Raw genomic sequence first — 99,547 nt, forward strand, 5'->3', positions numbered from 1 at the left:
GCCCCGGCGGTCGCCGCCGCGGCGCTCACGGTTGCCGCCGCCGCCCGCGGCGCGCTGCTGCGCGGCCTGCTGCTCGCGCTCGGCGCGGGTCTGCGCGGCCTCGCCCTTGTAGATCCACACCTTGACGCCGATGCGGCCGAACGTCGTCCGGGCCTCGTAGAAGCCGTAGTCGATGTCGGCGCGGAGCGTGTGCAGCGGGACCTGGCCCTCGCGGTAGAACTCCGACCGCGACATCTCGGCGCCGCCGAGACGGCCGCCGCACTGCACCTTGATGCCCTTGGCGCCCGACTTCATCGCGGACTGGATCGCCTTGCGCATGGCCCGGCGGAACGCGACGCGGCTCGACAGCTGCTCGGCCACGCCCTGCGCGACGAGCTGCGCGTCGATCTCGGGGTTCTTGACCTCGAGGATGTTCAGCCGCACCTGCTTGCCGGTCAGCTTCTCCAGGTCGCCCCGGAGGCGCTCGGCCTCCGCGCCGCGGCGGCCGATGACGATGCCCGGCCGGGCGGTGTGGATGTTGACCTCGACGCGGTCACGGGTCCGCTCGATCTCCACCTTGGAGATGCCCGCCCGGTCCATGCCCTTCTGCAGCATGCGCCGGATCTGGACGTCTTCCTTGACGTAGTCCTTGTAGAGCTTGTCGGCGAACCACACGCTCTTGTGGTCGGTGGTGATGCCGAGCCGGAACCCGTGCGGGTTGATCTTCTGACCCACTACCGGGCCCTCCTCGTCTTCTTACCGCCAGTCGCCGAAGCCTCATCGCGCGACTCCACGACCACGGTGATGTGGCTCGTGCGCTTGTTGATGCGGTAAGCCCGGCCCTGGGCGCGGGGACGGAAACGCTTCAGCGTCGGCCCCTCGTCCACCCACGCACGGCTTACGACGAGCGTGTCCGAGTCGAGCTTGAAATTGTGCTCGGCGTTGGCGATGGCACTCGCCAGCACCTTGCCCACCGGCTCACTAGCAGCCTGGGGGGCGAACCGCAGCACCGCCTGAGCCTCCGCGGCGGGCAGGCCGCGGATGAGGTCCACCACGCGGCGGGCCTTCCTGGGCGTGACGCGGATGAACCGCGCCTGGGCCCTGGCTTCCATCGCTGTTCCCTCTCTCCTACGTGCGGACTGCTCAGCCGCGACGGCTGCGGCGGTCTTCCTTGACATGGCTGCGGAACGTGCGCGTCGGCGCGAACTCGCCGAGCTTGTGCCCCACCATGGCGTCGGTGATGAACACCGGGACGTGCTTGCGGCCGTCGTGCACGGCGATCGTGTGACCGATCATGTCCGGCACGATCATGGAGCGCCGCGACCACGTCTTGATGACGTTCTTGGTGCCCTTCTCGTTCTGGGCGTCCACCTTCTTGATGAGGTGGTCGTCCACGAAGGGGCCCTTCTTAAGGCTACGTGGCATGACGAGCGACTCCTACCGCTTCTTCTTGCTGCGACGACGGACGATCAGCCGGTCGCTCGACTTGTTCGCCTGGCGAGTGCGGCCTTCCTTCTTACCGTTCGGGTTCACCGGGTGCCGGCCACCGGAGGTCTTGCCCTCACCACCACCGTGCGGGTGGTCGATCGGGTTCATGGCCACGCCGCGGACGGTCGGGCGCTTGCCCTTCCACCGCATGCGGCCGGCCTTGCCCCAGTTGATGTTCGACTGCTCGGCGTTCCCGACCTCGCCGACCGTCGCGCGGCAGCGCACGTCCACCATGCGCATCTCGCCCGAGGGCATGCGCAGCGTGGCGTACTTGCCCTCCTTGGCCAGCAGCTGGACGCCCGCGCCCGCACTGCGGGCGATCTTGGCGCCGCCGCCGGGCTTCAGCTCGATGGCGTGCACGACGGTACCCGTCGGGATGTTGCGCAGCGGCAGGCAGTTGCCCGGCTTGATGTCGGCGCCCGGCCCGTTCTCCACCCGGTCGCCCTGGCGCAGGCCGCGCGGGGCGAGGATGTAGCGCTTCTCGCCGTCCACGTAGTGGAGCAGAGCGATCCGCGCGGTGCGGTTCGGGTCGTACTCGATGTGCGCGACCTTGGCGGGGACGCCGTCCTTGTCGTGCCGGCGGAAGTCGATCAGGCGGTACGCGCGCTTGTGCCCGCCGCCCTGGTGCCGGGTCGTGATGCGGCCGTGGTTGTTGCGGCCGCCCTTCTTGGGGAGCGGACGCAGCAGCGACTTCTCCGGCTCGCGGCGCGTGACCTCGACGAAGTCGGCCACGCTGGAGCCGCGACGACCCGGAGTCGTCGGCTTGTAATTACGGATGCCCATCTTTTTCGTTCATCCCTTGTCTGTATCTCCGGGACGGCCGGCTGGTTAGGCCGGGCCGCCGAAGATGTCGATCCGCTCGCCCTCGGCGAGGCTGACGATGGCGCGCTTGGTGTCCTTGCGCTTGCCGTAGCCGAACCGGGTGCGCTTCCGCTTGCCCTGCCGGTTGAGCGTGTTCACGCTCGTCACCTTGACGCCGAACACGGCCTCCACGGCCTGCTTGATCTGCGTCTTGTTGGCGTCCGGGCGGACCACGAACGTGTACTTGTTCTCGTCCAGGAGCCCGTAGCTCTTCTCCGAGACGACCGGCGCGATGATGACGTCGCGGGGGTCGGCGATCTTGTTCATGGCGACCCTCCTTACTTCTTCGCCGCGCGCGAGATGAACTCGTCGTACGCCTTCTGCGTGAAGACGACGTCGTCGTTCACCAGCACGTCGTAGGTGTTGAGCTGGTCAGAGACGATCACGTGCACGCTCGGCTCGTTGCGCAGGCTCTTCCAGGTCAGCTCGTCCTCGCGGTCCAGGACCAGGAGCACGCGCTTCGCCTCGGTGATGCCGCGCAGGTTCGTCAGCGCCGTCTTCGTCTTCGGGGTGTCGCCCTCGATGAGGCTGTCGACCACGTGCACCCGGCCGTAGCGGGCGCGGTCGGACAGGGCGCCGCGCAGCGCGGCGGCCTTCATCTTCTTGGGCGTCTTCTGCGAGTAGTCCCGCGGCTGCGGGCCGTGCACGGTGCCACCGCCGGCGAACTGGGGCGCGCGGGTCGAGCCCTGGCGGGCGCGGCCGGTACCCTTCTGCCGGTACGGCTTCTTGCCGCCGCCGGAGACGTCGCCCCGGGTCTTGGTGGCGTGCGTGCCCTGGCGCGCCGCGGCCAGCTGCGCCACCACGACCTGGTGGATCAGCGGCACGCTGGTCTTCGCGTCGAAGACCTCGGCGGGCAGGTCGATGTCGAGCTTGGCAGTCACTTGCCCGTCCCCTTCACTGCGTCGCGGACCAGGACCACGCCGCCGTTGGGACCGGGAACCGCGCCCTTGATGAGCAGCAGGTTCTTGTCGGCGTCCACGGCGTGGACGGTCAGGTTCTGCACGGTGGTACGGGCGTTGCCGTGCCGTCCCGCCATGCGGAGGCCCTTGAAGACGCGACCCGGGGTCGCGCAGCCGCCGATCGAGCCCGGCGAGCGGTGCTTGCGCTGGGTGCCGTGCGAGGCGCCGAGGCCCTTGAAGCCGTGGCGCTTCATGACACCGGCGGTGCCCTTGCCCTTGCTCGTGCCGGTCACGTCGATCTTCTGGCCGGCCTCGAAGACGCTGGCGGTGATCTCCTGGCCGAGTTCGAACTCGGTGGTGTCGTCGGAGCGCAGTTCGACGAGGTAGCGGCGCGGCGTGACGCCGGCCTTCTCGAAGTGGCCCGTGCGCGGCTTGTTCACCTTGCGCGGGTCGATCTGCCCGTACCCGAGCTGGACGGCGGTGTAGCCGTCCTTCTCCTGGGTGCGGAGCTGCGTGACGACACACGGCCCGGCCTGGACGACGGTCACCGGAACGATCCGGCCCTCATCGTCGAAGACCTGGGTCATGCCGAGCTTCTCGCCCAGGACGCCCTTCCTCTGCGTACTCATCTCTCGGTGCGTCCCTTAGAGCTTGATCTCGATGTCAACGCCGGCCGGAAGGTCGAGCCGCATCAGCGAGTCGACCGTCTTGGGCGTCGGGTCGATGATGTCGATCAACCGCTTGTGCGTGCGCATCTCGAAGTGCTCGCGGCTGTCCTTGTACTTGTGCGGCGAGCGGATGACGCAGTACACGTTCTTCTCGGTCGGCAGCGGCACCGGGCCCGCGACCTTGGCGCCCGTCCGCGTCACCGTCTCAACGATCTTCTTCGCGGAGGTGTCGATGACCTCGTGGTCGTAGGCCTTGAGCCGGATGCGGATCTTCTGTCCCGCCATGGTGGCCTCGGTGTCCTTTGCTGTAGTGCCGCTGTTTACTTCACTGGTCGTGACGCGGCGGCCCGGCTGCCTGCTGGTGCCAGCGGCCGGGCCGCCGCGTGACGAGGGTCCTACTTGATGATCTTGGTGACGCGACCGGCGCCCACGGTCCGGCCACCCTCGCGGATGGCGAACTTCAGGCCCTCCTCCATGGCGACGGGCTGGATCAGCTCGACGCGCATCTCGGTGTTGTCGCCCGGCATGACCATCTCGGTGCCCTCGGGGAGGTTCACCACGCCGGTGACGTCCGTGGTCCGGAAGTAGAACTGCGGACGGTAGTTGTTGAAGAACGGCGTGTGGCGGCCGCCCTCGTCCTTGGACAGGATGTAGACCTGAGCCTCGAACTCGGTGTGCGGGGTGTTGGTGCCCGGCTTGATGACACACTGCCCGCGCTCGACGTCCTCGCGCTTGATGCCGCGCAGGAGCAGGCCGACGTTGTCGCCCGCCTGGCCCTGGTCGAGCAGCTTGCGGAACATCTCGACACCGGTGACGGTGGTCGAGGTCGACTCCGGCTTGATGCCGATGATGTCGACGGTCTCGTTCACGTTGACGACACCGCGCTCGATGCGGCCGGTGACGACGGTGCCGCGACCGGTGATCGAGAAGACGTCCTCGATCGGCATCAGGAACGGCTTCTCGGTGTCGCGCACCGGCTCCGGCACGTTCTCGTCGACGGCCTTCATGAGCTCGAGAATGGACTCGCCCCACTTCTCGTCGCCCTGGAGGGCCTGGTACGCGGAGACGCGCACGACCGGGACGTCGTCGCCCGGGAACTCGTACTCCGACAGCAGCTCGCGGACCTCGAGCTCGACGAGCTCCAGGATCTCCTCGTCGTCCACCATGTCGCACTTGTTCAGCGCGACGACGATGTAGGGGACGCCGACCTGGCGGGCCAGGAGCACGTGCTCCTTGGTCTGCGGCATCGGGCCGTCGGTGGCGGCCACGACCAGGATCGCCCCGTCCATCTGGGCCGCACCGGTGATCATGTTCTTGATGTAGTCGGCGTGACCCGGGCAGTCGACGTGAGCGTAGTGACGCGACTCGGTCTGGTACTCGACGTGCGCGATGGAGATCGTGATACCGCGCTCGCGCTCCTCCGGCGCCTTGTCGATGTCCTCGAACGGCGTGAAGGGGTTGATGTCCGGGTGCGCGTCGTGCAGCACCTTGGTGATCGCCGCGGTAAGGGTGGTCTTACCGTGGTCGATGTGCCCAATGGTGCCGATGTTCACGTGCGGCTTGGTCCGCTCGAACTTGGCCTTCGCCACTGGTTGCTCCTTGTTGCGATCCTCGGCCGTCTAGACGACCGCTTCGATGTACGTCTGGTGTGATCTGTGGGCAGGCCGGGTGCTACTCGCCCCGCGCCTTGGCGATGATCTCCTGCGCGACGTTCCCGGGAACCTCGGCGTAGGAGTCGAACTGCATGGTGAAGACAGCCCGGCCCTGGGTCTTGCTGCGCAGATCACCCACGTAGCCGAACATCTCGGACAGGGGCACGGTGGACTTGATGACCCGCATCCCGTTCCGCTCGTCCATGGACTGGACCTGGCCGCGGCGGCTGTTGAGGTCGCCGATCACGTCGCCCATGTTCTCCTCGGGCGTGGTGACCTCGACCGCCATCATCGGCTCCAGCAGCGTGGGGGACGCCTTGCGGGCGGCCTCCTTGAACGCCATGGAACCGGCGACCTTGAACGCCATCTCCGACGAGTCGACCTCGTGGTAGGCGCCGTCCTGCAGAGTGACCTTGACGCCCACCATCGGGTAGCCGGCGAGGACTCCGAACTCGGCGGCCTCCTGGCAGCCCGCGTCCACCGACGGGATGTACTCCCGCGGGATGCGGCCACCGGTGACCTTGTTCTCGAACTCGTACCCGTCGGACCCGCCGCCGAGCGGCTCCAGGTCGATGATCACGCGGCCGAACTGGCCGGAGCCACCCGTCTGCTTCTTGTGGGTGTACTCGACCTTCTCGACCTTGCGGGTGATCGTCTCGCGGTAGGCGACCTGCGGCCGGCCCACGTTCGCGTCGACCTTGAACTCGCGCTTCATCCGGTCGACGAGGATCTCCAGGTGGAGCTCGCCCATGCCGGAGATGACCGTCTGGCCGGTCTCCTCGTCCGTGCGGACCTGGAAGGACGGGTCCTCCTCGGCCAGCCGCTGGATCGCGGTGCCCAGCTTCTGCTGGTCGGCCTTGGTCTTCGGCTCGATCGCCACGTGGATGACCGGCGCCGGGAAGTTCATCGACTCCAGGACGATGGGGTCCTTGTCGTCGCAGAGCGTCTCACCGGTGGTGGTCTGCTTGAGGCCCATCACCGCGACGATGTCGCCCGCGCCCGCGCGCTCGATCTCGGTGCGCTTGTTGGCGTGCATCCGGTAGATCTTGCCGATGCGCTCCTTGCGCTCCTTGACGGAGTTCATGACGTTCGCACCGGACTCCAGCACGCCCGAGTACACCCGCACGAACGTGAGCTTGCCCAGGTGCGGGTCGCTCATGATCTTGAACGCGAGGGCCGAGAACGGCTCCTCCTCGCTCGGCTTGCGGGTGAGCACCTTCTCCTCGTCGCGCACGGCGTGGCCCTCGATGGCGTCCACGTCGAGCGGGGAGGGCAGGTAGCGGACGATCGCGTCCAGCAGCGGCTGCACGCCCTTGTTCTTGAAGGCCGTCCCGCAGGTGACCGGGGTCAGCTTCGCGGCGACCGTCGCGCGGCGGATGCCGGCGTAGAGCTGCTCCACGGTGGGCTCGTCGCCCTCCAGGTACAGCTCCATGATCTCGTCGTCGTTCTCCGCGAGGGTCTCGACGAGCTTGTCGTGCCACTCGCGCGCCGACTCGACGTGCGTCTCGGGGATGTCGACGGTGTCGTACATCTCGCCGAGCTTGGCCTCCTCGTTCCAGAGGAGCGCCTTCATCGTCACGAGGTCGACGACGCCCTTGAAGTCCGCCTCGGCGCCGATCGGCAGCTGGAGCACGAGCGGGACCGCGTTGAGGCGGTTCTCGATCATGTCGACGCAGCGGTGGAACTCGGCGCCGACCCGGTCGAGCTTGTTGACGAAGCACATGCGGGGCACGCCGTAGCGGTCGGCCTGGCGCCACACGGTCTCGGACTGGGGCTCGACGCCGGCGACACCGTCGAACACCGCGACGGCACCGTCGAGCACCCGCAGGTTGCGCTCCACCTCGACGGTGAAGTCGACGTGACCCGGGGTGTCGATGATGTTGATCGTGTGCTTGACGTCGTCGACGGGCCACTCGCAGGTGGTGGCCGCGGAGGTGATGGTGATCCCCCGCTCCTGCTCCTGCTCCATCCAGTCCATCGTGGCGGCGCCGTCGTGGACCTCGCCGATCTTGTAGCTGATGCCCGTGTAGTACAGGATCCGCTCGGTCGTCGTGGTCTTGCCCGCGTCGATATGGGCCATGATCCCGATGTTGCGGACCTTGGCCAGGTCTACACCGGTTTTGGTAGCCACTGTGTCCTCGCGTCGTCTCGTCGTTGCGTTTCCGCCGGGATTACCAGCGGTAGTGGGCGAAGGCCTTGTTGGACTCCGCCATCTTGTGCGTGTCCTCGCGCTTCTTGACAGACGCGCCGAGGCCGTTGCTGGCGTCGAGCAGCTCGTTCATGAGGCGCTCGGTCATGGTCTTCTCGCGACGCTGCCGGGCGTACACCACCAGCCAGCGGAGGGCGAGCGTGGTGCTGCGCGCGGGCCGCACCTCGACCGGGACCTGGTAGGTCGCGCCACCGACACGGCGGCTGCGGACCTCCAGGGTGGGCTTGACGTTGTCGAGCGCGCGCTTCAGCGTGACGACCGGGTCGTTGCCGGTCTTCTCGCGAGCGCCCTCCAGAGCGTCGTACACGATGCTCTGCGCGATCGAACGCTTGCCGTCCAGGAGAATCTTGTTGATGAGCGCGGTGACCAGCGGCGAGTTGTACACCGGGTCAGCGATCAGCTGGCGCTTGCCAGCGGGGCCCTTGCGCGGCATCAGCTCTTCTCCTTCTTCGCGCCGTACTTGCTACGCGCCTGCTTGCGGTTGCGCACGCCCTGCGTGTCGAGCGAACCGCGGATGATCTTGTACCGAACGCCCGGGAGGTCCTTCACACGGCCGCCGCGCACGAGCACGATCGAGTGCTCCTGCAGGTTGTGCCCGACACCGGGGATGTAGGCCGTGACCTCGATCCCGCTGGTCAGCCGGACACGGGCGACCTTGCGAAGCGCGGAGTTCGGCTTCTTGGGCGTCGTCGTGTAGACGCGCGTGCAGACCCCCCGGCGCTGGGGGCTCTCCTTCAGCGCGGGCGTCTTGTTCTTGGTCACCTTGTCCTGGCGGCCCTTCCGGACCAGCTGCTGGATCGTGGGCACCGCGTCTCCGTCTTCCTCGTACCGAGCCGGTAAGTCTTATTGCTGCAATCACCACCTCAGGCGAGGCTGTGACCTGCCGGTTTCCCGACCTCTCCGACCCACGCGGTCGGGCGTGTCGTGACCTCACGGAGCATCGCGCCGTTCGGAACCGCCACACAGACCGCCCGGCCCCTACAGGGCCAGATCAAGCCGGGGAGTAGATGCGGCGCCGGCCTGTCCCTGCGGACCTCACCGCGCGCACGCATAGCGGCCCGCACAGAGCGGGCACAAGTGAAGAGGTTACCGACCCCTACGCCAAAGTGCAAAGCGAGCAGCGCACTACCGTGCGAGGCCCCTCCGGCGCAAGCCCGCGAGGCCCTCGGGAACCACTTTCCCTGTAGCACACAACACCGAAACCCCGCGCCTTGTTCCCACCGCACCGGATAGAACCCGGCCCAACATCCTGCCCCACACCCGCCTCGTCAGGGAAAGCCGTCACCGACTCTTTGCCTCCCACTAACCCCACCCCACACCGCGTCCCCAACCACACCCGCAAACCACCATCCCCACCACAGCACGCCGCCGAACCACACGCCCAAAGCCACGTCCGCCGAACCAGGCCCCGGGCGAAGCCCACCACACCACCACCCCAGGCACGCCGCCCCACGCCCGCGAAGCCACGCACACCGCACGCACCAAGCCACCGCCCCCACACGCCGCAGACCACGCGCGTTAGATAGGACCGGTCGCCGCGCACCCTGGTGAACCCACGCCATCGAAACGACCCACGTTGGCTCACGCACACTGAAGCACCTCCGCCGTACGTCTAGCCAGGTGCCGCACCACACGCGCCCGACCACAGCGCCGGACGGTCCCTGCTACACCACGCGCGAGCGCCCGCCCACCGCAGCAAGCCGCCGCGCGCCGGGAAACTACGCGCGCCAAACGAAGCCCGCCGGAAGACGCTCACCGGGCCACGCTGACTGCACCGCGCACCTGGGGTCGCGCCTATAGAGCCACGCCCACCGAACCACGGCACCGGACGATGCCTGCCGCACCACGCGCGAGCGCCCGCCCGCCGCCCACACCGCCGTATGCCTTGGGACGACGCGCGCTGAACGATGCCCGCCGGAGGACGCCCGCCAGGCCGCCCTGGTCGCACCCACGCGCATGGAATCACGCCCGCGAAGCCACGCGCGGCGGACGATGGCCGCCGGAGGAAGATCGCCGAGCCACGCTGGCTGCGCCGCGGGCGTGAGATCACCCCCGCGCAGCCACCACACCTGACGATGTCCACCGGACGACGCCCGCCGGGCCACGCCGGCTGCACCCCGCGCGTTGAGCCACCCCCGTAAAGCCACGCGCAACGAACGAGACCCGCCGGACGACGCCTGCCGCGCCAGGCGCTGGCGCACACCCACCGCAGCACACCGTCGCAAGCCGCGGGACTACGCGCGCCAGACGATGTCCGCCGGAGGACGCCCGCCAAACCACGCTTGCTGCACTGCGCGCCTGGAAGCACGCCCGTGAAGCTACGCAGGCGGACGATGTCCGCCGTAGGAAGCGCACCGGGCCACGCTGGCTGAACCTCACGCCTTGGGCCACCCCCGCGAAGCCACGCGCGGCGGATCACGCCCGCGGAGGTACGCGTACCGGGTTATGGCCGTCGGACGACGCCCGCCCGGCCGCGCTGGCTGCACCGCGTGCGTTGGGTCACGTCCGTGAAGCCCCGCGCGCCGGACAATGCGCGGCGGAGGACGTCCGCCAGGTCACGCTGGCTGCACCGCGCGCCTTGGATCACCCAACGTGAAGCCACGCGCGGCGGACGATCTCCGCCGGTCGACGCCCGCCTGGCCGCGCTGGCTGCATCGCGCGTGGGATCACGCCCGCGGAGCCATCCGCCCCGGACGAGGCCCGCCGGAAGACGCTCACCGGGCCACGCTGACTGCACCGCGCGCCTGGGGTCGCGCCTATAGAGCCACGCCCACCGAACCACAGCACCGGACGATGCCTGCCGCACCACGCGCAAGCGCCCGCCCGCCGCGCATACCGCCGTATGCCTTGGGACGACGCGCCAGACGATGCCCGCCGGAGGACGCCCGCCAGGCCGCCCTGGCTGCACCGCGCCTTGGGCCACCTCGCGGAGCCACGCGCGGCGGATCACGCCCGCGGAGGTACGCGCACCGGATTATGTCCGCCGGACGACGTTCGCCGGGCCGTGCTGGCTGCACCGCGCGCGTGGGATTGCGCCTGTTGAGCCACACGGCTGATGGCGTCCGCCGGAATGACGTGCGCCGGGGCGCGGGGCTGCACCGCGCGTGGGGCACGTCTGTCGAGCCATGTGCGCCGGACGGTCCGCCGAGCTACGCGCGTGGAATCACGGGTGCCGAAGCACGTTCGTCGAATTACCGGCGGCGAATCACGCGTAGAGCATCGTGCGCGGGGTTCGCGCTGCTGAGGGGGTGAACTGCGTCCGGCCGGCTCGTGTGACGTTGGTGGGCGTCACTTGAGCCGACCGGCTGGTGTTTTGAGTGGAGCGCGTTCGGTCGGGTTTGTGTTGGGGCTAGATCACGAAGGCTAGGACCAGGACGACGAGGATCACCACGATCGCGACGGCGCCGATGATGAGCAGGGTCGTGTTCTTGCCGCCCTTGGCCTTCTCGGCGCCGCCCCCGTACTGCGTGGGCTGGCCGTACTGTCCCGGCTGGCCGAACTGGCCCTGCTGCTGACCGAACTGGCCGTGCTGGCCGTACTGCTGCTGGTCGCCGGGCTGGCCGAACTGCTGGCCGCCCTGCTGCTCAGACTGGCCGTACTGCTGGGCGCCCTGCTGTTCCTGCTGGCCGTACTGCTGCTGGCCGTAGCCCTGCTGCTGACCCTGCTGGCCGAACTGGCCCTGCTGGCCGTATTGCTGCTGCTCGCCGGGCTGGCCGTACTGCTGCTGCCCGTAGTTCTGCTGGCCGTACTGCTGCTCGGGCTGGCCGAACTGCTGGCCGCCCTGCTGCTGGGCGCCCTGCTGGCCCCACTGCTGCTGGCCGATGTCGAGCCGGGTGTGCTCGGCCATCCCGGACGACTCGCCCGGACGGCCCTGCGTGGACGGGTCGAACGCCTGCGTCGACTGGTTGTCCTCGGCGGCGCCGCCTCCGGACGGGCCGCCCGACGGGGCGCCGAAGGGCTGGGGCTCGTCCGCGGCGGGCGCGGCGGGCGGGCCGAAGCCGGACTCGGGCGGCGGCACCATCATGGTGCGCTCGTGGTCGGCCTGGCCGCCGCCCTGCTGGCCGGGCTCCTGCGACGACCACGGCTCGGGCGTGGACGGCGGTGTCGGCGCCTGCCACGGCTCGGCGGGGGCCTCGTGCTTGCGCTCGGGCCCGGTCGCGACCGGGATGTCGGTGCCCGGCGACCAGTGCAGCGTCGCCTGGTCGTCGATCGGGGGCCGCTGCGGCGTCTCCTGCTGGGGCGTGCCCGCGCCGGGTCCGGGGACGATCAGCGTCCGGTCGCCGGTGACGTCCTGCGGCTGCTCGGGCTGCGGCGGCGTCTGGTCGGCGGGCGCTCCGCCCTCGGGCGTCCGCGGCTCGGAGGGCGGCGGGAAGGCGCCCTGGGCGCCGAACGGCGGCGGTCCGAACTGCTCCTGCGGCGCGCCGTGCATGGGCTGCTGCGGGTAGCCCGACTGCTGGGGCTGCTGCCCGAACTGCTGCTGCTCCTGCTGCCCGTACCCCGGCTGCTGCTCGGACGGGCCGAATCCCTGCTGCTGTCCGCCGGGCTGCTGCTCGGGTGATCCGTAGCCCTGCGGGGGCTGCTGGCCGTACTGCTGCTGCTCGCCGGGCTGGCCGTACTGCTGCTGCCCGTACTGCGGCTGGCCGTACCGCTGCTGCTCGTGCGGCGGCGTGAACCCGCCGGGCCCGGGCGGCGCGCCGTAGGGCGCCTGCTGCGCGGGCGGCTCGTAGAGCTGCTCCGGCGGCACGCCGAAAGGCTGCTGCGGAGGCGCCGGCGGCTGCTCACCGTACGGCTGCTGGACGGGCTGCTCCACCATCGTCGGGGGCGCGGGAGGCGGCGCGGGCCGCTCCTGGGGCTCCTGCGGGGGCTGCTGCCCATACTGCTGCCCCGGCTGGCCGGGCTGCTGCGGCTGGCCCGGCTGCTGCGGGGCCGGGGGCTGCGCGCCCGCCGTCCCGCCGAGCTGCGGAGCACCGAAGACCACGGTGCGGTCCCCCATCGGACGGGCGGGAGGCTGCTCCTCCTGGGGCTTCTCACGCCCCTCGTCGTCCGGCAACGGCCACTGCGGTCCCTGCGTGCCGTCATTCTCGGTCATCGTCGGGCTCCTTCAGCGCCGTCGTCCCGGGGCTCCCCAGCACCCGGCAGCCCGGAGACGCGCGGCGCGTAACGCGGCCTCCGAACCTTGTCACCGATGTCCCCGCGTGGCGGTCTCGCCATGCGTGGGCGTTCTCGTCCCCAGCCTGCCCCGATAGCCGGTGGTATCGCAAATCACCACCCTTGTAGACGTCGAACGCCCTCGGGCCGTTCCGGTCCGAGGGCGCCGATCTGCCGAGGTATGTCAGGAATGCCCGGAGACCGGATGCGGCCGGTACGGCGCCTCCAGCCGCTCGACCTCCTTGTCGTCCAGCGTGAGGTCCGCGGCGGCGATCGCGTCCTCGATGTGGGGGAGTTTCGTCGCGCCCACAATCGGCGCCGTCACCCCGGGCTTCCCGAGCAGCCACGCCAGGGCGACCTGTGCCGGGGCCACGCCGCGCTCCGCGGCGACCTCGCGCACGGCGTCCACCACGTCGAAGTCGGACTCCTCGTAGAGCGCGTCGGCGTACGCGTCGCTGCCGGCCCGGACGGTGTTGCGTTCGCCACCCCGCTCGCGGTTGCCCGCGAGCAGCCCGCGCGCCAGCGGACTCCACGGGATGCAGCCCACGCCCTGGTCGAGGCAGAGCGGGATCATCTCCCGCTCCTCCTCCCGGTAGACAAGGTTGTAGTGGTTCTGCATCGTCACGAACTTCGTCCAGCCGTTCACCTCGGCCACGTGCTGGGCCTTGGCGAACTGCCACGCGAACATGCTGGACGCCCCGATGTAGCGGGCCTTACCCGCCTTCACCACATCGTGCAGGGCCTCCATGGTCTCCTCGATGGGCGTGTCGTAGTCCCACCGGTGGATCTGGTACAGGTCCACGTGATCGGTGTCGAGCCGTCGCAGGGACGCGTCGATGCCCGCCATGATGTGCTTGCGCGACAGGCCCCCGTCATTCGGTCCGGGCCCCATGGGGAAGAACACCTTGGTCGCCAGGACGTAGTCGTCCCGCCGCTCGAAGAACCGCTTCAGCAGCCGTCCGGTGATCTCCTCGCTCACGCCCGTCGAGTACATGTCGGCGGTGTCGAAGAACGTCACTCCGGCCTCGACGGCCCGCCGGACGATCGGCTCTCCCGTTTCCTCGTCGAGGAACCACTCCCGGTCAGCCGGATCGCCATAGCTCATCATGCCGAGGCAGATCCGCGAGACCTTCGTCCCCGTCGTCCCGAGCCGCACCTGTTCCATATCGAGCCTCCTTCTCATCCGCACACCACCGTGCACCCCGGCCCCGCGGAGCCTTCACCCGGCCCCCGGAATCCGCGTGGTCGAATCTTCGGCCGGTCCGTACCGTGAGGGAATGGCGAACCGAAGGGGCAGACCGGGCCGCGCCTACGAACCCAAGCCGCTCGACGACGTCGACCGACGCATCCTCGGCGAACTCCAGCGGGACGCCCGCGTGACGCTCGCCGAGCTGGGACGCCGCGTCGCCCTGTCCGCACCCGCCGTGGCCGAACGCGTCCAGCGCCTGGAGGACACCGGCGTCATCACCGGCTACCGCGCCGAGGTGGACCCCGCGGCGCTCGGCTTCCCGATCACGGTCATGGTCCGGGTCAGCCCCAACCCGCGCGAGCTGAGCCGCATCCCGAAGATCGCCGACGAGGTCCCGCAGATCGTCGAGTGCCATCGCATGACCGGAGACGACTGCTTCTACTTCATCGCCCGCCTCCGCACCGTGGACGAGCTCGAACCCATCCTCGACCGCTTCACCCCCTACGCCCGGACGACGACGTCCCTCCTCCAGTCGTCCCCCGTGCCCCGCCGCCCCCTGCCCCTTGATTGACGTCGTCGCGGCTCAGAGCTCGTTGCCGGGGTCGTCCAGCCAGACCTTCTGCCTTTGAGGGGTGACGGTCAGCCCGAAGCGGGAGATGTCAGGCCGTCCCAGTCCGACCCAGCGGAAGTAGGCGGCTTGGACCTCGTCCCATAGAGAACGGTCCCCGCCCTGCTCCACGTCGTAGGCCTGGCGCCCGGGGGCGTAGTCGACCGATGCCCACGGCCCTCCCGGCCCCTCCGAGGCGAGCACCCACAACGTCACCTCGCCGGTCGGCTCGGTGTCGTCGAAGAACGCGGAGACCACGCCTGGAACGAGCGCGGCGATCACGAGGTCGGAGCTGATGGGGGCGTAGCGGATCACGCGCGGATCGAATCCGGTTTCGGACGCTCTGGTCGGCGCACCTGCTGCGGCCCATGCGCTCGGCCTCGACCTGGCTGGACGGTGGGCGCGCAACATCATGTAGTCGGCGGCTCCGGAGAATGCCCCCAGAGCCGTTCCATCCGGCAGGACCTCAAGCCGGAGGATCGTCCCGCAGCCGAAGCCGGGTGAGTAGGGAAGCACGATCACGCCTCCCGGGCGCGTCTGCTCGATCCACGGATAGGGGACGTACGGAGCGGCGCACATCACATGTACCCGGTCGTAGGGTGCGCCCTGCGGCCAGCCGCCCTCCCCGTCACCGACAACGAGCCGGGGACGGAACCCGGCCGCCTCCAGCCGCCGCGCCGCCTCGGCCGCGATCCCCGGATCGACCTCGATCGAGGTCACCTCGACGCCCGGCAGTGACGACAGCACAGCGGCGGTCCAGCCGGAACCGGTGCCGATCTCCAGCACACGGTCATGCGGCAGCGGATCCAGCCGATCGAGGAACTCGGCGACCATGGTGGGCATCGACAGAGACGAGGTGGGCAACCCTTCGCCTTCGGCCTCGCCGTCCTCGAACTGGATGACCACGGGCTGGTCCAGCTCGACGACCTCTTCCCACCGGCCAGGGTCGGCCTCGCGGTCGACACAGGCCCAGGGCCCCGGACCAAGGTCGGCCCACACCACTGAGGGCGCGAAAAGCCTCCGCGGAACCCTCCGGAAGACCTCGCGCCACTCAGTCAAGGCTTCCTCCTCGTTCGCGTTCCCTGGGCGCCGTCACTCTTGCCCACTGTGCCGATGCAGGCAGCCTCCGCACATGTCTCTCAGGAGGGTCTACTCGACCGTGTCGGGGAGGCCATGGAGCACGCCTTCGCGCGGATTTGTCCGCCGGTGACAAGACGTCGGCGACCATGCCAGTGAAGACTGGCATCATGAAGCGACGCAGTCTCACGGGCACCGTTCTTCTCGTCTCGGCACTCTCCCTGACGCCGCAGGCGCACGCGGACACGACCTGGCATTCGGTCGCCTCGCCGTTCGTCCCCGGCGGAACGCTGTCGGACGTGGCCGCCGTATCGTCCACGGACGCGTGGGTCGTCGGCACCTACTACCACGTAGGCTCAACGGTTTTCGACTACCCGCTTCCGGTCATGCAGCGCTGGACGGGCTCCGGCTGGCGCGGCTACACCCTCCCCAACGGGCTCAATCAAGCCTCTCTGGACGCGGTCGCGGCGACCTCCGCCAACGACGCCTGGGCCACAGGGCGCTACTCCGACGCCAACGGCCTCTCCCACAACTGGATCCTGCGCTGGAACGGCACATCCTGGACGTCAGTGCCCATCCCGGGCAGCAGCGACGCGTCCGCCGGCACGTCCTCGGTGGACGCCCGTCCCGGCGAAGTGTGGGTCTCCTACTCGCTCGGCTTCGTGTACCGCCTGAGCAACGGCACGTGGACGAGCACCTACCCGACCGACCCCGATCACGAGTTCCGCATAGCCCGGGTCCGGACCAGCCCGTCCGGCGCGACGTGGATCGCGGGCACCCACGGCCACTGGGAACCGTCCGGCTGGACCTACTACCCCAACGCCGCCCAGTGGAACGGCACGACCTGGGTCGAACGCCCGGTCACCGCCTGGCCCGACACGGCCGAGACCCTGGACATCCTTCCCCTAGGGCCGGAGAGCGTCTGGGCCGTCGGCCAGTCCGGCCCGTCCCGGACACCCCTGCTCGCCCACTGGGACGGCTCGACCTGGCACAACACCGCCGTCCCCACTGGCGTAGCGACCCTCTCGGCCCTGGCGCCCGACGGCCAAGGCGGCGCCTACGCCTCAGGCAAGGCCGCCGACACCGAAGGCGCGCCAGCCCTCCTGCACCTGGACGCCGCGGGCACCTGGACCCGCGTCCAAGTCCCCCAGTCCCCCGGCACCTGGAACGCCGACCTGACGGCCCTCAGCGTCGCCCCGAACGGCTCCGCGCTCTGGGCCACCGGCACCAGCAAGCTGGGCACCCTGGTCATGACGAACGGCTGACCAGGACATCGATCGGCTACAGCCCCTTCAGGACCTCAGCGAACCGACGAAACTCCCCGCGACTCACAAGCAGCGCAGGCCCCTGCGGATCCTTACTGTCCCGAACCGCCACCGCGTCCGAAACCGAAGCCACCTCAACACAGTCACCACCATTGGCAGTGGTGTAACTCGATTTGCGCCACTCAGCCCCGGACACGGAAGCCACCTCAACGCAGTCCCCGCCGTTGTTGGTGCTACGGCTGCTCTTACGCCAGACAATGCCGGGCACGGGAGCCACCTCGACGCAGTGACCGCCGTTGTTCGTGCTGCGACCGCTCTTACGCCACGCGAGACTGTTCAGGTCCATCGTTCTCGTACCACCTTACGAATCACCTCGAGCGACTGATCCACAGGTAGGGCCAGCGACCGGACCGCGATCAGTGTCCTGTCGATGGTCGCGATGTCGTCCGGATCGCTGATGGTCATGCCGCGCGCGGCCATGTCCGCATAGGCGATCTCGGTTCTGTCGGCCAGGGTAGCGATGTTGAAAGCGCCGCTGTTGCCGAGGTGCTCGCCCCTGCTAGGCACCACCTGGACGGTCGCGATGCCTTGTTCTCCCACATGGATCACATGCTCCAACTGCTCGCGCATGACGTCGGCGTCCCCGGTCAACCGGTACAAGGACACCTCGTCCTGCAGTACGGAGAAGTTCGGAGGAGGCGGGCTCTCCCTGACCAGGACGGCCTGGCGGTTGAGCCGGGCCTCGACGGCGTCCTTCGCCTTGAGAATGGCGGTCGCGTAGGCGGGCGTTTGGAGGAGCCCGTGGATAAGGAGCGGCTGGTACGACTGCAGCATGACGGCCTCCGGCTCGACCGTGTGCCAGTCGAACCAGGTGGGGAAGGTCGCGTCCATGACCAGATCGTCGTACAGGCTGAGGAACTCGCCATTCGCGTCTAGCGCGTGATCCATCGTGGCTGCGAACTCGCGAGTGCAGCGGGTACGCCCGTTCTCGACAGCCCCGATGTACTGCGGCTTGACGCCTTGTCCTCCATTGGCCCGGCGGCCCAGAGCCTCCTGGCTCAGCCCCTTGGCTTCTCTGAACCGACGGAATCTGCGGCCGAAGGCGAGCAGCGTGGGCGAGACCGTCCCGCGCCTCCGCTGTGGAGCCATACCCTCATCCTCCCTCGCGAGCCGGACTCAACCAACACCAAAGCGGTCGGGAGCGCGCCCTGCCAGTTGCCTCACGAAGCGCGAGCTTGGTTACACACGGTACTTACACGGTGGCTCAATGGCAGCGGAATCCGACAACGACGGGGAGGTCGTCGATGGCTGGTGCTGCGCTTGTGTCTGGGATGCCGGTTCTGGTGCTCGATCCGTCGGATCGGGCGCCGGGGTTGGCTCGCGGGTTCCTCAGTGAGCGGTTCCGCGCGTGGGGGATCGCCGATGACTACATCGGCCGGCTCGTCATCACCGAGTTGGTGACGAACGCCGTCAAGCACGGTCGCGGACTGGTCGTCGTCCAGGTGTTCCTGGACGAGCGGGACGGCCTCCCCATGCTCGAAGTGTGGGATCAAGGCGAGGGCGTGCCCGTCGTCCAGGACTCGGATCTCACGGCCACCTCGGGACGCGGGCTGCTGCTGATGTCGGCGCTCGTCCGCGACTGGGGCACGCGGCCGCTGCTCGAAGGCGGAAAGATCGTCTGGGCCAAGTGCGACCGGTAGGAACCCGAGGGGCCGACCTCTGGACAGGCCGAGGGGCCGCCTTCCCCTGTGGGAAGCGGCCCCTTGTCGGGCTTCGGGCGCCGGTCAGTAGAAGGTGAGGCACTCCACTTCGGCGCGGCGCTGGGTCATCCCCTGCTGGACCATCTTCGTGGCGCATGCGCGCTGCTTGTCGTTGAGCTTGGGCTGGCCGCACACCCGCGTGCTGGAGTAGGTGCGGCAGTCCTGGCGGGCGCTGTGCGTCGGCTGGGCGGCGCTGGCACTGCCGACCCCTCCGAGCGCGGCGGCCGCGGCGATCGCGGTTGCGGTGATGACCTTCTTCATGTGATTCCTTCCCCCGATGTGCAGGTTAGCCAGCAACCCACCCATCCCCGGGGCAGCGAGCGGCAAAACTGCCTCAAAGGTCAAGAAAACCGGCAAACGCCCAGGTAAAGCGGTGTGCGCGGTCGCGGCGTGGCCCCACGGCACTACGCGGCAGATGGCCCCCTGGCGCCTGTCGCGGCGCGTGCGGCGTGGGCTTGACTGCGGCGATCACCAGTGACCGGAAGGCGGAACAGCGTGAGGAAGACACTGGCCCTGTCGGCTCTGATCGGTTCGATGGCCCTCAGCGCACCGGCCCTGGCCGCCCCCGCGCACGCGGACGCCGGTGCGCCCGGCACCGCGGCCCGCGCGGCGAGCGCCTCCGCGGACATCGGCGTCCTGGCGCGCGGTACCACCGGGTCCGTCAGCACCAAGGACAAGGGCATCAAGGGCGGGACGGGCCTGTTCTGGCACGACGGGAACGGCGCGCAGCCGAAGAACAAGTCCGTGATCGGCGTCCGCGACAACCAGGGCGACGACGGCAAGTGGGTGTGGATCGAGCTCACCAAGGTCCGCAAGGGGCCGGACCTGATCATCGCCTCGATGGAGAACAAGAGCGGTAAGAGCCGCAACGTGAAGACCAAGGTCGTCAAGGTGAAGGACGGCTCCAAGGTGGTCCTCAAGGTGTGCCTGAGCACCAAGGAGGGCCTCCTGGACTCCACCTGCAACAAAAAGACCTTCATCGCCTGACCCGAACCCACGAAGGGCTTCCCTCCCAGCAATTGGGAGGGAAGCCCTTCGTGCTGGACAGCGGGAGCAGGCGTTCCACTGCTCCCCGGAGGCGGCTTCCGCCTCATGGGCGGCCTCGGCGGCCACTGCCTCTACCAGCCGGAGCAGCCCAACCCGCAGCGCCGGTGGCGAGCCGCGACGTGCCCTCGATGAGCGCGGTCAGCGCTTCGGGGACGGTTGGACAGCCTTGCCCACGCTCAGGAGCTCCTAGTCGGTGGTAGCGGCCGGTTCGCGCGCGCTGGCCAAGCGCTGCGGGTCGCCGGGGGCGCCGGTGTCCCGCTGGGCGTGTGTGCCGCCGTCCCAGGCTGAAGCCGCCGCTTGGTACTCCTTGCTTCGCCGGTCCTCGTCGCTGATCACCAGCCTGGAGTGCTCGCCGCTCATATGTCGCCTTCCGCCCGAATCATCGATCGCGGCTCGCCCAGAGGTCGGGCTTCACCTGCGTCTTTGTCGACGACGCTAACAGCCGCGGGTCCTGGTCGTGGCAGGGTTCGTGTGGCTGGGAATGCGAAAGGCCCCTTCCGGGGGGAAGGGGCCTTTCGGCTACTTCGGGGTCGCCTGGGCGAGCCTTGGGTTAGCGGTTGTACTGGCCGAAGTCGTACTCCTCCAGCGGGACGGCCTCGCCGGAGCCCTGGCCGAAGGCGTACTCGGCGCCGTCGTCGTAGGAGCCGACGGAGTAGACCGCCGCCTTCGCCTCCTCGGTCGGCTCGACCCGGACGTTGCGGTACTGCGGCATGCCGGTACCGGCCGGGATGAGCTTGCCGATGATGACGTTCTCCTTGAGGCCCAGCAGCGGGTCGCTCTTGGCGTGCATCGCGGCCTCGGTGAGGACCCGGGTCGTCTCCTGGAAGGACGCCGCCGACAGCCACGACTCGGTCGCGAGCGAGGCCTTGGTGATGCCCATCAGGACGGGGCGGCCGGCGGCGGGGACGCCGCCCTCGGCCACGACGTTCCGGTTCGTCTCCTCGAAGATCGGACGCTCCACGAGGTCGCCCGGCAGCAGCTCGGTGTCGCCGGACTCGAGGATGTTCACCCGCTTCAGCATCTGGCGGACGATGATCTCGATGTGCTTGTCGTGGATCGACACGCCCTGCGACCGGTAGACCTCCTGGACCTCGTGGACCAGGTGGAGCTGCACGGCGCGGGGGCCGAGGATGCGCAGCACCTCGTGCGGGTTGATCGCGCCCGCGATGAGCTGCTGGCCGACGTCGACGTGCTCGCCCTCCTTGACCAGGAGGCGGGAGCGCATCGGCACCGGGTAGGCGATCTCGTCGGAGCCGTCGTCCGGGACGATGACGACCTTGCGGGCCTTCTCCGTCTCGTCGATCTTGACGCGGCCGGCGACCTCGCTGATCGGGGCGACGCCCTTGGGGATGCGGGCCTCGAACAGCTCCTGGACGCGCGGCAGACCGTGCGTGATGTCGCCACCGGCCACACCGCCGGTGTGGAAGGTCCGCATGGTGAGCTGCGTGCCGGGCTCGCCGATGGACTGCGCGGCGATGATGCCGACGGCCTCGCCGACGTCCACCCGCTTGCCGGTGGCCAGCGAGCGGCCGTAGCAGGCGGCGCAGACACCGATCTTGGCCTCGCAGACCAGGGCGCTGCGGGTGCGGACCCGCTCCACCCCGGCCTCGACCAGGCGGGACACCACGGCGTCCGACAGGTCCGTGTCGGCCGGGAAGATCACCGTGCCGTCGACCTCGACGTCCTCGGCGATCGTGCGGCCGACCAGGCTGGTCTCGGTGGTGGCCAGCTTGACCAGGGAGCCGTCGGCCGCGCGCTCGGCGACCTCGAAGGGGATCGTGCGGTCGGTGCCGCAGTCCTCCTCGCGGACGATGACGTCCTGCGCGACGTCCACCAGGCGCCGGGTCAGGTAACCCGAGTCGGCGGTGCGCAGCGCGGTGTCGGCCAGGCCCTTCCGGGCGCCGTGCGTCGAGATGAAGTACTCGACGACGGAGAGCCCTTCGCGGAAGGACGACTTGATCGGACGCGGGATGGTCTCGCCCTTGGGGTTGGAGACCAGGCCGCGCATGCCGGCGATCTGGCGGAGCTGGAGCGGGTTGCCGCGGGCACCCGACTGGATCATCATCCAGATCGGGTTGGCCTTCGGGAACGCCTTCTCCATGTCCACCGCGACGTCCGCGGTGGCGTTGTTCCAGATGCCGATGAGCTCCTGCTTGCGCTCGTCGTCGGTGATCAGGCCGCGGTTGAACTCCCGCTGCACCTTGTCGGCGCGCGCCTCGTAGCCGGCCAGGATCTCCTGCTTGTTGGGCGGCGTGATGACGTCGTCGATCGAGATGGTGACGCCGGAGCGGGTCGCCCAGTGGAAACCGGTGCTCTTCAGCGCGTCGAGCGCGTTGGCGACGGCCACCTTCGGGTAGGTCTCCGCCAGCTCGTTGACGATCGCCGAGAGCTGCTTCTTCCCGATCTCGTCGTTGACGAACGGGAAGTCGTCCGGCAGCGTCTCGTTGAACAGGGCGCGGCCGAGCGTGGTCTCCAGCCGGTACGGCTGGCCGGGCTCGTAGCCCTCGGGCGCCTGCCAGCCGCGCGGCGGCGGGACGTCCTTGAGCCGGATGCTGATCTTGGCCTGGAGGCTCAGCTCACCGCGGTCGTAGGCCATGATGCCCTCGGCGATGCCGCCGAACGCGCGGCCCTCGCCGACGGCCCCGTCCTTCTGCGTCGTCAGCCAGTACAGGCCGATGACCATGTCCTGGGTGGGCATGGTGACGGGCTTGCCGTCCGACGGCTTCAGGATGTTGTTGGTCGACAGCATCAGGATGCGCGCCTCGGCCTGGGCCTCGGCGGACAGCGGCAGGTGCACGGCCATCTGGTCGCCGTCGAAGTCCGCGTTGAACGCGGTGCAGACGAGCGGGTGGATCTGGATGGCCTTGCCCTCGACCAGCTGCGGCTCGAACGCCTGGATGCCGAGCCGGTGCAGGGTCGGAGCGCGGTTCAGCAGCACCGGGTGCTCGGTGATGACCTCTTCCAGCACGTCCCACACGACCGGGCGGGCCCGCTCGACCATCCGCTTGGCGGACTTGATGTTCTGCGCGTGGTTGAGGTCGACCAGCCGCTTCATGACGAACGGCTTGAACAGCTCCAGCGCCATCTGCTTGGGCAGGCCGCACTGGTGCAGCTTGAGCTGCGGGCCGACGACGATGACCGAGCGGCCCGAGTAGTCGACGCGCTTGCCGAGCAGGTTCTGGCGGAACCGGCCCTGCTTGCCCTTGAGCATGTCGGACAGCGACTTCAGCGGACGGTTGCCCGGCCCGGTGACCGGGCGGCCGCGGCGGCCGTTGTCGAACAGCGCGTCGACGGCCTCCTGCAGCATCCGCTTCTCGTTGTTGACGATGATCTCGGGCGCGCCGAGGTCGAGCAGCCGCTTGAGCCGGTTGTTCCGGTTGATCACGCGGCGGTACAGGTCGTTCAGGTCGGACGTCGCGAAACGGCCGCCGTCGAGCTGCACCATCGGACGCAGGTCCGGCGGGATCACCGGGATGCAGTCCAGCACCATGCCCAGCGGGCTGTTGCGGGTGTTGAGGAACGCCGAGACGACCTTCAGCCGCTTGAGGGCGCGGGCCTTCTTCTGGCCCTTGCCGGTGCGGATGATGTCGCGCAGCTTCTCGGCCTCGGCGTCGAGGTCGAAGTTCTGGAGCCGGGCCTGGATGGCCGCGGCGCCCATGCCGCCCTCGAAGTACTTGCCGAACCGGTCGCGCATCTCGCGGTAGAGCAGCTCGTCGCCCTCCAGGTCCTGGACCTTGAGGTTCTTGAAGCGGCTCCAGACCTCGTCGAGGCGGTCGAGCTCGCGCTGCGCGCGGTCGCGCAGCTGCTTCATCTCCCGCTCGGCACCGTCGCGCACCTTGCGCTTCTGGTCGGCCTTCGCGCCGGCCTCCTCCAGCTCCGCGAGGTCGCCCTCCAGCTTCTGCTGGCGGGCCTCGACCTGCGCGTCGCGGGCCTGCTCGATCTGCTGGCGCTCCACGGAGATGTGGGCCTCCAGCGTGGGCAGGTCGCGGTCGCGCCGCTCCGCGTCCACGCTGGTGATCATGTAGGCCGCGAAGTAGATGATCTTCTCGAGATCCTTCGGGGCCAGGTCCAGCAGGTAGCCGAGGCGCGAGGGGACGCCCTTGAAGTACCAGATGTGCGTGACCGGCGCGGCCAGCTCGATGTGGCCCATCCGCTCGCGGCGCACCTTGGCACGGGTCACCTCGACGCCGCAGCGCTCACAGATGATGCCCTTGAACCGGACGCGCTTGTACTTGCCGCAGTAGCACTCCCAGTCCCGGGTCGGACCGAAGATCTTCTCGCAGAAGAGCCCGTCCTTCTCCGGCTTGAGGGTCCGGTAGTTGATCGTCTCCGGCTTCTTGACCTCGCCGTGCGACCACTGGCGGATGTCGTCAGCGGTCGCCAGGCCGATGCGTAGCTCGTCGAAGAAGTTGACGTCAAGCAACTGTTTTCCCCTTGAGTTGATCAGACCTCTTCGACACTGCTCGGCTCACGCCGGGACAGGTCGATGCCGAGCTCCTCCGCCGCGCGGAAGACGTCCTCGTCGGTGTCGCGCATCTCGATGGACATGCCGTCGCTGGAGAGCACCTCGACGTTGAGGCACAGCGACTGCATCTCCTTGATGAGCACCTTGAAGGACTCGGGAATCCCGGGCTCGGGGATGTTCTCGCCCTTGACGATGGCCTCGTAGACCTTCACCCGGCCGAGGACGTCGTCGGACTTGATGGTCAGGAGCTCCTGGAGGGCGTAGGCGGCGCCGTAGGCCTCCAGCGCCCACACCTCCATCTCACCGAAGCGCTGGCCGCCGAACTGGGCCTTACCGCCGAGCGGCTGCTGGGTGATCATGGAGTACGGGCCGGTCGACCGGGCGTGGATCTTGTCGTCGACCAGGTGGAGCAGCTTGAGGATGTAGATGTAGCCGACCGAGATCGGGTCCTTGTAGGGCTCGCCGGTGCGGCCGTCGAACAGCCTCGCCTTGCCTCCCGGGCCGACCATGCGGTTGCCGTCGCGGTTCGGCAGCGTGCTCTCGATCAGGCCGGTGACGTCGTCCTCGCGCGCGCCGTCGAACACCGGCGTGGCGGTGTTCGTCCACGGCGGGGCCTCGTCGGCGCCGATGGCCTTCAGGGCCCGCTTCCACTCGGCGTCGTCGCCCTCGACCTTCCAGCCGCGGCTGGCGACCCAGCCGAGGTGGGTCTCCAGGACCTGCCCCACGTTCATGCGCCCGGGGACGCCCAGCGGGTTGAGGACGATGTCGACCGGGGTGCCGTCCTCAAGGAACGGCATGTCCTCGACGGGGAGCACCTTGGAGATGACGCCCTTGTTGCCGTGCCGGCCGGCCAGCTTGTCGCCGTCGGTGATCTTGCGCTTCTGCGCGACGTACACCCGGACCAGCTCGTTCACGCCGGGCGGGAGCTCGTCGCCCTCGTCCCGGGAGAACACGCGGACGCCGATGACCTTGCCCTGCTCGCCGTGCGGCACCTTCAGGGAGGTGTCGCGGACCTCGCGGGCCTTCTCACCGAAGATCGCGCGCAGCAGCCGCTCCTCGGGGGTCAGCTCCGTCTCGCCCTTGGGCGTGACCTTGCCGACCAGGATGTCGCCGGGGACGACGTCCGCGCCGATGCGGATGATGCCGCGCTCGTCGAGGTCGGCCAGGACCTCCTCGGAGACGTTCGGGATGTCCCGGGTGATCTCCTCGGGGCCCAGCTTGGTGTCGCGGGCGTCGACCTCGTGCTCCTCGATGTGGATCGAGGAGAGGACGTCGTCCTGCACCAGGCGCTGGCTGAGGATGATGGCGTCCTCGTAGTTGTGGCCCTCCCACGGCATGAACGCCACGAGGAGGTTCTTGCCGAGCGCCATCTCGCCGTTGTCGGTGCACGGCCCGTCGGCGATGACCTGGCCGAGCTCGACCCGCTGGCCCTCGTCGACGATGGGCTTCTGGTTGAAGCAGGTGCCCTGGTTGGACCGCTTGAACTTGGCGACCCGGTAGGTGGTCCGGGTGCCGTCGTCGTTCATGACGGTCACGTAGTCGGCGGAGACCTCCTCGACGACGCCGGCCTTCTCGGCCGTGATGACGTCGCCGGCGTCGGTCGCGGCGCGGTACTCCATGCCGGTGCCGACCAGGGGCGCCTCGCTCCGCAGCAGCGGCACCGACTGCCGCTGCATGTTGGAGCCCATCAGCGCGCGGTTGGCGTCGTCGTGCTCCAGGAACGGGATCATCGCGGTCGCGACCGAGGTCATCTGCCGCGCGGAGACGTCCATGTACTGGACGTCGCGCGGCGGGATCAGCTCGACCTCGCCGCCCTTCTTGCGGATGAGGACCTTGTCCTCGACGAAGGTGCCGTCGTCGTTGAGCAGGGAGTTGGCCTGCGCGATGACGTAGCGGTCCTCCTCGTCGGCGGTCAGGTAGTCGATCTGGTCGGTGACGACGCCGTCGGTGACCTTGCGGTAGGGCGTCTCGACGAACCCGAACGGGTTGACCCGGCCGAACGCGGCGAGCGAGCCGATCAGGCCGATGTTCGGGCCTTCCGGCGTCTCGATCGGGCACATGCGGCCGTAGTGCGACGGGTGGACGTCGCGGACCTCCATGCCCGCGCGCTCACGGGACAGACCACCGGGGCCGAGCGCGTTCAGGCGCCGCTTGTGCGTCAGGCCGGCCAGCGGGTTGGTCTGGTCCATGAACTGCGAGAGCTGGCTGGTGCCGAAGAACTCCTTGATGGAGGCGACGACCGGCCGGATGTTGATCAGGGTCTGCGGCGTGATCGCCTCGACGTCCTGGGTGGTCATCCGCTCGCGGACGACGCGCTCCATGCGGGCCAGGCCCAGCCGGACCTGGTTCTGGATGAGCTCGCCGACCGTGCGCAGGCGCCGGTTGCCGAAGTGGTCGATGTCGTCGACCTCGATCGGCACGGCGACGGCCCCGAGGGTGGCCTCCTCCTCGCCGGCGTGCAGCCGGACGAGGTACTCGATCGTGGCGACGATGTCGTCCTCGGTCAGCGTCCCCTGCTTCATGTCGAGGTCGAGGCCGAGCTTCTTATTGATCTTGTAACGGCCGACCTTGGCGACGTCGTACCGCTTGGGGTTGAAGTACAGGTTCTCCAGCAGGGTCTGCGCCGACTCGCGGGTCGGCGGCTCGCCCGGCCGCAGCTTGCGGTAGATGTCGAGCAGCGCGTCGTCCTGGCCGGAGGTGTGGTCCTTCTCCAGCGTGACGTTGATCGACTCGTAGGCGCCGAAGTGCTCGCGGATGCGGGCCTCGTCCCAGCCGAGGGCCTTGAGCAGCACGGTGACCGGCTGCTTGCGCTTGCGGTCGATGCGCACGCCGACGTTGTCGCGCTTGTCGATCTCGAACTCGAGCCAGGCGCCGCGGCTCGGGATGACCCGGCAGCCGTAGATGTCCTTGTCGGACGCCTTGTCGAGGGCGCGGTCGAAGTAGACGCCGGGCGAGCGGGTCAGCTGCGAGACGACGACGCGCTCGGTGCCGTTGATGATGAAGGTGCCCTTCGGGGTCATGAGCGGGAAGTCGCCCATGAAGACCGTCTGGCTCTTGATCTCACCGGTGGTGTTGTTGATGAACTCCGCCGTCACGAACAGCGGGGCGGAGTAGGTCATGTCCTTGTCCTTGCACTCCTCGACGGAGTACTTGGGCGGCTCGAACCGGTGGTCGCGGAACGAGAGGGACATGGTTCCGGAGAAGTCCTCGATCGGACTGATCTCTTCGAAGATCTCCTCCAGCCCCGACTGGGTCGGGACGCTCTTACTTCCGGCCTTCTGGGCCGCCTCGACCCGGGCCTTCCACCTCTCATTGCCCAGCAGCCAGTCAACGGAGTTGGTCTGCAGAGCAAGGAGGTCCGGGACTTCGAGCGGCTCCTTGATGCGCGCGAAGGAGACGCGGTTCGGACCGGTTGCGGTATTCGAGGCGTTGCGCGAGGCTGCCAAGAGTGGTCCTTCCGAGGGCTCGCGGCGTAACTGACGACACGCACGCCAGACGATCCACGTCCAAGACCTGCACGTTAGGGTCCAAAACGGACCCCCGCAGGGGAGCTCTCACACGTGGATAGTCAGAGGGCAGCGCAAAGGGGCAGTGTAGCCGACTGCCACACCGCTCGCAACTCTACCGCCGCAGTATGCATCACAGTTGCCTTGGAGCATCGCCCCTCAGGGGCGTGGAGTCAAGAGCGGACTTGGACTTTTCGGGCTCTGACCTGCAGTGAGGAAGGCCATAGTTTAGGATCCGGCCACCTACCGGTTGGTAGGCCCTGGAGACGGGTCGAGCGACCACCCCCGACGGGGTGATCGCTCGACGGAAAACGTCCCGCTCAGGGGGTCCGCGCTAGGAGATCCGCTAGGAGATCACGGTCAGCTCGGAGGCCAGCCACTTCCCCTTGACCTTGACCATGGTGATCTTGATCCGCAGCGGCTCGGGGAGCTGCTGCTTGCTGGACGCCGTGGCCGACGACCGGTTCGCGTAGACGAGGGCCACGACCTTGTCGCGCTCGGCGCTCACGAGGCCGGTCTTCACCACCGTCGTGTTCGAGACGGCCTGCTGCTGCGGGGCCAGCGTCTTCAGCGTCGCGGCGAGCTTGTCGTACTGCTCCTTGAGCTTGCCCGTCGTCACCGCCGACCCGGCCTTCAGGTCGACGTCGAGCGACTGGTAGTCGTACGACGACAGCGCCTGGGCGGCGCGGCCGGCGGCCAGGACGCCCTCGCGTCCCGCGGCCTCGGTCGCCTTCTGGTCCCGGACCTTCAGCGCGAGCGCCGTCGTGGCGACGCCGAGGGCGATCACCAGGATCACGAGGACGGCGAGGACGGCCTTGCCGCGCCCGGAGAGGGACCGGCGCCCGGACAGCTCCTCGTCCTCCTCCTCTGCCTCGTCGTCGTCCTCCTCGACGGCCTCCTCGGCGGCTTCCGCCTCCGCGGCGCGCCTGGCCAGGCGCTTCCGCTTCCGGGCCTTCCTGCCCTTGGGCTCGTCCTCGGCCTCCTCCGCGTCCTCGGCGGCTTCGGCTTCGGGGTCGTCGAGGTCGGTCTTGGTCGCGTCTGCGGCTTCCGCCTCAGCCTCGGACGTCTCGCTCGGCGCTTCCGCGTCCGCAAGGACGGCGGATTCCGCCCTGGGAGCCGCTGAGGCGTCCTCTGCGTCGCCGTCACCGCCGGCATCGACCTCGGTGGCCTTCGTACCGGTTCGCGGCTTCTGCGTGGACGTGGCGGCGGGCTCGTCCGTGTCGAGTTCGTCCGTGCCGGGCTCATCGACGGAGGCGTCCGCCGCCTCCTCGGCCGCCTCGGCCGCGGCGGCGGCGTCCGCCGCGATCTGGGCGAGCCGGGCGGCCTCCCGGGCCTTCGCGGCGGCCTCCTCGGCGAGCCGCGCGGCCTCGGCGGCCTCCTCCGCCTTGGCCGCCTGCTTGGCGGCCTGGTCGGCGACCTTGCGGGCCTGGACGGCGGCCTTGCGGGCGCTGCCGCCGTCCGCGGGCTTCGCGGTGCCCTCGGACTCCGCGCCGGCCTCGGGCTCGGCGCCCTCCGCGGGCCGCGCCTCGTCCTGGGGCCGCGTCTTGTCCTTGGCGGAGCGCTTGCCCCGTCCGAGCATTGTCACGGGACCATCTCCATATCGGACACGAGCCAGCGGTTCTTCACTCGTGTCAGGTCCATCACGTACCGGTACGCGCGTGGGGCGCCGTCCTTCACCTTGGCGTTGGTGACGGTCCCGTTCAGGGAGACCATCACTTCGGCGGAGTCGTCGTCGATGGAGACGACGCCGGCCTCCACCTGGCTGACGCTGGACTTGGCACCGGTCTTGGCCAGCTGGTCCAGCAGGACCTTCGTCTGCGTGCCCAGCTTGTTCTTCAGGTTGCCGGTGGTGCCCGCCACGATCCGGTCGATGTCGCGCTGGGCGTTCGCGCTGTCGAGCGTCATCAGGTTGACGCCCATCTGCCGGGCCGCCTGGGCGGCCTTGGCGCGCTGGTCGGCGTCGTCCTTCTTCTGCGCGGTGACGACGCCGAGCCAGCCGGTGGCGACCGCGAGGCCGACCACGAGGACGCTGAGCCCGACGAGGAGGACGGAGGTCCAGGACGGGCGCCTCATCGGGGCGGCCTCACTGGCTCAGCGGTCCGAGCAGGAGCCACTTCCACGATGCTTCCTCTCCCAACTGACGAGAACCGGCGCTGCGGGGCATGACGTAGCGCTTGCCGTCGGGTCCGTAGACCGCGCCGGTCGACGGATCGTATCCGGCGAATTCGACTGAATCGGCAGGATAGGACAGGTAGAGCGCTCCGTCCGCCAGCTGCGCGGTCGGGGCCGCGGCCGCCGCGGCGGTCGTCTTCTTTCCGCTCCCGCCCTGGCTCTTGGCCTCGGCGTCCTTCTCGCCCTGCGTGCCGGTCGCGCCGCCCGCCGGGAATCCGGCGCCGGCGGTCGCGCCCGCGGGAACCTTCGGGTAGGGCGTGATGGCGTCGCGCGGGAAGTTCCGCGCGCCGCGGACGGCGGTGCCGGAGTCCTTCGCGTCCTTGCAGCCGACGTTGAGCTTCGGGGTCCGCTTGGACGTGTCCTGGGGCCAGCGGTGCGGCACGCTCTCGTAGCCCTTGGTGCACGCGGCCGGGGAGTTGATGTTCAGGTCGAGGCCCAGGTGCTGGGTCCCGTCGCCCGGCGTGACGGTGAACGCGCCCGCCACGGTGACCGGGTAGAGGATGAACAGCGACCGCAGGCCGGCCTGCCGCGAGGAGATGATCTGCCCGGTGGTGGTCAGGTTGGCCAGCAGGACGGGCAGCGTCGGGGCGAGCTGGTTGATCGCCTTGTGCGCCTCGTCCGCGGCGCCGGGGGTGTTGTCGATGGTCGAGCGGAGCGCCTTGTCGTCGTTGCGGATCGACGTGGTCAGCTCGTTCAGGTTCCGGGCGAAGCCCTGGATGTTGGCGCCCTCGGCGCGCTGGGTGTCGAGGACGGTGACGCTGTTGTCCAGGAGCTGCTTGGTGTCCGGGTACGCCTCGTCGGCCGTCTTCAGGAGCCGGTCGGTGTCGTCCAGGATCGACTGGAGGTCCGAGGCGGAGCCGGAGAAGGCCTTGTCGAGCTCGTCCACGATCGTGCCGAGGTCCTTGGTGTTCACCGACCCGACGAGCGAGTCGACGTTGCGCAGCAGCTCGGCGGTGGACACCGGCAGCTTGGTGCGCTCCTTCGGGATCGTGTACGCCGGGCCCTGGTCGAGGTAGGGGCCGGTGCGCTTGGTCGGCTGGAGGTCGATGTACTGCTCGCCGACGGCGGAGCGGTTGGCCACGATGGCGGACGTGCCGTCCCGCGGGATCCGCTTGCCGCGGTCGAGCAGGAGCTTGACCTTGATGCCCTGGTCGGTGAGCTGGATCGGGCCGACCCGTCCGACGGGCACGCCGCGGTAGGTGACCTCGGCGTTGGTGAACACGCCGCCGGAGTCGGTGAGGTCGACGTAGGCGGTGTACTGCTTGCCGAGGATGCCGCGTCCGAGCCCGATGTAGTTCACCGACACGATCGCCACGCCGACGACCGTGATGACGGCGAAGGCGATGAGCTGGATGATGACGCCGCGCTTGAGGATCACGAGAGGCCCCCCGTCATCAGGGTCTGGAGATCGCCGGATCCGGGTGCCAGCGCGCCCGGGCGCCCCTGCTTGCCCGTGCCCTGCTTGGTCGTGGCGGTCGTGCTCGGCGTCGGGGTGGGCGTGGCGGACCCGCCGGGCAGGCCCGGCAGCCCGCCGGTGCCCGAGCCGGTGCCGGGCGTGCCGCCGGACTGGGGCAGAACGCCGAGCGGCGACTGCGGCAGCGTCACGTTCGGCACCTCCAGCATGTTGCGCATCTGCTGGCCGCTGCCGAGCATGTTCTCCAGGTCGGTGCCACCGAGCAGGTTCTGCGCGATGGAGTCGAAGTCCAGGTCGACGGTCAGCCGGACGTTGCCGTAGTCGCCCTCGATGACGTTCCCGAACGTCGCCGGGAACGGGAAGGTGATCAGCGTCTCCAGCGACCTCGGCAGGTCGTTGCCGGCCTTGTTGAGGTTCTTGAGGATGGTGTCGAGGTCCCGCAGGTTCGCGACCAGGTCGGCGTGCGACTGCCGGATCACGCCGGTCGTGGTGCGGCTCAGCCGGTTCAGCGCGACGAGCATCTTGGTGAGGTCGGCGCGGTTGCGGTTGAGGACGGTGATCGCCGGGCCGGTCTGGTCGATCGTGTCGGTGATCGTCTTGCGCTCGGCGGACAGCTTGCCGGTGAGCCGGTCGATGCTGTCGAGCGCCCGGGTGATCGCGGCGCGGTTGCGGTCCAGCGTGCCGGTGAAGGTGTTGACCTCGCCCAGCACCGACCGGATCGTCGACTCGCGGCCGCCCATCGCGGCCTGGAGCTCGTGGCTGATCGTCGCGACCTGCTCGATGCCGCCGCCGTTCAGCAGCAGCGACATGGCCGACAGGACCTCTTCGATCTCGGTGCCGCGGCTGGTGCGGGCCAGCGGGATCAGGTCGCCGGAGCCGAGCTCGCCGACGGCGGGCTGGCCCGTGGGCGGCGCGAGCGCGACGTACTTCTCGCCGAGCAGGCTCGTCTGGCCGATGCTGGCCGTGGCGTTGTCGGGCAGCTTCACGTCCTTGCGGACCTTGACGGTGACGACGGCGTGCCAGCCGCTCGTCCCGCCGGCGAGGTCGATCTTCTCGACCTTGCCGACGGACACGTCGTTGACCTTCACGACCGACTGCGGGACGAGGTCCAGCACGTTCGAGAACTCGATCCTGACGGTCTTCGGGTCCGAGCCGAGGTCGGGGCCGCCGGGCAGCGGGAGCGAGTCGACGCCGCTGAACGAGCAGCCCGACAGCGCCGCGACGCCCGCGAGCGCCGCCGCGCCGAGCAGCCGCGCCCGGCGGAGCGCCCCGCGCCGCGGGCTCCGTGTCGTGCTCATCGGCCACCTCCGGGCAGCAGCGAGGTGATGTCCTGGGGCTGGTGCTGGGTCGCGGCCGTCCTGCTCGTGCCGGACGTCTTGCCCGCACCGGCGGACTTCGTGCTCTTCGAGCCGCTCTTCCCGCCGGGCCCGTACGCGTCCGGCGGGATCGGCACCGGGTCGTAGTGCGTGGTCAGCGCCGTGATCCAGGACAGGTCCAGGTTGAGGCCGGCCAGCGCCGTGCCGATGCCGTTGTACGGCGTGACGAAGTCGAGGCACTGCTTGGCCGGGGTGCCGACGGAGTAGGCCAGCGAGCACACCCAGTCGGCCAGGTTGTTGAACTGGCGGAAGTTGTCGCGGGTGTGGATCGTCCCGGAGATCGGGTCGTACGCGCGGGCCAGGTTGTTGACGGCGAGCGGCGCGGTCTGGAGCAGCTCGGCGAAGGAGTCCTTCTCCTTCACGAGCACCCCGGTGATCTGCGCGAGCTGCCGGACGTTGCTCGCCAGCTCGCTCCGGTTGTCCTTGATGAACCGCTGGACGTTCCGCAGGGTCGGGGCCAGGGTGTTGAGCGCCGCGCTCAGCTCCTCCTTCTCCCCCGCGAGCTGCCCGGAGACGCCGTTCAGGTGCCCGGTGAACGACCTGATCTGCTGGTCGTTGGCCTTCATCGTGTCCGTGATGACGCGCAGGTTCCGGATCGTGTCGGCGACGTCGCCGCGGTCGGCGCTGAGCGTGCTCAGCATCTTGGACGTGTCGCTGATCGTCTGCCGGATGTCGGTGCCCTGGCCCTCCAGGTTGGCGGCGCCGACCTGGAGCAGCCGCGACAGCGAGCCCTGGCCGTCGGCGCCGGGCGCGTTGGCGCCCTGCGGGCCGAGGGCCTTGGTCAGGTCGCTCAGGCTGCCGCTGACCTCGTCTACCTCGACGGGCACCGCGGTGCGGTCGATCGTCAGCGTCGCGTCGTCCGCCAGCACCGCGCCGCCCTTGTAGACGGGCGTGAGCTGGACGTACCGGTCGGCGACGAGCGTCTGGTTGACGATGACGGCCTGCGCGTTGGACGGCACCTTGTACTTGGCGTCGTACTTCAGCTCGACCCGCACCGAGTCGCCGATGGGAGTGACCTTGGTGACCTGGCCGACCTTGATGCCGAGGATGCGCACCTCGGCGCCCTTGTAGAGGCCGACGGTCTTGCTGAAGTACGCCGTCACGTGGCGCTGCTTGGGCTCCTGGAGGAGCAGCATGAGCGCGGCAGCCAGCACTGCGACGGCGAGGATGGCGCCGCCGAGGCGAAGGATGGTTGCGGAGTTACGCACGAGTGACCTGCCTGCTGCTCACGGGAGGAACGGCAACGGGTTGTTGCTCTGGTTACCGGTCTGGCCGCCCTGCTTCTGGCCGGTTCCCCGGCTTCCCTGGCTTCCCTGCTTCTTGGTGCCGGTGCCGCCCTGGGTGCCGGTGCCGCCGGTCGCCGACGAGGGGTTCTGGATGGACGCCGGGATCGGCAGGAGGTTCTGGATGAAGGAGTCGAACCACCGTCCGGTGCCCGTGACGTCCGAGAACTGCCGGGCGAAGGGCGCGAAGAGCTGGAGGATCCGGTCCAGGTTGTCCTGGTTCTTCAGCAGGATCCTGTTGACCTTGGCCAGGTTGTCCAGCATCGGCCGGATCTGCCCCTCGTTCTCCTTGATCAGCGCGTTCACCTGCTGGGAGAGCGTCACCGTGTTGATGAGGAGCTGGTGGATGACGGCGCGCCGGGCCTGCACGGCCTGGAGGACCTTGTCGCCGTCGTCGACCAGCTTGGCGAAGTCCTGGTTGCGGTCGGCGAGCAGCTGCGAGACGTCCTTGGCCTTGCCGGCCAGCTCGTGCAGCTCGTCGTCGCGGGAGGCGACCGTGTCCGACAGCCGCCGCAGCCCCTGGAGCGACGCCCGGATCTCCTCGGGGGAGTTCTTGAAGGTGTCCGACAGCACGTCGAACGACTTCGCGACCTCCTTGTAGTCGATCTTGCTGACCCGCTGGGTCAGCTCGCTGATCGCCGGGACGACCTCGAACGGCGTATGGGTCCGCTCGACGGGGATGTTGCGGCCGAGGCGGCCCGTCCCGCGCGGGGTGAGCGACAGGAAGTGCGCGCCGAGCACCGTCTTGATCTTGATGTCGGCCTCGGTGCGGTCGCCGAGCTTGACCCCGTCGTCCACCTTGAAGGTGACCTTGACGTGGTCGCCGTCCAGGTCGAGCGCGGTGACCTTGCCGACCTTGACGCCCGCGACGCGGACCTCCTCGTCCGGCTTCAGCCCGGCCGCCTCCTTGAACGCGGCGGTGTGGGTCGTGCCGCCCGAGATGAACGGGATGTTCTCCAGGTTCATCGCCAGCACCAGCAGCACGATGATGATCGCGAACGCGGTGAGGCCGATGGGGACCGGATTGCGCTCCCGGAAGGGGACCCTCATCTACTTGCACCTCGCGTTCTCGTTCACGATCGCCGGCGACTGGTAGACCGGTCCGCCCGGCAGCTTCACCTTCGCGTCGAGGCCGCAGATGTACATGTTGAACCAGGAGCCGTAGGACGAGATGTTCACGAGTCCCTGGAGACGGTCGGGGGTCCGCTTCAGGCCCTTGTCGAGCACGCCGCTGTTGGCGTTCAGCGTCCCGGTGAGCTGCCGGAGGCCCGCGATGTCGTTCCTGATCCCCGGACGGGCGTCCTGGAGCAGGTCCTGCGTGGTGCCGGTGAGCTGGTTGATCGCGGCGACCGAGTCGAAGATCGCCTGGCGGTCGTTGGAGACCCCGCCGACGAACCCGCGCAGGTCCGTGATCAGCTGGTTGACCTCGTCGTGCCGCTCGTCGATCGTGCCCAGCACGTTGTTCAGGTTGGTGATCACCTGGCCGATGACCCGGTCCCGGTCGGCGAGCGTGTTGGTCAGCGAGGCGACGTGCGCGAGCAGGCTGTTGACCGTGCCGCCCTCGCCCTGGAGCGTCTGGACGATCTGCGTCGCCAGCCTGTTGACGTCGTCCGGCTCCAGCGCCCGGAACAGCGGCCGGAACCCGTTGAACAGGGTGGTGAGGTCCAGCGCGGGCTGCGTCTGGTTCACCGGGATCGTGCCGCCCGGCCGCAGGTAGGAGTTCGTCTGGCCGGCGCCGTCGGTCAGCGCGAGGTACCGCTGCCCCATCAGGTTCCGGTACCGGATCTGCGCCTGCGTGGTCGTCGGCAGGCCCGCCTGGAACACGCCGTCCTTGGTGACGCTGAACGTCACCTCGGCCTGGGTGCCGTGGTACAGCCTGATCTTCTCGACCTGGCCGACCCGGACGCCCGCAACGCGCACGTCGTCCTTGTTCAGCAGCCCGGCCACGTCCGTGAAGATCGCCTTGTAGCGGCGCGTCTCGCCGAACCGGTAGTTGGAGATCGTCATCGCCAGCACGCCGGTGAACAGCGAGGTCACGACGACGAAGATCGCGAGCTTGACGGCCGCGCTCGTGGTCTTCACTTCACCGTCACCACCGATCCCTGCATGACCGGGGCGAACAGGAGCTGCGCCACGTCGGAGACGTCGGTGGCCGGGGTCCGCGTCATGGGGCCCACGACATTCTTGATCGTTTCCTTCTCGCTCAGGGAGCCCGGATCGACGAACACGTTGGACAGCGCGCGGCCGCGGCTGCCGCTCCCGGCGCCCTCGTCGGCGGGCCCGGGGTTCTTCCACCACAAGTCGTCCTGGGTGCCGTCGAGCGCGAGGTAGTCGGGGAAGGGCACCTTCGGGTTCGGGAGGCCGTAGCAGCGCGGGTTCCGCTGGTCCTTCGCCTCGGGCAGGTCCAGCGGGTACTTGTAGCCCGGCCGCGGCTTGACGATCTCGATGGTGAGGTTGAAGGTCTTGGACCCGTTCCCGCCGGCCACCCGCTCCGCCTCCGGCTGGAGCTTCATCAGGCCGGCGAACACGCACGGAAGCGACGGCGAGTACCGGGCGACGAGCGCCAGCCCGTCCCGGTTGGCGATGTTGACGCCGATGATCTTCGGCGCGTTGGCCCGCATGAACGCGTCGCCGTCGGTGGCGAGCCCGGTCACCGCGGGGATCAGCCGCTCGATCGTCCCCGTCTTGTCGGTGATCGTCTTGCTGGTGACGTTGAGGTTGCGCAGCGTCTGGAGCAGGTCCGGCGCCGCCGCGCTGTAGATGTCGGACACGTCCGCCAGCGAGTTCAGGTCGTGCACCAGCGTGCCGAGCTGCGGGTTGATCTTCTTCAGCAGCGCGTCGGCCTGTTCGAGGTTCCGCCCGATCTGGTCGCCGCGGCCCTGGAGGGCCGTCGCCAGGGCGTTCAGCGTCGCGTTCAGCTCCGCCGGCTTGACCGCCTGGAGCAGCGGCAGCAGGTGGTCGAGCACCTGGTTGATCTCGACGGCCGCCTGCGAGCGGTCCTGCTGGATCACCTGGCCCCGGTGCAGGCCCTTCGGGCCCGGCTGCGCCGGGATCTGGAGGTCCACGTACTTCTCGCCGAACAGCGTCTTCGGCAGCAGCCGCGCCTGGACGTTGTTCGGGATCTTCTTCGCCTTGTCCGGGTCCAGCGCCAGGTTGATCGTCGCGCCGTTCGCGGTCGCCTCCGTGCTGCGGACCTCGCCGACGATCAGGCCGCGGACCTTCACGTCCGAGCGCGGCAGCAGCTGGAGCCCGGCGCGCTCGGTCGACACCTTCACCCGCAGCACCGGCGTCAGCGCCTTGTTGAACAGCGCGACGGTCAGCGCGAGCAGCAGGAGGATGACGACCACCATCGACAGCCCCATCACGCGGTAGCGCATTCTCGTGCTCATGGCTTCGCTCCGCTCAGCGGCTCGCAGCCGTTCATCCGCGACGGCTTCCCTCGTCGCTCCGGTCGCAGGCTCCCTGCGCTCCTCAGTCCAGCCGCCGCGCGGCCGCTCACGGTACTCATCGCCGCGCTACCCCGCGATCCGGACGGTCGTCGTGGCGCCCCAGATCGCCATGCCGAGCAGCAGGTCGGTCACGTTGATCACGACGATGCTGGTGCGCACCGCGCGGCCCACCGCGACGCCGACCCCGGCCGGTCCGCCGCTCGCGTGGTAGCCGTAGTAGCAGTGGATCAGCATCACCAGCACCGCGAAGATGATCACCTTGCCGAACGACCACAGGATGTCGTTCGGCGGCAGGAACAGATGGAAGTAGTGGTCGTAGGTGCCCGTCGACTGCCCGTAGAACATCGTCACGATCAGCCGGGTCGCGCCGTAGGAGGCGAGCAGGCCGACGATGTACAGCGGGACGACCGCGATCATCCCGGCCAGCATCCGGGTGGTGACGAGGAACGGCATCGACGGAACCGCCATGACCTCCAGCGCGTCGATCTCGTCGGAGATCCGCATCGCGCCGAGCTGGGCGGTGAAGCCGCAGCCGACCGTGGCCGACAGGGCCAGCGCCGACACCAGCGGCGCGATCTCGCGCGTGTTGAAGTAGGAGGCGACGAACCCGGTGAACGCGGCGGTGCCGATCTGGTTCAGCGAGTTGTAGCCCTGGAGGCCGACCTGGCTGCCGGTGAAGAACGTCATGAAGCCGACGATCACCACGGAGCCGCCGATCACCGCGAGGCCGCCGGTGCCGAGGCTCACCTCGGCGAGCAGGCGCAGCACCTCCGTGCGGTACCGGCGCAGGACGCGGAACGTCCACGCGAACGCCCGCGCGTAGAACGAGAGCTGGTGGCCGAAGTCGTCCAGTCGTTCCAGGGGTGCGTTCACCACCCGGGTGACGGCCTTGCCCGTCTTGCTCGGGGCCGCCATCTACATACCCTTCGACGGGACGAACTGGAAGTACAGGGTGGAGATCAGGAAGTTCTCCAGGAAGAGCAGCATGAAGGTGATGACGACGGTCTGGTTGACCGCGTCCCCCACGCCCTTCGGGCCGCCCTTGGCGTTCAGGCCCTTGTAGGCCGCGACCAGGCCGGCGGTGATGCCGAACACGAACGCCTTGAACTCGGCCTGGAGCAGGTCGGGCAGCTGGGCGATCGCGTTGAACGAGGCCAGGTAGGCGCCGGGGGTGCCGTCCTGGAGCATGACGTTGAAGAAGTAGCCGCCGACGAGGCCGACCACCGAGACCAGCCCGTTGAGGAACAGCGCGACGAACGCGCAGGCGAGCATCCGCGGCACCACCAGGCGGTGCAGCGGGTTGATGCCCAGCACCTCCATGGCGTCGATCTCCTCGCGGATCTTGCGGGAGCCGATGTCGGCGCACATCGCCGAGCCCGCGGCGCCCGCGACCAGCAGCGAGGTGACCAGCGGGCTCGCCTCGCGGACGATCGCGACCACCGCGGTCGCGCCGGTGTAGGACTGCGCGCCGAGCTGCCGGATGAGCCCGCCGACCTGCAACGACAGGACGCCGCCGAACGGGATGGCGACCAGCATCGTGGGCACGACGGTGACGCTGACGATGAACCAGGCCTGCTGGATGAACTCGCGCCACTGGAACGGCCACTGGAACATCGCCCGGCCCGTGTCGAGGCACAGGGCGAAGAACCGTCCCGGTTCCTTGACGGCGACGTTCACCGCGCCATCACCGATCTTGCGGAACGTGGCGGAAGAGCCGCCGCCCTTCCTGCCCCCTCGCTGGTCCGCGCCGATACCAGGAGTGGACATCAGTACCCTGCACCCGCCCCGTGCTGGCCGGGCGGCGGGCTCGGGTAGCGGCCGCCGGGAGCGCCCGGCGGCGGTCCGCCGGGAACGTGGTCGGCGCCCGCGGGCGCCATCGACGCCACGTACCGCGGCCACTCCTCCACCCAGTTGCGGCCCAGGTCGTCGATGAACGAGCCGGGCGGCGGGGTGACGCCGTGCGCGGCGCACCAGGCGCCGGGCGCGTGCTGGGCCGGGCGGACGCGGCCGTCGCTCGCCATGAGCTGCGGCGGGATCGGCGGCAGCTTGCCGGGGTCGTGGCCCATCTTGGCCTCGGCCTCCAGCTCGGAGACGTCCTTCTCCTCCGACATGCCGATCGGCCCGACCTTGCGGGCGTTGAGGAACTGCCGGACGACCGGCTCCTCGCTCGACAGCAGCATCTCGCGCGGCCCGAACATGACGAGCTCGCGGCGGAACAGCAGGCCGATGTTGTCCGGAACGGTCCGGGCGGTGTTGATGTCGTGGGTGACGATCAGGAACGTCGCGTTGATCTGCGCGTTCAGGTCGACGATCAGCTGGTTCAGGTAGGCGGTGCGGACCGGGTCGAGGCCGGAGTCCGGCTCGTCCACCAGGAGGATCTCGGGGTCGAGGACGAGCGCGCGGGCGAGCCCGGCGCGCTTCTTCATGCCGCCGGAGATCTCGCCGGGCAGCTTGCCCTCGGCGCCGAGGAGACCGACCATGTCCATCTTTTCCAGGACGATCCGCTTGACCTCGGACTCGGACTTCTTGGTGTGCTCGCGCAGCGGGAAGGCGATGTTGTCGAACAGGTTCATCGACCCGAACAGGGCGCCGTCCTGGAAGAGCACGCCGAAGAGCTTGCGGGTGTCGTAGAGCTGGGACTCGGGCAGGTACGGAAGGTCCCGGTCGCCGACCCAGATGTGGCCGCGGTCGGGCTTGAGCAGGCCGACCAGCGACTTCAGGAACACCGACTTGCCGGTGCCGGAGGGGCCCAGGAGAACGGAGATCTCTCCCGCGGGCAGCGTCAGCGACACGTCCTGCCAGATGGTCTGACGGCCGAAGGACTTCGTCAGTCCCTCGACTCTGATCTCGACGCCCACTCGTCACCTTTCGTCCAGGCCGGGGTAATCCCGAACGTCCGTCACACCATGTGACCGACCCGTTGCTACCGCTCGGTAGCAGTGACGGGTGCCACTACCGTAGCGGCCCACCGTCCAAATGGAAGAGGTTCAGTCCCAGATCAGCGGCTAAATGCGACGTCGTAAGACAATCGTTACTTACGGCGCCTCTGAGGCTAGTGGTCCGGGAACCAGCGCCTCAAGCGGGGGGACGGGCGAACCGCCGGAGCGGCGACCGGGGACGGGCGGCCTGGTGTGACCACAGCGTCACGACGGGACGCTACGCCGCGCGCCGAGCGCCGCACAACCCGTTCCGGCGCACGCTTTTTCCCGAACCTTTGTCACTCCCGCACAGGGAAGACGCCCTTTGGGCGGCCCCGGGCACTCATTCGGCGACAACCGGTGACGGTGCGTTGACCAGGCATGACGCAAGGAGGCGGCCACCCCACCACGGTGGGATGACCGCCTCCTGGAGAGCGACGGGACGCGGAGCGCGCCCCGGAAGCCCGGAGCCGTCCTTACTTGACGGTGACCGACGCGCCGGCCTTCTCCAGAGCCTCCTTGGCCTTGTCGGCCGTCTCCTTGTTGACCTTCTCCAGCAGCGGCTTCGGCGCGCTGTCGACCAGGTCCTTGGCCTCCTTGAGGCCGAGGCTCGTCAGGGAGCGGACCTCCTTGATGACCTGGATCTTCTTGTCGCCGGCGCCTTCGAGGATGACGTCGAACTCGTCCTGCACGGCGGCCTCGTCGCCACCGCCGGCGCCGCCCGCCGCGGGGGCGGCGGCAACGGCCGCGACCGGGGCGGCGGCCTTGACGTCGAAGACCTCCTCGAACTGCTTCACGAACTCGGACAGCTCAAGGAGGGTCATCTCCTTGAAGGCGTCGAGCAGGTCGTCGGTGCTGAGCTTCGCCATGATGCTTCCTCCGCTATGGCTTGTATGTGGGTGGTGGGGAACCGCGGGTGCCTACTCGGCGGGAGCCTCGGCGGGCTCGCCGGCCTCGCCGCCCTCGCCCTCGCGCTTGACGCGCAGGGCCTCGGCGAGCTGGGCCGCCTGGGTCGGCAGCGCGACGAACAGGGCGGCGGCGTTGGCCATCGAACCCTTCATCGCACCGGCCAGCTTCGCGAGGAGGACCTCGCGCGACTCGAGGTCCGCGAGCTTGCCGATCTCGGACGCGTCCATCGACTTGCCGTCGATGAAGCCGCCCTTGATGACCAGCAGCGGGTTGGCCCTGGAGAAGTCGCGCAGACCCTTCGCGGCCTCGACCACGTCGCCCTTCACGAAGGCGATGGCCGAGGGCCCTTCGAGCAGCTCGGAGAACTGCTCGTCGACACCGGCCTCGCCGGCGGCGCGCTTGGTCAGCGTGTTCTTCACCACGGCGAACCTGGCGTTCTCGCCGAGGTTGGTGCGCAGCTCCTTGAGCTGCGCCACCGTGAGCCCGCGGTACTCGGTCAGCACGGCGCCGGTGGAGCTCTCGAACTCGCTCTTGAGCTCGGCGATCGCCGCGGCCTTCTCGGCCTTAGCCATGGGGCCTCCTTCCGATACCTGGGTGGTTGCGACCTTCGCCCGTCCCGGAGGACGGGGTCCGATCCACCAAAAAACGCCCCGGCGCAGGCGCACGGGGCGTAGGCAGGGCACGGAGGCCATGCGGAAGCTCTCGTCTCACCTACGCAGGCCGCCCGACGAATCGGGTCCTTCGGTCATCTCGGCTGAGATGACGACCGGCGGTCTTCGGCAGACAACAGGGTACGTGCTCGCCGTCCGACTTTCCAAATCGCCGGAGGCGGCCGGGGAGCCGGAGCGGCCAGGGAGCCGCGCCGGCGTGCGGCGCGGCCCTCCCGGAACGCGGACCGGTCAGGTCCCGGCGGTCGGCAGGCCGCCGCCCATGTTCTTCAGCAGGGCGCCGAAGTCGGTGACCTGGTCGGCCGGCGGCGCCGTGACCTGCACCGGCTTCCCGAAGTCCCGGTAGTTCATGGTCATGGTCGTCGCACCCTCGGCGGTCTGCCCCGTCTTCATGACCACCTTGCGGGGCAGCTGCTGGCCGTCCACCCACAGGTCGAAGGCCATCGAGTCGATCCCGCTCTGGCCCAGGCTCTTGCGGTACAGCTCCTGCCGGTCCGCCGGCAGCTTGGCGATGGCGTCCTCCGGCCGGAAGGTGCCGGTGTAGTGCGTGGTCTCCACGCCGTTCACCGTCTCCTTGCCGACCTCGCGGGCGTCCTTGGACGCCGTCAGCATCCTCGTGTTCTGCACCGGGTCCAGCTGCCGCGACTGCTGGAGCAGCTGGTCGATGTTCAGGCCGGACTTCCGCCCCAGCTCGTCCAGCGAGATCTTCATCCACGGCTTGGCCGAGGCACCGCCGCCGAGCTGGGACAGCATCGGCATCTTCATGTACATCGTGCGCCCGACGAGCACCTGCTCCATGCCACCCGTCGACTTGCCCGCGACCGTCATGTTGTCGAACTTCATGCGGTAGGCCAGGTCGGGCTTGGTGCGGTACTGCATGCTGCCGGTCATCGTGACGTCGCCGTCCGACGCCCCGGTGCTCCGCATCGACAGGTCGGCCTGGAACGAGTCGGTGCTGCCGGTCTTCTCGGCCGTCTTGCCCAGCACCTGCGCCGCGGTGAGCCGGACGTTCGCGCCGGCCTCGTTCACCTTGTCCCCGGCGTCTCCGAGACAGCCGGTGAGGGAGAGGGCGAGGCCGGTGGCCAGCGCCGTGCCCGCGGCGAAACGACGAATCATTGGGGGGAGTCTCCTTCGTCTGGTCTGAGTGCCCGAGCGCTCCGGCCGGACGTTCAGTGTGACGCGAGGAAGACTACCGGGGTTCCGTTTGTCCCGAGGTGCCGGTTATGAGATGGGACAAGTGGGACGTCTGGGACGCGCCCGGGAGGGCGTGTCCCAGGGCGTGCCCTAGGGGGGCTCTAGTTGCCACCTCCGAGGATCGAGCCCAGCGAGAGCTCGCCCACCTGGTCCGACGGCGGCGGGTTCACGCTGAACGACTTGCCGTAGTCGCTGTAGAGGACGGTGACCGAGCCGCTCTCGCCCTGCGAGCCCGTCGCCGTGGAGGTGAGCTTGCGCGGGAGGTTCTGGCCGTCCGTCCACACGTTGAAGTTGATCTTGGCGTTCTTGTCGTCCTTGTCCAGCCACGTGGACACCTTGTCGCGCGCCTGCGCGTCCAGGCGGTTCAGCGCGTCCTGGACGGTCACCGTGCCGGTGTAGTGCGTGGTCTTCACGCCGTCGACCGTCTCGGTGCCGACGCGGCGGGCGTCCTTGGAGCCGGTGAACATCTTCGTCTGCTCGGCCGGGTCGACCTTCTGGATCTGGTTGACGAGGTCCTGCACGTCGAGACCGGTCCGCTGCGCCACCTGGTTCGCGTCGATCTTCAGCCACTGCTTGCCGCCGCTGACGAACCGGGCGAGCTGCGGCACCTTCGCGTACAGGACGTCGTCGGTGAAGATCGCCTGCCCCTTGACGCCCGCGAGCGACCGCCCGCCCTGGCTGACCTCGTCGATCCGGGCGCTGAACTTCACCGCCGGCCGCAGCCGGAACTGCCCGGTCGCGTGGACTTTGCCGCCGTCGCTCCCCGTGCCCGTCACGGTGAGGTCGGCCTTGAAGGTGTCGGACTCCCCGGTCTTCTGGGACGACTTCAGCAGCGCCTCGTTGGCGCTGAGCTTCATGTTCTCGGTGCCGTTGCCCGACCCGTCACCGTTGCACCCGGACAGGAGGAGCGCGGCGCCGACGGCGGTGCCGCCGGCCGCCACTGCGAGTCGTCGGTTCATGGGGGTTGAGCCTCCTTTGTCGCCCTGCTGGTGTTCCCAGTCTCTCCAGGCGCCAACGGCACGGCATCCCCCGGTGGTACGAATGGGGCCTCCGGCGGTACGACCTCCGGCGTACCCTCCCGGGACACGAAGGTCAGCCGTACGAGAGGTCAGCCGTACGAGCTGAAGGTCATCGAGCCGGTGAGGTTCGTGCCCGGTACGGCGGCGTTCAGGCCCACCCAGGACGGCCGCCCGCTCTTGGCGTCGGCCCAGAGGTCGAGGCCCACCGCGGTGCTGTCGGGCAGCACCGCGCGGGCCCGGGACGCCACGTCCTTCGGGAGCAGCGTGTACACGGCGCCGAGGACGGCCTGCGCCAGGTAGTGGCTGGAACCGGACGCGTTCGGCCCGGTCGCCGTCACCCCCGGCACGGAGCGGATCACGTACGTGAGCTGCCGCGGGTCCGACCCGTTGCGCAGCGTCGCGAGCTGCTTCGAGGTCAGCTTCGACTTCGTCCACTTTTCGCCGTCGTAGCCCGACAGCGTGCTCCCGCTCACGACCACCTTCTGGGTGACCTTGGTGAGCACGCCGTCCTTCATGATCTGCCGGTGCCCGACGGCGCTCATCGCGAACGTCGGCCACGTCCGGAACGTCGCGGTCTCCGTCAGCCACTGGTAGTTGCGCGAGCCGCCCGAGAGCTTCACGTCCGTCACGCGGGTGAACGAGCGCAGCGCCGGCCCGGGAACCGGCTTCCTGGACGCGCCGCCGGACCGGTTCCCGGCGCCGTTCCCCGAGCCCGCCCCGGGCTGGGCGGAGCCTGACGTCTTCGGCGCCGCCGAGTCGGCCGCGTCGCCCTGGCCCACCGGGTCCTGCCGGACCATGGCCGCCGAGGGCTCCAGCGCCCCGTCGCCCTTCGGCGAGCTGTGGCCGATCTTGACGCCCATCACGATCGCCGTGGGCACGACGGCCACGGCCACGACGGAGGAGATCGCGATGATTCGGTCAGTTCGACGCTTCACGGAGAGAATTCAACACCAGATTCCTCACCGGTAACAAAGCGATCAGGCAAGGATCTGTCCGGATCCGGACGCCGATTCGTGTATCCGCGCGTCGAACGGGCGCAAAAGATGACAGGGCGTCCCCCTACGGGAACGCCCTGTCGTCTCTGCCCTGCTCGTCCGGAGCTGTCCGACCGCGGCGGCCGGACGGGAACCGGATCAGGCCTCGTCGAGCTCCGCGGTCAGGTTGCGGACCGCGTTCGGGTCCACCGGGATGCTCGGGCCCATCGACGTGGTCAGCGAGGCCTTCTTGACGTACCGGCCCTTCGCCGCCGACGGCTTGAGCCGCTGGATCTCCTCGACGGCCGCGGCGTAGTTCTCCACGAGCTGGCGCTCGTCGAAGGACGCCTTGCCGATGATGAAGTGGAGGTTCGCGTGCCGGTCCACCCGGAACTCGATCTTGCCGCCCTTGATGTCGGCCACGGCCTTCGCCACGTCCATGGTGACCGTGCCGGTCTTCGGGTTCGGCATGAGGCCGCGCGGGCCGAGCACCCGGCCGAGCCGGCCGACCTTGCCCATCTGGTCCGGCGTCGCCACGACCGCGTCGAAGTCCAGGAAGCCGCCCTGGATCCGCTCGATCATGTCGTCGGAGCCGACCAGGTCGGCGCCGGCCTCGCGGGCCTCCTCCGCCTTCGCGCCGCCGGCGAAGACCAGCACGCGGGCGGTCTTGCCGGTGCCGTGCGGCAGGTTGACGGTGCCGCGCACCATCTGGTCCGCCTTGCGGGGGTCGACGCCGAGCCGGAGCGCGACCTCGACGGTCGCGTCGAACTTGGTGACGGTGGTGTCCTTGGCCAGCTTCACGGCCTCGACCGGGCTGTACAGCCGCTCGCGGTCGATCTTCTCGGCCGCGGCGCGGTAGCCCTTGCTGCGCTTCATGTCGGTTCCTCCAACGGAACGTGTGGTACGGGCCGCGCAGGCCCTTCCACGGGTGGGGACTACTTGACCTCGATGCCCATGGAGCGGGCGGTGCCGGCGACGATCTTCTCGGCGGCGTCGAGGTCCTTGGCGTTCAGGTCGGGCATCTTGGTCGTGGCGATCTCGCGGATCTGGTCGCGGCTGACCGAGCCGACCTTGGTCTTGTGCGGCTCGCCGCTGCCCTTCTCGATGCCCGCGGCCTTCAGGATGAGCTGCGCGGCCGGCGGGGTCTTGGTGACGAAGGTGAACGACCGGTCCTCGTAGATGGTGATCTCTACGGGGATGACGTTGCCGCGCTGGGACTCCGTGGCAGCGTTGTACTGCTTGCAGAAGTCCATGATGTTGACGCCGTGCGGGCCGAGCGCGGTGCCGACGGGCGGCGCCGGGGTGGCCTGGCCGGCCTGGAGCTGCACCTTGACGAGCGCGGCGATCTTCTTCTTCGGAGGCATGGCGCCTTCCTCTCGTTCCTGTTTCGTGTCGATCCCGACTCCCGCACGGGCGGGCAACACCGTCGGCCGGAACGTAAGCCGGGGTGTTGGGATCCTCAGAGAACCGCACGGATGCGGAAGATCAGGAGCCGGGCGCAGCGCGCCCGGGCAGCGGCCGCCCCCGCCGGAACGGGAGGCGACCCGACCAGGGTACCCGCTAAATCTTGGAGACCTGGTTGAAGGACAGCTCGACCGGCGTCTCCCGGCCGAAGATCGAGACGAGCACCTTGAGCTTCTGCTGCTCGGCGTTGATCTCGTTGACCGTGGCGGGCAGCGTCGCGAACGGGCCGTCCATGACGGTGACCGACTCGCCGACCTCGAAGTCGACGGTGTGCGCGACCTTGGCCTGCTCCTTGGCCTTGACCGCGCCCTCCTCGGGCTCGGGGGCCAGCAGGTTGGCGACCTCGTCCAGGCTCAGCGGGGACGGCTTGTTCAGCAGCCCGACGAACCCGGTCACGCCCGGCGTGTTGCGGACCGCGGCCCACGACTCGTCGGTCAGCTCCATGCGGACGAGGATGTAGCCCGGCAGGACCTTCTCGTTGACCTTCTGGCGCTTGCCGCCCTTGATCTCGGTCACCTCGTGCTGCGGGACCTCGATCTGGAAGATGTAGTCCTCCATGTTGAGGGTCTGCGTCCGGGTCTCGATGTTGGTCTTGACCCGGTTCTCGTAGCCCGCGTAGGAGTGCACGACGTACCAGTCGCCCGGCTGGAGCCGGAGCTGCATCTTGAACTCGGCGTACGGGTCGGCGGGGGGCCCGGCGGGCTCCTCCTCGTCCTCGTCGCCCGCGTCGGCGCCGGCGGCGTCGTCGCCCTCGACCGCCTCGGCGAGGTCGGCGGCGCCCTCGGCGGCGTCGGCGGGCGGCTCGTCCTCGCCTTCGAGCTTCGTGTCCGCGGGCTCGGCGTCGCCGGCGGCGACGGCGGCCTCGGCCGCCTCGTCGACGGGCTCGGCCGCCTGGTCGGCCGCAGCAGCCGCAGCGGACTGGGCCTCTTCGATGGCCTCGTCGTAGGGCTGTGAGGACTCGGACACGGTGACTCTTTCTCTCGTACGGTCTGCGGTGATGAACGTGCGCGGTGCTTGCGCTGTCTGCCTTGCGGTGCTGCTCCCGGGTGCCGGGCCCGCGGTGCGGCGGGGCCGCCCCGGTGGCCGGCGGCTCAGCCGAAGATCTCGTAGATGCCCTTCTGCAGGCCCCAGTCGAGACCGGACACGATCGCGACCATGACCAGCACGAACACGAGGGAGACCGTCGTGTACGTGATGAGCTCCCGGCGCGTGGGCCAGATGACCTTGCGCAGCTCGGCGATGACCTGGCGCACGAACAGGGCCGGGGTGGTCCGCTTGTGCGCGGCCTTCCCCTTGCCTTCGTCCTTGGCCGCGGCCTCGCCGCGCGTCTCAGTCGCCATTGCCGCCGTTCACCTCATAGGTCGTGTTCCAACCACCCAGTGGTTGTCGCGCGGAGCCCGTACCGCGGGGTGCCACGGCGGCCGCCGCGGCGCGGACGGCACGGGTGCGCGCACCGCACCTCGCAGGGCAGGAGGGACTCGAACCCCCAACCGCCGGTTTTGGAGACCGGAGCTCTACCAATTGAGCCACTGCCCTTCATCTCCGATGAAGGAGATACTGCATCTCCGGTGAAGGAGAAACACCCGGCCGCGAGGACCGGGATCGTGCGGACACCAGCTTACGGGCTCTTGGGAACGTCCTTGTGCGGACAGGCTCGTATACCGGTGACGCGTCACTTGGAGGGTGAGTCTACGTCTCCGAGGCCCCCGCGTCGAACCAGACCGCCGGAGATCCTCCCGGGACGGCGGCGGACGCCGCGCGACCGGCCCGGACATATGGCCCGGGTCACGGCCCGGCTTCTGTAACGATAGGGACATGAGCATCGACCGTCCTCGCATCTCCCAGCGCATCGCCGCGATCTCCGAGTCCGCCACGCTGGCCGTCGACGCCAAGGCCAAGGCGCTGAAGGCGGCGGGCCGCCCGGTCATCGGGTTCGGCGCGGGCGAGCCCGACTTCCCGACGCCCGAGTACATCGTGGAGGCCGCGGTCACCGCGTGCAGGGTGCCCCGGTTCCACAAGTACACGCCCGCCGGCGGGCTGCCCGAGCTGCGCGCCGCGATCGCGGAGAAGACCGAGCGCGACTCCGGCTACCGGGTCGAGGCGGCGCAGGTCCTCGTGACCAACGGCGGGAAGCAGGCGGTGTACGAGGCGTTCGCGGCGCTGCTCGACCCGGGCGACGAGGTGCTCGTGCCGGCTCCGTACTGGACGACCTACCCCGAGTCGATCAAGCTCGCGGGCGGCGTCCCGGTGGACGTGGTCGCCGACGAGACGACCGGCTACAAGGTGAGCGTCGAGCAGCTGGAGGCGGCCCGCACCGACCGGACGAAGGTGCTGCTGTTCGTCTCGCCGTCCAACCCGACGGGCGCGGTCTACAGCCGCGCCGAGATCGAGGAGATCGGCCGCTGGGCGGACGGGCACGGCCTGTGGGTGATCACGGACGAGATCTACGAGCACCTCGTGTACGGCGGCGCCGAGTTCCACTCGCTGCCCGTGCTGGTGCCCGAGCTCGCCGACCGCACGCTGGTGCTGAACGGCGTGGCGAAGACGTACGCGATGACGGGCTGGCGGGTGGGCTGGCTGATCGGCCCGGCGGACGTGGTGAAGGCCGCGGCGAACATGCAGTCCCACGCGACGTCCAACGTGGCGAACGTGTCGCAGGCCGCGGCGCTCGCCGCGGTGACCGGCGACCTGTCGGCGGTGGCGGAGATGCGCACGGCGTTCGACCGGCGCCGCCAGACGATGGTCCGGATGCTGAACGAGATCCCCGGGATCGTGTGCCCCGAGCCGGAGGGGGCGTTCTACGCCTACCCGTCGGTCAAGGCGCTGCTCGGGAAGGAGATCCGCGGCAAGCGCCCGCAGACGTCGGTGGAGCTGGCCTCGCTGATCCTGGAGGAGGCCGAGGTCGCGCTGGTCCCGGGCGAGGCGTTCGGTACGCCCGGCTACTTCCGCCTCTCGTACGCGCTCGGCGACGACGACCTGGTCGAGGGCGTGTCGCGGGTCGGCAAGCTGCTGGCCGAGGCGACCTGATCCAGGACGCCGTCACGACGAACAGACCGGCCCCGGGAACGTCGAGTTCCCGGGGCCGGTCTCGCTCGGACGAGCTACGGGTCCCGTCCGAGCGTCACTTCGGCGGGGCGTCGCGGGCGGCCCCTCCCCGCGCCCGGACGCCCCACCGGAGCGGGGCTCCTTGAGGTCAGGGGCGTACCCCCTCGGCGATGCGCAGGAGCTCGTTCCGCGCCGTGCCGCCGCCCGCCTTGACCACCACTCCGACGCCCGGACGGGCCAGCCAGGAGATCTGCCGGCCCGAATCGGGAGCGTCCGCGGTGAGCGCGGGCATCCCCCGGACGGACGCGTGACCGGGCACACCGCGCATGGGGGCGAGGTCCTCGGGGCCGAGCCCGCTATCCCGCACCACGGCGATCTCCACCCAGCCGGCGGAGCCGCGCCACGCGCAGGTCGTCGTCTTGCGTCCAGCCCCGTCCGCGACCGCGCAGGGCGCCGTCGCGGTGAGGCCCCGCGGGAGATAGGACACCCAGCCGGGCAGCGCCGGGACGCCGCCGGGCGCACCGGGCCGCGCCGTGTGCCCTCCGGTCCCGCCGGACGGGCGGGCGTCCGGCGGCTTCGGCGAGGTGCCCGTCCCGGGGCGTCCCGATGGAGACGGGGACGTGGGGACGCCCCGGGCGGGCGGCCGTTCCGGCTGCCGGAGCACCGAGGCGCGGTCCGGCGGTGCGGCCGTCCCGGGTGCTCCGGCAGGTGTGGCCCGGAACGACTGATAGGTGGGCACCAGGGCGATCGCGGCGACGGCCGCCGCTGCCGCGCCGACGGTGACGCGGATCCGCGCCGCGCGCCGCCGGTGGCGGCGCTTCACGTCGGCGGCGAGCGAGTCCGGCGCGGTCGCCTCGGCCACCCGCTCGGCCATGGCCTTCCGCAGTTCACTCTCCAGATCCATCGCTCAGCTCCCCAGTGGCGCCAGGTTCTCGTCGAGGCGTTCCCGGAGCCTGGCGAGCCCCCGGGATGCCTGGCTCTTGACCGTCCCGACCGAGCAGCCGAGGACCTTCGCCGTCTCCGCCTCCGACAGGTCCTCCCAGAAGCGCAGGACGAGCACCGCGCGCTGCCGCGGCCCCAGCCTGCGGAGCTCGTCCATGAGCGTCCCCCGCAGCTCCACGGCGTGGTTCGCCGAGACGGCGGGCGTCTCGGGCAGCCACGCCATCTGGATCTCCCGCAGCACGTTCCACCGCCGGGACCGGCTGATGACGAGGTTGACGAGGATCCGCCGGACGTACGGCTCCGGATCGACGTCGGCGTCCAGCCTGCCCCAGTGCCGGTACGCCTTCTCCAGCGCGGTCTGGAGCATGTCCTCGGCGTCCTGGCGGGCGCCGCACAGCAGCGACGCGGTGCGCAGGAGGGCGTCGCCGCGCGCCGTCACGAACTCGACGAACGACCGGTCGTCCCGGCGCTGCCTCGACTTCGTCCCGGCCCGGGAGCCGTCGGCCGGCGCCTGCGTCGGCTCGGTCCCGGCGCGGGTGTGCTCGCCGGGCGGCTCGCACTCCTGGCCGTGCCCGGACGAGCGAGGCACCGCTTCGCGATGGTCCGGGGAGGCCCGCCTCCGGCTTCGCCTCCCCGGTCGGTCACTCGCTCGCGAGATGGCTGGGGTCACTGTGGGAGTCCTAGGCGCGGTTGAGCGCGGCCGTCACGTCCCGGAGGCCGTTGCCCGCCAGGACGGGACTGCCGTTCACGAACAGCCAGTACCCGTCCGGGCCGAGCGCGAGGACGCCGTTGCCGCCGGGGGCCTGCCAGGCCACCGATCCGGCCACGGTGATCGCAGTGCCGCCCTCGGGCAGGCCCAGCACCCGCCGGAGCTGCTCCTGGGTCATGTGGGCGGGGACCTTCAGCCGTTCCACCGTGAGCCACTGGCCGGCCTTGCCCGTCCACTTCTGGGTGACGGCGCAGACGTGCTGCTTCTCCAGCGCCTTCGAGCCCTTGGTGACCGAAACGTAGCGCAGGCCCTTCGTCAGCATCACGGTCTTCTCGACCGGACCGCCGATCTTCACCGCGGCCGTGAGCTTGGAGCAGTCGAGCGCGGGGAGGGCGGGCAGGGCGGGCTTGGCCGGGACGCTCACGGACGGCGCGGTCGAAGGCGTGCCCTTGGGGAGCTTCACCTTGGCGTCCGGCAGGCAGGTCGGCAGCGTGGACGGCGTCCCGGGCTTCGCGGGCTTCGCGGGCGCGGCGGCCCCGGGCACGTTCGCCTTCGGCTGCTTGACGTCCGCCGGCATCTTGTCCGTGGGGAGCTTCGCCTCGGGAAGCTTCGCCTCGGGGAGCTTCGTGCCCGCGGGCAGCTCGGTCTTGGGCAGCTTCGCCCCGGGCAGCGCGGCCTCGGGCGCCTTCGCGCCGGTGGGCTTCACCTTGGGCAGCTTGGCCCCGGGCTTGGCGGCGGGAAGGCAGGTCGGAGCGGTGCTCGGCGCCGCGTCCTTGAGCTGGCGGACGGCCGTCGCCGCGGAGTCGTGCGACTGGAGGCCCGCCTCCTGCTGCGACCCGGTCATCGCCCACGTCGCGCCGCCGCCCACCGCGACGGCACCGACGGCGGACGCCGCGATCAGGGCGGCCTTCAGCGTGATCATCCTGTTCTCCTTCTGCCCGGCTGTCTCGTGCGCCCCTCATATACGCGCGGCCCCCGGAGGGGGTTGCACGCGGATTCCGGATTTTTTCGGGCATGGCCACGGCCGGCATGGCCGCCGCGTGTCATGGCAGGTAGCCCGGTCAGGTGATCCTGGTGGGGCGGGGGTTCGGGACGCGGCGTGATCCGGCAGCATTGGTCCATGGAGGCCCGTACCGTGTCAGCCCGCCCGGCCCAGGAACGTTCCGCGCCGGACCGCCAGGACGGCGCCCGCGTGGCGCCCGCACCCGCCCGTCCGGACGTGGCCCTGCTTCCCAAGGCGCACCTGCATCTGCACTTCACCGGCTCGATGCGGCATTCCACGCTCGTGGAACTCGCCGCCCAGCGCGGCGTGCACCTGCCGGACGCCCTCGTCGAGGACTGGCCGCCCCGGCTCCGCGCCACCGACGAGCGGGGCTGGTTCCGCTTCCAGCGGCTGTACGACATCGCGCGGTCCGTCCTCCAGACGCCGGACGACCTGCGGCGGCTGCTGCGGGAGACGGCCGAGGACGAGGCGGCGGAGGGGTCGGGCTGGCTGGAGATCCAGGTCGACCCGAGCGGGTACGCGGCGCGCTTCGGCGGCCTGACGCCGACCGTGGAGCTGGTGCTGGACGCGGCGCGCGAGGCGACGGAGGCGACCGGCGTCGGGATCGGCGTGGTGATCGCGGCGAACCGGACGCGGCACCCGCTCGACGCCAAGACGCTGGCGCGCGTGGCCGTCCGGTACGCCGACCGGGGCGTGGTCGGGTTCGGGCTGTCGAACGACGAGCGGCGCGGCCGGGCCTACGACTTCGAGGGCGCGTTCCGGATCGCCAAGCGCGGCGGGCTGCTGTCGGACCCGCACGGCGGGGAGCTGCTCGGCCCGGCGAGCGTCCGGGAGTGCCTGGAGACCCTGGCCGCCGACCGGATCGGCCACGGGGTCCGCGCGGTCGAGGACCCGCGGCTCCTCGACCGCATCGTCGAGCGCGGCGTGACGCTGGAGGTCTGCCCCGCGTCCAACGTCGGCCTGGGCGTGGCGCCGACCGCGGCGGACGTGCCCGTCCGCAGGCTGTACGAGGCGGGCGCGTCGATCGCGCTGGGCGCCGACGACCCGCTGCTGTTCGGGTCGCGGCTGGCGCGCCAGTACGAGCTGGCCCGCACCGAGCACGGGTTCACCGACGCCGAGCTGGCGGAGCTGGCGCGGCAGTCGATCCGCGCGTCGGCCGCGCCGGGCGACGTCCGGAACCGGCTGCTCGCGGGGGTGGACGCCTGGCTGTCCGGCGCGTCGTCCGAGGCCTGACGAGAGGCCTCTGAGGAAAGACGAACGGCCGCCGCCGCGTCCGGGGACACGGCGGCGGCCGGGGGCAAGGCGCTACGCGGGCTGCGCCTCCGGGTTCGCGACGCTCGGCGCGGCTCCGGCGCCCGACTCGGCGGCGGCGGGGGGCTGCGAGTGGGTCGGCAGGCGTCCGGGGATCAGCGCCGCCGCGACCGCTCCGGCGGCCACCACCGCCGCGCCGATCCAGACGGCGGGCAGCAGGCCGTCCACGAACGTCTGCGGGGACCCGAAGCCGCCCTGGCCGGAGAAGACCGCGCCGAGCACGGCGACCCCGAGGACGGTGCCGAGCTGGCGCACCGCGTTGCTGACGCCGGACGCGACGCCCGCGAGCTCGGGCGGCGCGAAGCCGAGGGCCGCGCGGGCGGCGGGCGGGAAGAACAGGCCCATCCCGACGCCGGCGAGGACGAACGCGGGCACCATGCTCCCGTACGACACGTCCGGCGCGAGGACGAGCGCGAGCCAGCCGAGCCCGGCCGCCTGGAACGCCAGCGCCACCGCGAGGACGGTGCGGACGCCGAGGCGCCCGATCAGCGGGGCGGTCAGCGGCGCGACGAGGATCGGCATCCCCGTCCAGGGCAGGGTCCGCACGCCCGCCTCCAGCGGCCCCATCTGCGACACCCCCTGGAGGAACTGCACGAGCAGGAACGTCGCGCCGAACATCCCGGACGCCATCGCGAGCGTGGCGACGTTGGTCAGCGCGAACCCGCGGTCGCGGAACAGCCGCATCGGCAGCATCGGCGCGCGGGCGCGCAGCTCGTAGCCGACGAAGGCGAGCACGAGGACGACACCGGCGACCAGGGAGCCGAGGACCTGCGCGCTGGTCCAGCCGTGCTCGTTCCCGCGCACCAGGCCGAGGACGATGCCGAGCAGTCCGCCGGTGACGAGCAGCGTCCCGGGCACGTCGAGGCGCTTGGCGGCGCCGCGGCTCTCGGTGAGGAAGCCGGGCGCGAGCGCGAGCAGCACGACGCCCACCGGGACGTTCACCCAGAAGATCCACTGCCAGGTCGCGTACTCGGTGACGGCGCCGCCGAGGACCGGGCCGAGCGCGACGCCGAGCCCGCTCATCGTGCTCCAGGCGGCGAGCGCGACCCCGCGCCGCGCCGGGGGCACGGCCGCGGCGAGCAGGGTGAGCGTGAGCGGCATGACCACGGCCCCGCCCGCGCCCTGCACGGCGCGGGCGGCGATGAGCGTCCCGATGTTCGGGGCGAGGGCGGCCGCGGCGGAGGCGGCGGTGAAGACGGCGAGCCCGCCGATGAACAGGCGGCGGCGCCCGTACCGGTCGGCGACGGCGGCGGCCGGCAGCAGCAGGACCGCGAACGTGAGCGTGTAGGCGTTGACCGTCCACTCCAGCCCTTCGAGGCCGGTGCCGAGGTCGGTGCGGATCGCGGGGAGGGCGTTGGTGACGATCAGGTTGTCGAGGGCGACCATGAACAGCGCGATGCCGGTGACGATGAAGGTCCGGACGGGATGCGGTGTCTTCATTAGTTATCCATCACTAACTTCAGTGGCCAAAAAAGAGAAGCGAGGCCGGGGGGACCGCCCTCGGACCGGTCAGGGACTGCCGGGCTCACCTCCCCGCATCGCCCACTCGTGGACGGACGGGGCGAGCTTGTCGGTGCCCGGCGTGTAGGGGATGTCGAACGCGGTCAGCACGTTCACGAACATGCCCACCGAGATGAAGCGCAGGACCTCCGCGGGCGACGCGCCCGACAGCTCGGCGACGAGGCGCCACAGCTGCCGCCACCGCTCGTGGCCGATCGCCCGCAGCTCCTCGTCGGCGATCGCGGTCGCGTAGATGGTGAGCTGGAGTTGCAGGAACTCCGGCCGCTCGCCGAGCAGCCGCCGGTAGGCGGCCGCCATCGCCTCGATCGCCGCGGGCCCGTACAGGCCGCCGGCGCCCTCCCGCATCGCCGCGCCCACCTCGTCGAAGCAGCGGTCGACCGCCGCGAGGAACAGGGCGCGCTTGGACGGGAACAGCCGGAACATGTAGGGCTGCGAGACGCCGATCCGCTCGGCGATGACCCCGGTGGAGGTGCCCTCATAGCCGCCGCGCGCGAACGCGGCCACCGCGGCCTCGATCGCCATCTCGCGGCGCTCTCCGGCGCTCATCCTCGGGCTCATGGAAGCCAAGTTAGTGGCCAATCACTAACTTCGTCAAGAGCTCCCGCGGGCCGCCTCACGCGGTGGCGCCCTCGACCAGCAGCAGCACACCGAAGATCGCGAATCCGGCCGCCGCGCCGTACTTGATGACGCGCTCGGGCAGCCGCCGTCCCAGCATCTGCCCGACGACGATCGCGAGCCCGTCGGCGGCCACCATCCCGATCGTCGAACCCGCCCACACCCCGGTCAGCGCGAGCAGCCCGCCGTGGTCGGCGGCCAGCGTCACGGTGGCGAGCATCGTCTTGTCGCCCAGTTCCGCCAGGAAGAAGGCGGTGCCGACCGCGAGGATCGCCGAGCCGGACGCCCGCTTGGCCTTGTCGCGCTCCTCGTCGTCCAGCTCGTCCCCGCGCAGCGTCCACAGCGCGAACCCGAGGAAGGCCAGCCCGGCGAGGATCGAGATGGGCCCGGTGGGCAGGGCCGCGCCGAGCGCCGCGCCGACCGCCACGCTCGCCAGGTGGACGAGCCCGGTCGCGGCCGTGATCCCGATGAGGACGGGCAGCGCCCGGAAGCGGGTCGCGAAGGTCATGGCCATGAGCTGGCTCTTGTCGCCGAGCTCGGCGACGAAGATCACGGCCAGGCTGAGAACGAAGGCGTACACGGGTCCCTCTCGCTCGGATGCCGGGCGAGGGACGGGACGCCGTTTCCGGGGGCACGCGACCTCGGCCCGGCATGACTGCCGGGCCGAAGGTCTCGTCCGCCTTCGGACGGGCCGTGCGCCGGGGGCGCCGCGCCGGTCCGGGGCCCGCGCGACCGGGCGCCGCCTGGGACGCCAGTATGTCGATCACGCGATTGGGACTACTCCCCTTCGACCAGACCAGACTACCAACGCAGGTCAAATGCCCTCAGAACAGGCTTCGAGGAGCGAAGGTCAGAGCGCGACGCCGACGAGCACGGGCTCGTTCACGAGCTCCACCCCGAACGCCTCCCGGACGCCGTCGCGGACCTCGCGGGCCAGGGCGAGCAGGTCGGCGGTACGGGCACCGTCGGGGTTCGTCAGCGCCAGGGTGTGCTTCGTGGAGATCCGCACCGGACCGAGCTCGTGCCCCTTGGCGAACCCCGCCCGATCGATCAGCCACGCCGCCGACGTCTTCACCCGCCCCCCGGACTCGGGGTAGCGCGGGAACGCGGCGTCCGGACCGAGCCGCTCGGCCACGCGGCGCTCCAGCTCGGCGAGCTGCGCGGGTTCGAGGATCGGGTTGGTGAAGAAGGACCCGGCGCTGCGGGTGTCGGGGTCCGCCGCGTCCAGGACCATGCCCTTGCCCCGGCGCAGCTCCAGGACGGCGTCGCGCGCCTCCTTCAGCGTCACCCGCTCGCCCGCCTCGACACCGAGCTTGCGGGCCAGCTCCGCGTACGCGATCGGCTGCGACTCCTCCGCCTCGCGGAGCTCGTACGTCACGTCCAGCACCACGTACCGGTCGTCGCCCTTGAACACGCTGTGCCGGTAGGTGAACCGGCAGGCCTCTCGGTCGAGCGTCACGCAGCCCCCGGCCCGCCGGTCGTACACGCGGACCTCGACGATCGTCTCGCTGACGTCCTGCCCGTAGGCGCCCACGTTCTGGATGGGGGTCGCGCCGACGCGCCCGGGGATGCCGGACAGGCACTCGACCCCGGACAGCCCGTCCGCGACGCAGCGGGCGACGAACGGATCCCAGTCCTCGCCGGCCTGGACCCTCACGCGGACGCGGTCGCCCTCGCCCGCGGTGCGCTCCGTCCCGCGCGTGCCGACGTGCACGACGGTGCCCGGGAACCCCTCGTCGGACACCACCAGGTTGCTGCCGCCGCCGAGCACGAGCAGCGGCTCGCCCTGCTCGTCCGCCGCGCGGACCGCGGCGACCAGCTCCGCCTCGGTCGTCGCCTCGACGAAGCGCCGGGCGGGCCCGCCCAGCCGCAACGTGGTGTATCCGGCCAGGTTCACCTCTTCAGCGAACACCGCCACGTTCGTCTTCCCTCCCCCGCGTCCCCGCCCGCGCCGCCCCGGGACTCCCCGGCGGCGCGGACGGGACCGATGCGTGCTCGGTGTGCCTCAGGCGAGCCGGACGACGGCCTTGGCGCGCGTGAGGACCTTCTGGTCGTTCGACCGGGCGGTGAGCGCCACGACGACCTTGTTGTCGTCGAGCTTCTCCTCCACCTTGCCGCTGATCACCAGCGTCGCGCCGCCCTCGTCGGGCACCACGACCGGCGACGAGAACCGTACCCCGTAGTCGACCACGGCGCCCGGATCGCCGACCCAGTCGGTGACGAACCGTCCGCCCTGGGCCATCGTGTACATGCCGTGCGCGATCACGTCCGGCAGCCCGACCGACTTCGCGACCCGCTCCCGCCAGTGGATGGGGTTGAAGTCGCCGGACGCGCCCGCGTACATGACGAGGTTCGCGCGGTCGATCGCGTAGGTCTGCTCGGGGATCTCGGTGCCGACCTCGACGTCGGCGTAGCTCACCTTGGCGGTCATCAGGCCCCCCGCTCCACGATCGTGTTGTAGGTCTTGCAGACGAGCTCGCCCTCGACCGTCTTCACGTCGGTCTCGACGACCATCTTCTCGTTGCTGCCGATCGACCGGATCTCGGTGATCGTCGAGGTGCACGTCACCACGTCGCCCGCGCGCAGGGGCCGGGTGTACTCGAACCGCTGCTCGCCGTGGACGACCATCGCGTAGTTGAGGCCCAGCGCCGGGTCGGCCATGGCGGGGTTGCCGAGCGACACCACGATCGGGAACGTGGGCGGCGCGATGACGTCGGGATGCCCGGCCGCCTTCGCGGCCTCCGGGTCGCGGTACACGGGGTTGCGGTCGCCGATGGCGTCCGCGAACTCCTTGATCTTCACCCGGCTGACCTCGTACGGCTCGCCGGGCGGGAAGCTCCGCCCGATGAAATCACGGTTGAGTGCCATGCAATCCGTCCCTCCAGGTCGAACTGGGCCCAACGGCCCCGGTGCCCGCGCCTACGCACATGCCTACTCGGTCTCGCGTCGGACGGTAACAGAACGACGTTCAGCCCGCCCCCCGCGGGTCGAACCGCGAGAGACGGGCTGAAGAAAGGTCGTGCAAGCGAGCAAGAAGAAAACCACCACGGCCGCGACCGACCTTCAGCGACCAGCTGCGAGGAGCTTCTTGAGCCGCAGCGGTGCCAGAGTCGCGATCGCGTGCGAAGCGCAAGTTCGAGCTTGCGAGAACTTGATCGCGAAGTGAGCCGCCAGGCGAGTTCGGAGCGATGCCAGCGATCGCGCGGTGCCCGTTGAAGGAGGGCCTTCAGGGCCCGACGCCGAGGGCAGTGCAATGAACACTGCGATCGCTGCTAAGTCCGTTGAAGGAGGGCCGCCAGGCCCGACGCCGAGGACTTAGCGAGTCTCACGGTGGGGCCGGTGGGTGCGGCAGTTGGGGCAGTACTTCTTGATCTCAAGGCGGTCCGGGTCGTTGCGCCGGTTCTTCCGCGTGATGTAGTTGCGGTGCTTGCACTCCTGGCAGGCCAGCGTGATCTTCGGCCGTACGTCGGTGGCAGCCACGATGGAGTGCCTTTCTGGGCTAGGGACATGGACTACGTGCGGCCGCCCCGGGGAGGGCGGCCGGCGTTTCGACCCAGGCCTTCTCACCCCCGGGACCGGGGGTGAGAGACATGGGTAGTAGCGAGGGCCGGACTTGAACCGGCGACACAGCGATTATGAGCCGCTTGCTCTGCCTGACTGAGCTACCCCGCCGTGATGGTCGGTGTGGACCGGATTGAAAGGATACCGGATGCGCACCGAAGCCTGGGAACGCCGAGTCCCGGACCTTGATCGGGGACTGTGCTCCCGGCTTCCCGGGCCGTGCCCCAGGCTACCCGCTGTGCCGGTGACCTGCGAAACGCCCTCCTGGAACCGGTGGGACGGTATCACAGGGCCTGCGAGGGAGCGAATCAAGGCGCCCGCGCCGGAACGCCCGGGACGCCCGCGACCGCTGTGACGCGCGATGCGTTCGAAAGGCGCACCCGCCACCCGGCTGCCACGAAGGCGAACCGGCCGCCATGGGGGGCGATCCGGTCGCCGGAACGGTCGCAGGAACGACGAAGGCCGCCGTCCGATTTCTCGGATGGCGGCCGTGGTGCCGTGGAGCCCCTTTACGGAATCGAACCGTAGACCTTCTCCTTACCATGGAGACGCTCTGCCGACTGAGCTAAAGGGGCTTGCGTCGTTCGCGCAGTGAAACCATACAGCCTCCGGCCACCGCATGCGAATTCGTTTGCCCCACCGCCGAGCCGACGGCGTCGCGCGGGTCAGCGCAGCAGGTTCCGCCGGTCAGCGCAGCAGGTTCCGGGCGATGACGAGCTGCTGGATCTGGCTCGTCCCCTCGTAGATCCGGAAGAGCCGCACGTCGCGGTAGAAGCGCTCGACGGCGACGCCGCGCATGTAGCCCATGCCGCCGTAGACCTGGACGGCCCGGTCGGCGACGCGTCCGACCATCTCGGAGCAGAAGTACTTGGCGCAGGACGGGCCGAGCTTGGTGTCCTCGCCGGCGTCGTAGGCGCGGGCCGCCTCCAGCACCATCGAGCGTCCGGCGTACAGCTCGGCCTGGGAGTCGGCGATGAGGCCCTGGATGAGCTGGTACTCGCCGATGACGCTGCCGCCCTGGCTGCGCTCCTTGGCGTAGGCGACGGTCTCGTCCAGGATCCGCTGGGCGAGTCCGACGCAGACGGCGGAGATGCTCAGCCGCCCGTGCGCGAGGGACGCCATGGCGGTGCGGAAGCCGGTGCCCTCGGTCCCGACCATGGCGTCGGCGGGGACGCGGACGCCGTCGAAGAACACCTCGGCGGTGTGCGCGCCGCGCTGGCCCATCTTCTCGTCGGCGGGGCCGACCTTGAGCCCGGCGGCGCCCTTCTCGACGAGGAAGGTGGAGATGCCGCGGGAGCCGGCGCCGCCCGTCCGGGCGAAGACCATGAAGACGTCGGCCTCGGGGGCGTTGGTGATGAACCGCTTGGCGCCGCTGATGACGTACTCGTCGCCGTCGCGGGTCGCGGTGGTCGTGAGCGTGCTGGGGTCGGAGCCCGCCTCGGCCTCGGTGAGCGCGAACGCCCCGACGATCTCGCCGGACGCGAGCCGCGGCAGCCAGGCGTCCTTCTGGGCGTCGGTGCCGGCGTGCACGAGGACCTGCCCGGCGATGCCGTTGCTGGTGCCGAACATGGAGCGGAACGCGGGGCTGGCGTAGCCGATCTCGAAGACGAGCCGCACCTCCTCGCTCAGCGAGAGCCCGAGGCCGCCGTACTCCTCGGGCAGCGCGTAGCCGAACAGGCCCATGTCGCGCGCGGTCCGGCGCAGCGGTTCCGGGATCGCGTCGGTCTCCTCGATCTCCTCCTCGCGGGGGATCACCTGGTCGCGGACGAAGCTGCGGACGGCCGTGAGGACGTCGGCGAAATCCTGTGACTCCATGGTTCCCATTCTAGAATCCAATTCCAGGATGCTGCCTCGGGTTCTCCCTCCTTCTGCCCGCTGTGCCAGGGTGATCATCATGAGTACGGCGTTCCAGCGGCTCTGCGACGAGCTCGTCCGAGCCTCCCTCGTCGAGGACCGCTCCTTCGGCGACCTCCTCCCCCGGATGATGCAGGCGGCCCAGTCCGCGTCCACCGCCGAGATGGACGCCGCGATGCCCCGGCTGGCCGAGGGCATCGCGGGCGCGCCCCCGAACCTCGGCGGCTGGCTCGCCGTCCTCGCCGGCGCCTGGATCGAGAACGGCGCCGACCCGGTGCCCGCCGGCCGCGCCGTCGTCGAGCGGCTCACCGACGTCACCGCGTCCGCCCTGGCCTTCGGCGAGGCCTGGGAGGAGGCCACCGGCGGCAAGCCGCCCGGCATGGAGGACGCGCAGCCGTCCCAGCAGATCGTCGACACCCTCGCGCCGAAGCTCGGCGACGGCACGGTCGCCGCGATGATGGCGTGGTTCGCGCTGCCGCAGTTCGCGATGGCGGCCTGCACGGTCCTGTCGGTGTCCCCCGCCGTCCGCGCCGGGCTGACCGACCGCGACTTCAGCGCCTTCGCCGCCGGCCGCGCCGCCGGATACCACGGCCAGATGGAGTACGTCCAAGGGCTCCTGCGCGTCCTGGACGGCGAGCGCCTCCTCGTCCTCGACCGCGAGAGCCGCCGCGGCTGGACGGTCACCATCGGCGGCATCGGCGACAACTTCCAGCTTCACACCCTCCTCGCGGGCGCGCTCGCCGGCCGCCCGGGCGGCCTGCCCGGCACCCCGCCCGCGCCCGAGATCATCGCCTGCTTCCTGGACGCCGACGTCCCGCCCGGCCGGCCGATCATCTCCAGCCCGTGGAACCTCGTCGACGCGCACGGCGAATGGATCTACAACGAGGGCGTGCCCGCCGACATCCCCGCCGTCAACGGCACCCGCGTCGTCGTCCTGGACCCGCCGTCCTACGAGCGGACGTTCCCGGCCGGGCGGCGCTTCCCGCTGATGCGCGCCACCTTCACGCTGGACGGCGCGCACCTGCCCGAGGACCTCGCCGGCTGGTGGCCCCACATCGCCCCGGCCAGGAACCCGCTCTGATCAGAACCGGACCGAGGACGGCGGTGGCGTTCAGAAGCGCACCAGGACCGCGGTGGCGTCGTCGTACCGCTTCCCCCCGGCGACGGCCGCCGACGCCTCCGCGTCCCTGGTCCGCCTGACGAGCTCGCGCGGCCCCTCCCGGTCGAGAAGCCGGAGCAGCCCGTCCCAGTCCAGCCGCCCGAACCGCTCCACCAGCCGGGACGCGCCGTCGCTCAGCACGGCCGCCCGCCGCAGCCCCCGCACGGGAACCTCACCGGTCAGCCCCTCGTAGGCCGCTTCCGGACGCGTGCCCGCCACCCAGAAACCGCCCGGACTGTTCCGCGACCTCCGGACCGCCTCGAACGTGTAGCTCGGCAGCCGGTCGACCCTGTCGTCGCGGAAGACGAGCACCTCCCCCACGTCCATGACGATCGGGGAGTCCGCCAGGACGAACCACTCCACGACGTCCTCACGCCGCCGCAGCAGCGACACGGTCGACGAGGGACTGTCCGGATTGCCCAGGTCGCACGTCGCCGTGTGCGCCTCCCCGGTCACCTTGATCGCCTCGGCCACCAGGTCCGGCAGCGGCTTGCCGTCCTCCAGCGCCATCCGCGCCGCGATCTGCCCGCCGATCCGCCGCACCAGCCACGCCGGGTCGTGGCGGCACCCGCTGTCCACCCCCGGCGGCGCCGTCGCGCCGTCCAGCAGCACGACCCAGCCGGGGCCCGCCGCGACGAAGTCCTCGTTCGGACGTCCCGGCGTCGCCTCACTCACGTAACTCACCTGCACGAATGCAGGTCTACCCGCTGGAACCCCGGTTTCGGTCCGAGTGCACCAAACCCTCACCATCCCGCCCACATGCCGCGGACCCGGGCAGCCAACGACGCGGTCACCGCTCGCGGACGTCCCGGAGACCACGCACGACCACTCCCGCACCGCGTTTACGGACACAATGGACCGATGATCGAACCGATCGACCCGGCCCACCTCCCGGCACCGTCACCGGCCTACGCGCACGGCGCGCTCGTCGAGAACGCCCGCCGCACCCTCTTCGTCAGCGGCCAGCCCCCGTGGACGACCGACGGCGACACCCCCGCCGGCTTCGACGCGCAGTGCCGGCTCGCCTGGGCGAACGTGGTCTCCGTCCTCGCCGGTGCGGGGATGACCGTCCGGAACCTCGCCAAGGTCACCATCTACCTCTCCGACCGGCGGTACCGCGACGCCAACGCCGCGATCCGCCACGAGGTCCTCGGCGACCACCGCCCCGCCGTCACGGTCATCATCACCGGGATCTACGACGAGTCCTGGCTCCTGGAGATCGAGGCCGTCGCCATCGGCTGAGGGTCGCCCTGCGCGGCCGCGAGCAACGCGTCCAGGGTCTCCTGCGACGACCGCAACCGGGTGATCGCCTCGGTGACCCGGGCGCGTTCCCGCCGCAGCCGCGTCACCATATCCGGACACGGCGACGGCACCATCCGCTCGCCCTCGTCGTGGAAACAGCCGAGCAGCGGCGCGATGACCGCGGTGGGAAGCCCGGCTTCGAGCAGGGCCCGGATATGCCGCACCGCCGCGACGTCCGACTCGGCGTACTCGCGGTAGCCGTTCCCCGACCGGACGGGCCTGAGCAGCCCCTGCTCCTCGTAGTAGCGCAGCAGCCGCCTGCTCACCCCCGTCACGGCGGCGAGCTCACCGATCCGCATGCCGTCCTCCGCTTGACCCTCACACCGATGTGACGCCCTACCGTCCCATTGTCCCGAACGGAAGGAGGCACCGATGCCCGGTGCGGTCGTCATCGGCGCGGGTCCCGGAATCGGCCAGGCCGTCGCCCGCCGCTTCGCCCGAGAGGGCCTGCCCATCGCCCTCATCGCCCGCAGCGAGAAGACCCTGGAAAACAGCGTCCAAGCCCTCACCCTCCAAGCCGACAGCACCGACGAGGAGGCCCTGCGCGCCGCCCTCGACCGCGCCACGGCCGAACTCGGACTCCCCGACGTCGTCGTCTACAACGCCGCCGTCATCCAGGCCGACGCGCCGGGCGAACTGTCGGCGCGCGGCCACCTCGACGCCTGGGCGGTCAACGTCGTCGGCGCGCTCACCGCCGCCGCCCACATCGCCCCCGCCATGGCCCGGCGCGGCAGCGGGACCATCCTCATCACCGGAGGCATGCCCGAACCGAAACCCGAATACGTCAGCCTCTCCCTCGGCAAGGCGGGCGTCCGCACCCTCGTCACACTTCTCGACCGGACCTACGGCCCGTCCAACGTCCACGTCGCCAGCGTCACCGTGGCCGGCCCCGTGGCCCCGGGCACCCCCTTCGACCCGGACGACATCGCCGAGCACTACTGGCGCCTCCACGCGCAACCCCGCGGCGAATGGCAGCACGAGGTCCTGCACACCGGCACCTGACCACCGGCCTTCCGCTCAGTAGAATGAACCGGCTCTGTCGTCCGAGCGAAGGCAGGAAGTTTCGTGGGTGTCCTTTTCGATTACTTCCGGGCACCCGACCGCGAAACCGCCCACGCACCCCTGCTGACCATCCTGCACGGCGCGCAGGAACCACCGCTCGACCGCTTCCCGGCCAAGGGCTGCGACCCCTTCATCATCATGGGACGCCTGCTCGCGCTCGTCCTCAACCGCTCCTGGGACGTCGATCTGGTCGAGTGCGAAATCATCTGGCCCGGCGACTCCCTTGGAGCGTCCCAAGCCTTACCGGAAGACGACGCATGGGAGACCGGCCTCGTCCTCATGGAACTGCCGTCGTTCTTCCGGGACTCCTTCGCCGACGTCGACGACCACGCACTCCCCTGGATCGCGGACCGCTGGTCCCGCACCCGCGAGTTCACCAAGGCCGGATTCGTCGACTCCGTCCTCGACTTCATCGAGGAGTTCATCGCCCTCACCCGCCGCGCGCAGAAGGCCGGCGAACTGATCTACTGCCTCTCCAGCGTCCGCCCGGCCGGCTGACGCTACTTGCCGTGCGGATCGGCGGCGTTCAGCGTCTGGACGACCTGGTCGTAGTCACCGCGCGCCTCGCCGTACCGGAGGAACTTCACCCGCTCGACCTGGATCTCCTTGGCCTCGGGCTGCGTCTCCAGCAGCTCGAAGACCTCCCCGACGAACTCGTCGAGCGGCATCGCGAAGTCGCTGCTCTCCTGCCCGGGCAGCAGAGCCGTCCGCACCGACGGCGGCACGAGCTCCACGACCTTCACGCTCGTCCCGGCGAGCTGCAACCGCAGCGACTCGCTCAGCATGTGAATGGCGGCCTTGGACGCGTTGTAACTCGGCGTCGCCCTGAGCGGCGCGAACGCCAGCCCCGACGACACCGTGACGATCGTGGCGTCCGGCCGTCCCTGCAAGTGCTCGACGAACGCCCCGATGAGCCGGATCGGCCCCAGCACGTTCGTGGTCACGACCTCCTCCGCCGACGCCAGGAACGTCTCGGGCTTGCGCCAGTCCTCCACCCGCATGATCCCGGCCATCGCGACCAGGACGTTGAGATCCGGATGCCGCGCCAGCACCTCCCGCGCCGCGGACGCGACGCTCTCCGCGTCCGCCGTGTCGATCTGGACGGTGTCGATCCCGGGATGCTCCTCGGCGATCCGCTCCAGCAGCTCTGCGCGCCGGCCCCCGACGATCACGGTGTTCCCCCGCTCATGCAGCCCGACGGCGAGCGCGAGGCCGATGCCACTGGTGGAGCCGGGGATGAAGACGGTGTTCCCAGTAAGGTTCATACCTAGGATCCTCACCCAAGTTCCGCCGCGCATGCAGAGACCCCTCATCGGGGGATCGCCGATCCCTGGCTGCCCCACGGCACCCGCCCATAATGGAGATATGGACCGTCCCGCCCTGGCCGACTTCCTGCGCCGTCGCCGCGAGGCACTCCGTCCCGGGGACATAGGACTCCCCACAGGAGCCCGCCGCCGGACCCCGGGCCTCAGGCGCGAGGAAGTCGCCGCCCTGGCGACGATGTCCACCGACTACTACACACGCCTGGAACAGCAGCGCGGCCCGCAACCGAGCGAGCAAATGCTGTCCTCCCTCGCCCGCGCCCTCCGCCTCACCGAAGGCGAACGCGACTACCTCTTCCAGATAGCGGGCCACAACGCCCCCACCTCATACCCCGTCACCACCCACGTAGCTCCGGCCCTCCTCCGCGTCCTGGACCGCCTCGCCGACACCCCCGCCCTCATCCTGTCCAACCTGGGCGAAACCCTGGTCCAGAACCGAATGGCCGACGCCCTCTTCGGCGAACAGTCGGGCTACACCGGTCTGGCCCGAAGCGGCATCTACCGCTGGTTCACCGACCCCCGCGAACGCCTCCGCTACCCCGAGGACGACCGCGACCGCCAAAGCCGCGCCCAGGTAGCGAACCTCCGCGCCGCCTACGGCTCAATGGGCCCCCACTCCCGAGCCGGCGACCTGGTAACGGCCCTCCACAAAGCCAGCAGCGAATTCACCGACCTATGGGAACGCCACGAGGTAGCCAGACGCTTCGAGGACCACAAAACTCTGATCCACCCCGAGATAGGCCCCATAGAACTAGACTGCCAGGCCCTATTTACCGAAGACCAGTCCCAGGCCCTACTAGTCCTGACAGCCGCCCCCCGCACAGAGGACTACGAGAAACTACAACTCCTATCAGTCCTAGGCCACCAACCAACAGCCCGATCCACCTGACAGCCTGATCAATCCACCACCTAGGGCGAGCACGTCCACAGACACCCCACCAGCAAGGCGAGACGGCACCCCGCCAATCCAGTCGGCTCCCTCCGGAGGGCGGCGACGGCATCTTCGTCCTCACGGGCACCGCCGACCCCCTGGAAAACCACCCTGCACTCCGCGGCACCTGACACCCAGAACACCTACCAGGTCCCACATATCGCGGCCGTATCGAAAAACGCATACAAGTCCGCAACACCCGTCCTCCTCCAATGAGGGCCCAGGAGCCGCGCCAAAGACATGGCGCCCGGCCCCGAAGGCCGACCGACGGAGGACCATGACTGAGGACGGGAAGTGGAACCGCCGCTCACTGTTACGAGGAGCAGCGATAGTGGCCGGCGCCACCGCCGCAGCTCCACTGCTGGGAGGCACGGCACGAGCCGACACCACCGACGCGGATGCCCTCTTCCAGACGGGGCAGTTCGAAGAAGCGGGCCGCGCATACGACGAGATCCTCAAGAAGGACCCCAACAACGTCCAGGCCACACGCCAACGCGGCTACGTCGCTCTACTGAGCAACAACTTCACCGACGCAGAGGAGTACCTCAACACGGCCCTCAAGCTGGCGCCCGACGACACGAACACCAACCGGCTCCTGGGCGACTGCTACCTCCGGCAGGACAAGTTCTCCCTCGCCGCACCACGTTGGCAGGCGATAGGCGACGAAGGCTACGCCAAGTGGTTCGCGGCGGTCCCCAGCAACGCGTACGAGATCCACGGCGACACAGCCCGGCTCCCCTGGCAGCAAACGGACCCGTTCCCGCTGGTCGAAGCCTCGGTCAACGGCGGCCCGGCGAAGCGCTTCATGTTCTACGTCGGCGCCCCCAGCCTGGGCGTGTCCTCAGCAGTGGCCAAGGAAGTCGGCCTGCGCGCCGTGGCCCAGGAACAGCTCGACACAGGCGAGTGGCTGTACTACGGAATGCTGGACTCGCTCAAGCTGGGCGACATGGAACTACGCAACATCCCTGTGAGCTGGTCGACAACAGCATCAGGTGAAGACATCGACAACGGCTACGACGGCCTCATAGGCACGTGGGTCTTCTACCACCTGCTGACCACGTTCGACTACGCAGGCCGGTCACTCATCCTCCGCCGCCCGACACCCGAAGCAGCCAGCAAGGTAAGCGCCGCCTACGCCCGAACGAGCACCAAGCCTCTCCCCCTATGGCTGGCCTTCGACCACATGGTGCACAGCAAGGGCAGCATCGCCGGCTCAAGCCCACGCGTGATGGCCGTGAACCCCGGCGGAGTCAGCGAGAACGTCGCGGGCATGCCCGAGGAGACCTCCAAGCAGTTCAAAGTCCGCACCGACTACGATCGCCCACTCGAAACCGCCGCCCACAGCCACCCGACCATCGCCTACCCCTGCTACCCCAAGCAGATCCGCCTAGGCGACGCCGTAGCCAACGAGGCCTACTGCGTAACAAACCCGAACATGCAAGTCGCCCGCCGCTACGGCTTCAACGTATGGGCCGACTTCGCCCACAGCTTCTTCAAGCCCTACAACATAACCCTAGACTTCAAGGAAATGAACATCCACATAACCAAAGGCAAAGCAACCTAACCCACACCCAAGAACATGTCGGGATCTACCCGGCCATCAACCTGACCCTTCAGATTCTCATATGGGGCGGTATGCGGTTGCCGTCGCTGTCAAAAGGTCTTGCCCATCCTCGTTTGGCATATTCCCTGTTGAGCCATGGCCGCAGACGGCGGGGAAGATAGCCGACAGGCGGCCCGGGCCCGCCCTTCCGATACAAGTAGACGTTCATGCCGATGACCGCCCCCATGAGGAATCCAAAGAAAACCCAGTATGCGTGCGCCAAGGGTCTCACCTCCGCTCCCAGATACCCGTCGAGCGACACGCCCCTGCCCAGCCGCTACCCCCGGCACGCAACTTCAATACCCCCCACGGCACCACCAGCAAGTTCTAACCCGCAGCAGCAACAAAGTCCCGCACCGTAGGCGCAGGCACACCCTCAGCGCCCATCGCTAGACGACGCTCGAAAGCCAGCGCGCCGCCATAGCAGATGGTCGAGCCGGACCCCCAGCGAACACGACGGAAGGCACGTCCAAACACATGGCTCCGGGAACCAACCCCCACGCCGACACACCCGCCCCAGCAGGCGGAGACCACACCACCCGCGAACCGCAGGAAAACGAAAGTCGCCGGAAAAGGCGTTCCTTCCGCCGGCGCGGTCGTCGACTACGACGTGCGCAAACCGGCCGGGTCCTCGGGACCACAGCTCACACGTTGCGCTGAGCAGGCATTGGAACTCACTGCTGTAGTTCACTACGCCGATACCGAGGAGCAAGTGAGGGAGCGCGAAGGGCGTGCAGAGCAGGCACTCGACGTGTTCATCAAGGCTGCCAGCGCTAAGGTGCGCGTCGCCTGAGACTGCACCTGCGAGGTCTCGCCAGAACGGACGCTCCCGACGAAGCCGGGAGCCGTTGCAGGCACTTACAATTCGCGGACAACACCGGTTCATGACGCGTCTCACGGACGAGATTCACACCCGTCCGAGCTTGTCCTCTGACCTGTTCAGCAGGCCCCTCGAATGCCTGGGTTCCGTCCCCGTCCAGGTCTGTCTATTGCCTCAGCATCGAGCCCTACTCCGACGTCGACCGGCACGTCGTGATCCAGCGCATCCACGACGCCGTGATGCCGTCCAAGATCGTCCAGGGCTGTTGTTGGCACCTGCGTTAGCAGCTGGCTCGTGCTTTCCGTGATGCCAACTGCCAGTGATCATGTCTCCCATGGACGGTCAGAGCGGGATCTGTGGGGCACCTCCGCTTGCGCCCAGGTCGTGGCGGATCGCGTCTCTGAGTTCGTGGAGATGCTCGCCGTAGGCCAGCAGCACTGGCTCGTATTCGGCCAGTTGTTCTCCTTGGCCGATGCGATCGCGCATGGTGCGCAGGCTGCGGAACGCTTGGTCCGCTGCGGTGATCACGGCGGGTGGTGCGACAAGAATGATGTGTTCGCGCGCCTTCGTGACTCCTGCGGCGCGGAATGCGGCTCTGGCGGCCTGCTGGGGAGTGGAATCGGGATACTCTCCGAGCGCAACCCCGCGCATCGCCTCGTTGGCTTCGTGGAGGGCGGACAAGTAATCCGTGTAGGCTTCGCGCCGCACGGCCGCAAATCTTTGGTGGTGTTCTCGTCGGAAGCGCAAGTGTTCGGTCAACAATGCCGAGCCCAGTCCGATGACGGCACCCATCGCAGTAGCCAGCACGGGAATCCATGACATAGCAGCGGAGCCTATGACGGACGTAACCAACGGACCATGGCTTTATGGAGCACGGCCACCGACCTGAGGGCCGCGGCTCCCCTTCCGCTGCCCGGCCTGTGCTCGTCCCCCTTCTGTTGCGCCAGCTCGTTGCCTACCTCGCCTGGCCGCATCGCTCCGGAGTGCTGTTCCGCGCGAAGGGCGAGACGGTATGACAGACGGATACGCGCGCGGATGAGTGCTCCGGCTCGCAGGGGGTCCGGCGGCGGTAAAACCCCAGAGTCGCCCACGATCAACCGTCCTCGGCGCGTGGCTACAGCGTGGAGACAGGGGATGCCCCCTGCTCTCACCTAGCATGGTCGCTCTCGTGGCCTCCTGGGCGCTCCGTTAAGAGAGGCGGCCGAGCGATCCGGCGCGGCGGGGGCCGGACGGGACCGGCCGCACTCCCAGTGCACCGGGGCGGGCGGCCGCCGGCGGTCGCGTAGCGGGCGCCCTTGAAGACGTAGAGGACATCCTCGTCCGGCATCATGTGCTGGTCTGCTCGGTGTTTGTCAGCTGGGACGAGTGGCTGCGGAATGTCCGCTGGCGGTAGAACGCTTGGTCGTGGGTGACGAGCGGTTGCGGGAGATCGGGCGGGAGTGCCTCACGGCGGTGACCTGCGTGGGCAAGCGCGAGAGGGGTCGGCGCTTGCAGCGGGGCCACTCACGAGCGGCGTGGCCTCAAGCTCCAGCTCGTGAATGAGATCCGCACGGTCCCGAGCCCGCCGGTCCTGGTGGAGATCCTCCGGGAACACATCGCCGAGTTCGGGACGGCACCGGACGGGCGCATCTTCCGAACCGAACGAGGCGGGATCGTCGACTCTACCGCCTGCGGCGCTGTCTGGGCCGCAACCCCTTGCCCGTTGTTGGAGCGACCTGCGGGAACGGGCCGATTCCCATCCCGCGAATATTCCGCGACCAGCGACATACGGTGGCGTCTGGTGGCAGTCGGCTGCATGTGGGGATCTTGAGATGCAAACGGCCTCTGACCGTTGCGCCTGGTCAGAGGCCGTTTCCCGTGGTGTGGCGGGTGCAGGGTTCGAACCTGCGTAGGCTAAGCCGACGGATTACAGTCCCCCCGCCGAACCGACCTGACCTGCACCAACGCCACCCGCCCGGCGAACTTCGGCCCGCATTAGGCACAGTCACCACAGAGCCGCGCGCATCGCTCCGGAGGGCGCACCCGCGCGAACGGTGCCCAAGGTGTGACAGACAGCTTCGCGCGGGTGTGCCCTCCGGCCCGCGGGGGGCTGGGGGCCGCGAGGCCCCCGCTTCACGCTCGCTCCGCAATGCACTTCCCAGATCTCAACCTCAGCGCTGCAGTTGAAGCAACACCCGAGACAAAACACTTAACTGCTAGAGCGAAGCAGGGTCTTCAAACGCATCTTTATGCTATCATTTATTGCATCCTGCAATCGCTGATTATCATTGATGTTATCCGCAAAATCAGGCCATCGATCTACCACCTCTTTCGCCACGTGGGCAGCGATTTCAGGTAGGTCGATATTTCTTATTCCTAGCCGCACCTGCAAGCGCCTGAACGTGCCCAAAGAGACGCGATGAAAAGCTTTCGATCCACCAAATCTGAGGCCAAGATCCTCGGGAGTCTCCTTGAACCGATAAGCCGATGTGCAAAGCAAATCGTATGCCGGGGAGAGCGTAGGGACTTTCTTGTCGTGATATATCAGCGACCAGTTCTTAAGGTGAGCGTCTCCATTGGAGATCATGACAGAGAAAGCTAGTCTACGCACGAACTCCTGAAGGGCCGTTTCATCGTGACCGCGATAAATCAAGCTAGCTATTGTTTCAAAGTTTCCTTCATACTTGCGATACGGGTAGAAATTTCGAACCTGAGCCAGGTCTTCTATGTGGATCCGATTGCGACCGCCATCTCGATCGAATCGACGGATAGCGAACGCATATGCCTCTTCGCCCGGCCAGGCATGATCAGGGATGCCGTCGAACTTCTCTCGTGGCATCAACTGGATCTCGGGTATCTCGATCCCAATGGCTGCAGCCAATGACATCACGGTGAACTCATTACGAGGAACATCTGCATAGACTGCATCCGGCAACTTAACGATCCAATCGCCCCCCTCGCCGAAAGCTGGCATTGTCAGTCGGTCCCCTCGTCGCAACATGGAGAATTTCATTGCAACCCCGGCAAGGGAAAATCGAATCCCTTGTTCAGGCATCTCGGTGCCCTGCGAGCCCGGATAGTCCTCCCAGGCTATTTCTTCTGGGGATTCATCGTCTGGCAATACACGCACCGCACCCGGAAGATCATGGCCTACCTGGGCTAGCAGCTCCATCTCTCTCTGGGCTGAGACTCCCCTGTCTTCAGCAATCCACTGCCTCAAGCGTCCTTCGGGAAGAAGATTGGAGAACCACTCCGGCAGTTTGAGTTGGCTCGAATGGGCTCGATGTAGATTCTGTTCGAAGGTGAGTCCGAGGACGGGCCTACTAGGATCTTCAATATATGCAGGATCCAAGACAAAACGGGTTCTGTCCACCTTCTGATACAGAGTGCCAACCCTAGCTTCATTGAGCCACACTCCAAATACCTGAAGATCAGAAGAGCGCATCGTCCCTGCCCTCTTCCTCTTCGTCTTCCAAGATGAGCCTGTCAAGGGATGGGGTGTCTTCGAAATCCCATTCACACAGTCGATTGAGGAAGTCCTTGAGATTTCGATCAACTAGCCTTTGACGGCTCTCAACAAAGGCTCCGAAATTTCTCTCGTTATAGAGATCCCTGATCCTTGGATTCAGATTGTGGGAAGTCAGTGCGTCAAGCCACGTCTCATAACTAACCCCGGGTTCGCGCCGGAGCAGGTCATCTAGGGTTCCGCTCTCCTGATCATCCTGGGGCGCGAGTAGAATGCGATTTGCCGCCCAGGGACGACGTGCTACAGGCAAGAAACGGTTAGGCAGGACAGTCTCAAGGGCGAAAGATGCAGTCGAGCGATCTATTAGACAGTCAGCAAGACGCTCGGTAGTGATCTCATTGAATTCTGTGAGCTCAGCATTCCACAACTTAGGTTTGAGGCTCCACCATGAGCAAAGTATAATACGCCCGGCACCCTCATTGGTCTTCAGACGGGTGACGGCGGGAGGCTGCCGTACTTCGGTTTGTACAGCAGCTAGCAGGGCGGTCAGTGATCTTCCTAGATCACCTGGGGTTATCTTGCCAGCTAGCGTGCGCATTGCTCCCGTGGCGCTACCTTTGAAAATATAGGGGCCGACCATCGCTGCACGCCAGAACCATCGACGCAGCAGTTGCCGGTCACGTCGATCAATCTGTGGGAAGTGCGCAAAGAACCGCGCTAGGACAACAAGCAAATTTCGGTAAGGAAGGAAGCTGAAGTGTGGGACACCCGCTTCTCCCTGAAGGAATTCAACGGCAAGGTCGATGGCCTTGGCGCCAGCAAGGTAGGCGTCTTCTCGACTCTCTCCAGGGAATTCTGTCGCCCTGTTATTTTCGTCAAATTCCGGACGAGGATTGCGGGCAATGTTACGGCCACGGCGAGCGAGGATGCAGTATAGGATGGTGTCATCATCGATGCGGCCGAAGTTCCGCTCAAACTCGACCTTTTCAGCGATAAGTCCTATCGTGAGACTGGAACTCTCGCTAACTTGCGTGTCTTCATCAGTTGCGGTTAGCCCAGAAAAGATCTCTGCCCTACTGAGCCGCTTCCCATAACTATTCACTCTTGAAAAAATGTCCTGCAGTACGGAGACGTTCGTATCGGAAACTTGGTAAGCGGGAACCTGGAATTGCCGGAGACTCTGGTTGATCTCGTTGGCATGTTCGACATATTCAACTAGTTCTGGATTCTTGGCGAACCAGCTCAGGATTCCTTTGAGATCGAAAAGTGTAGGAAGAGGGATGATAAGCGGATTTCCCTCGGGAGAAGTCTGAACAAACTGGCGTCGTTCCAGGTCGTAAGAGAGGGCGAACCTTGTATCAGTCTGCCCTTGTGGATGCAAGGCATTCGCTAGGCTCACGATTCGCTGCTGACCATCAACCACCCAGAGCGCCCGACTCATTTGCTCTACCGGAAAATGCAGAGCCCCAAGCTTCACCTCTCCGGCAGGCGCAGACCGGACCCAGAACAGAAGGTTCCCTACCGGATAACCCTTCACGATGCTGTCGAAGAGTCGCCTCACATCTTCTTGCCCCCAGCGAAAACCTCGCTGAAAGTGCGGCACGCGAATCTGTCCGCTCCATGCAAGTTTCATCAGGCGATCAACCTCAAAGGTTGAGGCCGTCGGCCTTGTATCTAGTCCATCACTCACCACTCACGCCTCCTTCAACGCCACGAACGTCGCCTCGATCGGGAAGTTTATCCGCATATGACCTGCTCTCCTCCAGTGTGAGGAAGCAACATGTTGAACGTGCTTCCAAGTCTGAACCATCATGCCCGACGTTGCTACGCCTTTGTTGGCTGCACAGCCGGTCGGCCGGGGCGGGTCGGCCCGGAGAGGCCGCATGCCCGGCCCGGCCGTCCGGCGGCGGCCGCGTAGCGGGCGCCCTTGAAGACGTAGAGAAAGTTCTCATCCGGGGTTGTGTGCTGGTCTGGTCGGTGGCTGTGAGCTGGGGCGAGTGGCTGTGTGGGATCTCCGCTGGTGGTAGAACGCTTGGTTGTGGGTGAGGAGCGGTTGCGGGAGATCGGGCAGGAGCTGCGGCGGTTGCGGACGGCTGCTGGGCTGTCCGGGGTTGGGCTGGCTTCGCGGGCTGGGGTACCTCAACCGACCGTGTCTCGGGTGGAGACGGGGCGACGGGTCGCTGATCCGGAGGTCGTCGGCCGGTTGTTCCGGGCTTTGGGGTTGGGGCCGGCAGAGCTTGAGCGGCTGGCCGATTTGGTCGACCAGGCGTATGCCGGGACGGCCACGCGTCGGGTTGATGCCGGCGTGTCGTTCCGGGCCGCGTCTGGGACGGAGCTTGTTCATGGGGCCCGACAGGTTCGGGTCTTCGAGGCAGCGGTGATTCCGCGGCTGTTGTGGACGGCGGAGTATGCCGTCGCTGCCGGGGCCCATCCGGCGGGTGCGGCCTCGAAGGTCGGGGCGGTGCTGGACGAGGCCGGGCGGCGGTTCATGTTCGTGGTCGCTGAGGCTGCCTTGCGGACGTGGCCAGGCTCGGGTGCATGCATGGCCGGACAGCTCGGGCACCTGGTGGACGCTTCGGAGCGGGCGCATGTGCGTTTTGGCGTAGTCCCGGGCGAGCTTGCGCCCGGGTGCCTCTGCACGGGTTCGCGCTCTACGACGATGCGGCCGTGACGGTCGAGACCTTCACGCGTGAGATGACCTTGACCGGGGCGGACGAGGTGCGGGCGTACGCGGAGATCTTCGGGGCGTTCGAGCGGGCGGCCGTGTTCGGTGACGAGGCGCGGGATCTGGTGCGCCGGGCGGCGCATTATCTCGAGAACGTTCTAGGCTCTATTCACTGAGCGTATTGGATAGCCCCCTAGATCTGTCATACGCTGCGTGTTCCCCGGGGTGTGTAGCCCCCTAGACGCGCGGGTGGTGATCGTCGTGACGCGCTTGTCTCGTCTGTTCGCAGGCCAGCCGGAATCGATCAGTCATGCCAGGGCCTTCACTCGGACCTTCGTATTCGAGCGGGTTCCGGATGAGTTGTTCCGGGCCGTCGAGCTGGTGGTCAGCGAGCTATGCACGAACGCCGTGGAGCACACGGCGAGCGGTGAGGAGGGCGGTCACTTCGTCCTCGAACTGGAGTTGCACGGCGACCACGTGCGGGTGTCGGTCATCGACTTCGGGTCGCCGTCACCGCCCATCGTGAACGACGAACCGGCCGGTACTGAGGCGGTCCGGGGACGTGGGCTGTTCATCGTCGAAGCCTTCTCGAGGCTTGGGGAAGCGAATCGCTGCGAGTCGGGCGACGGGTCTGGGCGGACGTCGTCGGCGCATCAGTGTGAGCGGGCCGCCGATACCGCGCCGTCGGCGGCGCCTGCGCACTGTCAGCTCCTCAACTGGTCATGAGCTTCCCGGCACAGTGTCTAGGGTCCTAGACTCGCTGGCAGCGGCCAGAGGAGGTGTCATGCCCGGCGACTTGGAGCGCATCGCGCAGATCGACGACCCGTACGAACTGTTGCGCGCGGCGACTGAGCGTCTGGCAGAGGCACAGCAGGAAGTCACGGAACTGGCCCGGTTACGACGCAGGTTGATCCAGGACCTGCATGCGCAAGGCATGTCGTACGCGCAGATCGCTAACGCGGCAGGACTGAGCCGCGGGCGCATCCATCAGATCCGGCACACGGGGCCGGCGCCTGAGGGCGCGTTCCTTGGCTCGGGTGAGGTGACCGTGGTGACGCCGCTGCGGCCGGACCCCACGAGCGATCGCACGTACGTTGCGCTGGATGACCTGACGACCGGCAAGCGGCTGGAAGAGCTCGCCCGGACGTTCGATCTGTCGGTCGGTTATGACCATGTGGCGCTGGACGGGACGATCAACCTCAACCGGGCTGGTCTGCTGGTGATCTGCGGCCCTCGGATGTCGCCCGCGATGCAAGCGGCGTACGACAGTGATCCCGTGATCGAGTGGGAGCGGGACGAGGTGGGTTGGCTGCTGCGTGACACCGGGACGGGTGTGGAGCATCGGTCCGGGCAGGAGGACGATCCGGCGCGGCCCTACGACGTGGGGTACCTGGGCCGCCTGGCTCGGCCGGACGGCAACGGAAGCTTCATCGCCATCGCGGGCACCCACCCTGAGGGTTCGTTGGGCGTGGTGCACCTGCTGACCACGGATATCGGAAGCTTGTGGGGGCAGGTGGGCAACGAACGGTTCTCGGTCGTGGTCGGCACCGAGTACACGCCGGACACGCACGAGCCGGTGCGGACCGATTTGCTGACACCGATCTACCGGCACGACCAGGCGGCTACTTGACGGGGGATGCATGCGTGTGCTGATCGCCAGCGAACCGGGCCGTCCTGGACGAGACAACGAGGACTTCGCGGCGGCGGCACCGGGCCTGTTCCTCGTGGTCGACGGAGCGGGCTCCCCAGCCGGACTCGAATCGGGCTGCATGCACTCGGTCTCCTGGTACGCGCGCAACCTCGGCGGCCTGCTACTCGCGGCCGCCACCGATCCCAGCATCGGCCTAAACGAGGCGCTCGCGCTGAGCATCGAACGAGTCAACGCACTGCACGCCGACACGTGTGACCTCGGGCACCCTGGCTCCCCGTCGGCGACCGTGGCCCTTGCTCGGGTACTCACCAATCGCATCGAACACCTGGTGATATCTGACGCCGTCCTCGTCCTCGACCAGGCGACCGGGGCGCCGACGGTCGTCACGGACGATCGGCTCGCGCAAGTGATCGCGCGACTCGATGACCCCGGCGAGTCCGCACTGGGAAGCGCCGAACACGCGGGGCGCCTGCGTAGCCGGGTCGAGCAGCTCGCCGAGTACCGCAACCAACCTGACGGGTTCTGGGTGGCCAGTACGAGACCGGAAGCCGCAGAGGAAGCCCTTACGGGTTCCACTCCCCTGGCGGACCTGGACGCCGTTGCCCTGCTGAGCGACGGTGCAAGTCGGCTCGCCGACCGCTTCCGCCTGCTCACCTGGCCGGACCTGCTCTGCGTCCTCCGTAAGGACGGCCCGGCCGAGGTGATCACCAGGACTCGTGAAGCCGAAAGGTCCGATCCGGACGGGGCGCGCTGGCCAAGGGGCAAGGCGTCCGACGACGCCAGCGCCGTCTACTGGGCCGTCCGGGGCTGAGGGCGGACGGACGCAAAGCATCGAATCGCCGCCGTGGCCAGAGAATTCCGACAGGGGTCTGGCGCAGATAGCCGACGGACGTTCTGCGGGCCAGAGACGTTCAGGGTTGAACGAGAACGGCCTCTGACCGTTGCAGCTGGTCAGAGGCCGGTTCGCGTGGGGTGGCGGGTGCAGGGTTCGAACCTGCGTAGGCTAAGCCGACGGATTTACAGTCCGCTCCCATTGGCCACTCGGGCAACCCGCCGTGGCGTCGCTCTCGCGACGGCACTGGAAAGAATAGCGGACGGTGGGAGTGGTCGTGACATCGGAGCGGGGGGTGCCGGGCGCGCGCGGGGGTGGGGGTTCCTCGCTACGCTGCCAGGACCGCGATGGTGCTGCTGAGGGGAAGTGTGTGCGATGGCCGACAGCTCTTTCGACATCGTGAGCAAGCTCGACCGGCAGGAGGTCGACAACGCGTTGAACCAGGCCGCCAAGGAGGTGGCGCACCGGTTCGACTTCCGGAACGTGGACGCGGGGATCAAGTGGTCCGGGGAGACCATCGACATCCAGGCGAACACGGAGGAACGGGCGAACGCCGTGTTGGACGTCCTGAAGGACAAGCTCGTCAAGCGGGGCATCTCGCTGAAGTCGATCGATCCGGGTGAGCCGAAGCTGTCGGGCAAGGTGTACAAGCTCGGCGTGGGGCTGAAGGAGGGCATCGGCCAGGACGATGCCAAGAAGATCGGCAAGATCATCCGGGAGGAGGGGCCGAAGGGGGTCAAGGCCCAGATCCAGGGGGACGAGCTGCGGGTGAGCTCGAAGAAGAAGGACGACCTCCAGGACGTCATCGCCCTGTTGAAGGGCAAGGACCTGGACGTGGCGCTTCAGTTCGTCAACTACCGGTGACGTAGGCGAGCGCGCCGACTTCTTCCCCCGCAGAAGTGGTCGGCGCGCTCGTACTGTTATGACGCGGGGTACCGCCGGGTGGTTCGGGCGTCAGCCGGCCAATTCCGAGGCGGGGTCGTCGAAGGCGTCCAGGGTGCGGGCGAGGGACGTCAGGTCGAGGTCCAGGACGCGGGCGAGGGACGCGACGGTGTAGAAGGCGGGGACGGCGATGGCCCCGCGTTCGATCTTCCTGAGGGTGTCGAGGGAGATGTCGGCGTCGCGGGCGACGGCGGCGGCGCTGCGGGGGCCGCGGGCGGCGCGGAGGATCTGGCCGAGGGCCCGGCCGCGGTCGCGCTGCTCTTGGGTGAGGGGTGTCCTGACCATGGGGTGCATTCTAATACTGGTATTAGTATCTACGCATGGTTGCTTACCGAAGCCCACGTGAGTGGAAGATCATGCGCGAGGCGGGCCGGGTGGTCGCGCGGGCGCTGGACGCCGTGCAGGAGGCCGCGGAGGCGGGGATCGAGGTGCGCGAGCTGGACGCGGTCGCGGCCCGGGTCCTCAAGGAGAACGGCGCGCGGTCCAATTTTCTGGGGTACCGCCCGAGCTGGGCGCCCATGCCGTTTCCGGCGACGCTGTGCGTGTCGGTGAACGATGTGGTCGTGCACGGGATCCCCGGCCGGCAGGTGCTGAAGGAGGGTGATCTGGTCTCGATCGACTTCGGCGCGGAGGTCGGGGGGTATCACGGGGACGCGGCGAGGTCGTTCACGGTCGGGGCCGCGGATCCGGGGGCCCAGCGGCTCATGGACGTCACGCGGGAGGCGCTGGAGCGGGCGATCGCGGCGGCGGTGCCCGGTGGCAGGCTCGGGGACATCTCGCATGCCGTCGAGCGGACGGCGAGGAAGGCCGGCTACGGGATCCTTGAAGGTTGCGGTGGTCATGGGATCGGGACGGCGATGCATGAGGAGCCGGCCGTTCCCAATACGGGGAAGGCGGGGCGCGGGCTCGTTCTAAAAGAGGGGCTGACGATCGCGATCGAGCCGATGTTCCACGAGGGCGGGAACGACGGGACGCGGCTGCTGCCGGACGGGTGGTCGATCGCGACGGCGGACGGGAGCCGGGCCGCCCATTTCGAGCACTCCGTCGCGATCACGGCGGACGGGCCCGTGGTGCTGACCGCGCCGTAGGTCAGCGGCGGCCGGCCATGCGCTCCAGGCGGGCGATCCGGTCGGCCGTCGGGGGGTGGGTGGAGAAGAGCTTGCCGATCCCGGCGCCGCTGAACGGGTTGGCGATCATGAGGGCGCTGGTGGTGGCGAGCTCGGGGTCCTGGGGCAGCGGCATCGCCCGGGTGCCGGCGTCGATCTTGCGGAGGGCGGAGGCGAGGGCGAGGGGGTCGCCGGTGAGGCGGGCGCCGGACATGTCGGCCTGGTACTCGCGGGTCCGGCTGATGGCCATCTGGACGACGGCGGCGGCGATGGGCCCGAGGACGAGCATGAGGAGCGCACCGAGGATCCCGGGGCCGTCGTCGTCCTCGGACCGCCCGATCGGCAGGAAGATCGCCAGATGGGACAGGTAGGTGATCACGGTGGCGATCGCGGCGGCGACGGAGGAGATGAGGATGTCGCGGTTGTAGACGTGGGAGAGCTCGTGGCCGAGGACGGCGCGCAGTTCCCGCTCGTCCAGCATCTGGAGGATGCCGCGGGTGCAGCAGACCGCGGCGTTGCGCGGGTTGCGGCCGGTGGCGAACGCGTTGGGCTGCCGGGTCTCGGAGACGTAGAGCCGCGGCATGGGCTGCCGGGACGCGGTGGCGAGCTCGCGGACGAGCCGGTAGAGCACCGGGGCCTCGACCTCGCCGACCGGGTGGGCGCGCATCGAGCGGAGCGCGATGCGGTCGCTGAACACGTACGCCACGCCGTTGGTGCCGAGCGCGATGACCAGGGCGATCGTGAGCCCGGCGCCGCCGCCGAGGACCCAGCCGACCGCGAGCATCAATGCCGACAGCGCAGCGATCAGAGCCGCCGTCTTGACGCCGTTGAACCGCACTTTCCCGTTGCCTCCCCGTCGACTTCAGGACATCGGTACCAACGCTTTGACCTGCCGCGACGTTCCCGGGGGCGGGCGGGCGTCAGCTGACCTGCGACACCGTCTGCAGGACGAGCTGCGGCGCGACCGACAGGACGGCGGCGCCGGCGGCGGTCGCGGCGATCGCGGCGCGGACGGGCAGGCCGGGGGCGGCGTCGTAGGGGCGTCCGGTGGGTTCGGCGAACAGGCGGGCGGCCCAGGCGAGGTAGTAGTACAGGCCGATGACCGTGTTGACGGCCATCACGACGGCGAGCCAGGTGACGTCGCCCGCGACGGTCGCGCGGAACACGACGACCTTCGCGAACAGTCCCATCACGCCGGGCGGGAGGCCGGCGAGGCAGATGAGGAAGAACGCGAGGGCGGCGGCGACGGCGGGGCTGCGGCGGGCGAGGCCGCGGTAGTCGTCGAGGGTGTCGTAGGACGTCCCGGACGCGGGGGTGCGGCGCCGGAAGCCGGTCACGACGGCGAAGGCGCCGAGGTTCATGACGGCGTAGAGGGCGACGTAGGCGGTGGTGGCGGCGACGGCCTCGGGGAGGCGGCGGCCGCCGACGGCGAGCGGGGCGAGCATGTAGCCGGACTGGGCGACGGAGGACCAGGCGAGGAGGCGGATCGCGGTCCGCTGGCGGAGGGCGAGGAGGTTGCCGAGCGTCATGGTGACGGCCGCGAGGATGCCGACGAGGGGTCCCCACACGTGGCCGTAGGCGGGGAAGCCGAGGGCGAGGACGATGGCGAGTCCCGCGAAGCCGGCGGCCTTGGAGACCACGGACAGGAACGCGGCGACGGGCAGCGGGGCGCCCTGGTAGACGTCCGGGGCCCAGAAGTGGAAGGGGACGGCGGCGACCTTGAACGCGAACCCGGCGAGGACGAGGACGACGCCGACGGCGGCGACCGGGTCGAGGTCGGAGGGGAGCCGCTCCAGGGCGGGGGCGATCCGGTCGAGGTGCATGGCGCCGGTCGCGCCGTACACGAGGCTGATGCCGAACAGCATGACGGCGGCGGAGACGACGGAGACGAGGAACAGCTTCAGCGCGGCCTCGGACGCGGCGCCGTCGTAGCGGCGGAGGCCGACGAGGGCGAAGACGGGCAGCGAGAGGGTCTCCAGCGCGACGACGAGCAGGATCAGGTCGCGGGCGGCGACGAGGGACAGGGCGCCGATGACGGCGGCGAGCAGCAGGAAGTGGTACTCGCCCGCGGGGATCTCCGAGTCGGTGATCTCCTGGAGGGACAGCAGGACGACGACCACGGCGGCGGCGAGGACGAGGCCCTGGAACAGGAGCGTGAAGTCGTCGGCGACGTAGGAGCAGGAGCGGGGGCCGCCGGCGCGCAGGCCGTCCGGGAGGCAGAAGGTGGCGCGGCGGTCGCCGGCGGCGAGGACGGCGACGGCGAGCAGCGCGACCGCGAGGGAGCCGCCGCTGAGCAGGCCGAGGACGCGGCGCGGGACGTCGAAGGCGTCGGCGAGCAGGAGCCCGATCGCCGCCACGGCGAGGATCAGCGGCGGCGCGATCGCCGCGTAGTCGATGCCCTGGATCATGCGGCCCCTCCCGGGCGTCCGGCCCGTGTCGTGCGCATCAGCCGCCTCCGAACAGGGCGCGCACCGGCGCGGTGGTCACTTCCAGCAGGGTCTTCGGCCAGAGCCCGACGAGCAGCGTCAGCGCGATCAGCGGGACCCAGGCGGCGTACTCCGGGACGGTGATCGCCGCCGGGCCGCGGGCGGCGGCGCCGTCCGCCGGCCCGTGGGTGATCTTGGCGAGCATGCGGAGGAAGTACGCGGCGGTGAGCACGGCGCCGAGCGCGGCGACGGCCATGAACGTCACGAACGTCTCGCGGGGCAGGTCGGCGTGCGGCCGGTACGCGCCGAGCAGGGCGAGCATCTCGCCCCAGAAGCCGGCGAGCCCGGGCAGGCCGAGCGAAGCGACGGACGCGAAGGTCAGGATGGACGCGAGGCGGGGCGCGGTGCCGAGCATCCCGCCGCCGAGCTCGTCGAGGTCGGCGGTGCCCCAGCGCTCCTTGACGGCTCCGGCGAGGAAGAAGAGCAGGCTCGTGATCAGGCCGTGCGCGACGTTGCCGAACAGCGCCGCGTTGACGCCGACGGGGGTGAGGGTCGCGATGCCGAGCAGAACGAACCCCATGTGCCCGACGGACGAGTAGGCGATCATCCGTTTGAGGTCGCGCTGGGCGAGGCAGGCGAGCGCGCCGTACACGATCCCGATGACCGCGAGGAGGCCGAGCCAGGGCGCCCACACGCGCGCCCCGTCCGGTGCGAGCGGCAGCGCGACGCGGACCAGGCCGTACGTCCCCATCTTCAGCAGGACGCCGGCGAGCAGCACCGACCCGACGGTGGGGGCCTCGGTGTGGGCGTCCGGGAGCCAGGTGTGCAGCGGCCACATCGGCACCTTGACCGCGAGGCCGAGCGCCATCAGCGCGAACGCCGCCACCTGGACGCCGTGGGACAGGCCCGCGCCGTGCCGCCGCGCCAGCTCGGTCATGTCGAGCGTGCCCGCGTTCACGGCGACGAGCAGCATCCCGGCGAGGAGGAGCCCGGAGCCGAGCAGCGTGTACAGGATGAACTTGGACGCGGCGGCGCGGCGGCCCGGCCCGCCCCACACGATGATCACCACGTACATCGGGATGAGGACGACCTCGAAGAACACGAAGAACAGCACGAGGTCGAGGGCGGTGAACGTGCCGAGCAGCCCGATCTCCAGGACGAGGAGCAGCGCGGTGAGCAGCCGGATCCGGCCGCCCGCGGGCGGGTGCCGCAGCGTGTAGAGGAAGCAGAGGAAGGTCAGCAGCGCGGTCAGCACGACGAGCGGCAGGGAGATCCCGTCCGCGCCGAGGTGGAAGCGCAGCCCGATCGCGGGCGCCCAGGCGCGGTCGACGTCCAGCTGGGTCCGGGACGTGGCGCCGAAGTCGAACGCGGTCAGCGCGGACACGGCGACCAGCAGCGTCGCGCCGGACACCGCGGCGCCGAAGCGGCGGACGGCGAGGTCGGTCGGCAGGAACCGGTCCGCCGGGACGAGCATGGCGAGCGCCCCGCACAGCGGGATCGCCATCATCAGCAGGAAGATCACAGGAAGATCACCACCCCGGCGGCGATGACGACGACGCCCGCGAGCAGGCCGGTCAGGTAGGTCTGCGGGTTGCCGTTCTGCGGGAGCCGGAGGAGGCCGCCGAGCCGCCGCGCCTCCCGTCCGGTGCCGACGACGGCGGCGTCGATGCCGCGCGCGTCGGCGACCACGACGAGCCGCGCCAGCGCCCGGACGGGCCGGACGATCAGCAGCGCGTACAGCTCGTCCACGTAGAAGGCGCGGGCGAACACGGGACGGAGGGCGCCGAGGGTGCGCGCCGGGTCCGCCGCCCGGTCGCGGTTCCAGACGAGGTACGCGGCGCCCGCCCCGGCGGCGGTCAGCAGCAGGCCGAGCAGCGCCGATCCGGCGTGGGGGCGCAGCTCGTCCGCGCCGAGGCCGAAGAAGCCGAGGACCACGGCGGGGACGGCCAGCGCCGCCACCGTCCACGACATGATCCGCGGCGCCTCGCGGACCTCGTACGCGCCGCGCGGCTCGCCGAAGAACGTCATCAGCCAGGCGCGGGCCGCGTACGCCGCCGTCAGCGCGACCGTGAGCAGCAGCCCGAGATAGACAAGCCACGCCACGCCCGCCGGCAGGTCGACGTGCGCGGAGGTGCCGCCGTGCAGGGCCGAGTGCTGGGCGGCCTCGATGACGGAGTCCTTGCTGAACCAGCCGCTGAACGGCGGGACGCCGGCGAGCGCGGCGAAGCCGGCCGTCATCGACCAGAACGTGATCGGCATGCCGCGCCGGAGGCCGCCGTAGGACGCCAGCATGTTCGAGCCCGCGACCACGATGACGCAGCCGGCGGACAGGAACAGCAGCGCCTTGAAGGCTCCGTGCGCGAGCAGGTGGAAGATCGCCGCGGTGTCGGCGCCGACCGCGAGCCCGGCGGCCATCACGCCGAGCTGGCTGATCGTCGAGTAGGCGAGGACGCGCTTCAGGTCGTCCTGCGCGAGGGCCGCCAGCGCCGAGCCGACCATGGAGACCACCGCGACGGCGCCGAGCACGGTCAGCGCGGCCGGGGCCGCCGCGAACACCCCGGACAGCCGCGCGACGACGTACACGCCCGCGGCGACCATCGTCGCCGCGTGGATCAGCGCGCTGATCGGCGTCGGGCCCGCCATCGCGTCCGGGAGCCAGGTGTGCAGGGGAAACTGCGCGCTCTTGCCCGCGACCCCGGCGAGCAGCAGCAGCGCCGCCACGGTCACCGTCGTGTGCGGCAGGTCCCCCGCCTTCGCGAGGACGGTGCCGAGGGAGAACGAGCCCGCACCGGCGCCGAGCACGAGGATGCCGAGAAGGAAGCCGACGTCGCCGAGCCGCGTGACGAGGAACGCCTTCACCGCGGCCCGCGAATTGTCCCGCTCCTCCCAGTGGTGGCCGATCAGGAAGTACGAGCAGACGCCCATGACCTCCCAGCCCGCGTACAGCACGAGCAGGTCGCCGGCGAACACGACCAGCAGCATCGCGGCCGTGAACAGCGAGATGAACGCGGCGTAGGACGAGTAGCGGCGGTCCCCGTCCATGTACGCGACCGAGTACACCTGGACGGCGAGCGCCACGCAGCAGACCATCAGCCCCACAACGGCGGACAGTCCGTCCACCTGGAGCCCCACCCTGATCGGGACGGACCCGGTGTCGATGAGCGTGAGCACGCCCGTCCGCGCACCCGGGTCGCGCCAGACGGTGAACGCGACGATCGCGCTGAAGACCAGGGACACCGCGATCGGCAGGCACGCGATCAGCGCCGGGCCGTTGCGCAGCGGCGACCGGCCCGCGCTGCCGGGCGCGGGCCCCGGAGCATGCGTCCCCTCCGCAGGCAGCACTTCGTCGGACGACGGCGCGCCTTCGAGGGGCGCGGGTTCGGCGGCGGGAATCTCGTCGCCCGTGGGTGTGCCTTCGGTCGTGGCGCTGTGCGGCGGGCGTTCGCCGGACGGGACGCTGCCGCCGAGCACGCGCGTCAGCCGCGGGCCGAGGAGGAGGCCGGCGAACGCGGCCGCGAACGGCAGCGGGATGGCCAGCGAGGCGAGCCAGATCACGGAGTCGCCTCCTCGCGCCGCGCGGCACCGGCTTCGCCGGGCTCGCCGGGCAGGCCGGGTTCGCCGGGCTCGTCCGCCGGAGCCGCTTCGTCGAGGGCCTCCGCTTCGGCCGGACGTGCGCCGTCCTCCGCGAGCGTGCGGAGGCGGTCGACGTCGATCATCTGGCGGTTGCGGTACACCAGCAGCACGATCGCGAGCCCGAGCCCGATCTCCGCCGCCGCGATCACGATCGTGAACAGCGTGAGGACCTGGCCGCCGTGGAGCCGGTCGCGGAACCACATGTCGAACGCGACGAGGTTCAGGTTCACGGCGTTCAGCATCAGCTCGACCGACATCAGGACGAGGATCGCGTTGCGGCGCGCGAGCACGCCGTACACGCCGATGGAGAACAGCAGGGCCGCGACGACCGTCGGGTAGGCGAGATGCATCAGCGCTCCCCGTCCGCGGGCGTCCCGGCCGGGCGCTTCTCGGCCGGGCGGCTCTTCGGGCGGATGTCGGAGCGGGACAGGACGATCGCGCCGACCAGCGACGCCAGCAGGAGCACCGACAGCACCTCGAACGGCAGCACCCAGGTGCGGAAGACGGCGGCGCCCAGCGCGTCCGCCGAGCCGCCGCCCGCGCGGAGCGGCATCCGCTCGTCCCAGAAGCCCATCGCCATGACGGTCACGAGCACCGCCGCGGTGGCGGCCGCGACCCCCGCCGCGACCCACCGGTTGCCGGAGTCGAGGTCGGCGGACCCGCCGATCGGCGCGCGGGTCAGCATGATCCCGAAGAGCAGCAGGACGACGATCGCGCCGACGTAGATCAGCACCTGCACCCACGCCACGAACTCCGCCGTCAGGACGAGGTAGCCGCCCGCCAGCGCGCCGAACGTCACCACCAGCCACAGCGCCGCGTGGACGAGCTGCCGCGTCGTCACCACCATGATCCCGGACCCGACGGCGACCACGCCGAGCAGCGCGAAGACGACCTCCTGCCCGCTCACGTCCCCGCCTCCGGCGGCTTCGGGGCATCCTCCGGCGGCTTCGGGGCTCCCTCCGGCGGCTTGCGGGCGGCCCCCGGCGGCCGGCGCGAAGCGCGTGCCGCGGCCTTCTCGGCGGTGCCCACTTCCTTGGGCGGCTCGGCGGCCGGGTCGTGGGCCTGTGGGGGCGGGACGGTCCACATCCACTCCCGCAGCCGCTCCTTCTCATGGGTCAGCTCGGCGATGTCGTACTCGGCGTACTCGAACTCCGGCGACCAGAACAGGGCGTCGAACGGGCATACCTCGATGCAGATGCCGCAGTACATGCAGAGCGCGAAGTCGATCGCGAACCGGTCGAGGACGTTCCGCGTGCGCGCGCGCCCGCCGCCCTCCGCCGGGAGGGTCTCCTTGTGGGAGTCGATGTAGATGCACCAGTCCGGGCATTCGCGCGCGCAGAGCATGCAGACCGTGCAGTTCTCCTCGAACAGCGCGATGACGCCCCGGCTGCGCGGCGGCAGGTCGGGCTGCACTTCGGGGTATTGACGCGTGATGGAGCGCCGCGTCATCGTCCGCAATGTGACCGCCAGCCCTTTGGCCAGCCCGCCTCCTGGTAGCCGTCCCACGCGCCCCATGATTGCGTACCTGGGGCCTGCGGGGAACGCGGTGGGTGTGGCGTTCGTCGAACAGGAGTGGACTCGCGCGGTCCACGGTCCCGTAAGTCTGCGGGTGAGGAGGGCAAGTGAGCCATCACTCGGACGGCCCCAGCGGACCCGAACCCGGTGGCCACCAAGGCCCCTCCTCCCATGATCGCGCGCCCTACGGCCGCCCGTCCCGCGGGCACCCGCCCTACGGCCGCCCCGCTCCGGGACGTCCGCCGTGGGATCCGCGGGACCGCGCCTACCCGGCGGGCCGTCCGCCGTTCCCTCCGCCGCCGCCCGACCCGCGCGCCGGGCCCCCGGGCTGGCGGCCGCCGTATCCGCTGCCGCCCGTCCCGCCGGTCCCGCCGCCCGAGGCGACGACCGTACCGCAGGGCATCCTGTGGGCATTCGTCCCGTTCCTGACGTTCGGGCTAGGGACGCCCTTCTCGTTCCTGTACGGCGCCATCCGGCGCGGGTCGTGGAACCTCGGGGTCACCGCCGCGGGCTACGGCATCGCCCTGACGGGCGTCATGGCCCTCGTCCAGACCGACAGCGCGGTGCTGATGGGCCTCGGCACGATGCTCTGCCTGATGCTGTGGGTCGCGGGGACGGCGCACGCGTTCGCCGTCCGCTCGACCGTCTTCCCGCGCGAGTCGTCCCGCAACCGGATCAACCAGCACGCCATCGACGTCGCCAAGTACCGCAGGACGCTCCGCGAGGAGGCCCGCGCGCTCGCCGCCGAGGACCCGGCGCTCGCCCACGAGCTGCGCATCGGCCGCCCCGACCTGCCCCGCACCTACGACGACGGCGGTCTCGTGGACGTCAACAGCGCGCCGCCGGAGGTCCTCGCGACGCTTCCGGGCATGACCGCGGAGCTCGTCGACCGGGTCGTCGCGCGGCGGCACGAGCAGGGCGCGTTCCTGTCCGCGGAGGAGATGGCCGTGGACGCCGACGTCCCGCCGGACGCCCTCCCGAGGATCGCCGAGTACGCGATCTTCCTGCCCTGACCCCGCGCGGGACCGGCTCAGCCGAAGGCGACCTTGAGGACGCCGGTGAGCGCGAGCTGCCCGAGCGAGAGCGGGACGAGGTAGGCCCAGGCCAGCTTCTGCAACTGGTCCTCGCGCATCCGGGGGTAGCTGACCCGCAGCCAGATCACCAGGAACGCCAGCACCGCGACCTTGAGCAGCGTCCACAGCCAGCCGAGCTCCGCGTCCAGGAACGGGCCCTTCCAGCCGCCCAGGAACAGGACGGTAGTCAGAGCGCACAGCACCACGATCCCGGCGTACTCGGCCAGGATGAACAGCGCGAACCGCAGCCCGCCGTACTCGGTGTACGGGCCGAAGATGATCTCGGAGTCGGCGACCGGCATGTCGAACGGCGGGCGGCGCAGCTCGGCGAGGCCCGCGACGAAGAACACGACCGCGCCGATCGCCTGCCAGGGCAGCCACCACCAGCGCCACTCCCCGACGATGCCCGGCAGGGACAGCGTGCCCGCCGCCATCGCGACCGAGGACGCCGCGAACACCATCGGCAGCTCGTAGGACATGAGCTGCGCCGCGACCCGCATCCCGCCGAGCAGGGAGTACTTGTTGGCGCTCGCCCAGCCCGCCATGATCGCGCCGATCACGCCGACGCCCATCACCGCCAGCGCGAAGAACAGCCCGAGGCCGAGGTCGAGCGCGACCTGCCCGTCCGGCCCGACCGGCACGACGATCAGGACCAGCAGGTACGGGACGAGCGCGACGCCCGGGGCCAGCTTGAACACCCACCGGTCGGCCGCCCGCGGGACCACGTCCTCCTTCTGGGCGAACTTGACCCCGTCCGCGACGAGCTGCGCCCAGCCGTGGAAACCGCCCGCGTACATGGGGCCGAGGCGCCCCTGCATGTGCGCCATCACCTTGTGCTCGGCCTGCCCCACCAGCAGCGGCAGGACGGCGAACGCGGCGGCGACGAGCGCCAGCTTGACGACGACCTCAACCATCGCCGCGCTCCGCGGGTCGGGCCGGGCGGGCGGCCGGGCGGGCGGCGTGGTCCGCGGCGGCGGCCCAGGCGCCCTCCTCGGGGACGCCCGGCGGGCGGACGCGGCGGCGGCTCGGGGCGCCGTGCCCCGACTCGCCCGGCTCCTTCGCACCCGGCCACGGCTTGGCGACGCGCGCGGCGAGCACGAAGTCCTTGCGCAGCGGATGCCCCTCGAACCCGTCCGGCAGCAGCAGCGGGACGAGGCGGGGATGGCCCTCGAAGACCACGCCGAACATCTCGAACGTCTCCCGCTCGTGCCACGCGGCACCGCGGTACACGCCCGTCGCCGTCGGGAGGACCGGGTCCTCGCGGGGCACGCGGGTGCGGATCAGGAGGTGGTGGCGCCGCTCCAGCGAGTACACGTGGGCGACGACGGCGAAGCCCTCCTCCAGCTCGTCCACCCCGGTGAGCCAGTCGAAGAAGCCGCAGCCCAGCTCGTCGCGGGCGAAGGTGAGCGCGGCCAGCCAGTGCTCGGGCGGGACGCCCACGGCGAGCCCGCCCGTGGTCTCCTCGCTGGAGATCTCGTCGCCGAACCGGCCGGTCCACGCCGCCGCCAGCCCGGCGCTCACCGGTGGCGGCCGATCTCGTCGCCGTCCCCGTCGCCGCCGTCCGCGTCGTCCGCGAGGCCGGGGATGATCGACGGGTCGTGGTCGCGCACGCGCCGGACGGGGCGCGTGTCGTCCGCGGGGCGCAGCGGCCGCGTCGTGCCTCTCGCGGTGGGCGGCTGCTCCTCGGTCTCGTCCGGTGGAGCGCCCTCGACCGGCGGGACGGGAAGCGTGGCGTCATCGGCCGGGTGCGCCGGCGGTGCCTCGCTCTCCGGAGCCGGGACGGGCTGTGTCGGGTCCGTCGCCCCCGGCGCCTCGGGCGTGGCGGCCTCGTCCAGCGGGACGGTCCGCGACGCCGACTCCTCGGCAGGCGGACCCGTCTCGGCAGGTGGAGCGGCGTCTTCCAGAGGCGCGGTCGCCTCGGGTGACGCGGCGGGCCCGTCCTCAGGATCCGGTGCCTCGTCCAGCGCGGGCGGCGGCTGGAGTGGCCGCCGTAGGACTGTGGCCGAAAGCGGACGCGGCGCGGGCGGCGGGGACACCGCGTCGCCGCCGTTGTACCGGTCGCCCAGCGACTCCGCCGCGATCTTCTCCTGGAGGTGGACGATGCCGTGCAGCAGCGCCTCGGGACGCGGCGGGCAGCCCGGCACGTACACGTCCACCGGGATGATCTGGTCGACGCCCTTCGTCACGCAGTAGGAGTCCCAGTACGGGCCGCCGCAGTTGGAGCAGGCGCCGAAGGAGATGACGTACTTCGGCTCGGGCATCTGCTCGTAGAGGCGCCGCACGGCCGGGGCCATCTTGTCGCTGACGGTGCCCGACACGACCATCAGGTCGGCCTGCCGCGGACCGGGCGCGAACGGGATGACGCCGAGCCGGATGAAGTCGTGGCGGCTCATCGACGTCGCGATGAACTCGATCGCGCAGCAGGCCAGGCCGAAGTTGAAGACCCACAGGGAGTACCGGCGGCCCCAGTTGAGCACGAACTTGATCGGCTTGGGCGCGAGCCGCGACAGCGGGCCGACGCTGGGCGGCGGGAGATCGATGGTGCTCACAAGAGGCATTCTTACAGCCCGCGCCGATCTCGCCAGGGACACGGACGGGTCGGACGCCCCCGCGCGGCCGTGCCGCCGGGATGGCCGTCAGACCCAGGACAGGACGCCCTTCTTGCCCGCGTACGCGAGTCCGGCGGCGAGGAAGGCCAGGAAGACGAACATCTCGCCCAGCGTGGTGAGGCCGTAGCCGGGCGCGGAGAAGACCGTCGCCCAGGGGAAGAGGAAGACGGCGTCCACGGCGAACACCACGTACAGGTAGGCGAAGACGTAGTAGCGCACGTACGAGTGCGCCCAGCCCTCGCCGACGGGATCGACGCCGCACTCGTAGGTGAGCAGCTTCTCCGGCGTCGGACGGTGCGGGCGCAGGAGGCGGTTGGCGGCGAGCCCCCCGCCGACGATGGCCCCGCCCACGAGCAGCAGAACCGCAAGACCGACATATGCGTCGAAATAGGTCCGCACAACTACCTCCCCATACGCATCCAACCAAGTATCCCCGAGCGATGGATGCAGGAGTGTGACGTCGTACCTCCACCCAGGAGGATCACAATGTCATTGTTTTGCTGCACACTGGATGATGCATTGGGGTCAGTTGACCTGGAAGGACGTGACCGGATGAGCAACCCCCCGCCACCCCCGGGCTGGGAACCCCCGGGAGGTGCCTCGTGGCCTCCGCCACCGCCGCCCGCGGGTCCCGGCGGCCCTCCGGGTCCCGGCGGACCCGGACTCCCCGGCGGCCCCACCGGTCCGGGCGGTCAACCCCCAGGACCGGGCGGTTACGGCGGCCCCGGCACGCCGCCGCCGTTCTACCCGCCGCCCCCCGGCAGCGCCGCAACGTATCCGGGCATGCCCGGCATGCCCCCGCCGAAGAAGAGCAACGGCGGGCTGATCGCGGCACTGGCCGGCGGTGGCGTCGTCGTCCTCGTCCTCATCGGCGTCGTGGTGTTCGTGCTCGCCTCGGGCGGCGGCAAGTCGCCGGAGGAGAAGCTGAACGCCGCCGCCGACAGCATGGCCGCGGCCCGCGCGGTCGGGTTGAAGGGCACCTTCGGGGGCGGCGCCGACAGCCTCAACGGTGAGCTGAACGTCACCAAGGGCGGCCGCGCGACCGGCCCCGTCACCTGGAACAGCGACAACGTCACGCTGCTCTCGACGGACGGCAAGCTGTTCGTCAAGGCCGACTCCGCCTACTGGCGCCGGCAGATCTCCAGCAGCGAGACGCCCTACTACCTCGGCTCCGGCGAGCAGTGGGGCCGGCTGAGCGCCGACAAGCTCGACATCGACTTCAAGCAGGAGCTCGCGCCCGCCGCCCTGGCCGGGAAGCTGCGCTCCGCCGCGACCGCCAAGGTCAAGCCGATCAAGACGACCTGGCAGGGCAAGAAGGCGCTGAAGTTCAGCACGTTCTCCTCCACCCTCTACATCACCGACGCCGACAGCGCCGAGCTGCTGCGCTACGAGGCCACCACGCCCCGCGTCGCCCTCGACGTCACCCCGAAGACCTCGGGCCAGGCCTCGTCCATCGTCTCGGACATGCGGACCAGCATCGGCGAGCTGAAGGACGCCTTCGACGGCTCCGCCCGCCCGACCGTGGACGAGTGGAAGAAGGGCGGCTGCAACGGCGACAGCGGCTGCACCGTCGAGGCCAAGATCCGTCCGCCGTTCGGCGCGGAGACCCCCGTCACGATCGACGTGCGGTTCCGGCTGACCGCCGGCACGCTCACCGGCAGGGACCTCGGCAACTGCACGTCCAGGATCACCATCACCAGCTCCACCCCGCAGTGGGCGAGCTGCCGCGTCACCAGCAGCGCGTGGACGAGCTGGGCCAAGTCCACGGGCGGCACCTATTACAAGCACGCCGAGTACAAGGTGATCGGTGCCACCGCGAGCGAGGTCCAGTCCATGCAGAGCGGGCTCGACAGCGAGTGAGGCCGCAGGTGAGGCGCCCCGTGCGCTGACCCTTCGCTTCCGGGTGCCCGGCGATGCGTCCCGCCCCTGGCGGGCCGCGCCGCCGGGCACCCTTATGCTCTGAGACGTCCCCCGGCCCCGGCGTCCCTCGGTGAGCGCGGGCCGTGCAGGCCCTGGAAGCGAGCGAAGTGAGCGTTGAACAGGACGGACCGTCCGGCGCGGCCGGACGTCCCTCTCCGAGACCTCCCGCGCAGGACAAGCTGGTCGCCGGCGGCAAGCGCGCCCGCCCCGCCTCCGGCGAGGACACCTCCCCCGAGGGCTTCCCAGCCGAAAGCGTCGTCCCAAAGGCCCCGCCCCCAACCCCGACCCCCACCACACCTGGGGAACCGGCGCCGCGGGGTAGGCCGCTGCCTCCTGGCGTGGTGCCTCTGCCGCCCGCTCCTCCTGCCCGTCCGGCACCTGCGCCTGCTCCTGAGCCCGCTCCGCCGCCAGCCGTCGAGGCAGCACCGTCCGTAGAAAGCTCGCCCACCGAGACGGCGTCCGACCACGCGCAGGTACCTCCCGGCGCGACCGGGGTGTCCTACTCCGAGGCGTCAGGGCAGGTCGGCGGTGGTCCTGGTGGCGTAACCATCCCCGACGCGGCTATGCCGTCTGCGCAGGCCGCAGGTGCGTGGCCCCCGGCCGGTCCCATGCCGCCCGCAGGGCCTGGGGGTGCCTTTCCTGGGTCGCCACCACCGCCGGGTGATGCCTTTCCCGGTGCGCCGGTTCCGCCGGGTGGCGGTGGGACGCGGCCGGGCGGCGGCAGGAGGCGGCCGTTGATCATCGCGGGCGTGGCCGCCGCCGCGGTGGTGGCGGTCGGGGTGACGGCCGCGGTCGCCTTCACGGGCGGCGGGTCGGAGGCGAAGAAGCCGAAGCCGACCGCCGCCGCGACGTCGGCGTGGTCGCGCGAGGTCCGGCGGGTGCTCGCGAGCAGCCCGGGGCTCCGCTACGACGGCACCATGTCGGTGGACGGGAAGCCCGTCCAGGCGAGGCTGCGCGTGACCCGGGCGGGGTCGGCGAGCGGCACGCTCACGGCGGGAGCCCTGAAGGCGGACGTCGTGGCCGTGGACGACGTCACGTACATCAAGGCCGGAACGGCGTTCTGGCGCGATTACGTCGGCGAGACCGCGCACCCGGAGAACTTCGCGGGCCGCTGGTCGAAGGCGCCGGCCGCGCTGCCCGGGTTCGACGTCCCGGACGTGCTGGGCCCGGCGTCGATCGCGGCGCGGCTCGCCAAGGCGGCGGCGGACCCGTCCGCCGAGGACGTCAACGGCGTCCGGGCCCTCAAGGTGAGGACCCGGGGGGCCGACTACCTGGTGTCGGCCGCCGCCCCCTACCGGCTGCTGGCGGTGCGGACCGCCGGGCGCGGCGACCCGCGCTTCACGGTCACGGAGATCCCGGACGCGGCGCCGCTGTTCGCCGAGATCCGGCCGCGCGTCGCCGCGCTGGGCGGCGCGGCCGATCCGGCGCTGCACTTCACGCCGGGCAAGCTGACGTTCGTCAACTGCGACCAGAACACGAACGGCTGCACGGTGAGCGTGCCCGCGACGCTCGCGTCGCCGGAGGGCGCGGTCCCGGCGGGGGCGCGGGCGGCGCTGCGCGCGTCGATCGACACGCGGGGCCGGCCGCTCGGCTCGTGCGCGGCGTCGAGCCCGGTGCCGTCGGACCGCTCGCTGACCCTGCGCTGCACGGTGCAGGGGCGGGCGTGGCGGACGTGGATGAAGGCCGCGCTCGACCAGCCCGGCGCGCACCCGTACGAGGCGCGGGCGCGGGTGGTCGGTGAGGCGGTCGCGGCGGCCGAGGTCCCGGGGCTGCTCGCGGCGATCGACAAGGAGCGTGCGGCGAGCCGGCGGGCCCCGGGCGCGTCGGCCACCCCGAGCGCCGGGGCGCGGACGACCCCGGCCGCCGGAGGGCGGACGCGCGCGCCGGCCGCGAAGCGCTCCACCGCCCCCGCCAAGCCGTGAAGTCCCGCTCTAGCGGGAGTTGAGCGGATCTGTCCCGTCGCTGACGGGTGAGGGTTCGCAGCCGGTCCGGCCAGGGCGGGGGTCGCTTCAGTGGAACTAAATTCGGTCTGTCTACACTGCGGAGCGTGAATTCCGTGCCATCGGGGAGCTCCGGCTCCCCGGCGATGCCCGCGCGGCTCGTTCGACGGCTCCACGTCGATCTGTGCCGCCAGGCCAGTTCCCTGTGTTCGCGCTGAACTCGGGACCCCGTCCGGGTCGTACCACCGGATAGGACCTGCCCGAATCCGGGGGAGTCGAGTGAAACGCCGTCCGAAGTGATACGTCTTGAGACCACGGGGCGGCGACTCCCTGGACGAGGGACGTCACATGCCGGGCGGAACGGCGGCCGCGGTCGAATCCTCCTCGACCGGTGGCCGCCCGAGGGGCGGACGGCGGGCGCGTGCCCGGCCCGCCGGGTTGTTCCAGCGTGCCTCGCGACCCCCGATAAGAGCATTCCAACCCGGACATACCATGAAGGTAAGCCTAAGTAGCATCACGATCCGGACGCCTCCTCCGGTATCGGTGCTGCCCGTCGAGGAGGTCTTCCTCTGTGACCAAACAGGTCCAGCAACTCGACCGCGTCATCATCCGCTTCGCCGGGGACTCCGGCGACGGGATGCAGCTGACCGGCGACCGCTTCACGCAGGAGACGGCCGCGTTCGGCAACGACTTGTCGACGTTGCCGAACTTCCCGGCCGAGATCCGCGCCCCCGCCGGGACCCTCCCCGGCGTGTCCAGCTTCCAGTTGCACTTCGCCGACCACGACATCCTCACGCCGGGTGACGCGCCGAACGTCCTGGTCGCGATGAACCCGGCCGCGCTGAAGGCCAACCTCGGCGACCTGCCCCGCGGCGCCGACCTGATCGTGAACACCGACGAGTTCACCAAGCGGAACCTGGCGAAGGTCGGCTACGCGGCGAATCCCGTCGACGACGACTCGCTCGCCGAGTACCGGGTGCACGCGCTGCCGCTGACCTCCATGACGGTGACGGCGCTCGCGGACTTCGACATCTCCAAGAAGGACGCCGAGCGCGCCAAGAACATGTTCGCCCTCGGGCTGCTGTCGTGGCTGTACCACCGGCCCACCGAGGGGACGATCGCGTTCCTGGAGAAGAAGTTCGCGCGCAAGCCCGACATCATGAAGGCCAACATCGCGGCCTTCCAGGCGGGCTGGAGCTACGGCGAGACCACCGAGGCGTTCTCGGTGCAGTACGAGATCAAGCCGGCGGAGCACGCCCCCGGCCTCTACCGCAACATCACCGGGAACGTGGCGCTGTCGCTCGGCCTGGTCGCGGCGGGCGAGCAGAGCGGGCTGCCGATCTACCTGGGCTCGTACCCGATCACCCCGGCGTCCGACATCCTGCACGAGCTGTCCAAGCACAAGGCGTTCGGCGTCCGGACGTTCCAGGCCGAGGACGAGATCGCGGCGGTCGGCGCCGCGCTCGGCGCGTCCTTCGGCGGGTCGCTCGGCGTCACCACGACGTCCGGGCCGGGCATCGCGCTGAAGAGCGAGACGATCGGCCTCGCGGTCGCGACCGAGCTGCCGCTGCTGGTCATCGACGTGCAGCGGGCCGGGCCGTCCACCGGGCTGCCGACCAAGACCGAGCAGGCCGACCTGCTCCAGGCCATGCACGGCCGCAACGGCGAGGCGCCGGTCCCGGTCATCGCGCCGCGGTCCCCCTCGGACTGCTTCGACGCGGCCCTGGAGGCGGCCCGCATCGCGGTCACCTACCGGACGCCGGTCATCCTGCTGTCGGACGGCTACCTCGCGAACGGCTCCGAGCCGTGGCGGCTGCCGGACGTCGCGTCCCTGCCGAGGATCGAGCCGAACTTCGCCGAGCCCGGCCAGGAGGACTTCCAGCCGTTCAAGCGCGACCCGGAGACCCTCGCGCGGCCGTGGGCCATCCCGGGGACCGCGGGCCTGGAGCACCGGATCGGCGGGCTGGAGAAGGCAGACGGGTCCGGCAACATCTCCTACGATCCGGCCAACCACGACCGCATGGTCCGGCTCCGGCAGGCCAAGGTCGACGGCATCGCGAACGACATCGCGCCCCTGGAGGTGGACGACCCGTCCGGCGAGGCGCGGGTGCTCGTCCTCGGCTGGGGCGGGACGTACGGGGCGATCTCCGCTGCGGTCCGCCGCGTCCGCGGGAACGGGCAGCGCGTCGCGCAGGCCCACCTGCGGCACCTCAACCCCTTCCCGGCCAACCTCGCCGAGGTCCTGCGGTCCTACGACAAGGTCGTGGTGCCCGAGATCAACCTCGGTCAGCTCGCCCTGCTGCTCCGCGGCCGCTTCCTCGTGGACGTGATCGGCTACAACCAGGTCCGCGGCCTGCCCTTCAAGGCCGAGGAGCTCCAGGGCGTCATCCAGGATGTGATCGACAGTGAGTGACAACGGCCTCAACGGAGTGAACGGCGGCGGCCGGTCCCCGCTCTCGCTGGTCCCGAAGACCGACGGGAAGCAGACGCTGAAGGACTTCAAGACCGACCAGGAGGTGCGCTGGTGCCCCGGGTGCGGTGACTACGCGATCCTCGCCGCGGTCCAGTCGTTCCTGCCCGAGCTGGGGCTGCGCCGCGAGAACATCACGTTCGTGTCCGGGATCGGCTGCTCGTCCCGGTTCCCGTACTACATGAACACCTACGGGTTCCACTCGATCCACGGCCGCGCCCCGGCGATCGCGACGGGCCTCGCGACGTCCCGTCCGGACCTGTCGGTCTGGGTCGTCACCGGCGACGGCGACGCGCTGTCCATCGGCGGCAACCACCTCATCCACGCGCTGCGCCGCAACGTCAACCTGAAGATCCTGCTGTTCAACAACCGGATCTACGGGCTGACCAAGGGCCAGTACTCGCCGACCTCCGAGCTCGGCAAGATCACGAAGTCGACGCCGATGGGCTCGCTGGACGCGCCGTTCAACCCGCTGTCGCTCGCGATCGGCGCGGAGGGCACGTTCGTCGCCCGGACCATCGACTCCGACCGCAAGCACCTCCAGTCGGTGCTGCGGGCCGCCGCCCAGCACCGCGGCACGGCCCTCGTGGAGATCTACCAGAACTGCAACATCTTCAACGACGGCGCGTTCGAGCCGCTGAAGGACGCCGCCGTCCGCGACGACGTCACGATCCGGCTGGAGCACGGTGAGCCGATCGTCTTCGGCGCCGAGCGGGACAAGGCGCTGCGCCGCACCCCGTCCGGGTCGTTCGAGGTCGTGGACATCGCGGACGTCGATCCGGCGGAGATCGCCGTCCACGACGCCCGCAACCCCGACCCGTCGCAGGCGTTCGCCCTCTCGCGGCTGGACTCCCCGGCGTTCCAGCACACCCCGATCGGCGTGTTCCGCGACGTCGACCGGCCGTCCTACGACGAGCTGATGCGCGAGCAGCTCGACGAGGCCGTCGCGGTCAAGGGCAAGGGCGACCTCGGCGCGCTGCTCGGCGGCGGCGACACCTGGCGCATCGACTAGCGGCACGCCCGCGCGCACGCGGCCCGTCCCCGGTTCGGCCTCGGGGGCGGGCTTCGGCGCATTGAAGGGGCGCGAACGGGGCAGTGTTCCACACATGGTGAGCGATCGCGGTACCGGGTGCCGATCGGCGGATTCCTTCGGCCGGGGCACCATGCGGGACGCGGTCCCGTCCTGACACACTGTGGAGATCATGTAGCCCGGGGAGGTGACGATGCGGGTCGTTCCGCGCCGCAGCAAGGGTCGTCCGCGGAAAGAGGAGCCCGAACGTCCCTCGTCGCCGTCCTCCGGGCTCCCGGACGGCCCGGGCGGCGCGCGGGAGGACGCCGCGGAGGCGTTCGAGTCCGTGCGCATCATCGAGCCTCCGTCGAAGCGCCCGGACGCGCGGCCCCCGACACCGGCGGAGGCGCTCGGCCAGAGCTGGCCGTCCCCACCGGAGGAGGCGCCGCCCGCCGACGCGGCGGCCGAGCCCGCCGCGCCTCCATCACCTGCTTCGTCCGGAACGACCACGCCCGGACCGGGGCCGAGGGCGTCCGGGCGCGAGCCGGGCGTCTCTGGTCGCGAGTCCGGCTCACCGAGCCGCGGGCCGGGCGCGTCCGGAGCTCCCGACGGCCCCACACAGCCGCTGGGCATCTCGGCCGCCACGACCGGCCCGGCCAAGGGCATCGCGCCCTCGCTGCGGAAGGCCGAGAAGCCGGAGCGGCGCCTTGGCGGAGCGGGTGAGGAGAGTCGTCCGTCCCTGCTGAAGTCGGAGAAGGCGACCGCGCCGCTCACGGGCGGCGCCGGCCTCACGGCCGCGACCCCGGTCCCGGATCCCGTCTCGGACGCGGACCGGCGCCGCCGGGAGCGGGTCGCGCAGCGGCGGCGGGCGGCGGCGGACGCCAAGCGCAG

Annotated in this window: 94 protein-coding genes, 5 tRNA genes and 2 pseudogenes; 27 read left to right on the forward strand and 74 right to left on the reverse strand. The window is 69.8% G+C overall.

Going from position 1 to position 99,547, the window contains the following annotated elements:
• The 14 genes from rpsC to E1300_RS07145 all read right to left on the reverse strand — a co-directional run.
• Nucleotides 1–714: 30S ribosomal protein S3 (rpsC, locus tag E1300_RS07080; protein WP_131756078.1), on the reverse strand; the 714-nt coding region annotated here is incomplete at its 3' end.
• A complete protein-coding gene (gene rplV / locus E1300_RS07085; protein ID WP_131756079.1) occupies nt 714–1,091 on the reverse strand; it encodes a 50S ribosomal protein L22 in 378 nt (125 codons plus the stop codon). The genes rplV and rpsC, both read right to left, overlap by 1 nt.
• Nucleotides 1,092–1,122: 31 nt before the next feature.
• The gene (rpsS, locus tag E1300_RS07090; protein ID WP_030176138.1) at nt 1,123–1,404 is read right to left on the reverse strand and encodes a 30S ribosomal protein S19; all 282 of its coding nucleotides are present in this window, start codon (nt 1,402–1,404) and stop codon (nt 1,123–1,125) included.
• Between the two features lie 12 nt (nt 1,405–1,416).
• On the reverse strand, nt 1,417–2,250 hold the full coding sequence (gene rplB / locus E1300_RS07095) for a 50S ribosomal protein L2 (RefSeq protein WP_131756080.1): 834 nt from the start codon (nt 2,248–2,250) through the stop codon (nt 1,417–1,419).
• A 45-nt stretch (nt 2,251–2,295) separates the two neighbouring features.
• On the reverse strand, nt 2,296–2,595 hold the full coding sequence (gene rplW, locus E1300_RS07100) for a 50S ribosomal protein L23 (RefSeq protein ID WP_067454668.1): 300 nt from the start codon (nt 2,593–2,595) through the stop codon (nt 2,296–2,298).
• An 11-nt stretch (nt 2,596–2,606) separates the two neighbouring features.
• A complete protein-coding gene (rplD, locus tag E1300_RS07105; RefSeq protein ID WP_131756081.1) occupies nt 2,607–3,209 on the reverse strand; it encodes a 50S ribosomal protein L4 in 603 nt (200 codons plus the stop codon).
• Nucleotides 3,206–3,856 (reverse strand): 50S ribosomal protein L3, encoded by a 651-nt coding sequence (rplC, locus tag E1300_RS07110; protein WP_131756082.1) that lies wholly within the window; start codon nt 3,854–3,856, stop codon nt 3,206–3,208. The genes rplD and rplC overlap by 4 nt, the downstream gene beginning before the upstream one ends.
• Nucleotides 3,857–3,871: 15 nt before the next feature.
• A complete protein-coding gene (gene rpsJ / locus E1300_RS07115; protein WP_018657599.1) occupies nt 3,872–4,180 on the reverse strand; it encodes a 30S ribosomal protein S10 in 309 nt (102 codons plus the stop codon).
• A gap of 110 nt (nt 4,181–4,290) precedes the next feature.
• Complete coding sequence (tuf, locus tag E1300_RS07120; RefSeq protein ID WP_131756083.1) at nt 4,291–5,484, reverse strand: elongation factor Tu; 1,194 nt, start codon at nt 5,482–5,484, stop codon at nt 4,291–4,293.
• 82 nt (nt 5,485–5,566) lie between these two features.
• Entirely contained in the window at nt 5,567–7,678 is a 2,112-nt protein-coding gene (gene fusA / locus E1300_RS07125) for an elongation factor G (protein ID WP_131756084.1), read from the reverse strand.
• 40 nt (nt 7,679–7,718) lie between these two features.
• Entirely contained in the window at nt 7,719–8,189 is a 471-nt protein-coding gene (gene rpsG / locus E1300_RS07130; protein WP_021597494.1) for a 30S ribosomal protein S7, read from the reverse strand.
• Nucleotides 8,189–8,563: a 30S ribosomal protein S12 gene (gene rpsL / locus E1300_RS07135; protein ID WP_030176166.1), complete on the reverse strand. Its 375-nt coding sequence runs from the start codon at nt 8,561–8,563 to the stop codon at nt 8,189–8,191. The genes rpsG and rpsL overlap by 1 nt, the downstream gene beginning before the upstream one ends.
• A 2,542-nt stretch (nt 8,564–11,105) precedes the next feature.
• Nucleotides 11,106–12,845, reverse strand: coding sequence for a hypothetical protein (locus E1300_RS51355; protein ID WP_131756085.1), 1,740 nt, complete (start codon nt 12,843–12,845; stop codon nt 11,106–11,108).
• A 243-nt stretch (nt 12,846–13,088) separates the two neighbouring features.
• The gene (locus E1300_RS07145; RefSeq protein WP_131756086.1) at nt 13,089–14,069 is read right to left on the reverse strand and encodes an aldo/keto reductase; all 981 of its coding nucleotides are present in this window, start codon (nt 14,067–14,069) and stop codon (nt 13,089–13,091) included.
• A gap of 112 nt (nt 14,070–14,181) precedes the next feature.
• Between E1300_RS07145 and E1300_RS07150 the strand changes: the two genes are divergently transcribed.
• Nucleotides 14,182–14,664, forward strand: a complete 483-nt coding sequence (locus E1300_RS07150; RefSeq protein WP_131756087.1) for an Lrp/AsnC family transcriptional regulator — start codon at nt 14,182–14,184, stop codon at nt 14,662–14,664.
• A 12-nt stretch (nt 14,665–14,676) separates the two neighbouring features.
• On the opposite strand, the gene E1300_RS07155 is transcribed toward E1300_RS07150, so the two are convergent.
• Nucleotides 14,677–15,759, reverse strand: a complete 1,083-nt coding sequence (locus E1300_RS07155) for a methyltransferase domain-containing protein (RefSeq protein ID WP_131756088.1) — start codon at nt 15,757–15,759, stop codon at nt 14,677–14,679.
• Nucleotides 15,760–15,947: 188 nt separating this feature from the next.
• Here E1300_RS07155 and E1300_RS07160 point away from each other — a divergent pair, with 188 nt between their 5' ends.
• Nucleotides 15,948–17,042, forward strand: coding sequence for a hypothetical protein (locus E1300_RS07160; RefSeq protein ID WP_131756089.1), 1,095 nt, complete (start codon nt 15,948–15,950; stop codon nt 17,040–17,042).
• Nucleotides 17,043–17,058: 16 nt separating this feature from the next.
• Here the strand turns inward: E1300_RS07160 and E1300_RS53690 are convergent, their stop codons facing one another.
• Complete coding sequence (locus E1300_RS53690) at nt 17,059–17,388, reverse strand: DUF397 domain-containing protein (RefSeq protein ID WP_131756090.1); 330 nt, start codon at nt 17,386–17,388, stop codon at nt 17,059–17,061.
• Nucleotides 17,379–18,191, reverse strand: coding sequence for a helix-turn-helix domain-containing protein (locus tag E1300_RS07170; RefSeq protein ID WP_131756091.1), 813 nt, complete (start codon nt 18,189–18,191; stop codon nt 17,379–17,381). The genes E1300_RS53690 and E1300_RS07170 overlap by 10 nt, the downstream gene beginning before the upstream one ends.
• Nucleotides 18,192–18,373: 182 nt before the next feature.
• Between E1300_RS07170 and E1300_RS07175 the strand changes: the two genes are divergently transcribed.
• Nucleotides 18,374–18,742 (forward strand): ATP-binding protein, encoded by a 369-nt coding sequence (locus E1300_RS07175; RefSeq protein ID WP_207399530.1) that lies wholly within the window; start codon nt 18,374–18,376, stop codon nt 18,740–18,742.
• 84 nt (nt 18,743–18,826) lie between these two features.
• Here the strand turns inward: E1300_RS07175 and E1300_RS07180 are convergent, their stop codons facing one another.
• Nucleotides 18,827–19,063 carry a hypothetical protein gene (locus tag E1300_RS07180; protein WP_131756093.1) on the reverse strand — a complete coding sequence of 79 codons (237 nt, stop codon included), beginning with the start codon at nt 19,061–19,063 and terminating at the stop codon, nt 18,827–18,829.
• 234 nt (nt 19,064–19,297) lie between these two features.
• Here E1300_RS07180 and E1300_RS07185 point away from each other — a divergent pair, with 234 nt between their 5' ends.
• Nucleotides 19,298–19,789 (forward strand): hypothetical protein, encoded by a 492-nt coding sequence (locus tag E1300_RS07185; protein WP_131756094.1) that lies wholly within the window; start codon nt 19,298–19,300, stop codon nt 19,787–19,789.
• A gap of 610 nt (nt 19,790–20,399) precedes the next feature.
• Here the strand turns inward: E1300_RS07185 and E1300_RS07190 are convergent.
• The 23 genes from E1300_RS07190 to E1300_RS07300 form a co-directional block, all read right to left on the reverse strand.
• Complete coding sequence (locus tag E1300_RS07190) at nt 20,400–24,272, reverse strand: DNA-directed RNA polymerase subunit beta' (RefSeq protein WP_131756095.1); 3,873 nt, start codon at nt 24,270–24,272, stop codon at nt 20,400–20,402.
• Nucleotides 24,273–24,292: 20 nt separating this feature from the next.
• A complete protein-coding gene (gene rpoB, locus E1300_RS07195) occupies nt 24,293–27,760 on the reverse strand; it encodes a DNA-directed RNA polymerase subunit beta (RefSeq protein WP_131756096.1) in 3,468 nt (1,155 codons plus the stop codon).
• 406 nt (nt 27,761–28,166) lie between these two features.
• Nucleotides 28,167–29,399, reverse strand: a complete 1,233-nt coding sequence (locus tag E1300_RS07200; RefSeq protein ID WP_503104930.1) for an Rv1363c family protein — start codon at nt 29,397–29,399, stop codon at nt 28,167–28,169.
• Between the two features lie 2 nt (nt 29,400–29,401).
• A complete protein-coding gene (locus tag E1300_RS07205) occupies nt 29,402–29,893 on the reverse strand; it encodes an Rv1363c family protein (RefSeq protein WP_131756098.1) in 492 nt (163 codons plus the stop codon).
• A 10-nt stretch (nt 29,894–29,903) separates the two neighbouring features.
• On the reverse strand, nt 29,904–31,370 hold the full coding sequence (locus E1300_RS07210) for an MCE family protein (RefSeq protein WP_131756099.1): 1,467 nt from the start codon (nt 31,368–31,370) through the stop codon (nt 29,904–29,906).
• Nucleotides 31,367–32,704 (reverse strand): MCE family protein, encoded by a 1,338-nt coding sequence (locus E1300_RS07215; RefSeq protein WP_131756100.1) that lies wholly within the window; start codon nt 32,702–32,704, stop codon nt 31,367–31,369. Before E1300_RS07215 ends, E1300_RS07210 begins: the two co-directional genes overlap by 4 nt.
• Nucleotides 32,701–33,990 (reverse strand): MCE family protein, encoded by a 1,290-nt coding sequence (locus E1300_RS07220; protein WP_242618992.1) that lies wholly within the window; start codon nt 33,988–33,990, stop codon nt 32,701–32,703. The genes E1300_RS07215 and E1300_RS07220 overlap by 4 nt, the downstream gene beginning before the upstream one ends.
• Nucleotides 33,991–34,008: 18 nt before the next feature.
• Nucleotides 34,009–35,115: an MCE family protein gene (locus tag E1300_RS07225; protein ID WP_131756101.1), complete on the reverse strand. Its 1,107-nt coding sequence runs from the start codon at nt 35,113–35,115 to the stop codon at nt 34,009–34,011.
• Nucleotides 35,116–36,147, reverse strand: a complete 1,032-nt coding sequence (locus E1300_RS07230) for an MCE family protein (RefSeq protein WP_131756102.1) — start codon at nt 36,145–36,147, stop codon at nt 35,116–35,118.
• Nucleotides 36,144–37,454 (reverse strand): MCE family protein, encoded by a 1,311-nt coding sequence (locus E1300_RS07235; RefSeq protein ID WP_242618993.1) that lies wholly within the window; start codon nt 37,452–37,454, stop codon nt 36,144–36,146. Before E1300_RS07235 ends, E1300_RS07230 begins: the two co-directional genes overlap by 4 nt.
• A gap of 126 nt (nt 37,455–37,580) precedes the next feature.
• Entirely contained in the window at nt 37,581–38,429 is an 849-nt protein-coding gene (locus E1300_RS07240) for an MlaE family ABC transporter permease (protein ID WP_131756103.1), read from the reverse strand.
• On the reverse strand, nt 38,430–39,281 hold the full coding sequence (locus E1300_RS07245) for an MlaE family ABC transporter permease (protein ID WP_131756104.1): 852 nt from the start codon (nt 39,279–39,281) through the stop codon (nt 38,430–38,432). It abuts the gene before it with no gap.
• Nucleotides 39,281–40,372 (reverse strand): ABC transporter ATP-binding protein, encoded by a 1,092-nt coding sequence (locus tag E1300_RS07250; RefSeq protein ID WP_242618994.1) that lies wholly within the window; start codon nt 40,370–40,372, stop codon nt 39,281–39,283. The genes E1300_RS07245 and E1300_RS07250 overlap by 1 nt, the downstream gene beginning before the upstream one ends.
• Nucleotides 40,373–40,908: 536 nt before the next feature.
• Nucleotides 40,909–41,301 (reverse strand): 50S ribosomal protein L7/L12, encoded by a 393-nt coding sequence (rplL, locus tag E1300_RS07255; RefSeq protein WP_131756105.1) that lies wholly within the window; start codon nt 41,299–41,301, stop codon nt 40,909–40,911.
• Nucleotides 41,302–41,352: 51 nt separating this feature from the next.
• The gene (gene rplJ, locus E1300_RS07260; RefSeq protein WP_131756106.1) at nt 41,353–41,913 is read right to left on the reverse strand and encodes a 50S ribosomal protein L10; all 561 of its coding nucleotides are present in this window, start codon (nt 41,911–41,913) and stop codon (nt 41,353–41,355) included.
• A 327-nt stretch (nt 41,914–42,240) separates the two neighbouring features.
• Nucleotides 42,241–43,125, reverse strand: coding sequence for an SCO4651 family lipoprotein (locus E1300_RS07265; protein WP_131756107.1), 885 nt, complete (start codon nt 43,123–43,125; stop codon nt 42,241–42,243).
• 179 nt (nt 43,126–43,304) lie between these two features.
• Nucleotides 43,305–44,162, reverse strand: a complete 858-nt coding sequence (locus E1300_RS07270) for an SCO4651 family lipoprotein (RefSeq protein ID WP_131756108.1) — start codon at nt 44,160–44,162, stop codon at nt 43,305–43,307.
• Between the two features lie 149 nt (nt 44,163–44,311).
• Nucleotides 44,312–45,157, reverse strand: a complete 846-nt coding sequence (locus E1300_RS07275; RefSeq protein WP_131756109.1) for a hypothetical protein — start codon at nt 45,155–45,157, stop codon at nt 44,312–44,314.
• A gap of 198 nt (nt 45,158–45,355) precedes the next feature.
• On the reverse strand, nt 45,356–46,072 hold the full coding sequence (gene rplA, locus E1300_RS07280; RefSeq protein ID WP_131756110.1) for a 50S ribosomal protein L1: 717 nt from the start codon (nt 46,070–46,072) through the stop codon (nt 45,356–45,358).
• A 59-nt stretch (nt 46,073–46,131) separates the two neighbouring features.
• Nucleotides 46,132–46,560 (reverse strand): 50S ribosomal protein L11, encoded by a 429-nt coding sequence (gene rplK / locus E1300_RS07285; protein WP_131756111.1) that lies wholly within the window; start codon nt 46,558–46,560, stop codon nt 46,132–46,134.
• A 196-nt stretch (nt 46,561–46,756) separates the two neighbouring features.
• Nucleotides 46,757–47,626 carry a transcription termination/antitermination protein NusG gene (gene nusG, locus E1300_RS07290; protein WP_131756112.1) on the reverse strand — a complete coding sequence of 290 codons (870 nt, stop codon included), beginning with the start codon at nt 47,624–47,626 and terminating at the stop codon, nt 46,757–46,759.
• Nucleotides 47,627–47,751: 125 nt separating this feature from the next.
• Nucleotides 47,752–48,000 (reverse strand): preprotein translocase subunit SecE, encoded by a 249-nt coding sequence (gene secE / locus E1300_RS07295; RefSeq protein WP_131756113.1) that lies wholly within the window; start codon nt 47,998–48,000, stop codon nt 47,752–47,754.
• Nucleotides 48,001–48,123: 123 nt separating this feature from the next.
• A tRNA-Trp gene (locus E1300_RS07300) sits at nt 48,124–48,196 on the reverse strand.
• A 279-nt stretch (nt 48,197–48,475) separates the two neighbouring features.
• Between E1300_RS07300 and E1300_RS07305 the strand changes: the two genes are divergently transcribed.
• Nucleotides 48,476–49,687 (forward strand): pyridoxal phosphate-dependent aminotransferase, encoded by a 1,212-nt coding sequence (locus E1300_RS07305; RefSeq protein WP_131756114.1) that lies wholly within the window; start codon nt 48,476–48,478, stop codon nt 49,685–49,687.
• A gap of 166 nt (nt 49,688–49,853) precedes the next feature.
• Here the strand turns inward: E1300_RS07305 and E1300_RS07310 are convergent, their stop codons facing one another.
• The 3 genes from E1300_RS07310 to E1300_RS07320 form a co-directional block, all read right to left on the reverse strand.
• Nucleotides 49,854–50,609, reverse strand: a complete 756-nt coding sequence (locus E1300_RS07310; protein ID WP_131756115.1) for a hypothetical protein — start codon at nt 50,607–50,609, stop codon at nt 49,854–49,856.
• A gap of 3 nt (nt 50,610–50,612) precedes the next feature.
• Entirely contained in the window at nt 50,613–51,236 is a 624-nt protein-coding gene (locus E1300_RS07315) for a SigE family RNA polymerase sigma factor (RefSeq protein ID WP_131756116.1), read from the reverse strand.
• 91 nt (nt 51,237–51,327) lie between these two features.
• Entirely contained in the window at nt 51,328–52,278 is a 951-nt protein-coding gene (locus E1300_RS07320) for a YML083C domain-containing protein (protein WP_131756117.1), read from the reverse strand.
• 345 nt (nt 52,279–52,623) lie between these two features.
• Between E1300_RS07320 and E1300_RS07325 the strand changes: the two genes are divergently transcribed.
• Nucleotides 52,624–53,592 (forward strand): adenosine deaminase, encoded by a 969-nt coding sequence (locus tag E1300_RS07325; protein WP_242619002.1) that lies wholly within the window; start codon nt 52,624–52,626, stop codon nt 53,590–53,592.
• A 72-nt stretch (nt 53,593–53,664) separates the two neighbouring features.
• Here E1300_RS07325 and E1300_RS07330 read toward each other — a convergent pair whose 3' ends face one another.
• The 10 genes from E1300_RS07330 to E1300_RS07375 all read right to left on the reverse strand — a co-directional run bounded on the left by E1300_RS07330 (nt 53,665) and on the right by E1300_RS07375 (nt 61,182).
• Entirely contained in the window at nt 53,665–55,110 is a 1,446-nt protein-coding gene (locus E1300_RS07330; RefSeq protein WP_131756119.1) for an MFS transporter, read from the reverse strand.
• A 69-nt stretch (nt 55,111–55,179) separates the two neighbouring features.
• Entirely contained in the window at nt 55,180–55,749 is a 570-nt protein-coding gene (locus E1300_RS07335) for a TetR/AcrR family transcriptional regulator (RefSeq protein WP_131756120.1), read from the reverse strand.
• Nucleotides 55,750–55,804: 55 nt separating this feature from the next.
• On the reverse strand, nt 55,805–56,386 hold the full coding sequence (locus E1300_RS07340) for a TMEM165/GDT1 family protein (protein ID WP_131756121.1): 582 nt from the start codon (nt 56,384–56,386) through the stop codon (nt 55,805–55,807).
• Nucleotides 56,387–56,656: 270 nt separating this feature from the next.
• Nucleotides 56,657–57,724 (reverse strand): UDP-N-acetylmuramate dehydrogenase, encoded by a 1,068-nt coding sequence (locus tag E1300_RS07345; RefSeq protein ID WP_131756122.1) that lies wholly within the window; start codon nt 57,722–57,724, stop codon nt 56,657–56,659.
• Nucleotides 57,725–57,811: 87 nt separating this feature from the next.
• The gene (locus E1300_RS07350) at nt 57,812–58,237 is read right to left on the reverse strand and encodes a MaoC family dehydratase (protein ID WP_131756123.1); all 426 of its coding nucleotides are present in this window, start codon (nt 58,235–58,237) and stop codon (nt 57,812–57,814) included.
• A complete protein-coding gene (locus E1300_RS07355) occupies nt 58,237–58,674 on the reverse strand; it encodes a MaoC family dehydratase N-terminal domain-containing protein (RefSeq protein ID WP_131756124.1) in 438 nt (145 codons plus the stop codon). The genes E1300_RS07350 and E1300_RS07355 overlap by 1 nt, the downstream gene beginning before the upstream one ends.
• Before the next feature lie 447 nt (nt 58,675–59,121).
• Nucleotides 59,122–59,286, reverse strand: coding sequence for a 50S ribosomal protein L33 (gene rpmG / locus E1300_RS07360; protein ID WP_026404241.1), 165 nt, complete (start codon nt 59,284–59,286; stop codon nt 59,122–59,124).
• Between the two features lie 118 nt (nt 59,287–59,404).
• A tRNA-Met gene (locus E1300_RS07365) sits at nt 59,405–59,478 on the reverse strand.
• 388 nt (nt 59,479–59,866) lie between these two features.
• Nucleotides 59,867–59,942 (reverse strand) — tRNA-Thr (locus E1300_RS07370).
• Nucleotides 59,943–60,054: 112 nt separating this feature from the next.
• Nucleotides 60,055–61,182 (reverse strand): acyl-CoA dehydrogenase family protein, encoded by a 1,128-nt coding sequence (locus E1300_RS07375; protein ID WP_131756125.1) that lies wholly within the window; start codon nt 61,180–61,182, stop codon nt 60,055–60,057.
• 79 nt (nt 61,183–61,261) lie between these two features.
• On the opposite strand from E1300_RS07375, the gene E1300_RS07380 reads away from it, so the two are divergent.
• Complete coding sequence (locus E1300_RS07380; RefSeq protein ID WP_131756126.1) at nt 61,262–62,302, forward strand: hypothetical protein; 1,041 nt, start codon at nt 61,262–61,264, stop codon at nt 62,300–62,302.
• Between the two features lie 30 nt (nt 62,303–62,332).
• Here the strand turns inward: E1300_RS07380 and E1300_RS07385 are convergent, their stop codons facing one another.
• Nucleotides 62,333–63,055, reverse strand: coding sequence for a protein phosphatase 2C domain-containing protein (locus tag E1300_RS07385; RefSeq protein ID WP_242618995.1), 723 nt, complete (start codon nt 63,053–63,055; stop codon nt 62,333–62,335).
• A gap of 186 nt (nt 63,056–63,241) precedes the next feature.
• Between E1300_RS07385 and E1300_RS07390 the strand changes: the two genes are divergently transcribed.
• The gene (locus E1300_RS07390; protein WP_131756128.1) at nt 63,242–63,622 is read left to right on the forward strand and encodes a RidA family protein; all 381 of its coding nucleotides are present in this window, start codon (nt 63,242–63,244) and stop codon (nt 63,620–63,622) included.
• On the opposite strand, the gene E1300_RS07395 is transcribed toward E1300_RS07390, so the two are convergent.
• Entirely contained in the window at nt 63,574–63,981 is a 408-nt protein-coding gene (locus E1300_RS07395) for a MerR family transcriptional regulator (RefSeq protein WP_131756129.1), read from the reverse strand. The two genes, E1300_RS07390 and E1300_RS07395, sit on opposite strands and share 49 nt — an antisense overlap.
• 73 nt (nt 63,982–64,054) lie before the next feature.
• On the opposite strand from E1300_RS07395, the gene E1300_RS07400 reads away from it, so the two are divergent.
• On the forward strand, nt 64,055–64,684 hold the full coding sequence (locus E1300_RS07400) for an SDR family NAD(P)-dependent oxidoreductase (protein WP_131756130.1): 630 nt from the start codon (nt 64,055–64,057) through the stop codon (nt 64,682–64,684).
• A gap of 63 nt (nt 64,685–64,747) precedes the next feature.
• Nucleotides 64,748–65,242, forward strand: a complete 495-nt coding sequence (locus E1300_RS07405) for a hypothetical protein (protein WP_131756131.1) — start codon at nt 64,748–64,750, stop codon at nt 65,240–65,242.
• Between the two features lie 2 nt (nt 65,243–65,244).
• Here the strand turns inward: E1300_RS07405 and E1300_RS07410 are convergent, their stop codons facing one another.
• A complete protein-coding gene (locus E1300_RS07410) occupies nt 65,245–66,009 on the reverse strand; it encodes an SDR family oxidoreductase (protein ID WP_131756132.1) in 765 nt (254 codons plus the stop codon).
• A 100-nt stretch (nt 66,010–66,109) separates the two neighbouring features.
• On the opposite strand from E1300_RS07410, the gene E1300_RS07415 reads away from it, so the two are divergent.
• The 3 genes from E1300_RS07415 to kilB all read left to right on the forward strand — a co-directional run bounded on the left by E1300_RS07415 (nt 66,110) and on the right by kilB (nt 69,393).
• Nucleotides 66,110–66,955: a helix-turn-helix transcriptional regulator gene (locus tag E1300_RS07415; RefSeq protein ID WP_131756133.1), complete on the forward strand. Its 846-nt coding sequence runs from the start codon at nt 66,110–66,112 to the stop codon at nt 66,953–66,955.
• Nucleotides 66,956–67,274: 319 nt separating this feature from the next.
• Nucleotides 67,275–68,561 carry a tetratricopeptide repeat protein gene (locus E1300_RS07420; RefSeq protein WP_131756134.1) on the forward strand — a complete coding sequence of 429 codons (1,287 nt, stop codon included), beginning with the start codon at nt 67,275–67,277 and terminating at the stop codon, nt 68,559–68,561.
• A gap of 466 nt (nt 68,562–69,027) precedes the next feature.
• Entirely contained in the window at nt 69,028–69,393 is a 366-nt protein-coding gene (kilB, locus tag E1300_RS54325) for a plasmid transfer protein KilB (RefSeq protein WP_503104929.1), read from the forward strand.
• 369 nt (nt 69,394–69,762) lie between these two features.
• On the opposite strand, the gene E1300_RS07425 is transcribed toward kilB, so the two are convergent.
• The 4 genes from E1300_RS07425 to E1300_RS07435 form a co-directional block, all read right to left on the reverse strand.
• Nucleotides 69,763–70,242 carry a hypothetical protein gene (locus E1300_RS07425; RefSeq protein ID WP_131756135.1) on the reverse strand — a complete coding sequence of 160 codons (480 nt, stop codon included), beginning with the start codon at nt 70,240–70,242 and terminating at the stop codon, nt 69,763–69,765.
• A 1,036-nt stretch (nt 70,243–71,278) separates the two neighbouring features.
• Nucleotides 71,279–71,370, reverse strand: a tRNA-OTHER gene (locus tag E1300_RS49855).
• Between the two features lie 238 nt (nt 71,371–71,608).
• Nucleotides 71,609–72,844 (reverse strand): type II toxin-antitoxin system HipA family toxin, encoded by a 1,236-nt coding sequence (locus E1300_RS07430; protein ID WP_131756136.1) that lies wholly within the window; start codon nt 72,842–72,844, stop codon nt 71,609–71,611.
• Nucleotides 72,831–74,558 carry a DUF262 domain-containing protein gene (locus tag E1300_RS07435; RefSeq protein ID WP_131756137.1) on the reverse strand — a complete coding sequence of 576 codons (1,728 nt, stop codon included), beginning with the start codon at nt 74,556–74,558 and terminating at the stop codon, nt 72,831–72,833. Before E1300_RS07435 ends, E1300_RS07430 begins: the two co-directional genes overlap by 14 nt.
• Before the next feature lie 345 nt (nt 74,559–74,903).
• Here E1300_RS07435 and E1300_RS07440 point away from each other — a divergent pair, with 345 nt between their 5' ends.
• The 5 genes from E1300_RS07440 (at nt 74,904) to E1300_RS07455 (ending at nt 77,992) form a co-directional block, all read left to right on the forward strand.
• Nucleotides 74,904–75,536 carry a Scr1 family TA system antitoxin-like transcriptional regulator gene (locus E1300_RS07440; protein ID WP_242618996.1) on the forward strand — a complete coding sequence of 211 codons (633 nt, stop codon included), beginning with the start codon at nt 74,904–74,906 and terminating at the stop codon, nt 75,534–75,536.
• Entirely contained in the window at nt 75,533–75,706 is a 174-nt protein-coding gene (locus E1300_RS52240; protein ID WP_242618997.1) for a hypothetical protein, read from the forward strand. The genes E1300_RS07440 and E1300_RS52240 overlap by 4 nt, the downstream gene beginning before the upstream one ends.
• A gap of 76 nt (nt 75,707–75,782) precedes the next feature.
• Entirely contained in the window at nt 75,783–76,256 is a 474-nt protein-coding gene (locus E1300_RS07445) for an ATP-binding protein (protein WP_242618998.1), read from the forward strand.
• 58 nt (nt 76,257–76,314) lie between these two features.
• Nucleotides 76,315–77,160: a sigma-70 RNA polymerase sigma factor region 4 domain-containing protein gene (locus tag E1300_RS07450; RefSeq protein WP_131756138.1), complete on the forward strand. Its 846-nt coding sequence runs from the start codon at nt 76,315–76,317 to the stop codon at nt 77,158–77,160.
• Between the two features lie 10 nt (nt 77,161–77,170).
• Complete coding sequence (locus tag E1300_RS07455; protein ID WP_131756139.1) at nt 77,171–77,992, forward strand: protein phosphatase 2C domain-containing protein; 822 nt, start codon at nt 77,171–77,173, stop codon at nt 77,990–77,992.
• Between the two features lie 162 nt (nt 77,993–78,154).
• Here the strand turns inward: E1300_RS07455 and E1300_RS07460 are convergent.
• Nucleotides 78,155–78,236: transfer RNA gene (locus E1300_RS07460), tRNA-Tyr, on the reverse strand.
• A gap of 152 nt (nt 78,237–78,388) precedes the next feature.
• Between E1300_RS07460 and E1300_RS07465 the strand changes: the two genes are divergently transcribed.
• Nucleotides 78,389–78,877 carry a YajQ family cyclic di-GMP-binding protein gene (locus E1300_RS07465; RefSeq protein ID WP_131756140.1) on the forward strand — a complete coding sequence of 163 codons (489 nt, stop codon included), beginning with the start codon at nt 78,389–78,391 and terminating at the stop codon, nt 78,875–78,877.
• A gap of 90 nt (nt 78,878–78,967) precedes the next feature.
• Here E1300_RS07465 and E1300_RS07470 read toward each other — a convergent pair whose 3' ends face one another.
• Nucleotides 78,968–79,240 carry a helix-turn-helix domain-containing protein gene (locus E1300_RS07470; protein ID WP_131756141.1) on the reverse strand — a complete coding sequence of 91 codons (273 nt, stop codon included), beginning with the start codon at nt 79,238–79,240 and terminating at the stop codon, nt 78,968–78,970.
• 35 nt (nt 79,241–79,275) lie between these two features.
• Here E1300_RS07470 and map point away from each other — a divergent pair, with 35 nt between their 5' ends.
• Entirely contained in the window at nt 79,276–80,043 is a 768-nt protein-coding gene (gene map / locus E1300_RS07475; RefSeq protein ID WP_131756142.1) for a type I methionyl aminopeptidase, read from the forward strand.
• A gap of 1 nt (nt 80,044) precedes the next feature.
• On the opposite strand, the gene htpX is transcribed toward map, so the two are convergent.
• The 7 genes and pseudogenes from htpX to E1300_RS07510 form a co-directional block, all read right to left on the reverse strand.
• Entirely contained in the window at nt 80,045–80,899 is an 855-nt protein-coding gene (gene htpX / locus E1300_RS07480; protein WP_131756143.1) for a zinc metalloprotease HtpX, read from the reverse strand.
• Nucleotides 80,900–80,981: 82 nt separating this feature from the next.
• A complete protein-coding gene (locus tag E1300_RS07485; RefSeq protein ID WP_131756144.1) occupies nt 80,982–82,469 on the reverse strand; it encodes an NADH-quinone oxidoreductase subunit N in 1,488 nt (495 codons plus the stop codon).
• Between the two features lie 37 nt (nt 82,470–82,506).
• Nucleotides 82,507–84,009, reverse strand: a complete 1,503-nt coding sequence (locus tag E1300_RS07490; RefSeq protein ID WP_131756145.1) for a complex I subunit 4 family protein — start codon at nt 84,007–84,009, stop codon at nt 82,507–82,509.
• Nucleotides 84,006–86,042 (reverse strand): NADH-quinone oxidoreductase subunit 5 family protein, encoded by a 2,037-nt coding sequence (locus E1300_RS07495; RefSeq protein ID WP_131756146.1) that lies wholly within the window; start codon nt 86,040–86,042, stop codon nt 84,006–84,008. The genes E1300_RS07490 and E1300_RS07495 overlap by 4 nt, the downstream gene beginning before the upstream one ends.
• A 146-nt stretch (nt 86,043–86,188) precedes the next feature.
• Nucleotides 86,189–86,470 (reverse strand): annotated as a pseudogene (gene nuoK / locus E1300_RS07500) (NADH-quinone oxidoreductase subunit NuoK); the annotation flags it as partial.
• The gene (locus E1300_RS07505; RefSeq protein WP_207399533.1) at nt 86,470–87,027 is read right to left on the reverse strand and encodes an NADH-quinone oxidoreductase subunit J family protein; all 558 of its coding nucleotides are present in this window, start codon (nt 87,025–87,027) and stop codon (nt 86,470–86,472) included. The gene E1300_RS07505 and the pseudogene nuoK, both read right to left, overlap by 1 nt.
• Nucleotides 87,024–87,569: a NuoI/complex I 23 kDa subunit family protein gene (locus E1300_RS07510; protein WP_242618999.1), complete on the reverse strand. Its 546-nt coding sequence runs from the start codon at nt 87,567–87,569 to the stop codon at nt 87,024–87,026. Before E1300_RS07510 ends, E1300_RS07505 begins: the two co-directional genes overlap by 4 nt.
• Nucleotides 87,570–87,742: 173 nt before the next feature.
• Between E1300_RS07510 and E1300_RS52245 the strand changes: the two genes are divergently transcribed.
• The gene (locus tag E1300_RS52245) at nt 87,743–88,648 is read left to right on the forward strand and encodes a helix-hairpin-helix domain-containing protein (RefSeq protein ID WP_242619000.1); all 906 of its coding nucleotides are present in this window, start codon (nt 87,743–87,745) and stop codon (nt 88,646–88,648) included.
• Nucleotides 88,649–88,665: 17 nt separating this feature from the next.
• On the opposite strand, the gene E1300_RS07525 is transcribed toward E1300_RS52245, so the two are convergent.
• The 4 genes from E1300_RS07525 to E1300_RS07540 form a co-directional block, all read right to left on the reverse strand.
• Nucleotides 88,666–89,622, reverse strand: coding sequence for a complex I subunit 1/NuoH family protein (locus E1300_RS07525; protein WP_131756149.1), 957 nt, complete (start codon nt 89,620–89,622; stop codon nt 88,666–88,668).
• Nucleotides 89,615–90,229, reverse strand: a complete 615-nt coding sequence (locus tag E1300_RS07530; RefSeq protein WP_131756150.1) for an NADH-quinone oxidoreductase subunit C — start codon at nt 90,227–90,229, stop codon at nt 89,615–89,617. Before E1300_RS07530 ends, E1300_RS07525 begins: the two co-directional genes overlap by 8 nt.
• Nucleotides 90,226–91,257 (reverse strand): NADH-quinone oxidoreductase subunit B, encoded by a 1,032-nt coding sequence (locus tag E1300_RS54185; protein WP_131756151.1) that lies wholly within the window; start codon nt 91,255–91,257, stop codon nt 90,226–90,228. The genes E1300_RS07530 and E1300_RS54185 overlap by 4 nt, the downstream gene beginning before the upstream one ends.
• A gap of 87 nt (nt 91,258–91,344) precedes the next feature.
• Nucleotides 91,345–91,716, reverse strand: a complete 372-nt coding sequence (locus tag E1300_RS07540) for an NADH-quinone oxidoreductase subunit A (RefSeq protein ID WP_207399534.1) — start codon at nt 91,714–91,716, stop codon at nt 91,345–91,347.
• A gap of 384 nt (nt 91,717–92,100) precedes the next feature.
• On the opposite strand from E1300_RS07540, the gene E1300_RS07545 reads away from it, so the two are divergent.
• The 6 genes and pseudogenes from E1300_RS07545 to E1300_RS07565 all read left to right on the forward strand — a co-directional run.
• A complete protein-coding gene (locus tag E1300_RS07545) occupies nt 92,101–93,177 on the forward strand; it encodes a hypothetical protein (RefSeq protein ID WP_131756153.1) in 1,077 nt (358 codons plus the stop codon).
• Between the two features lie 794 nt (nt 93,178–93,971).
• Nucleotides 93,972–95,159, forward strand: coding sequence for a LolA-like protein (locus E1300_RS07550; protein WP_131756154.1), 1,188 nt, complete (start codon nt 93,972–93,974; stop codon nt 95,157–95,159).
• Nucleotides 95,160–95,323: 164 nt separating this feature from the next.
• Complete coding sequence (locus E1300_RS53855) at nt 95,324–95,395, forward strand: putative leader peptide (RefSeq protein ID WP_370784504.1); 72 nt, start codon at nt 95,324–95,326, stop codon at nt 95,393–95,395.
• Nucleotides 95,396–95,748: 353 nt separating this feature from the next.
• The gene (locus tag E1300_RS07555; RefSeq protein ID WP_131756155.1) at nt 95,749–97,590 is read left to right on the forward strand and encodes a 2-oxoacid:acceptor oxidoreductase subunit alpha; all 1,842 of its coding nucleotides are present in this window, start codon (nt 95,749–95,751) and stop codon (nt 97,588–97,590) included.
• Nucleotides 97,583–98,659: a 2-oxoacid:ferredoxin oxidoreductase subunit beta gene (locus tag E1300_RS07560; RefSeq protein ID WP_207399535.1), complete on the forward strand. Its 1,077-nt coding sequence runs from the start codon at nt 97,583–97,585 to the stop codon at nt 98,657–98,659. Before E1300_RS07555 ends, E1300_RS07560 begins: the two co-directional genes overlap by 8 nt.
• Before the next feature lie 211 nt (nt 98,660–98,870).
• Nucleotides 98,871–99,547 (forward strand): annotated as a pseudogene (locus tag E1300_RS07565) (hypothetical protein); the annotation flags it as partial.

Source organism: Actinomadura fibrosa (genome assembly GCF_900659615.1).
Taxonomy (GTDB): Bacteria; Actinomycetota; Actinomycetes; order Streptosporangiales; family Streptosporangiaceae; genus Spirillospora; species Spirillospora fibrosa.

Excerpts from the sequence above, each read along its gene's own strand:
- rplL (WP_131756105.1), bottom strand. The coding sequence starts at position 41,301 with ATGGCGAAGCTCAGCACCGACGACCTGCTCGACGCCTTCAAGGAGATG.
- E1300_RS07335 (WP_131756120.1), bottom strand. The coding sequence starts at position 55,749 with ATGAGCCCGAGGATGAGCGCCGGAGAGCGCCGCGAGATGGCGATCGAG.
- E1300_RS07400 (WP_131756130.1), top strand. The coding sequence starts at position 64,055 with ATGCCCGGTGCGGTCGTCATCGGCGCGGGTCCCGGAATCGGCCAGGCC.
- E1300_RS07545 (WP_131756153.1), top strand. The coding sequence starts at position 92,101 with ATGCCCGGCATGCCCCCGCCGAAGAAGAGCAACGGCGGGCTGATCGCG.
- E1300_RS07425 (WP_131756135.1), bottom strand. The coding sequence starts at position 70,242 with ATGTCATGGATTCCCGTGCTGGCTACTGCGATGGGTGCCGTCATCGGA.
- E1300_RS07270 (WP_131756108.1), bottom strand. The coding sequence starts at position 44,162 with ATGAACCGACGACTCGCAGTGGCGGCCGGCGGCACCGCCGTCGGCGCC.
- E1300_RS07325 (WP_242619002.1), top strand. The coding sequence starts at position 52,624 with ATGCGGCATTCCACGCTCGTGGAACTCGCCGCCCAGCGCGGCGTGCAC.
- E1300_RS07245 (WP_131756104.1), bottom strand. The coding sequence starts at position 39,281 with ATGTCCACTCCTGGTATCGGCGCGGACCAGCGAGGGGGCAGGAAGGGC.
- E1300_RS07150 (WP_131756087.1), top strand. The coding sequence starts at position 14,182 with ATGGCGAACCGAAGGGGCAGACCGGGCCGCGCCTACGAACCCAAGCCG.
- rplK (WP_131756111.1), bottom strand. The coding sequence starts at position 46,560 with ATGCCTCCGAAGAAGAAGATCGCCGCGCTCGTCAAGGTGCAGCTCCAG.
- E1300_RS07200 (WP_503104930.1), bottom strand. The coding sequence starts at position 29,399 with ATGCTCGGACGGGGCAAGCGCTCCGCCAAGGACAAGACGCGGCCCCAG.
- E1300_RS07310 (WP_131756115.1), bottom strand. The coding sequence starts at position 50,609 with ATGGATCTGGAGAGTGAACTGCGGAAGGCCATGGCCGAGCGGGTGGCC.
- E1300_RS07160 (WP_131756089.1), top strand. The coding sequence starts at position 15,948 with ATGAAGCGACGCAGTCTCACGGGCACCGTTCTTCTCGTCTCGGCACTC.
- E1300_RS07215 (WP_131756100.1), bottom strand. The coding sequence starts at position 32,704 with ATGAGCACGACACGGAGCCCGCGGCGCGGGGCGCTCCGCCGGGCGCGG.
- rpsS (WP_030176138.1), bottom strand. The coding sequence starts at position 1,404 with ATGCCACGTAGCCTTAAGAAGGGCCCCTTCGTGGACGACCACCTCATC.
- rplV (WP_131756079.1), bottom strand. The coding sequence starts at position 1,091 with ATGGAAGCCAGGGCCCAGGCGCGGTTCATCCGCGTCACGCCCAGGAAG.
- rplJ (WP_131756106.1), bottom strand. The coding sequence starts at position 41,913 with ATGGCTAAGGCCGAGAAGGCCGCGGCGATCGCCGAGCTCAAGAGCGAG.
- E1300_RS07175 (WP_207399530.1), top strand. The coding sequence starts at position 18,374 with ATGCCGGTTCTGGTGCTCGATCCGTCGGATCGGGCGCCGGGGTTGGCT.
- E1300_RS07145 (WP_131756086.1), bottom strand. The coding sequence starts at position 14,069 with ATGGAACAGGTGCGGCTCGGGACGACGGGGACGAAGGTCTCGCGGATC.
- E1300_RS07410 (WP_131756132.1), bottom strand. The coding sequence starts at position 66,009 with ATGAACCTTACTGGGAACACCGTCTTCATCCCCGGCTCCACCAGTGGC.
- E1300_RS07180 (WP_131756093.1), bottom strand. The coding sequence starts at position 19,063 with ATGAAGAAGGTCATCACCGCAACCGCGATCGCCGCGGCCGCCGCGCTC.
- rpsG (WP_021597494.1), bottom strand. The coding sequence starts at position 8,189 with ATGCCGCGCAAGGGCCCCGCTGGCAAGCGCCAGCTGATCGCTGACCCG.
- E1300_RS07380 (WP_131756126.1), top strand. The coding sequence starts at position 61,262 with ATGAGTACGGCGTTCCAGCGGCTCTGCGACGAGCTCGTCCGAGCCTCC.
- E1300_RS07450 (WP_131756138.1), top strand. The coding sequence starts at position 76,315 with ATGCCCGGCGACTTGGAGCGCATCGCGCAGATCGACGACCCGTACGAA.
- E1300_RS07395 (WP_131756129.1), bottom strand. The coding sequence starts at position 63,981 with ATGCGGATCGGTGAGCTCGCCGCCGTGACGGGGGTGAGCAGGCGGCTG.
- secE (WP_131756113.1), bottom strand. The coding sequence starts at position 48,000 with ATGGCGACTGAGACGCGCGGCGAGGCCGCGGCCAAGGACGAAGGCAAG.
- E1300_RS07415 (WP_131756133.1), top strand. The coding sequence starts at position 66,110 with ATGGACCGTCCCGCCCTGGCCGACTTCCTGCGCCGTCGCCGCGAGGCA.
- E1300_RS07265 (WP_131756107.1), bottom strand. The coding sequence starts at position 43,125 with ATGATTCGTCGTTTCGCCGCGGGCACGGCGCTGGCCACCGGCCTCGCC.
- E1300_RS07170 (WP_131756091.1), bottom strand. The coding sequence starts at position 18,191 with ATGGCTCCACAGCGGAGGCGCGGGACGGTCTCGCCCACGCTGCTCGCC.
- rplB (WP_131756080.1), bottom strand. The coding sequence starts at position 2,250 with ATGGGCATCCGTAATTACAAGCCGACGACTCCGGGTCGTCGCGGCTCC.
- E1300_RS07375 (WP_131756125.1), bottom strand. The coding sequence starts at position 61,182 with ATGGAGTCACAGGATTTCGCCGACGTCCTCACGGCCGTCCGCAGCTTC.
- E1300_RS07350 (WP_131756123.1), bottom strand. The coding sequence starts at position 58,237 with ATGACCGCCAAGGTGAGCTACGCCGACGTCGAGGTCGGCACCGAGATC.
- E1300_RS07305 (WP_131756114.1), top strand. The coding sequence starts at position 48,476 with ATGAGCATCGACCGTCCTCGCATCTCCCAGCGCATCGCCGCGATCTCC.
- rplA (WP_131756110.1), bottom strand. The coding sequence starts at position 46,072 with ATGAAGCGCAGCAAGGGCTACCGCGCCGCGGCCGAGAAGATCGACCGC.
- E1300_RS07390 (WP_131756128.1), top strand. The coding sequence starts at position 63,242 with ATGATCGAACCGATCGACCCGGCCCACCTCCCGGCACCGTCACCGGCC.
- rplW (WP_067454668.1), bottom strand. The coding sequence starts at position 2,595 with ATGAACAAGATCGCCGACCCCCGCGACGTCATCATCGCGCCGGTCGTC.
- E1300_RS07485 (WP_131756144.1), bottom strand. The coding sequence starts at position 82,469 with ATGATCCAGGGCATCGACTACGCGGCGATCGCGCCGCCGCTGATCCTC.
- E1300_RS07235 (WP_242618993.1), bottom strand. The coding sequence starts at position 37,454 with ATGAGCACGAGAATGCGCTACCGCGTGATGGGGCTGTCGATGGTGGTC.
- map (WP_131756142.1), top strand. The coding sequence starts at position 79,276 with ATGGTTGCTTACCGAAGCCCACGTGAGTGGAAGATCATGCGCGAGGCG.
- E1300_RS07205 (WP_131756098.1), bottom strand. The coding sequence starts at position 29,893 with ATGAGGCGCCCGTCCTGGACCTCCGTCCTCCTCGTCGGGCTCAGCGTC.
- E1300_RS51355 (WP_131756085.1), bottom strand. The coding sequence starts at position 12,845 with ATGACCGAGAATGACGGCACGCAGGGACCGCAGTGGCCGTTGCCGGAC.
- E1300_RS07240 (WP_131756103.1), bottom strand. The coding sequence starts at position 38,429 with ATGGCGGCCCCGAGCAAGACGGGCAAGGCCGTCACCCGGGTGGTGAAC.
- E1300_RS07420 (WP_131756134.1), top strand. The coding sequence starts at position 67,275 with ATGACTGAGGACGGGAAGTGGAACCGCCGCTCACTGTTACGAGGAGCA.
- rplC (WP_131756082.1), bottom strand. The coding sequence starts at position 3,856 with ATGAGTACGCAGAGGAAGGGCGTCCTGGGCGAGAAGCTCGGCATGACC.
- E1300_RS07355 (WP_131756124.1), bottom strand. The coding sequence starts at position 58,674 with ATGGCACTCAACCGTGATTTCATCGGGCGGAGCTTCCCGCCCGGCGAG.
- E1300_RS07320 (WP_131756117.1), bottom strand. The coding sequence starts at position 52,278 with ATGATCACGCTGAAGGCCGCCCTGATCGCGGCGTCCGCCGTCGGTGCC.
- E1300_RS07330 (WP_131756119.1), bottom strand. The coding sequence starts at position 55,110 with ATGAAGACACCGCATCCCGTCCGGACCTTCATCGTCACCGGCATCGCG.
- kilB (WP_503104929.1), top strand. The coding sequence starts at position 69,028 with ATGGTCGAGCCGGACCCCCAGCGAACACGACGGAAGGCACGTCCAAAC.
- E1300_RS07455 (WP_131756139.1), top strand. The coding sequence starts at position 77,171 with ATGCGTGTGCTGATCGCCAGCGAACCGGGCCGTCCTGGACGAGACAAC.
- E1300_RS07465 (WP_131756140.1), top strand. The coding sequence starts at position 78,389 with ATGGCCGACAGCTCTTTCGACATCGTGAGCAAGCTCGACCGGCAGGAG.
- E1300_RS07510 (WP_242618999.1), bottom strand. The coding sequence starts at position 87,569 with ATGACGCGGCGCTCCATCACGCGTCAATACCCCGAAGTGCAGCCCGAC.
- E1300_RS07525 (WP_131756149.1), bottom strand. The coding sequence starts at position 89,622 with ATGGTTGAGGTCGTCGTCAAGCTGGCGCTCGTCGCCGCCGCGTTCGCC.
- E1300_RS07430 (WP_131756136.1), bottom strand. The coding sequence starts at position 72,844 with ATGCGCTCTTCTGATCTTCAGGTATTTGGAGTGTGGCTCAATGAAGCT.
- rpsJ (WP_018657599.1), bottom strand. The coding sequence starts at position 4,180 with ATGGCGGGACAGAAGATCCGCATCCGGCTCAAGGCCTACGACCACGAG.
- E1300_RS07470 (WP_131756141.1), bottom strand. The coding sequence starts at position 79,240 with ATGGTCAGGACACCCCTCACCCAAGAGCAGCGCGACCGCGGCCGGGCC.
- E1300_RS53690 (WP_131756090.1), bottom strand. The coding sequence starts at position 17,388 with ATGGACCTGAACAGTCTCGCGTGGCGTAAGAGCGGTCGCAGCACGAAC.
- E1300_RS07225 (WP_131756101.1), bottom strand. The coding sequence starts at position 35,115 with ATGAGGGTCCCCTTCCGGGAGCGCAATCCGGTCCCCATCGGCCTCACC.